Below are 98,914 nucleotides of genomic sequence, written 5' to 3' on the forward strand. Positions count from 1 at the left end.
CGTCGCGCCCGGGTGCGCTCCTACGTATGTGATCCGGGCGTGCCTTTGAGTGTATTCCTGCGTGTGGTTTGCCACAATCCGTGAGCTGGCCGCCACGCTGGCGAGCAACATCAGGCGCGGCATGCGACTGCCCTTGAGGGCGCCAAACCCTTGCGCGCGATACGGCAAGGCAGGCGCTGGCGATAGGTGGCCGATCACAACCGTGGCGCATCGCAATATGCGCGACACGCTCTATGCTGTGGCGATGTCAGCCAGCAGTCCCGCCGAACGTCGCCAACTCACCCAACAGCTGCCGCCGCTGCAGGCGGCCGATGCCGCCGCCATCGAGCGCTTTCTGGATCGCTTGTGGGCCGAGCAAGGTGTGGCGCGGCAGACGCTGGACAGTTACCGGCGCGATCTGGAAGGCTTGGCACGCTGGCGCGATGGTGCCGGCGGCGGCTTGCTGGGTATCGATCGTTCGGTGTTGTTCGATTACCTGCGCTGGCGGACCGAGGCCAGATATTCGCCGCGTAGCAATGCCCGGCTGTTGTCGACCTTGCGCGCCTTCTACGGCCTGTGCCTGCGCGATGGCGTGCGCAGCGATGACCCCACCGCCCTGCTGGATCCACCCCGATTGCCGCGCTCGCTGCCCAAGGCGCTGACCGAAACCCAGATCGAGGCCTTGCTGGCGGCGCCGGATATCCAGACACCGCTTGGCCTGCGCGACCGCGCCATGCTCGAATTGATGTACGCCGCCGGGCTGCGTGTCAGCGAGTTGGTAAATCTGCCAGCGGTGGGCGTCAATCTGCGCCAGGGCGTGCTGCGCGTGACCGGCAAGGGCAGCAAGGAACGCCTGGTGCCGCTGGGCGAAGAGTCGCAGCATTGGCTGGAGCGCTATCTGCACGAGGCGCGCCCGCTGCTGGCCGATCACAAGGCCGTGGCGGCGGTGGACGGCCAGGTGCCGCTGTTCATCGATGCAGCACGCCAGCCGCCCAGCCGTCAGCACTTCTGGGCCTTGGTCAAACGCTATGCGGCGGTGGCCGGCATCGACCCGGCAACGGTCAGCCCGCACGGCCTGCGGCACAGTTTTGCGACCCACCTGCTCAACCACGGTGCAGACCTGCGCGCGTTGCAGATGCTGCTGGGCCACAGCTCGCTGTCGACCACCCAGATCTACACGCTGGTGGCAAGGCAGCACCTGCAGAAGCTGCACGCCACGCATCACCCGCGCGGTTAGCGAACGTTGCCGGCAGACCCATCGCTCGCGCGCTCACGCTCCATCCATCCGCACACATCACACACGTAGGAGCGCACCTGGGCGCGACGCCGTAGCCGAGAAACCCGCCGCACCCAAGAGCGCCCCGAAACGCAGGCGCGACGTGGTAACGCGAGACGTGCCAATCCGCACATCCATTGCCGAAGAACCTCCACCGCACCGGCAACAGCATCAAAGCCAACTCCAAACCCCGGCTGCAACCGCTCTGCCGTCACCACAGCCAGCATCGGCCGCCGCGTGTTCGATACGCCGTGCTGCTGGACATCAAGATGCCGCGACTGGATGGGCTAGACAGTGTTACTGCAGCGCGGCGTTGCTGGATCGCTGGCGCCAGCTATGCTCGCGCCATGACGTCGATCGCCGCATCCGATTCCCCACGGCCAGCCGCCTTGTTGCACTGGCGGCTGCTGTCCATGTGCTACGACGCCTGGCCGGTGCTGGCGCTGTGGATGCTGATTTCCGCCGGCTTTACGTTGGGCTTCACCCTGGCCGGGCATCCCGCACGCGAAAACATCGCACCGTTCAGTGCCTGGCAGTGGCTGCTCTGGCTGTGCTGCTGGGCCGCCGCTGGCGGGTACGCCACGGTGAGCTGGCGCCGCGGCGGCCAGACCCTGGGCATGCGTCCTTGGCGGCTACGCTTGCAAGGAACACAACAACCTACCTGGCGTCAGGTCTGGATCCGCTATGCGGTGGGCACGCTATCGCTGGCCCTGGGCGGACTCGGATTCTGGTGGGCATGGGTAGATCGCGATCGTTTGACCTGGCATGACCGCGCAAGTGGTACGCGGCTGGAGCGCCGACCAGCGCGCTGATGCTAGTTCCTGAGTTGGAAATCGATGCTGACCGATCCAACTTCGTTCTGGCCAACGCTCTGGTCATTGGACAGGATTTAACGGCAAAACCTATCGAGTAATCGCATCCCGCCAAAGGATCAGCTTGAGCGCAGCCCGCTCGGCCTGCGCTTCGGAACCGGGCAGACCCAGCTGCTCATCGGCAATGTCGATCAAGGTTTTGCCGATCAGCACATGATCGGCGCCTTGCCACAGCAAGGTACAGATGCCGAGCACATAACCGTCGTACTCATCACGTGCTTCCACAACCCCTGCGATGCCGATCGGATCCCACAGGTAATGCAGCACCTCGCTGACCACGCGTTGAAGCTCCAATTGCTCCAAGCCTGACATAAGAGCCACTTCGGGCCCGGTCAACTACTGCGCCGCCGGAACAACCACGCCGACACGCCCAGCATCACCATCGGGGGCAGTGCGTAGGCGATTCGGTAATCCAGCTTTAGCGCGCCCGCCATACGGCCGAAGAACAACTGCAGCAGCCAGAAGCCGAGGGCGAACAAGATGCCCAAAAACAGGCGCTTGCCCAAGCCGCCGCTGCGCAGCGAACCAAACGAGAACGGAATCGCCGCCATGCACAACGCCAACACGTTGAGCGGGTAGAACCAGCGGCTCCAGTACTGATCTTCGTAATCGCGCGCGTCCAGTCCGTTGCGGCGACGGTATTCGATGCTCTGCTCCAGCTCGTGCGCCGAGAGATTGCGCGGCTTGGCCAATCCGGCCGCCAGCGCCGCAGGGCTCAGTTGCGATTGCCATGGCAGCTCGGGGAAGGTTTCGCGCTGCACCGAACGTTCCTGGAAGGTATCGCGACGCACCTGGCGCAAAGTCCAACGGCCATCGCGGTGCTCGGCCACGGAGGCGTAGGTCAGCTGCTGCAGCCTGCCGTTGGCATCCAGGTGATACAGCCGCACATCGTGCAGATCGAGCGCGGTGCCGCCGCCGTCGAGCAGCTTTTCTTCGCCGCTGAGCGCGTTGAGGAAGGTGTCGCCTTCGCGTGCCCACAGGCCCGAATAGCGCGAGGACGCCATGCTGTTGTTGTAGCGGGCACTGGCCTTGAGGCTGTCGGCCTGGTTCTGCGCCCATGGCCCGACGGTTTCGCCGCTGATCACCATGCTGGCGGTCAACAGCGCCATCGCTGCCACCACCGAGGCGGACATGCGCTTGCGCGACACGCCCAGCGCGCGCAAGGCGGTCAATTCGGATGTGGCCGCCAGCTGGCCCAGGCCCATCAGCGCGCCAATCACCGCAGCGGTGGGGAACAAGGTGTAAGCGCGACGCGGCACGGTGTAGGCCACAAAGGCCACCGCGTGCCCGAAGCTGTAGCTGCCTTGGCCGATGTTCTTGGCCTCGCTGGCGAAGGCATTGACCAGGTCCAGACCCAGCAGCACCGCCCAGGTCAGCAGCACGGTGAACAACACCACGCGACCGACGTACCAATCATGGACCCGCGGGGTCAGCCTCATGCGTTCGCCCTCGGCCGACGCACGCGGCCATCGCGTGCATACGCCCAGACCGCCACCGCCAGCAGCGGCAGCGTCAACCACCACAAGCCCAGCGCAGCCGGGGTCTTGCCGTTGGCGATCCACTGGGTGCCGACGATCATCAGATTGGTGCCAACCATGTAGGCCAGGAACGCCAGCATGATCCGGCCGTAGCGCTGCTGGCGTGGCGCGCTGCGCGACAGCGGCAGGGTCAGCAGCGCGAAGGCCAGCGCCAGCAAGGGCGGCGCCAGGCGCTCGTGCAACTGCGCACGTGCAGCCGGACGCTCATCGGACAGCAGCTGCGTGGTCCACATCACTTCCGGGTCGTTGGCGTCGTGGGTCCGGGTGCGATCGGGCAAGGCCACGTCATTGCTGGCGAACTTCATCAAGCGGTAGTCCAGGGTGTCGCCGGCGGCCGGGCCTTCGATGCGATAGCCGTCCTCCAGACGCAGGTAACGGTCGGTCTTGCCTTCGAAGAACATCGCGCCGCGCTGGGCAGTGACCACATCGATGCGGTCGTCCCTCTGGCGCTGCATGAACACCTTGCCCAGGCCCTTGCCATCGGCGGAGATGGTGGTCAGGTAGACCACGCCACCGCCGGACAGCGGGGTGAACTTGCCCGACTCCAGGCCGGCCATCAGCACGCTGCGATTGGCGTCTTCCAGCATGGTTTCGGCGGTGCGGCTGGCCCACGGGCCCAGCCACAGCGAGCACAGCCCGATGATGATCACCACCGGCACCACCAGCATCAGCATCGGCCGCAACATGCGCCTGGGGCCGACGCCAATGGCGGTAATGACGGCCATTTCTGAATCGCGGTACAGCCGCGCCAGCGCCAATAACAGGCCCAGCATCAGCGCCAGCGGCAGGATGATCGGCAGATAGGCCACGAATTGCAGGCCCACCTGAGACAGCAGCAAGCGCGCTGGGATGCGGCCATCGGCGATATTGCCGAGGATATCCACCAGCACACCGCCGACGCTGACGACCAGCAGCACGATCAAGGTGGCCAGGAAGCTCTGGGTGAAATCGCTAAGCAGATATCGATCGAGCTTCGGCATAGGGTGGGCTTGTTTTAAACTCTCGGATTCGTTCGCGGCGCCGCCAGCCTAATCAGGTTGGCGTAAACAGTCCGCGATTGTACGGATTTGCCTACGGAATCTGATCAATGGCCCTGCAATTCACCCTGAACCAAGACGCGCCGGCAAGCGCCGCCGTCGACTGCATCGTGGTTGGCGTGTTCGCCGACAAGACCCTGTCGCCCGCCGCGCAGGCGCTGGACAGCGCCAGCCAGGGCCGCCTGACGGCCCTGGTGGCACGCGGCGACGTGGTTGCCAAGACCGGCAGCACCACCCTGGTCCACGACCTGCCCGGCGTGACCGCCCCGCGCGTGTTGGTGGTCGGGCTGGGCGAGACCGCCAAGTTCGGCGTGGCGCCCTACCTCAAGGCCATCGGCGATGCGACCCGCGCGCTGAAGACCGGCGCCGTCGGCACCGCCCTGCTCACCCTCACCGAACTGCCGGTCAAGGCCCGCGATGCCGCATGGAATATCCGCCAGGCAGTCATCGTCAGCGACCATGCGGCGTATCGCTACACCGCCACGCTGGGCAAGAAGAAGGTCGACGAGACTGGCCTGACCACGCTTGCGATCGCCGGCGACGACGCCCGCGCGCTGGCGGTGGGCATTGCGACCGCCGAGGGCGTGGAGTTCGCCCGCGAGCTGGGTAATCTGCCGCCCAACTACTGCACCCCGGCCTACCTGGCCGACACCGCGGCCGCATTTGCCGGCAAGTACGCCGGTGCCGAAGCCGAGATCCTGGACGAGGCGCAGATGGAGTCGCTGGGCATGGGCTCGCTGCTGTCGGTGGCACGCGGCTCGGCCAACCGCCCGCGCCTGATCGTGCTGAAGTGGAATGGCGGCGGCGACGCGCGGCCGTATGTGCTGGTCGGCAAGGGCATCACCTTCGATACCGGCGGCGTCAATCTCAAGACGCAGGGCGGCATCGAGGAAATGAAGTACGACATGTGCGGTGGCGCCAACGTCATCGGCACCTTCGTGGCCACGGTCAAGGCCGAGCTGCCGATCAATCTGGTGGTGGTGGTGCCGGCGGTGGAAAACGCCATCGACGGCAATGCCTATCGTCCGTCGGACGTGATCACCAGCATGTCCGGCAAGACCATCGAAGTGGGCAATACCGATGCCGAAGGCCGTCTGATCCTGTGCGACGCGCTGACCTACGCCGAGCGCTTCAATCCCGAAGCGCTGGTGGACGTGGCCACGCTGACCGGCGCCTGCATGGTGGCCCTGGGCCACCAGACCGCCGGCCTGATGAGCAAGCACGACGACCTGGCCAACGAACTGCTGGCCGCCGGCGAGCATGTGTTCGACCGCGCCTGGCGCCTGCCCTTGTGGGACGAATACCAGGGCCTGCTGGATTCCACCTTTGCCGACGTCTACAACATCGGCGGTCGCTGGGGCGGCGCGATCACCGCGGGCTGCTTCCTGTCGCGCTTCACCGAAAACCAGCGCTGGGCGCATCTGGACATCGCCGGCGTGGCCAGCGACGAAGGCAAGCGCGGCATGGCCACCGGTCGCCCGGTCGGTCTGTTGACGCAGTGGTTGCTGGATCGCGCGGCCTGATGTCGCCGCGCGCCGCGCTGGCCCTGATCGCCGGGTTCACCCTGGCGGACGGGGCCACCTGCGCGCTGCCCGGCTGGACCGGCACTGGCAGCGATCTGCTGCGGTTTGCGCTATTGCTGGCGCTGATCTTTGTCTGGCTGGCGGCCGACAGCCGCCGGCAGGGCTTTCACCGCCCGATGTGGATCAACATCGGGATGGTGCTGGCCTGGCTGGTGTTCATCCCCATCTATCTGTATCGCTCGCGGCCGGTGGGCAGGCGCCTGCGCGCAATGGGCGGCTTCGTGCTGGCGATACTGGCCTCCGGCCTGCTGTTCATGCTCGGCGTGTTTATCGCTGAATCCGTTTTCCCTTACGTTTCGTGACCTTCCCATGCCCCGTGCCGATTTCTACCTGATCGCCAAACCGCGCTTCCTCGACGAACCGCTGCGGCTGGTCTGCGAGCTGGCGCGCAAGGCCAACGACGCTAACCTATCCACGCTGATCCTGGCGCGCGATGCCGCGCAAGCCGAGGCGCTGGATGACCTGTTGTGGGCGTTCGACGACGAAGCCTATGTGCCGCACCAGATCGCCGGCACCGATGAGGAAGACGAACTGGCGCCGGTGCTGATCGCCACGCCGGAGTTCGCCGCGCCCTCGCGCCCGCTGGTGATCAACCTGCGCGACGACCCGTACCTGGGCGCCTGCGACCGCGTGCTGGAAGTGGTGCCCGCCGACCCCGCCGCCCGCGAACCGCTGCGCGAACGCTGGAAACAGTACAAGGCCCTGGGCCTGGAACTGACCAAATACGATATGTGAATCGGGAATGGGGAATCGAGAATCGCACGTCGACTACCCCGTAGACCTTCACCTTTCAGCGCACCCGCTTTCCCTATTCCCTATTCCCGACTCTCCATTCCCTGCCTTATGACCACCCTCGCCTCCAGCTACGAACCCTCTTCCTTCGAATCGCGCCTGTACGCGCAGTGGGAGGCGGCCGGCTACTTCGTGCCGTCCGGCAAGGGCGAGCCGTACACCGTGTTGCTGCCGCCGCCCAATGTCACCGGCACGCTGCACATGGGCCACGCGTTTCAGCAGACGCTGATGGATGCGCTGGTGCGCTATCACCGCATGCGCGGCTTCGACACGCTGTGGCAGGTGGGCACCGACCACGCCGGCATCGCGACCGAGATGGTGGTGTCGCGCAATCTGGCGCTGGAAGGCAACGGCGAAACGCGCGACTCGCTCGGGCGTGACGGCTTCATCGCCAAGGTGTGGGAATGGAAGGCCGAATCCGGCGACATCATCGAGCGCCAGATGCGTCGCCTGGGCACCTCCAGCGATTGGTCGCGCAGCACCTTCACCATGGACCCGCAACCGTCGGCAGCGGTCAACGAAGCCTTCGTGCGCTGGTACGAGCAGGGCCTGATCTATCGCGGCCAGCGGCTGGTCAACTGGGACCCGGTGCTGAAGACCGCCATCTCCGACCTGGAAGTGGAAAACGTCGAAGAAGACGGTTTTTTGTGGTCGATTCGCTACCCGCTGGCCGATGGCGTGACCTACGAACACGTCGAGCACGACGCCGACGGCAATGAGACCCTGCGCGAAACCCGCGATTACCTGGTGGTGGCCACCACGCGCCCGGAAACCATGCTGGGCGACACCGCGGCGATGGTGCACCCGGACGATGCGCGCTACGCAACACTGCACAACGCGCGCATCGTGCTGCCGCTGACCGGCCGGCAAGTGCCGGTGATCACCGACGATTATGTCGATCGCGCCTTCGGTACCGGCGTGGTCAAGGTCACGCCTGCGCATGATTTCAACGATTACCAGGTCGGTGTGCGCCACGACTTGCCGTTGATCAATCTGTTCACCGTCACCGCCACCATCAACGACAACGCACCGGAGCGCTACCGCGGCCTGGATCGCTACGACGCACGCAAGCTGGTGTTGTCGGAGCTGGAAGAGTTGGGCCTGTTGGTCGAAACCAAGCCGCACAAACTGCAGGTACCCCGCGGCGACCGCACCGGTCAGGTGATCGAGCCGTATCTCACCGACCAGTGGTTTGTGAAGATGGACGCGCTGGCCAAGCGCGGCCTGGAGCTGGTCGAAAGCGGCCAGATCAAATTCGTGCCGCCGAACTGGATCAACACCTATCGCCATTGGATGGAGAACATCCAGGATTGGTGCATCAGCCGTCAGCTGTGGTGGGGACATCGCATTCCCGCGTGGTTCGACGACGCAGGCAAGTGCTATGTCGGCCACGACGAAGCCGAGGTGCGTGCGAAACACGGCCTGGGCGCAGAGATCGCGTTGCATCAGGACAGCGATGTGCTGGAAACCTGGTTCTCCTCGCAGCTGTGGCCATTCTCCACGCTGGGCTGGCCGGATGCCGATGCGATGGCCGAGCGCGGTTTCGAGCGCTATCTGCCCTCCAGCGTGCTGGTCACCGGTTTCGACATCATCTTCTTCTGGGTGGCGCGCATGATCATGGCCACCGACAGCTTCACCGGGCAGGTGCCGTTCCGCGATGTCTACATTACCGGCCTGATCCGCGATGCGCAGGGCCAGAAGATGTCCAAGTCCAAGGGCAATGTGCTCGACCCGCTGGACATCATCGACGGCATCAGCATCGAGGACCTGGTCGCCAAGCGCACCAGCGGGCTGATGCAACCGCGGATGGCCGAGAAGATCGAAAAAGCCACGCGTCGCGAATTCCCGGACGGCATCATCGCCCACGGTGCGGACGCGCTGCGCTTCACCATCGCCGCACTCGCTACCCACGGCCGCGACATCAAGTTCGACCTGGGCCGCGCCGAGGGTTACAAGAATTTCTGCAACAAGCTGTGGAACGCCACGCGCTTTGTCCTGATGAACACCGAAGGCGCGCGCTTTGCCGGTGTGCCGCAACCGCGTACCGAAGCGGAGAAGTGGATTCTGGCGCGGCTAGACAAGGTCACTGCGGAAACGCATGCACATTACGCCAACTACCGCTTCGACCTGCTGACGCAGTCGCTGTACGAATTCGCGTGGAATGCGTTCTGCGATTGGTTCGTCGAGCTGGCAAAGCCTGCGCTCAACGGTGCCGTGCAGGACAACGACGCTGCCGCCAGCACGCGCCACACCCTGCTGTACGTGCTCGAATCGCTGCTGCGCCTGCTGCACCCGCTCACCCCGTTCGTCACCGAAGAGCTGTGGCAACAGGTCGCTCCGCGCCTGGGCATCACCACCGCGACGATCTCCCTGCAGACGTTCCCGCAAGTCGGCGACGTGGACACCAGCAGCTACGCCAGCGCAGACGCCGATGTCGAATGGTTGAAGTCGATGGTGTCGGCTTTGCGGCGCGTACGCAGCGAGTTGAACGTGCCGCCCTCAAAGCAGGTGCAGCTGCTGCTGCAGGCCGGCACCGCCGACGACCGCACGCGCGTATCGCGCTTCGCATCGCAGCTGGCGTTCTTGCTCAAGCTCGAAGCCATCGACTGGCTGGACGCCGGCCAGGACACCCCGCCGGCCGCTGCTGCCATCGTGGGCGAACTGACCCTGCTGGTGCCGCTGGAAGGCCTGGTCGACATGGAGGCCGAGCGCATCCGTCTGGACAAGGAGATCAAGCGCGTGGAAAGCGAGATCGGCAAGTGCAACGGCAAACTTGGCAATGCCACCTTCGTGCAGAACGCACCGGCGGCGGTCGTCGAGCAAGAGCGTGCGCGCTTGAACGATTGGACTGTGCAATTGACGGGTCTGCGGGAGCAACGCGCCAAGATCTGACACAGCGGAACGTCTAGATGCGCTGCAGCTGCAAGGTCACGCGCCGTGCAAACGGCGATTCGACAGCAGCACCTAGCCGGGCGCGGCGCGTATCGCTCAGATCGATGGAATCATGCACTGCTTCAATGGTGCACACCGACCAGCGTGACGGGTCCTTGCCCGCTCACTGTCGCGGGACCTTTGGCGGCATGGATGCCGCCAAAGAGCTTACATGGACGTACTTGCAGCGTGTCCCGCGATGGTGGGCGGGCAAGGGCCCTGCAGCGAACCCACAGACCAGACGCCTTGTGCATCATCCATCTGCAGCAATCGCTTGCAAACGCCAGGAACTACGTAACGTCACCCTGCCTGGTGCCACACGCAAGCAGACTCCCCCAAGGAATCGCCGCAAGTTGTTTCGACGCAAGCACCGCATCGGGCATCATGGAGCGATGAAGATCTATCTCGTTGGCGGCGCAGTCCGCGATGCCTTGCTTGGCCAACCCGCCGGCGACCGCGACTGGGTGGTGGTTGGCGCCGACCAGGCGCAGATGCAAGCGCAGGGGTTCAAACCGGTGGGCAAGGACTTCCCGGTATTTCTGCATCCGCGCAGCGGCGAGGAATATGCATTGGCCCGCACCGAGCGCAAATCCGGGCGTGGCTACCGCGGGTTCGTGGTGGATGCCGATCCGTCGGTGACGCTGGAAGAAGACCTGCTGCGCCGCGACTTCACCATCAACGCGATGGCGCGCGACGAAGACACTGGCACATTGGTCGACCCGTACGGCGGTGCCCGCGATCTGCAAGCGCGCGTGCTGCGCCACGTAGGCCCGGCCTTTGTCGAAGACCCCGTGCGCGTCTTGCGCGCAGCGCGCTTCATGGCACGGCTGGCACCACTGGGGTTCAGCATCGCACCGGAGACTGCCGCACTGATGCGCGAGATGGCCGCCAGCGGCGAGCTGGACAGCCTGGTGCCCGAACGCGTGTGGCAGGAACTGCGTCGTGCGCTGACGTGCGCACAGCCCTCTGCGTTTTTGCGCACGTTGCACGACACCGATGCGCTGCGCGTCATCCTGCCGGAAATCGATGCGCTGTATGGCGTCCCTCAACGTGCCGAATTTCATCCGGAAGTGGATACCGGCATCCATCAGGAAATGGTCAGCGACATGGCTGCGCGGCTGGCACCTGGCGATGCACTGATCGGCTTTGCCGCGTTGACCCACGACCTGGGCAAGGCGCTGACACCGCCGGACGAATGGCCGCGCCATGTGATGCACGAACAGCGCGGCGTTGCGCCGCTGCAGGCGCTGTGCGAACGGCTCAAGGTGCCGCAAGACTATCGCCAGCTCGCCGTCACCGCCTGCCGCGAGCACCTCAACGTGCATCGTCTGGCGGAACTGCGCGACCGCACGCTGCACGAGCTGCTGGTGCGCTGTGATGCATTTCGTCGGCCGGAACGTATCGCGCAACTGGCGCTGGTCTGCGAGGCCGACAAGCGCGGCAGGCTGGGCAGCGAAGACGCCGCATACCCGCAAGGCGCCGAACTCCAACGTCTGCATGCCGCCGCCCTGGCGATCAACGCACGCGACCTGGCCGCGGAAGGCTTGCAGGGACCGCAGATCGGCGAGGCCCTGACGAAGGCACGCATCGCGGCGATTGCGAACGCACGCAACCGCGACAAGCACAGCGGCAGCGAAGAGTCTTCAGCACGCTCTTGATAAGCAGTTCTAGCGTGCAACGCGACATCCATGCCACTCAAGGGCACTGGCATGCAGCTGTGGCATCGCAGCAGTGCGTCCACACGTGGCCATCTCTATCGAGCAAGATTGTGCGCGGTGTCGTTTGCGTTGCTGCGCTGCCCGTCGTCACCGACCTACACGTCATAGATACCCGAGCGTGCCGAATCATGGTGCCCTGACCGCTAAAAGCAACGGACCGCTCTGGAACGGCGGACATCCTGTAGCAAGCGGTCGTCAGCTGGAAGGCGCGGCGGAAGCGTAAGCCACGACGCGAACATGCCAACTCCGAGCACCAACCGGGCCAATCTGGCGGCCGCACTGTCGCTTGCTGCCCAGCCTTAGCCGTCGTCGACCAAAGCCTTCCCTTCAGCGAGCGGCTGCATCGCGCAGCCGCTCGGCATCCATTACATCTTGAAATTCAGACTCAGCATGAAGGAGCGGCCGTTTTTGTAGATGTAGTACGGCTGGTTCTTGTTGCCGATGTAGCTGAAGTAGGTTTCGTCCAGCAGGTTGGTGGCTTCCAGCGCCACGCGCAGCCGCTCGGTGGCCTGGTAGCCGAACGAGGCATCCACCTGGGTAAACGCATCGGTCATCTGCTGACCGTTGAGGCGACCGATCTGGGTGAAGTACTCCGAGCGCCAGCCCAGATTGACGCGTGCACTCCACTTGCCCTGCTCGTAGTACGGGCTGATGTTGTAGGCGTTGCGCGAGTTGTACGGCAGGCTGTAGTCGCCGTCAGTGTTGGAATCGGAGTACGTGTAGTTAGCGACTACGCCGAAACCGTTGCCGAAGTTATGCTGCAAATTGAGCGCAACGCCTTGCACCTTGGCGTCGCCGGCGTTGGTCGGCACCGAGGTCTGATACGTACCCGACCCACCGGTGGCGTTATTGAAGAACACGCGGTCCTGCACCGTGGTCAGGATGTAGTTGGAGATATCGCGCGAGAAGAACTCGCCGCTGAGCAAGCTGCTGTCGGAGAAATACCACTCCACCGACGCACCGAGATTGGTCGACTCGTAAGGACTCAACCCGGGGTTGCCGGTGGACGCGGTCAACGTGGTGTCGTCGGTGGCAACGTACGGCGTCATGTTGGTGTAGCGCGGCCGCGCGATGACCTTGGAGGCGGCAAAGCGCAGCATCAAATCATCGCGCAGGTCGTAGGCGATATTGAAGGCCGGCAACCACTTGCCGTAACTGCTGAGAAAATTTACCGGTGTGTAGCTGCCACCTGGTGCATAGCTGAAGCCATCGGTGGAGTCGCGCGTGTGCACGTAGCGCACGCCGATGTTGCCGCGATAGCGCTCGCCGGAGAAGTTGCCCTGCAGGAACCATGCACGGTTCTGCTCTTCGATGCTGTAGTTGCCGGCGTAGCTGATGGGCAGGCCGTCATCGCCTTCCAGCCCACCGATGTAGCGGCCGATGGCGCCGCGATTGATGGTGGACCAGCGTTGCATGTCGGCGCTGGTCGATAGTCCGTCCAGATAACCGGAGGGTGTGGTACCCGGCGAGAAATCCGCCAGCGTACTGCCATCGTTCGGGGCCCAGGTGCGGCTGTAGGACGACTGCCCGGTAGCGTGATTGGTGAGCTTGATGCCGGTCATGATCTGCGTGAACGGCCCCCACTCCACCGCATGGTCGAAGTCCAGCTGCAGGTAACGCTCTTTATCGTACTGCGGGCTATGGCTGGCCGAGGCGTTATTGAGCTGCATCGCCGCTGCGTTGGTGGGGTCGGTGCTGTAGTCCATCGCGGTGCGGCGCCCGTCGATGTTGTAGCTGTAGCCGGCAAGATTGCGGAACTGGATGCCGTAAATACGCTCGGCACCGCCTTGCGAGCTGGTGTAGCCAACCTGGCTCGATGCATTCCAGCCATCGCCATGCCAATCGGCACGCAAGTGGATGCTGCCGGTGGTGACGTCGCTGTTGCGCAAATAACCGTCCAGGAACGTGGTGGACTGGTCGCCGAACGTGCCCGAGGTGGCCACGCCGTTCTCGAAGCCCAATGCCTGCGCGTCACCAGGATTGGAACCCCAATAGCCGTAACGGCTTTGGTTGTAGTTGTCGAAACTTTCCTTGACGTACAGGCCGGTCAGGTTGAGCTCGAAGTCGGCGTCCGGCTTCCACTGCAGCGCTGCACTGATGCCATCGCGTTTGCGCGTCTGCTGAAACAACGCAGTGTTGATCGAGGTGGGGAACACGCCGGTGTTGTTGCCAACCACTGCAGGCGGAAACGCCGCGCCGGCCACGTTGTCGTAACCGAAGATTTCCACACCATCGCGGCGCAGCACGCGCTGGGAATGCATCACCGAGGTGAGCACACCCAGGGTTTCGTCCTGGTTCTTCCAGCTGTACAGCGCCGATGCGTTGGGCTTGCCTTCCTCGGACCGGTCGTTGTAGCCGTAGCTCACCGTGCCGGTCAGCGTATTGCGCTCCAGATCCAGCGGTTTGCGCGTATGCACGATCACCGTGCCGCCAATGGACCCTTCATCGATGCGCGCTTCCGGCGTCTTGTAGACCTCCATCAGCCCCACAACTTCTGGCGCCAGCGTGCTGTAGTTGAACGAGCGGCTGTCCGGGTCGTTGGGGTCGCCGCCCCAACTGGTCGACGCAATGGTCTGGCCATTGAGCAGCACGCGATTGAGTGCCGGGTCGGTACCGAGGATGCTGACCTTTTCGCCTTCGCCGAACTGGCGGTCCACGGTGATGCCAGACAACCGCGACAGCGACTCGGCGACGTTGGTGTCCGGGAACTTGCCGATATCTTCGGCGCTGATCGCATCGACGATCGCATCGGCATTGCGCTTGACGTTGAGCGCCTTGCCCAGGCTGGCCTGGTAGCCCACCACTTTTATTTCGTCCAGGGTGGAGACCGAAGGATTGGTTGGCGCCTGTTCTTGCGATGGCGGAGCGACGGGCTGTTGTTGTGCGGGCGCAGGTTCGGATTGTTGCTGCGCGAAAGCGGGAAGCGCCAGTACACCGCTCATTGCGGCGCCACCAATCAGCAAACCGCGCACCGCCGCGCTCAATCGCGCGCGTTGCGGCCAATGCCTGGCTGCAGCAGCACTCAAGGAAGCACTACGTGACTGTGCTGAATTGGCTTCAACAGCTTTCAAAAAACGCGAGTTGGAAGGGGCCTGCGACGCTGCGCAGAGATGATGGCGCACGTCGATTGACTGCGCGGCGGGTTGGCTTGTTGCGGAAACAGACAACGGGAACAGACAGGGAAACAGCATTACATTGACCTCGTGGCGGATACGTCAGGTCGCAACCGATGGGTTGCACTAAAGCGCGCTGCGCGCGCCATGCTGCGGTCCGTCCCCTGTGCCGGATCGCGAGCGGCGATCCGCGCGGCTCGATACAGCGCACGGATCGAAAGGCCAGGCCGATGCACGGCTGGCCACAGTGATGTGATCGAGTGAAACAGGCTCCTGTTCGCTGACAACGTTATCAGCGAAGGTGCCTTCCGCAAGTTGCACTGTCAACCCGACATCAGAATTGCCGGGTTTTGTGCGGAATGCGCTATTTCTGCTGCCGATAATGGAATGACAGCGTGATCGCTATCGCAGTCTGGGCAGCAACCGATGCAGACCAATGCGCCCGCGAGCCGACGCTAAAAGGCTGCGCAACGAAATGATGCAATGCAGAGTGCTGCGTTGGTGCAGTTGAACTAAGCGCATCGTTACTGATGCAACGCACGTGATCTCTGCTCGCGCGCAGTCACGGTGTTGCGCGATGGGAAGAGCGATCTCTGCGACATGACGACACGCCCACTCCAATACGGCATCTGCTTCGTTAGCCGCACTATGGCCAGAAGGTGCCATCCCAGCCCGCACGCCATACTTCGTATAGAGCATAGCAACGCGATCAAAAACGACGCGTTGCGTGTCTCACTCAAGCTCTACGCATCGTTGGGTGCGCAACCACTGCGCCGCCGCGTCGATGGCATCGTCCTGCAGCGCAAGCACGACATCCGGATGCAGTGCGCCGTCCAGTTGCCGTGCATTGCGGTCTTGCGTGGCACTGCTGGCAATGGCAAGCACGCCACCACCGGGCAGATCGACCGCGCGATTGCTGGTGGTCTGCCCCGCACTCGGCTGGCCGAAACTGCGCGTTGCCGGGCGGCCACGCATCGCGATGGCGACCATCTCGCCCGAGCTTGCCGTGTGTGGCCCGATCAGGACGGCCACCGCGCGCTCGGTTTGCGACGCATGCGCACCGGCAGCTGGCCGCGCGTGCCAGGGTGTCTGCTTGCCTGCTGAGTCGACGGAATACCCGAGCAACTGGTCACCCAGCAAGGGTTGCAAGCCGTTGACCATCGGCCACATCGTGCCGCCGGTGTTCTGTCGCAGATCCACGATCCATCCGCAGCGCGCCTGCGATGCCTTGCTGTCCAGCGCGGCGGCAAGGGCGCGTTGATAGGCGCCCCTGACGTCATTGGACGAAGTCGACAAGCCGGTGACCTCGACATAGCCCACATCCGGCTGCAGCAAGCGTGCCTGCACTGCGGGTCGCTCGGCGGCGCGCGCCTCCATCTGGCGCAGCGCGGTGGGGCGTATCAGGAAGCTGTGGCCGTCAGCGAGCTCGGCGATCAGCGCGTCAATGGCGGCATACGCGTCAGCTTCGCGCATGCTTGCGGCCTGTGCGCGCAGCTGTGGCTCGCGGGTGGCCCAGTCGATCCGGGTACGCTGCAATGCGTGGTCACGGATGGCCGGGATGGCGATATCGAAAATCGCGGACGCCGATGCGGCATCAACGGTGGCTTGCGCCATCAGCCGCAAGCCGGTCACCTCGACCGCACCATCCCCTTCCAGCACCACGCCGACTGCCAATCGACTTGCTTCAGAGGGAATCTGCATCGCAATGCGACGGTGTGCCTGAGCACTGCCACTCACCCGATCAGCCTGCGAGGTTTCAAATGCCAGGACCTTGCCCCGCGCATCGACTGCGCGCATCCACAGGTTCGCACCCTGCATCGCTCGGGAGGCGTGGAGAAGGCCGTCCAGCGCCAGCGACTGACCGCGCAGCGGGACGGCATCGAGTTGCACAGCGACTGTACCAAACGCAGCCGTGCGCTTGGCGCCAGCAGTCAGACGCAGCCGTGCACCCTCGGGCGTCTGCACATCACCGTGGGCCGCATCCAGCTGATAATCCGCCCCGCCGGCGACCAGTTGCCAACTGGATGCCGCTGTAGCTGCATGCGCGACGCACAGCAAACAAACCGCCAACCACCACCGCTTCCATGCGTTTCTCATCGGCAACACCGTAGTCCCTGAGTCAGCCGCGAGTCTAGCAGCGGCCCCTTGCCCGCTCGCAACGCAGTGCCACGTCCGCATCGGCGACGATGACGCATCTGCTGCGCCGCCAAAGGCGGAGCTACAACCAGACGTTCCGGACTGGCGGCATGGAAGGGATCACCTAACTGTCACGAGAGCGACTGGTCCACGCAATGCTTGCGACAAGCATGCCGCCACAAACCTCGGCATTGCAGCCGGATACGCGACACGTCGCGGCCATCTGCGATCCCATCGACTGCACTTACCTCATAGCACGCCGCACCAAATGTGCCGACGCCCTTAGTCGCGCTGCCCGCCAACCCAGGTGCCCAGCACTTGCACGTTCGTATCCACCAGCACCAGGTCGGCCTGGTAGCCGGGTGCGATGCGTCCCAGGCGGTCGCCCAGGCCGATGCATTGCGCGGGATAGGTCGAAGCCATGCGCGCGGCTTCGGCCAGATCCACGCCCAGCCACTGCACGCTGTTGCGCACCGCGGTGGCCATGTCCAGGGCGGAGCCGGCGAGTGCGCCGTCGGCGTTGCGCACCACGCCATCCACAGCGGTGATGGTTTCGCCGTACAGATCGAAGCTGGGGCTGTCGGCGCCGACCATCGGCATGGCGTCGGTGACCAGCAACACCTTGCCACGCGGTTTGGCTGCCAGCACCACGCGCAGGCTGGCCGGGTGCACGTGCACGCCATCGACGATGACGCCGCACCACACCTGCGGGTTTTCCAATGCGGCACCGACGGCGTTGGGCTCGCGACCGGCCAGTTGCGACATGGCGTTGTAGACGTGCGTAAAGCCGCTCACTCCGGCAGCAATGCCATCGCGCGCCTGCTCGTAAGTGGCCGCAGTGTGGCCGGCGAATACGATGGCACCACCGGTCACGAACGCGCGGATGTCGTCCAGCGGCACGCGCTCGGGCGCGAGCGTGATCAGGGTGACGCCATTGTCCAGCGAGGTGTCGACGGCGATTTCATGCGCGTCCGGCAAACGAAACTTGTGCGAATCGTGGGTGCCCTTGCGCGCGGGGCTCAGGTACGGGCCTTCCAGATGGATGCCGAGCACGCCGGGCACGCCTTGTGCGATGGCCGCGCGGGTGGCGTCGATCGCTTCGGCCATCACCTGCGCGGTATCGCTGATCAGCGTCGGCAGCATGCCGGTGGTGCCGAAGCGGCGATGCGCCGCGGCAATCGTGGCCAGTGCCTGCGGGTCGCGAGCGTTGTTGAACAACACCCCGCCGCCGCCATTGACCTGGATGTCGATGAAGCCCGGCAACAAGGTGGCGCCGCCCAACTCCACGCGCGTGTGCGCCTGTGCAACGCGCACGTCGTCGGCCGGCACGACCGCCTGGATCTGAGAACCATCCAGCAGCACGACCAGGCCCTCTTGCAGGCCGTCATCGGTAAGTACGCGTGCGTTGCACAATGCCTGAGTGCGGGAAGCATCCATGTTCAAACGGTTTCCGTAACCTTGTTCAAATGCGGCGGTAAATCGGGATTGTGGCCACGCTGCAGCGCCAGCGCATTGATGGCGCGATAGAAGCTCTGCACGGTCAGCAGCGGCGCGCACGCCGGGTGCGCGGCATCGGCAAGCGGCAGATCGCCATCGGGCGCAGCCAGCCACACCTGCGCGCCACGCGCACGGAATTCTTCGGCCAGTGCACGCGTGCCGGCGCCGGTTTCGTCGGGCTGCGCGAAGACCAGCACCGGAAAGCCTGGGCCGACCAAGGCCATCGGCCCGTGTTTGACCTCGGCCGAGCTATAGGCCTCGGCATGCAGGCCGCAGGTTTCCTTGAACTTCAATGCCGCTTCCTGTGCCGCGCCCAAGCCCAGGCCGCGACCGAGCACGAACAGATTATGTGCAGGCGTCAAACCGGCGGTCAGTGCAGACCAATCGGCCTGCCAGGCGCTGCGCAGTTGTTGCGGCAACGCATCCACTGCGGCGAGCAAGGCCGGGTCGTTCTTCCACACTGCGCCCAGGTGCAGCACTGCAGCGAGCGAGGCGAGGTAGCTCTTGGTGGCGGCGACACTTTTTTCCGGGCCGGCGCCGAGCGGAATCACCACATCGGCCAGCTGCGCCAGCGGCGAATCTTCCACGTTGACCAGAGCGACCACGCGCGCACCGGCGGCCTTGGCAGCTTCGGCATTGCGCAGCAGGTCGGGGCTTTTCCCCGATTGCGAAATCACGATATACAGCGCGCCACGCAGTTGCAGCGGCGCGGCGTACACCGAGCCCACCGATGGCGATGCAGAGGCAGTGACGATGCCCAGCTGCGTCTCGAACAGGTACTTGGCATACGTCGCGGCGTGATCGGAGCTGCCGCGCGCGCAGGTCACCACAAACGGCGGCGGGTTGTCGCGCAACGACTGCGCAAGCGCAGCGATGGTGTCGGCGTTACGCGCGAACTGTGCGGCGACCACGTCGGCGGTTTGCGCCGCCTCGCGGAACATCAAGGTGTCGGTTTCCTGGGGGAGAGTCATCGGTACTCAGGCGGATTCGGGGGGAAGGGATTTGGCGGCCGGTGTCTGCGCCGGTGCAGTGGAACCGCGCACCACCAGCTGTGGCACGAAGCCGCGGTTCTGCAATTGCGCCGGCTGGTCGTCGTAGGCATCGCTGCGCAGCTGGCTGATCAACAAGCGTGCGGCGTGCCGCGCGATGTCTTCGGTGGCCTGCTTTGCGGTGGTCAACGCCGGCCAGGACTGCCGCGAGAACGGGCTGTCTTCGAAGCCGGCGATCGACAACTGATACGGCACATTCATGCCGGTGGACTTGGCCGCGGCCAGCACGCCGGCAGCGATTTCGTCGTTGCTGCCGAAGATGGCAGTGGGCGGCTCGCGCAGCGACAGCAACCGGCGCGCACCACGGAAGCCATCGTCGAAGGTGTAATCGCCAGGAATCACCAGATGCTTGTCCAGCGGGATGCCGTAGTCCTTCAACGCCGCTTCGTAGCCGGCGTAGCGCTCGCCGCTGGAGCGATGCTGCGGGCCGCCCCACAGAAAGCCGATGCGTTGATGACCGAGCTGGATCAGATGCTCGGTGATTTCATATGCGGCATCGCGGTCGTCGATATACACGCACGGGCCGTCGCCGGGATCTTCGGTGGACGCGATGATGCGCACACTCTTGATGCCGCGCGCGGCCAGGCCGGCGAGCAGTTCGGGGCGTTCGGACATCGGCGCGGTCAACACTACCCCGGCCAAACGCGAGCGCTGCACCCATTCGGCCAGTTCTTCGGCAAGCAACGGCGAAGTGGAATCGCAGGGATGGATCTGCAGGCCAAAGCCGGTTTCGCGGCAGGCGGCCAGCACGCCGTTCTGGATGCCGATGATGTGATACGGGTTGGGGTTGTCGTAGACCAGACCGATCACAAACGGCGTGCCGCTACGCAGATTGCGTGCGGACGGATCGGGTTCGTAATCGAGATCGGCGATGGCGCGCAGCACGCGCGCGCGCGTGGCCTGCATCACCGATGGCTCGTTGTTGATCACCCGCGACACGGTCTTCAACGAGACCTTGGCGCGCTCGGCGACGTCTTTGATAGTGGGCCTGCGCATGGAAGTGCCTTGTTCGTCGGAACGCATCATGCCGCGTCGCTCACTTAGCCTGGGCCGGCAGGCCCACGCGATGACCGCGCAGCGAATAAAACAGGATGTACAGATAGCACGGCACCATCAGCGCAGCGAACACGCCCTGGAAGTCGTAATGCTGCTTGAGAATGGCGAACAGCTGCGGAATGATCGCGCCGCCGGCAATGCCCATCACCAGCAGCGCCGAGCCGATCTCGGTAAAGCGGCCGAGCCCGCGAATGGCCAGCGGAAAGATCGCCGGCCACATCATGGCGTTGGCAAATCCAAGTGCGGCCACGAAGGCCACCGACACATAGCCATGGGTGAACAACGCACCCAGCGAGAACACCACACCCAGCACCGCCGAGATGCTCAGGTAACGCGCCTGCGAAATGACCGCCGGGATCAACACCAGGCCGGCGATGTAGCCCAGCAGCATCGCGCCTAGCGTGTAGGAGGTGAATAGCTTGGTGCTGTCCAGCGGCAGGTTGAAGCCATGTCCGTAGGTGCCGATGGCATCGCCGGCCATCACTTCCACGCCCACATAAACGAACAGGCACAGCACGCCCAGCCACAGATGCGGAAACTGGAAGATGCTGGATTTCTGCACGCCGGCAGCACCAGGCGTTGCGTTGGCTTCGGAGGCCTTGAGTTCCGGCAACGGCGAGAACAGCACGCCGATGGCCAGCACCAACAGCACGCCGGACATCACCAGATACGGTGCGTGGATCTTGGCGGCAAACGCAGTGAGCAAGGTTTCCTTGGTCGCGGCATCGGCGCTGGCCACTTGTGCGGACAGATCGCCGATCCCGTGCAGCACCAGCGAGCCGATCAGGATCGGCGCCAGGATGCCGGCGATCTTGTTGCAGATGCCCATTAGCGCGATGCGGCGTGCGGCGCTTTCGATCGGCCCCAAGATGCTGATGTATGGGTTGATCGCAGTCTGCAGCAGCGCCAGACCGCTACCGATCACGAACAGCCCGCCCAGTGCGCCCGGATACCAGCGCTGCGTGGCGAACTGGCCGAATGCGGCCGCGCCCACCGCCATCACCACCAGGCTCAAGGCCAGGCCTTTCTTCATGCCGGTGCGCTTGAGAATCCACGACGACGGCAGCGCCAGAAAGAAGTACGACAGGTAGAACACCATCAGCACCAGGAACGCGTTGACCTCGTTGAGGTCGAACGCCAGCCGCACGAAGGTGATCAGCGGCCCGTTGATCCAGGTAAAAAAGCCGATGATGAAAAACAGCACGCCGACGATGGCGATCGAGACAACGGGATTTGCGGGCCTGGCGGTAGTCATGGATCGGCTGGCTCTGAGGTTGTCGTAAGGAATGCCGTTAGCGTCAGCGGCGCAGTTCGGCGACGAAGTCGTAGAAGTCGTTATGGCAATAGGTATCGGTCAATTCGATTGCACTGCCGTCGCGGGTGTAGCCCACGCGCACCACGTGCAAAATCGCCTCGCCGGTTTTCATGCGCAGATGTTCGGCCAGACGCGCCGGCAGATTGATCGCGCGGAAGTACTGCAATGCCCGGACCACCGGCGTGCCCTGCGCATCCAGATAGCTGTAGAGCGAATCGCCCACCTGCTGCGGGTCGGCGACGATACGCTGCGGCAACACCGCATGCTCGTAGGCCATGACGCGGTCGTCGGCGCTGCGCAGACGCGTCAGCGAGGCCACCGCCGCATCCGGCGACAAGCCCAGCCGCAGGATTTCTTCGCCATGCGCCGGGCGCAGACGCCGCTCCAGCCAGCGCGTGCCGGGCTCATAGCCCTTGATGCGCAGCGTTTCGCTGAAACTGGTCAGACCACTGAGTTGGTGCTGGATCTGGGTGGTGACAAAGGTGCCGGCCCCTTGGCGACGCGAGACCAGGCCTTGTTCGACCAGCACATCGACCGCCTGCCGCAGGGTGACCCGCGAGATCTGCAGGCGCTCGCACAGCTGGCGCTCGGCCGGCAGCGCTTCGCCGGCCTTCCACTGACCGCCACGGATGGCATCGGTGAGCTTGCCGGCCAGCTGCAGGTACAGCGGGGTTGGCGCGGACGCGTCCAGGTGCAGGTCGTCCAGTCGCTTGTCGGCGTCCGCCTTGGCCTTGACCATCGTTAGTCCCGCCCGCCCGAATTCGATAGGTCCAATATAGTACCAATCGACGGCGACGCACCAGCCCTGTGCTGTGTCGGCGCGAGTGGACTGGTCTGGCGGGCATTGCGGTGGCCTGCCGGTGTATCTGCGGATTGGCCGATGAATGTCGGCGCAGCGAGGACTGGTCCGCATCGGACGGGGCGTCCTATCGGCAGCGGCCCTGGCAAGGCGCGGTGGCGACCGGCCGATCTGTGGCCGGGTAGATCAGACCAATTTCGTCGGTGCCGAGGTCGGCAGCCGACCAGTTCCGTTGCGCAGGTCGAAGCATTGGGTCATGCCCAACTGCAGTAACCCGGCCCAACGGCAAAGGCGTCAGCGGTCTGCGCTACAGCTGCCCCTGATCGACACGCACCAGCCAACGCTCCGGCGTCTGGACGAAGCCGAGCAGTTGCAGGCCCAACTGCAGCGCGCTGTCGTTGCCGGGCTCGACCTGGGTGCGCCACTGCCAGCGGCCATCGCGCTGCACGCGCAGCTCGGCGCTGAGGTTGACGCCTTCGGGCAGGCCGCCATCGGGCGCCAGTGCCAGCACCACCGCATCGTCCATGCATCGCGGGCTGCCACGCAGACGCAACGGCAGCAGCCCGGCGGCTTCGCCACCGGCGTTAGGCAGCACCTGCACGGCCACATCGCCGCTGGCCTGCGTGCAGCGTGTGGCGTCGAAAACCGCATGCACCTCGCGCAGGTCGATCGACAGGTCCAGCAAAGCCACCCCACCCGGCTTGCGCAGCAACAGGCGACCGTTGGCCTGCTGCACACCCTGCTGCGCGCCTTGCAATGCCACCAGCTGCGCGGTGGCCGAGCGCAGCTGCACCTGGCGTTGCCCGCGCAACAAGGGCAGCGGGCGCAGACGCACGCCGACATCGCCCACGTCCATGCTGGTCCAGGTCACGCCACGCAGGGTGCCATTCCAGATCGAGCCCTGCGCTTCCAGCGCGGCAAACGGCAGCGTGTCGATCGGCAGCACCCACCGCAGTGGCAAGGTGGCGATGACGCCGATGACCAGCAACACGCTGCCCAGCAGCAACCAACGCACTACCCTCATAGCGCGATACCCGAGAACGTGCAGCGCACCTGCAGTTGCCCGTCGCGGCGGCTGATTTCAAGCGCCGAAGGCGTCAGACCGTGGCGCTGGCGCAGCTGTTCCAGCCAGGCGAACAAGACGGGGCTGGTGACGGTGTCGATCTGCAATGCAAGTGTTCCCGTAGGACTGCGCTGTTGATGGGTGATGGTGATAGTCGCATCGCGCGCGCTTTGCGCGATGCGCGCCAGCGGAATGGCAGCCACGGTACTGACGGCTTGCGATGCACGCGCACTGAGCAGCGTCTCCGCAGCATGGTCGTAGCGTGCCTGCGCGCTGCTGCGCCAGTGCCGCAACGGTACCAGCAGCGCGTACCAGCCGATGAATGCAGCGATGGCGACCACCATGACCGACAGCATGAGGCGCTCGCGTGGTGCGCGGCTCTGCCACCACACCGGCATGCGTTGCAGCGTACTCATTGCGGCGGCTCCAGTTCCAATGCGGTGGCGAGTCTGTCGTCGCGGGGCTGGCCTGCGCCTGCGCGCACCTGCCAACCGGCGCGACTGAGCTGGGCGGAGAAGTGTTCCAGTTGTGCGGCGTCGTTGTGTAGCAAGGTGACATGCAGCGGACCCTGTTGCTGGTAAGCGAGCGCGTCCAGTTCTGCGCCTGGTACTGCTTCGACTGCGGCGAACAGTGCGGCCAGTTGCGGTGCGAATGCGTTCTGCGAGGCGGCGGTCTGCCGGGCTGTGTCTGCGTCGGGCGTCATGACATTCTTGCCCATCAACTGTGCACTGCGCCGCTGCAGGAGCTGCGCGCCGATCTCGTAACGCAGGCTCTGCGCCACCAGCAGAAACACCGGCGACAGCACCAGCAGCGCAAGCAACCACGCAAGCGTGCGTGCGCTCAGTTGTGCACGCTGGCGCGTTGGCGCGGCGAAGCCTTGCTGGCGCAGATTGATCGGCGCGGTGGCGGCATACCGCGCAAACTGCGCGATGGCGTGCGTTGGATCCGGATCCGGCGGCAGTGCCGGTGCGACCGGGAGTGCTGCGATCAGCACCTGCGCAAGCTCCGGCTCCAGGCTGCAGGCGATGCGTGTGCCACGCACCACCCAGCGGCCATCCCAGTGCAGCAGCATCGGCGGTTGATCCGCCGTCGCGTCGGGCAGCAGCAGACAGTCGGGCACCACCGCATCGGGCACGATGCCCAGGGCTGCTGCACGGTCAAGCCAGTGTCGCATCACCAACGCATCCACTGCAGCGACCAAGCGCATGCCATCGCTCTCTGCATGGTCGGCGATCACCACATGCAGCGCCTGGGCATCGCCCGCAAGATGCTCGGCCAGCTGCAGCCGCGCCGCAGCCAGCGATTGCGCGACGCTGCGCCCAGGCAAGGCCATCCAGCGCAGATGCACGTCCACGCCTGGCACCACCAGCACCGTCTGCATTGTTTGCGCGGGGCGCTCATTCAACGCGTCCTGCGCCAGCACATGGCCGTGTGCATCTACGCGCACGGTGATGGGCTGCGTTGTGGCATCGGCCGGCAACAACACCAGGGTGCTACTCATTCGTCAGGGCTCCATTGGCGTGCCACCAGCCGCACACGGCCGGCAGGGTCCTGTTGCAGCAATGCCTCCAGCAGGATCTGGGCACCGGCATGATCCACCTGGCTGTAGAGGGAAAAATAGGACGTGCGTAATGCGATCTGCTGAAACACCGCGTCGGGCAATTGCGCCTGCATCAGTGCAGGTTGCTTCCAGAACGCCGCTGCATCGCGCCAACCGCCGACCGGCCGTGCGGCGATGATGCGGCGTGCCGCCGGCAACTCCACGGCGCCTTCGGTCAAAGCCACCAGCACCGGTGCATCTGCGGCGCGCAGCGTATTGATGTTGATCGGCGACAACCGCCCTTCGGGCAGTGCACACACATAGGGCTGCAGCTGCGCGACGAGCGCCGGCGTGTAACCGGCGATGGCGCGCAGCTCGCTGACGCCAGCCAACAAGGTCGCGCCAGTGCGCAGCGGCACCGCCGCTTGCAGATAGCGGTCGTCTTCGGCACCTTGCGCGCCGGGCTGTGCGTCGCTATCGATCCAGTCCACCAGTGCATCGGTCAGCGCCTGTGCCTGTTGCGGCGCGATGCCCAACGCTTCCAGCAAGGCCAGGTACTGGTTGGCGCCATCGTCGCTGCGTTGCCATTGCTCGGGTGCGCCCATCACCACGCTATTGAGGTTGAAGCAGCCGCCGCGATCGCGCAGCCGCACGCTCACCATCCCATCGTCCAACGGGAAGGTGATCGGTTGATCGTTCCAGCCGCCCTCCAACGTGGTGCGCAACGGGTCGCGCTTGGCCAACGCCTGCAAGCGTTGCCGCGCGACAGTTTCGCTGCCCAGCGCATACCACTGCGCCTGCGTCATCGCCTCTGCATTACCGCTGCGGCGCAGGCCAAAGCGTAGGTCGTTCAAGACCGCCACCATCAGCAGCGTCATCATCGCCACCAGCAACAACACCGTCAGTAACGCGACGCCGCGTTGTTGCGCAGGCGCCTGCAGCGTTTTCATGCGCGTCCCTCCGGCAGCAGGAACAGCTGACGCACGCGGCCCCATTGTTCCAGATCCAGTTCCAGCGACAGCGCATCCGGCAGTGCTTCCAGCCCGCCGCTCCAGCCATCGCTCCATTGCGCGCGGTAGTGAAACGCCACCTCGGCCGAACGCACCCCACGCAGCAGCACCTGCGGCGCCCCGGCGACCGCGCCATCCAGCGCCGGCCGCGCGCTGCGCTCCAGGCGTCCATCGACGATGCGGTATTCGACATATTGCAGCGACGCACGCGGCGTCTGATCCGGGTTGCTCCAGCCGCGTCGAACAAAGCCGAACAACGGCCCTTGCGTTCCGGGCGCACGCGCAACGAACGCAGTGCGCGCGGCGCTGCCATCGCTGTTGCGGGTGCGGCGTACCGCAGCCTGTTGCAGATCGCTGCGCAGCAGGCCATGGGCCAGTTGAAGATCGCGCACCTGCTGCAGGCGCGCACGCACCGCATCGCGCTGATCGATGCTTTGCCGCATCACCACCACTGCAGCGCTGGCCACCAGCGCGAAGACCGCCAGCGCCACCAGCAGTTCGATCAAAGTGAAGCCCTGCATGCGGCGCGTATGGCTCATTGCACACTCCGCAACGTGCTCAGGGTGGCGATCTGCTGCACTTGTCCTGCGGCGCGCACGCGCACCTCGATACGCACCATGCCAGCGCTTGCCGGCACCGCCTGGCGTTGCCAGTCCCAACCACGGCCGCCCAGTGTGTCCTGGCCTTGCGCAGGCGCCACTGCGGCGTTGGCCGGCGCCAGCATCGCCTCGATCGCCTGATTCTCTGCAACCAACGCGGCCAGCATGCGTTCTTCCAGCACCACCGCGGTGCGCGTGCTCTCGCCCGACAGATTCAACAAGCCGACCACGGCCATGCCGAAGATGGCCAAGGCGACCATCAACTCAAGCAACGAAAATCCGGCACAGGCGCGGTGATTATCGATGCGGCGCATCAACCTGCACCACACCGGCGGCATCCACCGTCACCTGCAACTGTTGCTGCCCATCGGCCAGCGCGATGCGTTGCGGCGTGGCCGCACCGGTCGGGTCGAAGCGAACGCTCAGCTGGGTGCCGCCAGCCGGAAACTGCGCCTGCACGCCAGCAGGCCAGCGCGTGGCGGCAAACGGCGCTTCATCCAGTGCCACCCAACGTCGCTGCGCCTGACGACGAAATGCATAACCACCCGCATCAATGGTGACTTCCACCATGCGCAGACTCAGGATCGCCTCATCACGGGCATTGGCCAACGCGCTGGCCAGCATGTCCGCCTGATCGTGCAGATCCTGACGCGTGTCCGGCAAGGTCATCACCACCAGGGTGCTGGCAAGCGCAGTGATCACCAGCACCGCCAGCAGCTCTAGCAGGGTGAAGCCGCGCATGCGTGCGCGCCCGCTGCGTAACGACGCGCGTTGCTCGCTGGGTGACGCAGTCAGCACAGCGGCACCTCAGCGCCAGTTGCCGATGTCGGCATTGTCGGCATCGCCACCTTCGGCGCCGTCGGCACCGAACGAGTAGACGTCGAAGCCGCCGTTTCGGCCCGGGCGACGGTACTGATACGCGTGGCCCCACGGGTCTTCCGGCAACCGGCGGATGTAACCGCCCTGCCGATAGCGCTCCGGCCGGGTCAGGCCGCTCGGCGGGTTGAGCAAGGCCTGCAAGCCCTGCTCGGTGGTCGGATAGGTCAGGTTGTCCAGGCGGTAGGTTTCCAGCGCCTGCTCCAGCACCGCGACATCGGCGCGTGCCTTTTCGACCATGGCGCGGTCCTGGCTGGGCATCACGTTGATCATCACCACGGTGGCCAGCAGGCCGATGATGACGATCACCACCATCAACTCGACCAGGGTAAAACCGCGCACGCCACTGCGCGAGACAGGCGAGCCGGCGAGTGCACGACATTGGGTGGACTGCATGTGGATCTCCGAAGAAAGCGGCCGCGCTCAGCCAAGCGCGAGGGTGTTGAATTGCAGGATGGGCAACAGGATCGACAGCACGATCACCGCCACTACGCCGCCGAGCAGCACGATGATGGCCGGCTCCAGCAGGCTCATCGCCGCAGTGGTGAACGATTCGAACTCGCGCTCCAGATAATCGGCGGCGCGTTCCAGCATCGGCGCCAGGCGCCCGCTGTTTTCGCCACTGGACGCCATGTAGAGCAGCGTGGGCGGAAACACGCCGGCGCGCTTCATCGCCGCAGCCAGGCTGCCACCCTCGCGAATGGCGGTGACCATGCTGTCGGTGGCCAGCCGCAATGCACGGTTGTCGACGGTGCGTGCGGCGATCATCAGGCCTTCCATCAGCGGCAGGCCGCTGTTGACCATGATCGCCAAGGTGCGCGCCATGCGCGCGGCGTGCAGGTCGCGGATCAGCCGGCCAAGCAAGGGCGCGCGCAGGACGACGCGATCCGCAGCCAGCCGCAACGCCGGGCGTTTGAGCAACCGCAACGCGGCGATGACCGCAATCACCAGCGCAACCAGTAACGGAATGCCGGCATGCAGCAAGAAGTTCGACACCGCGATCACCGCGCGCGTCAGCCATGGCAAGGCGCGGCCCATCGAATCGAACTGGTCCACTACCTTGGGCACGACGAAGGTCATCAACACGATCACCACCGCACCGGCCGTCAACGCCAACGCGGCCGGGTAGACCAAGGCGGACTGCAGCTTGCTGCGCACCTGCGCCTGCCGCTCGAGCAGATCAGCTAACCGTTCAAGTACCTGTGGCAACGCGCCGGCGCTTTCGCCTGCGGCCACCATGGCGCGATACAGCGGCGGAAATGCCTTGCCCTGGCGTGCCATCGCATCGGATAGGCGAAAGCCTTCGACCACCAAGCCATGCGTCTGGCTGGTGACGCGGCGCACGCCGCGACGTTCGGATTGCGTGCCGATGGTGCGCAAGGCTTCTTCCAACGGCGCGGTTTCCACCAGCGTCGACAGCTGGCGTGTGAACAACACCAGGTCCTTGTCGCTGAAGCGCGCCGCCTGCACGGCGGTCGATGCAGCTGCTGCGGCAGCGATCCGCACCGGTACCCATTGGCGCTGCTCCAGCTGGGCGCGCGCACTGTGCACGCTGTCGGCGCTGATCACGCCCTGGCGGCTGCGCCCTTGCAGATCGAGCACGGTGTAATCAAACCGCGGCATGCACATCGTCCTGCTGGCGAGTGACGCGCAAGGCTTCTTCCAGCGTGGTCAGCCCCTGCAGCACCGCAGCGCGTGCGGCATCGCCCAACCGCGGCGCGCGTGCAAACGCGACCGCCGCCAGCGCATCTTCATCGGCGTTGTCGCCGATCAGGCGGCGCAGCGCATCGTCCACCGCAATGGCTTCGTAAATGCCCACGCGCCCTGCATAGCCGCTGTGATGGCACACCGCGCAGCCCACCGCTGCATAGACGGTTGCACCGTCATCGTCGTCGACCGCAAGCAGCTGCCGCGCGGCTGCATCCAGTGGCCGCGGCGTGCAGCATTGCGGACACAGCCGCCGCACCAGCCGCTGCGCCAGAATCAGGCGCAGGCTCGATGCCAGCAGAAACGGTTCGATCCCCATGTCGCGCAGACGCGTGACCGCGCCCACCGCATCGTTGGTGTGCACGGTGGACAGCACCAGGTGGCCGGTGAGGCTGGCCTGCACCGCGATCTGCGCGGTTTCGGCATCGCGGATCTCGCCGATCATCACCACGTCCGGGTCCTGGCGCAGGATGGCGCGCAAGCCGGCGGCGAAGGTCATACCCACACGCGCGTTGACCTGGGTCTGGCCGACCCCGTCGATGGCGTATTCCACCGGGTCTTCGACGGTGAGGATATTGCGTGAGCCATCATTGAGCAGGCTCAACGCGGCGTACAAGGTGGTGGTCTTGCCCGAGCCGGTGGGGCCGGTCACCAGCACGATGCCGTTGGGCACCTGCAATGCACGCTGCACGGTATGCATCACTGCCGCGGGCATGCCCAACTGGGTCAACGACAAGCTGCCCTGCTCCTTGTCCAGGATACGCAGCACCACGCGCTCGCTATTGCGCGTGGGCAAGGTGGACACGCGCACGTCCAACGCCTTTGCGCCCATCACCAGCGACACCCGGCCGTCCTGGGGGACACGCTTTTCGGCGATATCCAGACGAGCCATCACCTTGACGCGCGACACCAGCAGCGGTGCGATGCGCCCGGGCAACGTGGCAGCCTCGCGCATCACCCCATCCACGCGCAGGCGCACACGTAGTCGCGATTCGTAGGATTCCAGATGCACGTCGGACGCGCCCAGGCGTGCGGCTTCGGCAATGATGCCGTTGATCAGGCGGATGATCGGCGCATCGTCCTGGCTGTCGAGCAGATCGGCGGTGGGAATATCGTCGATCAACGCATCCAGGCTGCCATGCAGATCCAGCGCCTCGACCTGTACGCCCTGCTCCATGCCAGCATCTGCGTAGATCTCCGACACATGCCGGTCGAACACCGCCGGTGCCAGCGTGTGCACCTGCAACGGCATGCCCAGCGCGCGACGCAACTCGATCAAGGCGTGCACATCGGCACCATCACGCAGCCCGATCTGTGCAACGTCGTCGGCGCCAAGCAGCACCACGCCATGGCGCTTGGCGAACGCATAGGAAATGCTGGCGTGCGCAGTGCTCATGGCATCAGCGCTGCACGGGGCGTGCACTGGGTGCAGGTGTGGCTGCAGGTGCCGGCGCCACCGGCGATGGCCCGGCCGGCAACTGCGGCGGCTGCGCGCGCAGGTAGTCGCGTACCAGGGCATCGAGCGCCGCTTCCGGGTCGCCGTCGGCCAGCTGGCGGTCGCGTAGATAGCTGTAGCGTGGTGCGGTCATGCGCTGCGCATCGGCGGCATCGCGGATGATGGTGGGGCGAATGAACACCATCAGGTTGGTCTTGTCGCGGTTGCGCGACTTGTGCCGGAACAGTGCGCCCAAGCCCGGCACGTCGCCCAGCAGCGGCACCTTTTCCACGGTCTGGCGGTCGTTTTGATCCAGCAGCCCACCGAGCGCGACGATGGCGCCGTTTTCCACCACCACCCGTGTTTCGATCTGGCGTTTGTTGAAGACCAGTTCCGACGACTGCGCGCTCACCGGCCCGGCAATGGCAGAGACTTCCTGCTTGATCGCCAGCGTAATGCCGCCGGCGGTATTGATCTGCGGGCGCACTTCCAGCTCCACGCCCACGTCCTGGCGCTGGATGGTGCGGAACGGGTTGTCGTTGGCCGCGCCCAGCACTTCGCCGGTGGTGATCGGCACTTCCTGGCCCACCAAAATGCGCGCCTGTTCGTTGTCCAACGTCATGATCGACGGCGTGGACAACAGATTGGAGCCGGTATCGCTCTTGACCGCATCGATGATCATGCCGAACACCGCATCGTTGCTTTGCCCGGCCAGGCCGATCAGGCCGCCGCTCAACCCCAGCAGCGATTGCGCGGCCACATTGCGCGCCTGTTCCAGCACCGAATCGTCGTCGTCATTGCCGCTGCGCGTACCGGCCGCTGCGGCGGCAAGCGGTACGATGCCCGGCGATGCACCGCTGTACTGCGTGGCGATCAACGGCACGGTGCCATTGCGACCGGCCAGCAGCAGTTGCACGCCCAAGCGCTTGGCTGCGGTGTCGGAAATCTCCACCACGATCGCCTCCACCAGCACCTGCTCGCGATGCACGTCCAGCTGGCGGATGACATCCATCAAGGCGCGCTGGGTTTCCGGGTCGGCGTTGATAATCAAGGCATTGGAGCCGGGGTAGCGCACGATCACCGGGCGCTTGCCGGCGGCAGGCGCAATCACCTGGGTCTGTGCGGTGCCAGCGGCTGCCACATCCACGGCAGTGGAGCGCGTGTCCTGCCCAGCCTGCGCCTCATTGCCAGGAGTCTGCCCGACCAACTGTTGCAGCACCGGCAGCAATTGCTCGGCGCTGGCGTGTTGCAACCGCACCACGCTGACATCGCCGCGACGCTCGGCGCGCCCGTCCAGATCCATCGCGGTGCGCACCACGCGCTGCACCAGCGCCGGGTCGCCACGCACGATCAACGAATTGCTGCTGTCCACCGGCAACACCGACAACACCGCGCTGCGTTCACCTGCCTGGCCGAACAGCGAGGTCAATGTGCGTGCCAGCTCCTGCGCAGAACTATTGCGCAAGGTCACCGTGTCGATGGCCGCACGGTCGGTATCGATCTGCGACACCAACCCGCGAATGCGGCGCAGGTTGTCGGCGTAATCGGCAATCAACAGGCTATTGCCTTGCGGCAGCGCCATGATCACACCGCCGCGCCCGATCAGTGGCTTGAGGATTTCTGCCGCGCTGCGCGCATCCACGCGCTGCAGCGTAAACACCTGCGTGGCAAAACCCAGGTTGCCGCTGGCGGCACTGCCCGGCTGCTGCGCGGCGGTGTCGTCGGGAATGATGCGATACGTCGACGGACCACTGGACACCGCAATCAAGCCATTGGCGCGCAACACCGCCAGCAGCATGCCGAGCAGATCGGCTTCGCTCATCGCCTGCGCGCGCGCCACGTTCACCGTGCCCTGTACGCGCGTGTCCACGATGAAGGTGATGCCGGTAGCGCGCGAGACATCCTGGATGAAGGCACGCAGGTCCACGTCCTGCAGCCGCACGGCAGGCGCATCGGCGGCCTGCAACGACACCACCGGTGCGACGGCACACATGCAAAGCAACGTGGCCGACAACAGCCATAAGGGGCGAACAGCGGTCATTGCGGGCGCTTCAAGGTCATGGTGTGGGTCTGGCCGTCGCGGCGGTAGGTCAGCGTGGCCGCCTGGCCATCGCGTAGTTCGTCCTGCAACTCGCGCAGGTGTTCGGCATCGAGCGTGCGGCCATTGATCTGGGTCAGCACATCGCCTGCTGCCAACCCGGCCTGGCGCAACAGCGCACCATCGCCACGCGGCATGATGGTGAAACCGCTGCCATCCGCGCTTGCGCGCAGCCCGGCGCTGCTCAACAGCTGTTGCGGGTCGACCGCGGTTGCGCCTGCTGCTGCCGTCGCATTGCCTACGTTGGACATCACGCCGGATGCGCTGCCTGCTGCCGCTGCGTTCGCTGACGATGGCGTTGTCGTAAGCGCCGGTGCTGCCGCATCGCGCAGGGCCAGGCGGCGCACGCCGCTGCCGGTGCGCAACAGAACATGGTCGGCAGCGACCGCTTGCAACACCACGCCGGGCATCACCGTATCGCCAATGCGGTAGGCACCTTGCCGGCCATCGCCAAGACTCAGGTAAGCCGCTGCCTGCGCAGCACCCGCGCGCACACCGTGCAGTACCACACCGTCGCTATTGCTACTGCTCTCGGCAACGCTGCGATAGAACACGTCGCGACGTAATGCAGACAGGTCGGATGCCGTGGCAGCGCTCGGCGGTGCATGACCCACCGGACCGACCGGCGTCAGCACCAACCACAGCAGTCGCAGCCCTTGCAGTGCCAGCAACGCGACCAGCGCACAGACCAGTGCCGTGCGTGCGGCATGTGATGACATGACGGTGGTCAACGGGGGCAAGGCGCGGTGCAAAGCGGACATCCGTCTCAGGATTGCGATCGGATGACAGAATGCGGCAGCAATGTGTCATTTCGAAGAAATTGATGACACAAGCCGACACACTCCGACATGCGGCAAAACGCAAACGCCCGCCATGCGAAGCACAGCGGGCGTTTGCGTTCCTGCAGGCGTCTGAGAGATCAGAAACGCGCTGTCACACTGATGTCATAGCTGATGCCGGGCTGGTAGGTGTACAGATCCACCCGGTTGCTGCCCACGCGCTGGAACTCCTGGTATTTGGTCTTGAGCAGATTGCGTGCAGCAAAGTTCACCGACAGCGTATCGCCCGACCACACCAGGCCCTTCTTGATCACCAGATCCAGCGATGTACCCGGCTTGTCGATGTAGTCCGGCTGACCCGGACGACCGCGTGCAGAAATACGCTCGCCCACGTAGTTGGCGATCAAGGTCGCCTGGCTATGCGTGCTCTCGCTTTCCACACCGATCTGCAGGTTGGCGATATCGTCCGACTGCCCCTGCAGTGCCGACCCGTCGCGAATGAACAGGTCGGCCTGCACCGGTGCGCTGAAGCCGAACGGCTGCACGGTATCGCCGGCACTCGCGCTCACCTCGGACTTGGTGCGCGTGTAGTTGCCGGACACGAACAGGCGCTTGTCGCCCCACCAATCGGCCGCGACCGGCACGTCCAGATACTTCTTGGCTTCCAGCTCGATGCCGTACAGCGTGGCTTTGGGCGCATTGATGAAGCTCTGCACGATGCCGCCGCCGGGTGCATCGTTGACGATGGCTTCGATCGGCTTGTCGATGTCCTTGTAGAACGCGCCAACAGTGATGTACTGGCCCGGCTCGAAAAACCATTCGTAGCGCGCATCCAGATTGACCAGTTCGCTGTCGATCAGGAACGGGTTGCCGAAGAACTGGCGGTCGATATCCGGGTCCAGATACTGCTGCGGTGCCATTTCGCGGAACTGCGGCCGCGCAATCGTCTTGGACGCACCGAAGCGCAGCTGCTGATTGTCGGCAAAGTTCCAGGTCACCGTGGCCGATGGCAACGCATAGCTGTTCTGCAACGGCGCCACGCTGTCCTGGCGTGCACCGCTGAAGATGTCGTACGGATGCACCGCCTGGGTGGCGTCTTCGTAACGCACGCCAACGGTGGCACGCAGGGTCGGCACGATTTCGCCTTCGGCCTGCAGATACGCCGCCTTGACCTTCAACGTCGCGTCGTACGCGGCCGCACCGAAACTGCCGGTGGTTTCGCGTAAGCGCAGCAGATCGTTGCTGAGGTTGTAGTCGGAGATCAGGTAATCCACGCGCTGATAATGGTTCAAGAACGGCAATGGGCCGTCCAGCGCCAGAAAGCGGAACTCGCGGCTCCACGCAGTGCGGTCATTATCCAGATAGGCCAACCCGCCCTTGACGGTGAGATCGTGTTCGATCGGCAGCCGCCAGGTCACATCCACCCCGCCACTGGCGACTTTGTCATCGACCTTGCTGAAGCGTGTGTAGTTCTGCACGCGCGAGGCGTCGTGCGCCCAGTAGCCATCGAGCAACTCGTAACGGATGCCGGTTTCGTACGGCACATCGCGGCTGGCGTTGGCCACCGCGGCACGCCACTCGATCTTGAGATCGTCGTATTCGCCGAACGCATGCGAGCCAAGCAGCTGGTTGTTGATCAACTGACGCGCATACCACTCGGTGTTGTCGTCGCGCACATCGAACCCGGCCAGTTCATCGCGGCCGGCGCGGCTGCGCGCCACCTTCAGGGTGTCGTGCACATACAAAGTGGTCCAGCCGATCTTGTGGCGGCCATATTCCCAGCCCAGGCCGAGCATGCCATTGGTGCGCACGTTGTTGCGCGTGGTCGCAAAGTCGTAGTTGGAATTGAACTCCACGCTGTCGCCGACAAAGATGCCGTCCTGCTGCTTGCCGGTACGCGTGCGCCATTCGTTGTCGTAGCTGGCCACGGCCAGAATGCCCAGCTTGGCCTCGCCGATGTCCATGCTGTAGCCGGCGCTGCCGCCGACATTGACGTCCGGGTCAATGCTGTCCTTCTCCTGCAGTACATACAGGTTGGCGTTGTTCATGCTGCGGCCGATGCGGCGGATGTCCTCGCGCGAAAAACTGCCCAGGTCAACGCGCCGCCCGGTGCGGATCGCATCGCGCAACGCGGCAGGTTGCTTGCGCGTGCCATCGTCATAGCCCCACTCGTCATCGCCGGAGCCATAGTACGTCAGGCCTTTCTCGCCGGTAGTGACGCTATTGGCGCCGCCGCCCACGGTGAGCGACAGAAACGGTTTGTCCGGCACCGTCATCGATTGCAGATCGATCACGCCGCCGCCGAATTCGCCGGGATAATCGGCCGAATACGTTTTTTGCACGGTCACGCTTTGCAGCACATCGCTGGGAAACAGATCCAGCGGCACCACGCGCTGCATCGGCTCCGGGCTGGGCAGTGGCGAGCCGTTGAACAAGGCCGACGAATAGCGCTCGCCCAGGCCGCGTACGTAGACGTATTTGCCGCGCGACAAGCTCAGTCCGGTAACACGCGTCAGCGCTACCGCAGCGCTGCTGTCGCCGGTGCGCTCCATGTCCTCGCGGGTGATGAACGAGGCCACTTCGGAGGTTTGCAGCATCGGTTCGGGAATGTATTCGCCGCGCACCACGACCTGATCGAGTTGCTTGGGCGCAATGGCAGCAGCGCTGGAACTGCTGCTACCGCCAGCGGCATCGCTGCTGGTCGACTGCGCCATGGCGGCGCCGGACAGCAGCAAGGTGGAAATGGAAAGAGACAGGCCCGTCCGCGAAAGACGGGCAACAGCGAAGGTTCGCATCGTGGGAGCCCTGACAACAGAAAGATGAAGCTGGACGCATCACACGGCGACGCGATGGCCGCCGTGCGATGCCGTGCCTCAGCAGGGGCGATCGGCGGTCAGCCCGCAGGTCCAGCCCTGCCACCAGGTGTCGTTGGCATCACGCACGCCACCGATGTAGTTCACCTGCTGGAAGAAGCTGCTCACGCCGTTCAAGCCCTGGAACGCCGGCACTGCAGTTTCGTTGGCGCCATTGATGAAGGTGTTCTGCAGCGTTGACACGCCGTTGGCCACATTGTTGGTACCGGCGGCGAACTGGCTGGCCGCACGCGGGTCGCTGCCGAACGCGGTCGGGCAGGCGAAGAACACCGAGTTGAACGTCCCCAAGGTATCGGTATCGGCCAGGTTGAAGCACACCAGGCCATCACCGGTGCCACCGGCCGGACGGGTGAATACCGAGTTGTAGAACGCGGCCTGCGTGCCCTGGTTGAGCATGATCGCCGCACCCGTGCGGGCATTGCCCACGTAAGTGAAGTTGGCCACCTTCGGACGCGAATACGGCTGGCGACGCAGGCTGCTCCACTCGTTCATGCGGTCGCCGCCGCCAGCACGCTGGACCACGATGCCGAACTGCAATGCTCCGCTCCAACCGGCATCGGTATCCAGCGAATCGTCGTCGGCGCCGGTGATGACCACGTGGCTACCATTGACAGTACCGCCAAACCATTCGATCCCGTCGTCGGAGCTGTTGTGGATCTGTACGTAATCCAGACGCGTGCCGCTGCCCACGCCGGCCAGGGTGATGCCCTGCAGCTCGTTGTTGGGCGAGATTTCGAAACCCGAATACATCACGCGCAGGTAGCGCATCGAGCCGCTGTTGTCGGTGGCGCTATTGCCGCCGTAGAACGCGTTGGTGCCTTCGACCTGCGCCTGACATTCCGGCGTGCCCGACACGGTGGCGCCCGGGCAGTTGTTGATCGCTGCACGGCCCAGCACCACGATGCCGCCCCACAGGCCGATGGTGTTGGCGCTGACCGTGCCATCCAGCGCCTGACGCGCAGTGAAGACGATCGGCGCAGTCGCGCTGCCTTCGGCAAAAATCTGCGAACCGCGATTGACCACGATGTAGTCGCTACCCGCCGAGCCATACAAGGTGACGCCCGGCTCGATGGTCAACACGCCCTGCGTGCTGCCGGCCGCTGGCGCGATGGCGTTGCCGCCACGATCGGTGCCGACGTTGACGCGGCCGCTGATCGAATACGCGGTACCGGCGCGCGCGGGCACCACCAGATTGCCGGTAATGGTCTCCGGCAACTGGCAGGCGCGCAGCGTGTTGCTGGCAATGGTGCCGACGTTGGAAAAACCGGTCGGGCAATCCGCAGCCGGGCCGGTCGGCGTCGGTGTCGGAGCCGGGGTTGGTGCAGGCGTGGGCGCCGGGGTCGGTGCCGGTGCGGGCGGAAACGCGCCCTCGCCAGGCGAAGCGACACGGTCGGCACCGCCACCGCAGGCAGACAACGCCAGTGCGGTGCTAAAGGTCATGAGAAGTGTCTTGCTGCTGTTGCGAACGGACATGCGGCTGATCTCCAGGTCAAAGGGTCCGGTATGAAGAGGAGTCGTCAAGAATTGGTTGCGTTCCGCTCACTGCAGTGGCGAGCACGTTCAAGATCCCCGTCACCTTTATAGGGGCCGTCTGTTGCATTTGTCTTACCACGACACATTTGACACATAGTTGCCACACGTTGGCATGCACTGTGGCGGGATGACATTCACCGATATTCCCAGCACCCTGGCCGACTGGATCGTGGCGCAGGCTTTGGCCGGCCAACCGCCCGAGCACGCGCTGCAACCGCTGCTGGATCGTGGCTGGAACATGCAGGACGCCATCGATGCAGTCGAAGCGCTGGTGCGTGCGCACATCCAGCAGCACGCGCAGACACATGGATTGCCGATGCCGGTGCGGGTGCCGGCGCTGCTGCAGGACAGCGATGCGTCGCTATTGGATCTGGGCGATCGCCAGGTGCGCGTGTTGATGCGCATGCACTTGCCGCGCGTGATGGTGCTGGGTGGTTTTTTATCCGATGCCGAATGCGATGCAGTGATCGCCCTCGCGCAGCCGCGCCTTGCGCGCTCGCGCACCGTAGACAACGCCAACGGCGCACATGTGGTGCATGCCGCACGCACCAGCGACAGCATGTGCCTGCAACTCGGGCAGGATGCACTCTGCCAACGCATCGAGGCGCGTATCGCCCGTCTGCTCGACTGGCCGATGGATCACGGCGAAGGCTTGCAGGTCTTGCGCTACACCACCGGCGCCGAATATCAGCCGCACTACGATTACTTCGACCCCGACGCAGCCGGCACGCCGGTGTTGCTGCAAGCCGGCGGGCAACGCGTTGCCTCGTTGGTGATGTACCTCAACACGCCCGACCGCGGCGGGGCCACGCGCTTTCCCGATGTGCAGCTGGACATCGCCGCGATCAAGGGCAACGCGGTGTTCTTCAGCTACGACCGCCCGCACCCGATGACACGCAGCCTGCATGCCGGCGCCCCAGTCCTGGCCGGCGAAAAGTGGGTGGCGACCAAGTGGCTGCGCGAGCGCGCGGCGTGCCTGCCGGACTGATTGAGCAACGCGTCCAGCAACTAGTAGCTTCGTCGCCCGACGCAGCGCCCGGTGCGCCCATGCGGTGCGCACCGCGTCCCGTCATGCCACCCACTCCAGCACGCCGCTAGAGACGCGCATCACATATGTTATAATATTGCATTAGCTGACACATGGGGTGATCAGCTCCTCCCGCATCGGTGTCGTTCGATCCATGAAGATCCATATTCTCGTGGCGGCAGTGGCTGCCGTCCTGTTTGTCACCGAGTCGCGTGCGCAGTCGTCGGATTCGGCGCTGACGCTCGGCAAGGTCGATGTCCACCAGCATGGCGAAGGCCAACTCACCGCACATCAGGTGCTGACCTCGGTGGACGTGCTGGGCGCCGACCAGATCGAAGACAAGAACGTGTCCTACAGTTGGGAGCTGCTAGGGCAGATGCCCGGCATCCAGCTCACCGAAACCCGGCAAGGCGCCGAGTCGGGCAAGGTCAGCTTTCGCGCGTTCAATGGCGAGGGCTACCTCAATGCCATCAAGACGCTGATCGATGGCATCCCCAGCAACGTCAACAGCGGCAACCAGCGCTTCATCGACATGCTGTTCCCGCTGGAAATCAGCTACATCGAGGTGGTGCGCGGCACCAACGATCCGCGCTACGGCTTGCACAATATCGGTGGCAACATCAATTTCGGCACGCGTCAGGGCGGCAATTACACCGATGCGCGTCTGACCTACGGCAGCTTCAATACCCGCGATGCGCAGCTGGCCGTGGGCCGCGAGCGCGACGGGTTCGCGCAGAACTATTTCATCGGCGTGCAGGCCTCCGATGGCTACCGCGACCACGACACCTCCAGCAAGTATTCGTTGGGCGGCAAATGGTTCTACGGCACTCTCGATGACGGCATGCGCATCGGCCTGACCGCCCGCGTCTATCACAACGAAGCCGACGAACCCGGCTTCATGACCGCAGCGGAAATGCAGGCCGACCGTCGCAGCTCGGACCTGCGCAACCGCAACGACGGCGACGATCGCGACATGCGTCAGGTCGGCGTCCACATGGATTTGAAGCTGGCCGAGAACCTGTTTCTGGGCACCAAGCTGTACTACAACCGTTATCTGGACGACCGCCAGGTGACTTTCAGCGACCTGCCCACCGGCAATGCACCACGCCAGCGCCGCAGCTGGGACGAGACGCAGATCGGCATGCTCAACACGCTGACCTGGCGCAGCAGCGACACGCTCACCCTGGAAGGCGGCGTCAATTACGAGCATCAGGACAACGCCTACCGACGCGAACGCTTCCGCTATGCCGAGCCCACCAACTTCAATGCCACGCCGGCGCGCATCCAGAACGACGACCGCCATACACTCGATAACTGGGGCGCCTATGTGCAGGCGATCTATCAGCCCATCGAGGCGCTGAAGATCGTGCCGGCCTACCGCGTGGATCGCTTCGATGGCGACACCCAACTGCCGGGCGGCGTGCGTGCACCGCTGCAGCGCTACGGCACCATCGAGCAGCCCAAACTGAGCCTGGTCTACGCCTTCACCCCGACCACCAACGTCTATGCCAACTGGGGCCGCACCTTCCAGGTACTGACCGGGTCCACCGCACCGGCCTACCTCACCGCCGGGCAGCCGGACGTGCGCCCGTCCACCAATACCGGCATGGAGCTGGGCATGAAATTCAGCCCGTTCCACGGAAGCCAGGCGCGCATCGCGGTGTGGCAGCAGGACGCGGCCAACGAAGTTTCCAACATGCCCGCCACAGGCACCACCGTCACCCTGGGCAAGACACGCCGGCGCGGCGTGGACGCGCAGATCAATGCGCAGCTGGGCGACAAGTGGACGCTATGGGCATCGCACGCCTATCAGGAAGCGAAGATCGAACGCGACGACCGCGATGCCAGCGTGTCGCTGGTCGGCCGCGAGGTGGCGGCAACACCGCGTTACATCAGCAACATCGGCGTCGAGTACCGGCCAACCGATGCGCTGCGCTTGGGGATGCAGGGCCGCGCGCAAGGCGATTATTATCTGGAAGAACGCAATGTAGCCGGCAAATACGGTGGCTTTGCCACCCTGGATCTCACCGCCAGATACACCATCAATCCTGCCTGGAGCGTGGATCTGCAGGTCCGCAATGCCACCGGTCGCGAGTATGCCTACGTGTGGTACGACAGCTTCTTCTGGACCCAGGCGCAGCCGATGTTTTCGCCAGCGGCAGGGCGCCAGCTCTATCTCGGCTTGAACATGAAGCTGTAACTCCGGCATCCGCAGGCCGGGACCAGCACCTCATTCGGCGATGACGGCATGGCTGCTGCACAACGCAGCAGCCATGCAACGGATCTGCGATGTCAGGCACTGCCGTCGGCTCCTGCAGCGATTCAGTGCTTGCGGCCATGCCAGCGCATCAATGCGCGATCGGAAACAACACCGTTGCGTTGCCGATAACGCTGCACGCGTGACTGCGTTTGCATTCGCATGCCCAACACGTGCACGCAACTCAACGCCGCGCAAACAGCCGCTGATCGATCCGCAACATCACAAAGCGCAGCGGCGTCCACGCCAGGCACAGGCCGGCAACGATACCTAGCGTGTCGGCCAGCGCATCGTATGGGTCGGCGCTTCGATTGGTCGTCAGTGCGCCCTGCGCGATCTCGATGCCGATCCCCAAGGCCACCAGGCCGATGGCCGCAACGACCTGCGCGCGACGGGTGGCAAACAACTGCACCGCGCCCCAGCACAATAATGCGAAGGTCAAAAAATGCTCGGCCTTGTCGCTGTTATCCGGCAGTTCCGGAATCTCCGGCGGCGGCCCCAGACAGACCGCAATCACCACCACGATCGCAGCGATCCACAACGCCACCCACAATCGCGGCCGATGAAACGGGCGCAGCGTCTGCGTTACAGCCGCCATGTGAGATCGCCGGCCAGAAATGCGGGCGCAATATCCACATCGCGCGCGAAGCCCATCACCTGGAAACGCTCGCCCATCTCGCTGGGCAAGGTCAGCCGCTTGATCTGCTCACGCAGACGCATGCGCCCCACTTCATCGGTGCGCGTATCGGCCTGCGTCAGCAACGCGTCCAGGCCATTGCCCAGCAGGAAACTGGCCTGCGTGCAGTAACCCGCCAGCTCAAAACCGGCACCGGTACCGGCCTCCGCCAGCGCGGTGAAATCCACCGACGCGGTCAGATCCTGCAGGCCGGGCCAGCGATACAGGTCCTCATGCATGCGATGGCGATAGAACGCCCGCAAGGTGCCGTCCTCGCGCTGCGCGCGATAGAACTCGCCGCGCGGATAGCCGTAGTCGACAAACACCATCGCACCGCGCTTCAGGCCGCCGGCCACCGCCTGGATCCAGTACGGCAGCTGCGGCAACAACTCGGAGCGATAGCCATCGGCGAAGGGCCGATCGAGATAGCGCTCCAGATGCCGCACTGCCGCGCTCAACAACGCATCGGCCGGCTGCTCGCCACGCGCAAATTGCTGCTGCGCATCGAGCACCACGGTTTCTTCGTAGACCTCGCCCTCACGGATCGCAAAGCGCGGCGTCGGCAGCGCATCGATCACCTCGTTGGCGAACAGCACGCCGTCCCAATCGTCCGGGAACGGGCCATCCAGCCATTCGACCAGATCGAACACCGGCGGGATCAGGCTGCGCCCCAGGCGCTCGCGCTGACGCTCGCGCAGGTCCGCGCTGGGTTCGAGAATCGCGTAACGCTCGGGCAATGCATCCAGCTCCAGCAGCCGCTTGAGCATGACTTCGGCAAATGCGCCGCTGCCGCCACCCACTTCCAGCATGCGCGCCTGCGGCCCCAGCTGCTGCAGCACCGGTGCCAGCGCACCGGACACGGTGGCCGCAAACAACGGGCCCAGCTCGGGCGCGGTGACGAAGTCGCCGGCTTCACCGAACTTGCTCGACCCGGCGCTGTAATAGCCAAGGCCCGGCGCATACAACGCCAGCTCCATGAAACGCGAAAACGGGATCGCACCGCCGGCGGCCTGGATTTCGGCGCGCACATGCGCAGCCAGTCGGTCGCTGTGCGCCAGCGCGTCCGAATCGGGGGTGGGGAGGTCGGCGTGCATGCGGGCACCGGTTGCGGGGACAATGCACAGGATAGCCGAGCCCTTTGCAACGCCGAGCGAGTACGTCATGACAGACAGTTCCAAGGTGGTGTTGATCACCGGCGCAGGCCGCCGCATCGGCGCGCAGATCGCTACCACGCTGCACGCCGCCGGCTACCGCGTTGCCCTGCATGCGCATCAGTCCGCCGACGCGCTGCGCGCACGCGTAGCCGAGTTGTGCGCGCAACGCGCAGGCAGCGCGCAGGCCTTGCACGCGGATCTGCGCCTGCCGCACGCACCTGCGCAACTGGTCGCCGCGTGCATCGACGCGTTCGGCCGCCTGGATGGCGTGGTCAACAACGCCTCGGCGTTTTATCCCACCGCAGTGGGCGAAGCCACGCTGGCGCAGTGGGACGAGCTGTTCGCGGTCAATGCACGCGCGCCGTTCTTCATTGCCCAGGCCGCTGCTGCGCAGCTGCGCCAGCACCGCGGCGCCATCGTCAACCTCACCGACCTGCATGCACAGCAGCCGATGCGCAACCACCCGCTATACGGTGCCTCCAAGAGCGCGCTGGAGATGCTGACCCGCTCGCTGGCGCTGGAGCTGGCACCGCAGGTCCGCGTCAATGCCGTCGCGCCCGGCGCCATTCTGTGGCCGGAAGAAGGCAAATCATCCGACGCCAAGCAGGCGCTGCTCGCCCGCACGCCGCTGGCGCGCATCGGCACGCCGGAAGAAATCGCCGAGGCGGTGCGTTGGTTGCTGGACGATGCCAGCTTCATCACTGGCCAGACCTTGCATGTGGATGGCGGCCGTCAACTCAGCTGAGGGCGGCTAGCAATACGACTGCGCTCACCGCCAGGCGCGCGGCCGATGCTCGGTGCGGTAGTGCCACTCGTACATTGCGGTTCTGAGTGCGCCGCCGACAGCCGCCTGACGACTGCTCACCACGTTTTTTTCGTCCGCTCTAGAGCGGACGTCGCACGAAGCCACGCGCTACGTGCGGTGCATCGTCAGCGATCGGCGTGCGAAGCGCACAGGCCGATCTGCGCCGAACTGACATCCCTTCATCACCACATCGCGGCACGACCAGCCGCACTGCACACCTGCGCTACTGCGCTACTGCGCGGCACTCAGCGCAGGCGCATCCAGCGGCACTGTCGCAAATGCGCTGCCGTACTGCGGATGCGCCTGCCACAGCGCGGCGAGCGTGCGTCCGCTCAGCGGGTCGACAAAGTCCGGCGCGATATCGGCCAGCGGCTTGAGCACAAAGGCATGCTTGAGCTCAGGACGCGGGATGCGTAGATGCCCGGGGCCTTCGACAATGCAATCGCCGAAAAACACCACGTCCACGTCCAGCGTACGGTCGCTGAAACGCGGCCCGCTGCGATCGCGACCATGCGCGTCTTCCAGCGCATGCAGCCACTGGTCGAGCGCGTGCAGGTCCAGATCGGTCTGCAAGGCCACGGCGTTGTTGACGAAGTCCGGCCCATCGAAGCCCACCGCCGGCGTGCGATACGCCGGGGAGACGTCGAGCTGGCCGAAGCGCGCGCGCAAGGCGACGACGGCCAAGCGCAGGTAGTGAGTCGGCTGGACATTGCTGCCGAGGCTGAGGAGCACGGTGGTCATGCGGTATTCGCGCATGCGGCCGGCGTCAGCGTCAACTGTTGCTGTGCGCTGCAGGTACATCGGCGCACGCGCAGCGCGCGTGCGTGCGTGGCTCAGGCCATTTCCAGCGCATGCGCTACCGCGCGAAACACACGGCGCATTTCCAGCGGTTTGCGCAACACGTGCACCGGGATGTCGGGCGGAAAATGCCCACGCTGCAACGGCGCGCCGACGTCTTCCAGCACGATCGCCGGACCCTGGTAGCCCAGCTCCTGCATGCTCAGCAGCACGCTCACCGCCGACAGCAAGATGATGTCGCTGTCGATGATCACCAGATCCGGCATCGCGTGCTGCTGCACCAATTGCAGCGCGGCGGCGCCATCGGTGGCCAGCTGCGGCTGATAACCCTGGCTGGACAACGCATTACCCAGCAACGACAGCCGCGTGGCCTCGCCATCCACCAGCAGAATGCGCTGCCCCTGGCCCAGCGCCAGCGGCGGTTCGGTATCGGCAATGGTCACCGAGGCCGCGCGCATCGGCACGATCATGTCGAAGCGCGTGCCTTCGCCCAGCCGGCTGTCGACCTGGATGTTGCCACCGTAGCTTTCCACGATGCGCTTGCACGAAATCAGGCCCAACCCGGTGCCATCGGCCTTGGTGGTGAAAAAAGGACTGAACAGGCGTGCGCGCGTTTCATCGGTCATGCCCACGCCGGTGTCGGCCACGCTCATGCGCACGCGCGTGGCATCAAAGCGGTCGGCCGACAGCACCAGGGTGCCGCCGCCGGGCATCGCCTGGATCGCGTTCAAGCCCAGGTTGAGCAAGCACTGCTGCAATTCGGTGTAGTTGGCTTCGATGGTCAGATCCGAGGCGATCATGTCCATCTGCAGCCGCACGCCATCGGGCAGGCTGCTCCGCAGCAGCATCTGCACCGCCTGGAACAGTTTGGCAATGGACACCTGCTCGCGCGGCTTGTTGGAGCCACGCACGAACGACAGCATCGACTCGGCCATGTCATGCCCGCGCCGGCCGCATTCGGCCACCACATTGGCCAGCTGACGCAGCTGCGGGTCGTCGGTCCGCCCGGCCAGCAGGTCGGGCACGATCAGCAGCGGCTGCAGGATGTTGCGCAGATCGTGGCTCAGGCCGGCCGCCAGCATCGCCAGGCTTTCCAGTCGCTGCGCACGCATCAGCTCGCTTTCCACACGCTGGCGTTCGAGCTCCGCACGCGCTTCGCGGATGGCGCGCATTACCGCGCTCGGCAGCCGCGTGGGGTTGTGCTTGATGATGTAGTCGTTGGCACCGTCCTGCAGCGCCTTGACCGCCGTCTCCTCCCCCATGGTGCCGGAGACGAAGATGAAGGGGGTGGCACCGTTCTGACGCACCAGGCGCAGTGCCTGGTAGCCAGAAAATCCGGGCATGCTCAGATCCGACAACACGATGTCCGGCTGAAACGCCTCCAGCGCGCTGCGCAGCGATGGCTCGCTGTCCACGCGCTCGAACGCCGCATCAATGCCGGCATCGAGCAACTGATCGGACAACAGCTCGGCATCTTCCGGTGAATCTTCCACAAGAAGGATCTTCAGCTGCTCCAGTTTGCCACCCTCATGCGGCATGGGTCAGTCCAGCTCCGGTGCCTGATTGATCACCGCCCAGAAGGTGCCGAGCGTCTTGACCGCAGTAAAGAACTGATCGACATCCACCGGCTTGACCACATAGGCATTGACGCCCAGGTCCCAGCTGCGGGCAAGATCGCTCTCTTCGCGCGAGGACGACAGGATCACCACCGGAAGGCGCTTGAGTGCCTCATCGTTGCGCACCTGCTTGAGCACTTCCAGCCCATCCAGGCGCGGCATCTTGATGTCCAGCAGCAGCACAGCCGGCAGGCCTTCCTCGCGGTTGGCATAGGCGCCGCGGCGCAGCAGGTAATCCATGGCTTCCACGCCGTCTTCGACGTGCACGATGGGGTTGGCAAGACGGGCGTCGCGCAGAGCGTCGACTGCCATCTCGGCATCGGCCGGGCTGTCTTCTGCCAGAAGAATGGTACGGATGGCGGTCATACACTGAACTCTTGGTTGGGCGCTTCAAGCGCGGGAGGAAGCTCGAAATAAAACGTGGCGCCTTCATCGACGACGCCTTCAGCCCAAATACGGCCGCCATGACGCGTCAACACGCGCCGCACGCTGGCCAGACCGATGCCGGTACCAGCGTATTCGCTCGCCTTGTGCAAGCGCTGGAACACGCCGAACAACTTGCCGCTGTACTCCATGTCGAAGCCCGCGCCATTGTCGCGCACGCTGAACTGATGGCCGCCGTCGGCCATCGGCGTGTAGCTGACCTCGATCCTGGCCACCTCGCGCTTGGCGCTGTACTTGACCGCGTTGCCCAGCAGATTCATCCACAGCTGGCGCATCATGTTTTCGTCGGCCACCAGCACCGGCAACGGCGCCACATGCCAGTCCACACGGTGGCCGGTATTTTCGCTCTGCACGTTGGAATCCAGGATCGCACGCGTCTCGGCCACCAGCGATTGCATATCCACCGCCTGCAGCCGCAACGCGCTGCGACCCAGGCGCGAATACACCAGCAGGTCGTCGATCAGCGACGCCATGCGCCGCGCCGAGGAGCTGATCACTTCCATGTAGTGACGCGATTTTTCGTCCGCCGCATCGCCAAGATGGCGCGCCAGCTTGTCCGAAAAACCGGCCACATGCCGCAGCGGCGCGCGCAGATCGTGCGATACCGAATAGCTGAAGGCTTCCAGTTCGCGGTTGACCTCCGACACCTGCTCCACCTTGCCCTCCATCTGCCGGTTGAGCTCCTGGATGCGCAGTTGCGAGGCCTTTTGCAGGCTTATGTCGCTGACCGTCATCAGTACCACGTCTTCGTCGACGGTATCCGGCAGCGGCATGCGGCGGGCGTTGATCAGCATGGTGCGCAACACGCCATCGGCGGCACGCTGCTCATGCTCGAAGTCCCACAGCTCGCGGCCGCGCAGCAACACGTCGGCCAGGCGCTGATGGAACAGCGGATCGCGCCAGACCCCCTCGCCCACATCTTCCAGCGCCATCAATTCGTTGCCGCGCTCCTCCAGGCCGTACAACTCGGCGAAGGCGGGGTTGTGCAGCACGATGCGTTGATTGGTATCCAGCAACACGATCGGCTCGCGCACAGTCTGCAACACCGAGCTGGCACGGCCGCTGGCACGCAGATATTCCTGCTCGGCGGCGAGACGGCGGCGGATCTGCCGCTGCAGCAGCCAGATCACTGTCGCCAGCAAGAGCAGCTGCACGGCCAGCGCGGCCCAGCTCAGCACCGCGTAGTGCAGGCGCTCGGTGTCCGCGCGCGCGTTGCGCAGGCTCAGCAACCGACCCTCGGCACCCTGCAACTCATCGATCAGCACGCGGATCGGGTTGTTCAAGGTCATATCGTCGATCAGCGCGCGAATCTGTGCCTGCCCGGTGGTCACCGCAATCCGCTCGGCCAGCAACAGCCGACGCTCGATGGTGCTCTGGATACGCCCCATGCGCACCTGCTGCGCCGGGTTGTCCTTGGTCAGTTCGATCAATCGCTCGACCGCAGCCAGCGACTCGCGCCGGCCACGCCTCATTCGTTCCAGCAACGCCGGGCGCTCCACGCCGTGCGAGCGCATCAACGCGGCCGATTCGGTATCGCGCATTGCCGCTTCCAACCGCTGCGCGGTTTCCTGCACTTCCTGGCTATGCGACACCCACACCGCCGCCTGATTGGCGTTGCGCGCCATCTGCTGCAGCAGCAACGACGGCACCACCACAATGAGGCACACGGCAACCGCCAATAAGGGCAGGCGCCAGCGATCCCATCTGTCTGCTTGGACCGTTGTCTGCATTGCTAGGTCTGTATCCGTTCGCTGCACGTGCCTAAAGACGCGTCGGTATTGTCTCCGATCACACCCCAAGCGAGATGAATGATTCAGCTCATGACACCACCATCGTGACATAGCTGAATGGGCATATCATAAGTGCAGCAAAGGTGAAAATGGCGCGAGAAGGCCGCCGTTTGTCGGCGCCGCGGTGAACGATGGGCCCTGGGCGAGCCCAACGGGGGGCGCCACACCACAACTGAGCACCTGCATGCCTGCGTTCGATCCTGCGCGCTGCCACGCATAGACGCTCACCTGATGCGATCGCGCGTCGATAGGTACGGATCCCCGCCAGTACCGAAGGCATCGCCATGCACATCAGAAGACGGCAAGGTCCGCTGCAATGATCCCAAGTCGACGGCATGATCGGATACCAACCCAATGCGTCGCCTTAGACAGTGACCGAAGTATCGATGTCCATCACCGGCATACGGCGCATCGCACGACGGCAAGCTACGCCAGCAAAGCAGCCAACAAATCTAGCGAGCAGGTGCTGGGCAATGCAGCGAATCAGCGCCTGCCAGCACCGCACAGCAAGCCACCGTTCCAGCGCTGATCGCGCGAGCATGCCGATAAGTGGCCTCCCTGACGACGCACAAAAAAAAGCGCACTCCGTAGAGTGCGCCTCGTGCCCGGTTCAACTGCCTCGCCGCAGCTGGCCCAGCATTCGCTACCGCTACAATTACATCTTCGCAGCGACGACCTTCAGGCCGGTCGACTTGACGCTCTTGACGCCTTCGATGCCCTTGGCAACAGCCACGGCCTTGTCGTGCTCGGCCTGGGTTGCAACCGAACCGGTCAACATCACGATACCGTTCTTGGTCTCGACCTTGACGTCGGTGCCAGACACGTTATCGGTAGCGAGCAGATCGGCCTTGACCTTGGTGGTGATCCAGGTATCGGTGACCGGCTTCTTGGATTCATTCATGCCGGCGGCGTGGTCCTTGTGCGCGCCCATGTCCTGCGGCGCAGCAAATGCCTGCGAAGCACCCAGGGTCAGACCGAGCGACAACGACAGCGCCAACAGCTTGCGTGCATGCATCATGTTCTTCATTCGAATCACTCCCGTTGAATGTGGCTGCAGCTTGCGGCGGCGGTCGTCGCGTACACGTGACCGTTGCATGCAGAGGTTGTGAACCCCGCGCACACGGGTGGGTGCAATACCATGCAGATTCCCTCGTTCGTTGCGATGAACCGTTTTCAATGGCTAAACCGTTCAATCTGGCCGTCGTCGGCTACGGCTATGTCGGCCACACCTTCCATGCGCCGCTGATCGCCAGCACGCCGGGCCTGCGCTTGCACAGCGTGGTGTCGTCCAAGCCGCAACAGGCGCAAGCCGATTTCCCGGAGATCAGCGTCGTTGCCGACCTCGACAGCGCCCTGGCCGACCCGGCACTCGACGCCGTCGTGCTTGCCACACCCAATCAGACCCACGCGCCATTCGCATTGCAGGCACTGGCTGCGGGCAAGCACGTACTGGTCGATAAACCCTTTGCGCTGGATGCCGCGCAGGCGCGTGCCATGGTCGACGCTGCCGCGGCAGCCGGCCGCGTCATCAGCGTGTTCCAGAATCGACGGTGGGACGCAGACTTTCTGACCGTGCGTCGCCTGATCGACGAAGGGCAACTGGGCGAGGTGGTGGAGTTTCATTCGCACTTCGACCGTTATCGGCCGCAGGTCCGCGACCGCTGGCGCGAAAGCGACATCCCGGGCGCAGGCCTGTGGTACGACCTGGGCCCGCACCTGCTCGATCAGGCATTGCAACTGTTCGGCGCACCGCAGGCGATCGCTGCGGATTTGCAGCGCCAGCGCAGCCAGGCGCGCAGCGACGATTATTTTCACGTCACCCTGCATTACCCGCGGCTGCGGGTAATCCTGCACGCCGGCTCGCTGGTCGCCGACAACCGCCTGCGGTTTGCCGTGCACGGCACGCGCGGCAGTTATCTCAAGCACGGCCTGGACACGCAGGAAGACCAGCTGCGCGCCGGGCGTCGTCCTGGCACGGTGGGCTGGGGCGTGGACCCGTTACCTGGCACGCTCACCCGCGTGGACGAAGAGGGCCGCGTACACACCCATCAACCCGACAACCTGCCAGGCGATTATCGGCAGTGCTATGCCGCCTTCCGCGATGCGTTTGCAGGGACTGGCCCGGCACCGGTCGATGGCGCAGACGCGGTGCAACTCATGCGCTTGCTGGAACTGGCGCAGCACAGCGCCGCAACCGGACAGGTGCAATGGCTGGATGGTAAGCGCACGCTTTGATGACGCAGGCATCGGCTGCTTGCGCAGTTAAAGCGTGCAGCCGATGCAGGAAAATGTCTGGCCATCGTGCATTGCCGATTTAAAGGCGTGCCATGCACGTGATGCATGCATGCGCAGCGTCGCTGCATCGATCTGGCGCACCGCGCCGTAGTTTTTAGCTGCCGAACACGCCTACATCAGGCACGCAGATCCGAAATAAAACCGTGGCCACTGAGGGTCGAGCGACACACATCGTGAGCAGCATCGCCCACGCGTAGAACGCGCAGGCGGATCGAGCGCATTCCAATCGAGCAACGACCGCGACGCCGTTCGGCAACCGCGGCCGTGCCAGCGACGCGCTTACGCGTCCTTGCTGCCGATCGCCGGGGCTGCAGCGGTGGTGGTCTTCACCGCATGGCCGCCGAACTGGTTGCGCATGGCAGCCAGCAATTTGTCGGTGAACGAATCCTTGTCGCGCGAACGCAACCGCTCCATCAGCGACAACGTGATGATGGGTGCAGACACTTCCAGGTCGATCGCCTCGGCCACCGTCCAGCGGCCTTCGCCCGAGTCGGCTACGAACGGCGCGATACCGGACATGGTCGGGTTGTGTTGCAGCGCATCGGCAGTCAGGTCCAGCAACCACGAACGCACCACGCTCCCGTCGCGCCAGATCTCCGAGACCTGGTGCAGATCCAGCGCAAAATCGGTCTTGTGCTGCATCAGGGCGAAGCCTTCGGCGTAGGCCTGCATCATTCCGTACTCGATGCCGTTGTGGACCATCTTGGTGAAATGGCCGGCACCGCTCGGGCCCACCCGCCCCCAGCCCTTGTCCGCCGCAGGCGCCAGCGTGGCCAGGATCGGATGCAGCATGGTCACTGCGGACTCTTCGCCGCCAACCATCAGGCTATAGCCTTCCTTCAGGCCCCAGACGCCACCGCTGGTGCCGCAGTCGACGAATGCAATACCGCTTTCCTGCAGTTGCGCTGCGCGACGTTGCGAATCCTTGTAGTACGAATTGCCGCCATCGATGACGATGTCGCCGGCCTGCAACAAGGGCAGCAGTTGCGCCAGCGTGTCGTCGACGATCTTGCCTGCCGGCACCATCAGCCACACCACGCGCGGGCTCGGCAGCGCAGACACCAGCGCTGCCAACGCATCGGCAGTGACAATGCCCTTGGCCTGTGCGCTGCTACGCGCGCTATCGCCGGGATCGTAGCCGTGCACACGATGCCCGCCGTGCACCAGACGCTCGGCCATGTTGGCGCCCATGCGGCCCAAACCCACCATACCCAGTTCCATAACCACTCCTCAATGATCTGATCAGTGCAGGGTGCCACGCCGGGCGTACGCCGGCGTGGCGGAATTTTCAATGGATTGTTCCGTGACGGTGCTGGCGCCGCACTGTTGCAGCTGCCAATCGATCCATCGCCAGTACAAGGTGGTGCGCAGATTGTGCAAGGTCAGGTCGATCGCATATGGGGTGCGCGGGTTGCGATCGAGCAGGCGCGCGACGTGATAACCGATCGGCTTGGTGCCCTTGGGATGCACATACACCAGAAAGCCCTGATAGAACGGATCGTCCAGCAACGTCTGCAGTTCCTGCAGCCGCGCCTGCTGCTGCGGATCAAGCGTTGCCCGCAACGCCGCGTCGCGCTCGTACAGCAACCGCTCGAACCGTCGTTTGCCCGGCCCCTGCAGCTGCCTGGAGAGTTCCCAAATCTGCCGGTTGATCGTGTCGTAATGCGCAAAGCCGCCGTGCCGCGCCAACGCCTGCGCCGCCGCATCGCTGACATCCACCACCACGAAGTTTTCGGCCTGGTTATGGATATCGTCCAGATACGCCTTGTCGAACACATGCGCGATGAAGCCCGGCGCACCGACAAACGCCTGGCGCCCCAGTTGCGCGGTCTTCACCGCTTTACCGTCGGCAAAAAATTCGCCGGCGTGTGCGCCAAGCAGAATGCTGTCGGTGTCGTGCAAGGTCAAAAATGTACCGATCGACAGTTCGCCCGGCGTAAATACCTGATCGAACCCGGCATCGCCATACAGTTCGCGCTGCGTGGCGAGCTGGGCCACCTGCCGCCCCACGCCGCATTCGGAACGCACCTGTCCGCGATAGAACGCGTCCAGCGCCTGCGCATTGCTGCCGCGTGGCTGATAGCCGCGGCCAAAGCTCTTGAATCCACTCCAGCCCTGCGCAGCGGCGCCACGCCAGCCGAAGCCGATCCAGCCCAGTTGCAGCGCAGAAAATCGGTAATGCGGATTATCTTGCAGCTGGGTGACGGCGCGCAGTGTGGCGGCGCCAACGTCGAATCCGTAGGCGCATTGGGTAGCGGAATCGTCCAACAGTGCCTTCAGCGCTACGCCGCGTTGCTGCGCGTCCCAGCCGGCCGGCAGTGTGATCTGCAGATCGCCGGCTGCACGCGCCTGCGCAAGCGAGCCCCGCGTACAGGGCGCGCCGCGCTGGATGATTGGCGTGCTGATCGCCGCACTGTTGATGCTCCAACCCAATCGCCGCAACAGCGCTTCCACGCAATCGGGTGCGGCCATGCTGGCCGTTTGACTTGGTGCAGCAGCGGCCACTTGCAACAGCTGCAGACCGCACAGCGCCGCTGCACAGAACAGCGCAACCACGCGGCGCCACGCGGCATGCCGCACGCGTGTGTGCGCTGCAGGCGTGGATCGCACCGCCCAGCGTCTGCTCTGCACCTGGAATGCACTCATCGAGCGGAGAAGTGGATTGGCAGCACAGCGCTGCTCCTGGACCAAAACAAAGCCCCGGCAGGACCGGGGCTCGTGACATTCACTGCATCACGCTCAGCGACGTTCGCAGACGCGCTCGACCTGGCGATTGCCGTTAGCTTGCTGGCGGTTGCCCTGGATGGTGCGGCCTGCTGCACCACCGGCAACCGCGCCTGCCACGGTGGCGAGCTTCTTGCCGTTACCGCCGCCAACCTGGTTACCAAGCAGACCGCCGATGGCCGCGCCGGCAAGCGTGCCGCCGATGCGATTCGGGTCGGTGGAATTCTTCTGCACCTCGACGTTCTTGCAGCGCACGCGCGTACCGTCATTGAACCTGCGGCCTTCGTCTGCCGTCGTGTAACGGTGCTGCGAGTAGTTCTGCGCTTGCGCGAAGGTGCTCGTCGCCATCAGAGCGATCAGGGACATACCCATCAGGGAATTGCGCATTTTCATCGTACGTCTCCATCGTTCTCGCCCATTCGGCGAGCCATGGCTGCACTCTGGCCACTGGGTCGAGAACACAACGTGAAGCGCAAAACCCTCTATTCAGGCTTTGGAGCGGTGCGTGAATCGCGCGTCACGGCTGGGTGGCAGGTCCGCTCTGCGGCACGTTGGCCGGCGCTGGCGGCGGGTCCTGGGCTTCGACCGGCAACGGCGCGACGGGCGGCTGCTCGACCGTGGTTGGGCTCGGTGCTGCAGCGGCTGGCGCACCAGGCGCGCTGACCGCCGGTGTCGGCGCCGCGGCGGGCAGTGTGGCTGGTGCCGCCGGCGGGTGCGGGGCTGCCGGTACCGGCGCAGGCATCGCGGCGGCGGCGGCAGGCGCCGCTTCGGTCACCTTGGGCAGATAGGAGTTCAGTCGTTCGAAAAAGCGCTTGTAGAAGGCCGCGTCCTGCACCGTGGTGCTGGACACGCGCACCAGCGAGTCGCCGCTGCTGCCCACCGGCAACGACAACGAGCCGAGCACGCCAACACCCACGCTGGCCGAGGTGGAGCTCTTCTTCAATGCGTATCGATCCTGCAGCGCGCTGACGAAGATCTGCGCCTTGCCACCGTCCTGCGTGGCGCAGGAAATCCGTAGATTGAGCTGCTCGCTCTGGTCGGCTTCCTTCAGCTGGAAGTTCTTACTGCCTTCCACCGCCGCGGCATCGGCACGCGTCACGGCGTAGCCCTGACTCAACAGCACGCGCCGTGCGGCTTCGCAGGCCTGTGGCGAGCTGGCCGCCACGCTGCGCGAATACGTATCGTCGGAATTGAACGACTCGCGCATCAGCATGGTGTCGCCCTTGCTGCCGCCGCAGCCCACCAAGGTTGCCAACGCGCCAAGCAGCGCGCAGCGCGCGATCAGGGAAGTACACGACATGGGAAGACTCCGGCATCAAAAACCGGGCAAAGCATAGCTGCAACCGATGTGCGCGCGGCGTCGTGTTGCCGGCTCAGGGCATCGGCGGTTCATCCGCTGGCAGTTGCAGGTCGACCTGCAGGCGGCTGCCATCGGCACCGATCCGCTCGGCGCGCAGGTAGTGATGCGCACGTACCGTCGCCAGCGCCACTGGCGCGCGACAGGGTTCGCCCCACAGGCTCAGGCTGAAGCCCTGCACCTGCAGCCAGCTGGTCAGACGGTCCCACAGCGGCTGCTCGGCGCGCAGCATCAAGTCCAGATCCGCCGGGCCTTGCGGCACCAGCGCAGGCGATTGCAGCCAACGCGCATAACTGCCGTGCACCACCACCGGCACGCCAAGCGCCTGCACGGCCTGCAGCAGCTGCGCCGCCTGCTGTACATCCAAGCGGGCGCGGCAGTGCTGAAAGATCAGCGCATATTCGTGGCTACGATTGCTGGCGGTGCCTGCATGTTCCAATCCAGCGGCAGCACGCGGGTAACACAGCACCCGCTCGTCATGCAGGGTGAACAGGCTGCCGAGGATCCGGCCCAACTCCCAGGCCTGCGGGATCATGTGCCCGCCCACACGCACATTCTCGACCATGGCCACGCCAAATGCGCCCGGACGCAACTGCCGCCGCAACGCGTGAAACACCGCGCGCATGCCGGCGAGATACCCCGCGTAGTCGGCGCTGGCATATAGCTGCCCAGCCACCCTCGCACCGCGCCACTGGCAACCGAAATACGGCACGTTGGTCAGGCACAGATCGATCGGCGCGGCCGGCGCGGTCTGCACCAGGCTACCGACCACGATCGGCGCATCCACGCCGTGCCGTTGCAATCGCGTGCGTGCCAACTGCGCACGCGCATCGTCGATCTCCATGCCGTGCGCGTTGCGGCCTTCGAGAGCCGCAGCCAGCAAGGTACTGCCGAATCCGCAGAACGGGTCGAACACCTGCTCGCCCGGCTGGCTGAAATGGCGCACAAACGGCCGCATCTGATTGACCCAACCACAGTCGCGCCCGTTGAGCGGGTCGCGCATACGCAGGTCGTCGGGCAATGCCCAGGCCGCATCATCGGCTGCCGGCGTCCACCAGCTGCGCTGATCGAACTCATCCATCTGCTGCGTCCCACAGCACATCGGCGTCCGGGTCCCATCCCGCACACAGCCGGCCGTTGGCGAAGAACACCAGTTTGTACACATCGCCGGTGGCATGGCGCGCGTGCATCGCCGCGTAATCGGCGCTTTCGAACACCACTTGCATGCCATCGTCGCTGCGCATCCGCACATTCCAGAAGTAATACCCTTCCGTCATGCCGTCCAGCTGCCAACGCGACCACCACGGCTGCTGCATGCACTCGGCCAGCAGGTGCTCCACACCGATGCGGTGCTGCTCGATGTAACGCAACGTGCCGTTGTTGCGATACGCATCATCCAGCCGCGACAACTCGCGGAAGATCACCTGACCTGCGCCACAGCTGCGCGCCCACGCGATATACCGCGCGATCTCCTCGGCGCTGCACACCCCGCCCCGTTGCACGATACACACCAGCCGCACCGGCAGACGCGCAGCGATGCGACGGGCGGTCTGTGCGAACGTCATGGCATCGGCGATGGGCTCGTCCGCGCGGAAGCGCATGATCGCATCGTTATGCGCCTGCAGCGGGTGGTGACGCGACAGCTCGATCCACGACACGCCGAAATCGACCAGCGCATCGAGCAGACGCTCACCGTGCGCACGCGCCAGGCCTGCACCATTGCTGTACAGCACGCGCTGCTCGACGCGCGGGCCATTGGGCGTGGTCGACAAGGTGTGCAGCAAGGTCAGCAGCCACTGCGCGTCGTCGGTCATTTCCAGGCCCGACAGCGAATACGACAATGGCACCGCATGCAGCAGCTGCAGTGCGCTGCGCAACTGCGCGAAATAGTCCGGGCCCGGACGCAGCATCGACCCCGCCAGACCGCCCGCGTGCTGCCGCAGATTCTCCGAACAAAACCCACAACGCGCCGAACAGGGCCGCACCGAGGCGTACGGCGTCAACGTGATCGGCAATGCAACCCGATAGCGGCGCGCGCCGATCTGCAACGCATGCCATCGATTGCTGTCGTCCTGCAGCGGCACGCGCCGCTGCAGGTTGGGTGCCGTGGCGCGCAACTGCGCCAACAGTGGTGAGGCAGGCAGCAGCGGCACAGCGTCGATGGAAGCGGGCATGGGCCTGCCTGCGTGCAACCCGTCAGCGCCGGGCGACATCGGCACGCTCGCGTACCTGCTGCAACGTCCATTCCTGCTGCATCGCGCCGTTTTCCCACACCGTCACCAACGCATCTTCGCTGTCGGTGCTGGCGGCTACCTCCTCGAGCAACGCACTGCGGTAACTGCCATCGCGACGGTCGCGCAGCAGGGTCAGCCGGCCGCGCTTGCTCTGCTTGCCCTGGTCGGTGATCGGGTCCTTGTAGACGTCGATCCACTGCCCATCTACACGCACTGCCGAGCACTTCAACGCAAACTTCTGCGTATCGCGGTCCACCTTCTGCAGCAACGCACCGCCCATGCCGAAGGCGACGTTGTCGGCGGCATAACCGGCTGCGGTGATGCGCTCCAGAATGGCGCGCAACGACTGCGGATTGATGCCGTCGCCCTGAATCACGCGCACATGGTTGAGCACCTTGTAGCCCTTGCTATTGACCTGATGCCCGAAGGACTCGTCCAGCAATAGCAGGCACTGTTCGACCACATCCACCGGGTCGCCGGAATCGGGGCGGATCACCACCGTCGCGCCGGAGGCGATGATCTCCTCGCGCAAGGTGGTGCCCCAATGCTCGCGAATGGCGCGATAGATGTCGTAGCTATCGGACACCACGGCCACGATGGAACCCGGGTGCGCGAATTGCGTGAGCATGTTGCGGTACGCATCCACCTCGCGCTCGCGGCCCCAACTGGTGATGGTGCTGTGCTCGGCGGCGGGAATCGAAAACCCCGCCACCGGCGTGTGGTAATGCGCGCATGCCAGCAGCAAAGCCGACAAGGTATCGGTGCCGAGGAAGTTCACCAGATGCGCGGCGCCACCGAGAGCCGCCGAGCCCAGACTGGACACACCGCGCGCACCAAAGTCGTGCAGCTTGAAGGGCAACTGGCCTTCCGGATCGTCGCTGGTGCGCTCCAGGTAATCGCGCACGATCTGCTTCACCTGCCAGCTCACCGTGGCCACCGTCACCGGGTACCACACGCGCAGCAACAAGGTTTCCAGATACGACGGCACCCAGAACGCCTTGGCGTCGGTGGATTCGATCGTCATCAACACGTTGTGCGTGGGCACCACCGCACCTTCGGGCACCGCACGGATACGGATCGGCAACTGCCCGCCAAGGCGGTCGACGATATCGCGCCAGCCGGCTTCGTTGAACGGCTCACCATGCGCGGCCAGCAAGGCCTTGGCATCGTCGATGTCGGCGTGGGTCACCGGACGGTTGATGGCTTCTTTCAAGATCGACTGCAGACCGAAGAACACGGTCTGGTCGTACACGCCGCCGCGCGATTCGACATAGAAAAACGAGGCATCGGTACCGGGCGGATACTGCAGCCAGTGGCTGGCCTTGTAGCTGTCGGTATTGAGTAGCAGGTTATCGAGGTAATGCATGACGGAAGCTCCTTCGCGTCGGGAAAACCAGCGGTCTGTCCGCCGGTGGGAGGTCGTGACTCAAGCAAGACGCATCGACGTGACCGACGCCGGTCGGCAGCGGCACGCAGGCGATGACGTCGTGCTCAGCCACGACCCAGAAAGAATTCAAGAATATGCAGGTGGTCTTCGTACAGGCGCGGCCCCATCGCCATGACTTCGGCAATCGGAATCCAGCGCGCCTTGTCGGCATCGTCGCCACCGCGCACCGCGGGCAACTCGCCGGCCGGAAATTCGAAATGGAATGCGTGGGTAATGGTGCGCCCGCGCAGGCTGCGCTCGGGGTGATCGAAGACCTGGCGTCCGCGCAACGAGCCCTTGAGCACCGGCACCGGGACCTTGAGCCGTGTTTCTTCGCGCAGCTCACGCAGGCAGCTGTCCAGCAGTCCCTCTTCCTGGGCAACGAAACCGCCCGGCAGCGCCCACAACCCCTTGCCCGGCTCGGCGCGCCGCCGCACCAGCAGCACGTGCCCGGAATGCACCACCACAGCATCGGTGGTTACAAAGGTCGGTGCATACGGCGCATCCTTCCAGGCCGCGCGGTACTGCTCGATGAAGCGGTATTCCGCCACCAGTTGCGCGTAGCTGGGCGAATTGCGGCGGAATGCTTCCAGCATCTCGTACACCGGCGCAGGCACATTGCCGCGCAGCATCAGCAACCCGCCATGAAAGCCGATGTCACCAGCCTCGAACAGATAACGGCGTAACTCGGTTGCCGACAACGTGGCGGTATGTTGCACGTCTTCCAGCGGCCACTGCGGAAACTCGCGCAGGTAATAACTGCTGGCGTCCTTGTCCATGCCGATCAGGCCGATGCGCGCATCGAGCGTGCCACCATCGGCTTTCACCACTTCGGCAACCTGGCGCTGCACTTCGGCAATCCACAGGCTTTCGTTGTACAGATGGTCGCGCAACGGACGCAGGATCAAACGCTCGCTCTCGCCCGGCAATGCGGACTCGATCATCACTGCGCGTTCGGCGACGGTCCAAGGGTTGCGGATGGTGCGTGGTGTGTCGGCCGAGCCGATCAACACAATGAGCTTGCTCGCTTTGCCCAGCGCGTGGCGGGCGACGGCAGCGTGGCCGTTATGAAAGGGCTCGAAACGCCCGATAAACACAAGATAGTCGTACTGTGCTGCCATGAGAATCCCTCACGGTTGAGTGGTCAGTCAGCGGTCTCTCCGCTGGCTTGCTGCAAATGCTACGCCGATAGATGGCCGCGTCAAGCGTGTTTGTTCAATCGCGCGCCGACACACTATGTCATGCACGCGGACTAGACTTGGCGGCTGGCCATTCCGGAATCCATCGCATGCCACAGCAGTCCCTTCGCGCTGTCTCTCGGCCATTGCTCGCTGTCATCGCCGTGCTGTGCATGACGCTGTCTGCATGGGCTGCACCTGCACCTGCGCCATTGCGGGTGATGTCGTTCAACGTGCGTGTGCCGGTAGACACCGACGGCGACAAGCGCTGGTCGGTACGGCGCACGGCCATGGTCGAGCTGATCAAGCACACCCATCCCGATGTCTTCGGCACCCAGGAGTTGGTGCAGGATCAGGCGCAGTATCTGGCATCGCAGTTGCCTGCTTACCGCTGGTTCGGCAAGGGCCGCCGCGCCGATGGCAGCGATGAGCATATGGGCGTGTTCTACGATAGCCACGCGCTGTCGGTGGTGGAATCGGGCGATTTCTGGCTGTCCGACACCCCAGACGTGCCCGGCAGCAGCAGCTGGAACACCGACCTGCCGCGCATGGTCACCTGGGCCTTGTTCGAGCGCCGCAGCGACAAGCACCGTTTTTATCTGTTGAACACCCATCTGCCGCACCGCGACCAGGATGAGGCAGCGCGCGAACAAGGTGCGCGCATGATCCTGTCGCGTATCGCAAGCTTGCCGGCAGATGTTCCGGTGGTGCTGACCGGCGATTTCAACAGCGATCCTGATCAGGGCACCTACCGCACGCTCACCGCAACGCTTAAGGACGCACGCGCCAATGTGGCGACGCCGCAAGGTCCCGAAAAAACGTTCCAGGACTTCAGCACCCGCCCGACCCGACGCATCGACTGGATTCTGTTCCGCGGCCTGACACCTACGCGCTTCGCCACACTGGACGCACGTCCTGGCGGTGTCTTGCCGTCGGACCACTACCCGGTGCTTGCCGAATTCGCCTGGCCGCGTTGATCGCGCCGGCAAGGTGACACTGTCACGATGCCGGCCTGTCTGACGGTACGCAGGTCAGTCGCGTTGCAGACAGTCGACCAGCGCTTGCAGGATGGGCGACGACGCAGACGCGTGAGGCAGCACGATCGAAAGTTGCCGAGGTGCCCAGGCTTCATCCAAGGGCACCGTGCCCAGCTGATCGCGCACGCATGAGCGCTGCACTGCGGCGTTCGGAAGAATTGCCATGCCCATGCCTTGCGCGAGCATGCGGCACAACGCGTCGATCCCTTGTACTTTTGCACGCATGCGCACCTGCGCGCCGGCCCGGTTCATTTGCACGCGCAGGTGCCGTTGCAAGGCGCTGTCGCCAGCCAGCCCCAGCATGTCCATTCCCGCGAGTTCGCTCAATCGCAACGTCGAGGCGCCGGCCAGTGGATGAGTGGCAGCCATCACCAGCACCAGCCGATCCTCACGGAACGGCAGCACCTGCAGCCCACTGACGTCGGCATGGCCTGCGACCACGGCGATGTCGGCGCGCTCCTCGCGCACCGCATCGGCCGCCTCGTCGCTCCCCTGCTCGGTCAGCGCCAGATCCAGCTGTGGATGTGCGATGAGAAACTCCGCCAGCCGTTCGGGCAGCCATGCCGACAGCGCCGCAGTATTGGCCGCCAGCCGCAGCGTCACCTGCCCGCCGCCACCGTAGCCGCCCAGCTCCAGCTGCAACGCCTCGGTCTGGCGTTGCAATTGCCGTGCGTGCCGCAGCAACACGCCACCGGCCGGGGTCAGGCTGACACCGCGGCGCCCGCGTTCCAGCAGGGCGGCGCCCACTTGCACCTCCAGCGCGCGAATCCGTGCGCTGGCAGCCGCCAACGACAACGCCGCGCGTTGCGCACCGGCAGTGATGCTGCCCGCCTCGACCACCGCAATGAACAACCGTAAATCCACAAATTCCAGATGCATGACCGCTCCCCAAGCACGTGTACGTCAATCGAAGTGCACTCGCCGCCGACGAAGCCGGTCAGCCCATTGATCCTTCCACGGTGGGCATCTTATGCCTCAGCCTTCGTCTCAACCGAAGCCTGCATCAAACAATCACGCATTGCGTGGCGCAAAACACGCCCGGATCCTTGCCTGCATGCCGACCTTGCACACCCACTGGTATCTGATCGCAGGCATTTTTTTGCTGGCTGGCTGGGTCAAGGGCGTGGCCGGGATGGGCTTGCCGACTGTTGCAATGGGGCTGCTGGGTCTTTGGTTGACGCCTGCCGAGGCAGCGGCATTACTCGCACTGCCTTCGCTGGTGACGAATGTGCAGCAAGCCTGGGGGCCAGACACGCCAACCCTGCTGCGACGTCTGTGGCCATTGCTGGCAACCGTGACACTCGGTACCTGGCTGAGCGCGGGGGTGCTGACAGGCGCTGATCCCACTCTAGTCCGCGCCGGGTTGGGCGTGCTGCTGGCGCTGTATGCCTTGCTTGGGCTGGCGCGCCGACACTGGACGATGCAGGCGCATCACGAACGCTGGGCAGGACCGTTGGCCGGACTATCCACCGGTCTGTTGAGTGGCGCCACCGGGGTGTTCGTGCTGCCATCGCTGCCCTACCTCACCGCACTGCAACTGCCGCGCGAGCTGTTGATCCGGTCTCTTGGCTGGTGCTTCGGAGTGGCGACGCTGGCGCTGGCCAGTGCCCTTGCCTGGCACGGCGCGCTTCCCGGCACGGCGATCGCTCCGTCGATGTGGGCGCTGCTGCCCACCGCCATCGGCATGTGGCTGGGCGCCTGGGTGCGTAATCGCATTTCCGCCGATACGTTTCGGCGCTTTTTTTTCGCCACGTTGCTGGTGCTCGGCCTGCAAGGCGTTTGGCAGGCATTGGCGTAAAGCCACGTCGGAGGCAATGACGCGTTGCACGACACACCGGCACGGCAGCCAGCCAATCGATCAGCTGTCAAACCCGCCTGCGGTGCCGTGCCCGATATGCAAGGGGCGGCCAACAAAAACGCCACCGCAGTGCGGTGGCGTTTTTTACTTCAACCCAATGCTGTCGCCAGGTGCTCAGCGAACGATCAGTCAGCCCAACGGCCCGGCGCTGTCGACTGCGGCAGCACCTGCGCCGACAGCGGCTGATCCTGCACGAGCAGGCCCAGCGCATCGGCGAGAATCGCGGCAGATTCGTGCAGTAGCGGATCGGGACGCTTTTCCGCCGCCTTCTCGCGTGCCGTGTCCTTGACGATGTCACGCTCGTTGCCGGTCAGGCCGTCATCGCTGTCATCGGCAAGCGGATCGAGCGGCAAGCCCAGCTGCTTGCGCACCTGCTGGCGGTCCTTGCGCTGCTGGTCCTGCTTCTGACGCTCGGCAACGCGCTCGGCTTCGTTCAACGAGATGTACTTCTTGGCCTTCTCGTCGCGGAACTGCTTGACGTCCTCTTCCCACCACTGGAACTCCTTGTCGGTAGCGATGCGCGCAGTGTGCAGCGTCTGCAACTTGGGCAGCAGCGGTGCGAAGTTGCCGTACTGGGTGTGCGGCGCGGCGGCGATACGCGTCCACGGCAGGGCGTTGTCGTAGGTGCTTTCACCGAACTCGGTGGCATCCACGCTGGCCGGGAACGCGATATCCGGCACCACGCCTTTGTGCTGCGTGCTGGAGCCGCTGACACGGAAGAACTGCGCAATCGTCAGCTTGACCTGTCCATAACGCTGCCCTTCGGCAGCCGGCCAACGGTCCAGATCGACGATGTTCTGCACGGTGCCCTTGCCGAAGCTGGTTTCACCGATCACCAAGCCGCGACCGTAATCCTGGATCGCACCGGCAAAGATTTCCGATGCCGAGGCCGAGCCGCGATTGATCAACACGCCCAGCGGACCATCCCAGGCAACCTTGGGATTGCTGTCGCCATTGACGGTGACGCGGCCACCGGATTCGCGCACCTGCACCACCGGACCCTGCTCGATGAACAGGCCGGTGAGTTCGATCGCTTCGTCCAGCGAACCGCCACCGTTGTTACGCAGGTCCAGCACCACGCCGTCGACCTTGTCGGTCTTGAAGCCAGCCAGAAGCTTGGCGACGTCGCGCGTTGCGGACGCGTAATCGGTCGCGTTACGACGACGGCCTTCGAAGTCCTGATAGAAGCCCGGCAGCTTGATGATGCCGATGCGGCGTTCCGGTTCGCTGCCCTTGGCCGGCAGGGTGATCGTCTCGCCCTTGGCCGCCTGTTCGGCCAGACGCACCTTCTGACGGGTCAGGGTCACCATGCGGTGCTTGCCGTCGATGCCCGACTCGGCCGGAATGTACTCCAGGCGCACCTGGGTATCCTTGCTGCCGCGGATCTTGGCCACCACATCGTCGATGCGCCAGCCGATCACATCTTCGATCGCGCCGGACTTGGCCTGCCCCACACCGACGATGCGATCGCCCGGTTTGAGCGTGCCATCCACCGCCGCCGGACCACCCGGGATCACCTCGCGGATCACCACCATGTCGTCCTGCTTCTGCAGTTGCGCGCCGATGCCTTCCAGCGACAGCGACATCTGCTGGTTGAACGTCTCGGCAGTGCGCGGGGTGAAATAGTCGGTGTGCGGGTCGACTGCGTTGGTGTACGCGTTGACGAAGGACTGGAACACATTCTCGCCGGTCAGCTGCTTCACCGAATCGGCGAGCGCGGCATAGCGCTTGTCCAGGGTCTTTCGGATCTCATCAGGCTTCTTGCCGGCCAGCTTCAGGCGCAGCCAATCGTTCATCACCGACTGCCGCCACAGCACGTCCAACTGTTTGTCGTCCGACGCCCACGGCACGTCCTTGCGGTCGTACTCGAACTTGTCGCTACCGTTGAAATCGAAGTCCTGCTTGAGCAGGTCGCGCGCGTATTTGACGCGCTGATCGACGCGCTTTTTGTAGACCGCAAACACCTGAAACGCCGGCTCCAGGTTGCCGCCGCGCAGCGCGTCGCCCACGCCGGCCTGCAGCGGCGCGAAGCCGTCGATGTCGGCCTGGGTAAAGAACTGTTTGCCGCCATCCAACGATTCCAGATAGCGCTTGAAGACGTCCTTGGACATCCCCTCGTCCAGCGTCCGCGGACGGTAGGCATAGCGGCTGTCGGACAGCAGGCCGTAGACAAGTTTGGTCGCCGTCGCCTGATCGGGCGTGGCGGCGGCCGGCAGCGCTGTATCGGCGCGTGCGAGCAAGGCCATCGGAGTGGTCAACACCAGCGCCAGCAGGCCGGCCTTCATGGACGCAGAAACGTTGTAGGTCATCGAATGGCTCTCGGCACAAGGCCGACGAAAGAAAGGCGGTGAACGGATCAGACAGCATGACAGTGCCCAAAGTTGCTGGCGTTGTCATCCGCTGGCTGAATCAGCCTAGCGCCGGGCCTGTATCGGATTGTGAACGCGGCCGTACCTTGCGCCGACAGCCCCGCAGTCGGAAACGATACGGCCCCGTGCAATGCACAGGGCCGGCGATGAAATAGTTGTCTGGGGCCGCTAGGGCAACACCCGCGCAAGCGAGCGCCCTGATGACTTCGCAGCCTCGGGTGCTGTTGCGGTCACCTGCTGCGCTGTCCGGGCGCGTCGAGCGCCCGGTGTTACTCAGGCAGCGACGCCGGCACCGGCAGCCTGCCGATCGGCGTGATACGACGAGCGCACCATCGGGCCGGAGGCCACGTGGCTGAAGCCCAGTGCGTTGCCGTAGTCTTCCAGCGCCTTGTATTCCTCAGGCGTCCAGTAGCGCATTACCGGGTGATGGTGCGGGGTCGGCTGCAGATACTGACCGATCGTGATCATGTCCACATCGTGCGCACGCAGATCGCGCAAGGTGGCCTGCACCTGCTCCATCGTTTCGCCCAGGCCGAGCATGATGCCGGACTTGGTGGCGATGGAAGGATGCTGCGCCTTGAAGCGCTGCAGCAGCGTCAGCGACCACTGGTAATCCGCGCCGGGGCGCACGTTCGGATATAGGTCCGGCACGGTTTCGATGTTGTGGTTGAACACGTCCGGCGGGCTCAGCGCCAGAATTTCCAGCGCACGGTCCATGCGGCCCTTGCCGCGGAAATCCGGGGTCAGGATCTCGATACGGGTCTTGGGCGAACTGGCCCGGATGGCCGTGATGCAGTCCACAAAATGCTGGGCACCGCCGTCGCGCAGATCGTCGCGGTCAACGCTAGTCACTACGACGTACTTCAGGCCCATATCGGCCACCGTGGTGGCCAGGCTTGCCGGCTCGCTGGCGTCCGGCGGCTTGGGCCGGCCGTGCGCCACATCGCAGAACGAGCACCGCCGCGTGCACACCTCGCCCAGAATCATGAAGGTCGCGGTGCCATGGCTGAAGCACTCGTGGATGTTCGGGCAGCTGGCCTCTTCGCATACCGTGACCAGACGGTTTTCACGCAACTTGGCCTTGAGGTTCTGCACCGCGTTGCCGGACGGAATCCGCACGCGGATCCACGACGGTTTACGCAGTACCGGCGCATCCACAAACTGCACCGGCGAGCGGTTGATTTTGTCGCCACCGATCTGCTTGACGCCGGTCTGCAGCGGCGCAGGCGCGGCGGTGTCGCCGGAGACGACCTGCAAGGGGATGGAACGGGCGATAGGCTGGGTCATGACGGTACGGGCGCTCAGGCCGGAAGCGAAAGGTCGGGCATTGCGGAGGCGGGGTGCAGCGTCAGGCCGAACTGGCGGGCCAGCTGATCGAGCAGCACTGCCTTGACGGCGTTCATCCCGGAGGGGCCGCCCAAGTCTAGCACCGAGGTCACCTGCAGGCCCTCGTACCCGCACGGGTTGATGCGGTGGAACGGCTCCAGGTCCATGGCCACGTTGAACGACAACCCATGGAAGGTACAGCCGCGCCGCACCCGGATACCAAGCGCGGCAATCTTGGCGCCACCGACATACACGCCCGGCGCGCCATCGCGGCGTTCGGCCACGATATTCCACTCGTCCAGCGTGTCGATCAGTGCCTGCTCGATCTTGCACACGTAGTCGCGCACGCCAATCTTGAGCCGGCGCAGATCCAGCAGCGGGTAGACCACCAGCTGGCCAGGGCCGTGATAGGTCACCTGACCGCCACGATCCACCTGCAGCACCGGAATGTCGCCGGGCGCCAGCACGTGCTCCGGCTTGCCGGCCTGGCCCAGCGTGAAAACTGGGGCATGTTCGACCACCCACACCTCGTCGGCGGTGTGTACATCGCGCGCATCGGTGAAACGCTGCATTGCATGCCACACCGGCACATAGTCCTGCTGCCCGAGGTCGCGCAATGGTGCGGGCGGGATCGAGGCAGCGATCACCGCAGGTTCGGCCGCTACAGCGTCCACTTCACTTCCGGGTGGTCGCGCAGTGCCTGATGCGCCGCGTCGAACTGCTCCCGGCTCTCGGCACGGAAGCCGATCTTGACCGAGACGTATTTGCCGCTGGAAGAGTGCTTCCAGCTGATGCTTTCCTGCAGCAGCTCCACGCCGGTGGCAGCGAGCAGACGCGGCAATTCGGTTTCCAGACCGCGCTCGGCTGCGCCCATGGCGCTGAGCTCGAAGGTACCGGGAAACTGGAAGCCGTGATCGGGGTTGTCGGTGCTGATATCCATCGCCCCATTATCGGGCCGGTGGAGGGCAAACCCAAGTGCGCGCTCCCCGAAACGATGAGCGGAGCCACGTGCATGGCACGGGCTCCGCTCGTCCCGCCAGACAGTGAGCGACTGGCGGGGTTGTTCAACGATGGCGTTCGACAGCGAAGCGATACATCCGCTAAATCAGACTGCGCCCGAAGGCCAGATGCGCGCGCGGCGCACCTGGATTTTTAACGCTCGCCTGACTTTCTGACACAGCCGAACACATCCGGCCGAGGCCTGTGCTTACTTGGACAGTTCCAGCATGGCCGACGACACCCAGCCACGGTTCCCCATCTCGTCTTCGACTTCCCACATGACGCCTTCCTTGGTGCCGGTGGGGTACAGCATCATGCCCGGCTCCAACGTGCGCACTGCTGCGCCTGAGCCCTTGGCGTTAGCCAACAGACGCCCTGCGCGGGTCACGGTGACCGCCTGCTGGGTGTTGGACGCCGCCGCATTGCCGGACAGCCCGCCCAGCTGGGTGACGATGTCGGTATAGGCCTGCAGATACGCCAGCGTGATGACCTGGCCAATTTCGGTATTGGCATAACCGCCAACGCCAGCCGCGCCTAAACCGCCGCCAGTGAACAGGCCGCCCGCCCCGCCCCAGCCCATGTCGGTCTTCTTGGCGTTACCTTCGGCCATGGCGACCTGTTCGGAGGAGCGCACATCGGTGACGGTCAGCGCTACGTCAGCAGTCTTCTTGGTGAAATTCAACCCTCCCACCAGAGCGCCTGCATTACCGCCCACCAGGCCGCCCAGCAAACCTGCGACCGCACTGCCGCCAGCATTGCTGTTCTGCGAAATGAGGTCTGGCGTCATCACATAGTCGGCCGCGCGGATCTGACCTTTACCGATGTTGGAACGCGCACGCAGATCGCCACTGGCGGCCATCTCGCGCTCGCGCTGCGATGCAGCCATGCCCGCGCCGCGGTCCACCAGGGTGAAGCAGCGTGACTTGTTGACAAACACCTTGATCAACTTGGATGGCGCCGGCAGCTGCTGCCCCGTCCACCAGTTGACTGCGTCTTCCGGCTCGATGACCGACAGGCTGCCCAGCGGCTTGGTGCACACCGGGATCTCCGCAACGCCTTGTTTGCGTTGGTCCTGCGCGGAGCCCTTGCCCTTGAAGGCATCCTTGAAGCCGGCCGATGCCGGCGCGCTGACGCTAGCCAATGCAATGCCCAGCACGCCGGACAGTACAGCTGCGCTCACAGAAATCGTCTTGCTCATGTTTATTCCCCCTGACACCTGCGCTGCCGTCGGCGAACGCGATCCGTTGGTGATGAAATGGCCTGTGAGGGCCGCCGTTCCTTGGGGCTTCTTTCCCCGGGGGCGGATCATATGCTATTCGCGCGCGCTTTTCATCGCTACTAGGTCGCAGTGTCGGCATGTCTCAGACAGAACGGACCGGTGCCTGGGCCAGCGTCGTTGCGGTACAGGCCACGGGGGATGATGACCCGTACGTTCACGCGGCGCAGCCGCTGGCGCAGGCACCTTTGTACCATCCCGTCCCTCCTACTCCCCCAGGCCTTCCATGCTCCGACCGCGCGCGTTGTCTGCTGCCTTGCTGCTCTCTCTCACCGGGCTGTCGATGCCGGCCATCGCTGCGGATCAGTGCGATTCCAGCCGACTGGGGCGCACGCCGCCAGCGGTCAATTTCCGGGTCGACAACGATTTGTTCGGCGGGGAGGACCAGGACCAGGGATATTCCAACGGTGCGGTGCTGACGCTGGTCTCGCCCAACCTGGTCGACTACACCGACGACCCGTGCCTGCCGCGCACCGCGCGCTGGGTCAACAGCTACCTGGAGCGGCTGCACCCAGGCGAGTTCGATCAGCAGAACATGGTGTTTTCGATCGGCCAGGCAATCTTTACGCCCACCGATTACACCCGTCGCGACGTGATCCCGGAGGACCGCCCGTATGCGGGCATCCTGTTGGCGAGCTTCGGCTACAACGCGCGCAACGATGCGCACCTGCGGACCACGCAGCTGCAGATTGGCGTGGTCGGCCCGTGGGCCTTTGCAGAGGAAGCGCAGGATGCGATCCACGATGCGCTGGGCGACGAGAAATTCCAGGGTTGGGACAATCAGCTGCATAACGAGCCGCTGATCAATCTGGTGCACGAACGTATGCGCCGGTGGCCGGCCGATGCCAGCGGCAACGCCGATGGATTCGGTTGGGATTTCATCTCGCACTGGGGCGGGGCGGTCGGCAACATGGCCACGCATCTGAACGCCGGTGGCGAAGCGCGTTTTGGCTGGAAACTGCCGGACGACTTCGGCAGCACCCCCACCCGCCCGGCGGGCGAAAACACTGCGCCGAGCCGGCTGGGACGTTCCAGTGGCTGGTCGAGCCATCTGTTCGTGACCACCGACGCGCGCTGGGTGATCCGCGATATCACCCTGGACGGCAACACCTTCCGCAACAGCCACAGCGTGGACAAGCGCCCGTTCGTGGGCGATGTCGGCTACGGCCTGGCCGTGATGTACGGCCGGTGGAAGTTCGCCCTCGCCCGCTACCACCGCACCCGCGAATTCGAGACCCAACGCGAAACCCCGGTGTACGGCAGCTTCACGATCAGTCGGATGCTTTGAGGGCTGCGATTGGGGAGTCGGGATTGGGGATTCGTTAGAGCGGGTTGCTGGGGCTTTGCGATGGTCTGCAGCCTGATCGAGAGCGGGGATTGGGGAGTTCGGACTAGGGATTCGCCGAAGCGGGCCGCTGGGGATTTGCACCTGCTTTTGCTCTTGCCAATCTCGAATCCCTAATCACCGCCAACAAAAAGCCAGCTTTTTTGGTTGAACCATTCGGATTGCTGCCGCATCCACATAGCCAGCTTCTCGTTTAAGCAGATGCGTCTGGGTCGGGATTGGCGAGTTGGGACTGGGGATTCGCCGAAGCGGCTGAGGGTGCGTTGCACCTGCCCTGGCTGTTGCGAATGCCGAATGCCAAATCCCCAATCCCACAAAAAAAAGCCGGCTTTCGCCGGCTTTTTGCTGCACTTATTCCGATTCCCACCACATCCAGAACGAGTCCCAGAGGCGCTTGAAGAAGCCGCCCTCCTCCACCGCGTTGATGGCGACCAGCGGGGCCTGGGCGATGATCTTGCCGTCGAGGCTGACCTTAACGGTGCCGACCTGCTGGCCCTTCTTGATGGGCGCTTCGAGATTCTTGGCCACGTCCATGCTGGGCTTGAGGTCGTTGTAGCGGCCGCGTTGCAGGCTGACCAGCAATGGCTGCGCCACGCCCAGCTGCACTTCGTCCTGCTCGCCCTTCCAGACCTTCTGCTTGGTCACGACCTTGCCGGGCGCGTACAGGCTGTGGGTTTCGAAGAAGCGGAACCCCCAGTTGAGCAGAGCCAGGCTGTCAGTGGCGCGTTGCTCGTCAGAGGTGTCGCCCATGACCACCGCGATCAGGCGCTGGTCGCCGCGCTTGGCCGAGCTCAGCAGGCAGTAGCCGGCCTCGGAGGTGTGGCCGGTCTTGATGCCGTCCACTGCCGGGTCGCGCCACAGCAGCCGGTTACGGTTGCTCTGATTGATGGTGCCGACCTGGAATTCCTTAATCTTGTTGTAGGCGTAGGTTTCCGGGTAATCGCGCACCATCGCGCGTCCCAGCATCGCCAGGTCGTAGGCGGTGGAATGATGGCCTTCGGCACTCAACCCATGCGCGTTGACGAAGTACGAATTCTTCATGCCGATCTTGGCGGCGTAGCTGTTCATCAGCGAGGCGAAGGCTTCTTCGCTACCGGCCACATGCTCGGCCAGCGCAATCGCGGCATCGTTGCCGGACTGGATGGCCATGCCCTTTTCCATGTCTTCCAGACGCGCGGTCTGGTTGACCGGGAAGCCGCTATAGCTGCCATCGGTGCCGGCGCCGCCCTCGCGCCAGGCGCGCTCGCTCATCATGACCTGGTCGTCGCGCTTGACCTTGCCGTTCTTGATTTCCGCGGCCACCACGTAGGACGTCATCACCTTGGTGATGCTGGCCGGTGCCAACTGCTGATGGATGTTGTCGCCGGCGAGCACCTGCCCGGTGGCGTAGTCCATCAGGATCCAGGATTTGGACACGGCCGGCGCGGGTGCGGGCGGAACCGGCAGTGCAGCCGGCGCGGCGGCCACAGCGGGAGTCGGCTGCGGCGCAGGTGTCTGGGCGCAGACCAGGCCGAAGGCGAACGTGGCCACGGCAGCGGCGGCGAAGCGGAATTTCATTGAAGAACGACTCCTGACGGGCCCGAAGGCTGGGTAATACGAAATTGTAAGGTGCGATGAAGATTCAGGCGACGCGCGCCGCACCGATGCTGCAGAGCGCCTACCGGAACCGCGCTGTCGCGCGGTTGGGTGCAAGCGCCGTGTATCAGACGCGCTCGCTGGATGGCGGCTAATCACGGCGTAACGGTCTGTGCTCAGTTGGCGACGATCTGCGGACGTCCAAAGCCCAGGCCGGCAATCCGCTGGGAAATCTCCGATGCGTTGGCGTGGTCGCGCGCGTTGACGCGCAAGCGCCACAGGGTGCGGCCACCGCTGACGATGTCGCTGACGCTGGCACCGGCGATACCGGCCGAGGCCAGCTGCGACAGCGCGCGGTTGGCATTTTCGCGGCTGGCAAAGCTGGCGACCTGCAACAGGATGTCGCCCAGCGCGGTCTCGGCCACGCTCGGCGCCTTGGCCGGCATCGGATCGGGCTTGAGCGGACGCGCAGCCACGCTTTCCGATGCCTTGACCACGGCAACGGCGACCGGTGCGGCGGCAGCTGTGGTTGTCGCGCCCGTCGGTCGCTGCACGGCAGCGGCAGGCTTGCCGGTGGCCACACGCACGCCCTGCGTCTTCATCCAGGCATCGAAGTTGTCGGCATTGCCGGGCTGGCGCGAATCGGCCACGCGATAGCGCCAACGCTCGCCGGCCGCAGTGACCGGTGCTGCAGCAATCGCTACTGCAGACGTGACAACCGCTGTGCCCGCGCCTGTCGCCACCGTGCGCGGCGGAACCGTGCGCGTGGGCAGACGCTGCACCAGACCATCGATCTGGCTGCTGCCCGACGCCGGCCGCGCGGTGGCAACCGCCGTCGTGACCGGCACCTGGCCACGATTGCGCTTGGCCAGCAGGTTGCCGTTATCGGCTTCGGTCAGCCCGCGCACTTCGACATTGCCGGTGCCTCTGCCGGTGATGCCCAGCTTGACCGCGGCGGCGTAGCTGAGGTCGATCACGCGGCCATCGTGAAACGGGCCGCGGTCGTTGACGCGCACCACCACCGAATCGCCGGTGTCGGTATTGGTCACCAGCGCGAAACTGGGCAGCGGCAACGTCTTGTGCGCAGCGGTGAAGGCGTACATGTCGTAGACCTCCTTATTGGAGGTGAGCCGGCCATGGAATTTGCTGCCGTAATACGAGGCGGTGCCGCGTTCGACATAGTCGCCCGGGTCGTCCATCACCACGTAACGCTTGCCCAGCACTTCATAGGGCGAGCGATTGCCGACTGCCGAGCGCGGCTCGTTGGTGACCAGCGGTTCGGGGATGCAGGCCACGTTGGGCACGTGGTCGGGCGTGGTGTCCTTGACGCCGGGTTTGTACAGGCCGCCGGCGGTGTAGTCGCCGCGCGTGGACGGGTCTTCTTTGGCGGCCGCATACGGCGAGGTCGACGGGCATCCGGTGGCGACGTACGCCGGCCCCTTGCCGTCGACCTTGACGCCCTTGATGGCGCCGCCGCCCTTGGCAGCGACGCTTTTTTTCGGTGCGCTGCTACAGGCCGCCAGGCCGAGCATCAGCGCCATCGGGATCAGCCACTTGGGGCCTGTCATGCTGTTCATGCCGGGGGTAACTCCTTGCCGGCGATGGCCTCGGACAACTGGAACACGGCCATCGCATACATCTTGGAAATGTTGTATCGGGTGATCGCGTAGAAGTTCTGGAAGCCCAGCCAGTACTGCTTGCCGTTGGCGTCATCCAGGCTGATCGGCGTGGCGGTGCTGCCGGCCACCACCGGCGCGCCGGGGTGATACCCGCGCGCAGACAGATCGGCCAGCGTGTACACCGGCGACCAGTCGGTGGGATTGAATTCTTCGTGGCCGGCAGCCAGCGTGGCCGGCACGGCGACTTCACCGCCGCGCACCCAGCCGCCCTTCTTGACGAAGTAATTGGCGATCGAGGCAAACACGTCGTTGTAATCGGTGAACAGATTGCGCTTGCCATCCGCATCGCCATCGACACCGAACTGGCGGTAGCTGGAGGGCATGAACTGGCCCATGCCCATCGCGCCGGCGTAGCTGCCGATCAGGCTGGTGACGTCGAGTTGCTCTTCCTTGCCGAGCGCGAACAATTGGCCGAGTTCGTCGCGGAAAAACAGCTCGCGGCGCACTTCGCGCTCAAGCTTGGCCGGGTCGCCGCTGCGCGGGTAGCGGAACGCCAGCGTGTACAGCGCATCCAGCACGCGGTATTTGCCGGCATTGCTGCCGTAACTGGTTTCCACCCCGATGATGGCCACGATCACCTGCGCCGGCACGCCGGTGGCGGCTTCGACCTTGCTCAGCTCGGCGCGGTGCTCGGCCAGGAATTTGCGGCCCCCATCGATGCGCGCCTGGGTGATGAACATCGGCCGGTATTCGTTCCACGGCTTGACCCGCTCGGCCGGGCGCGACATCGCGGTAACGATGGCGTCCTTGAATTGCGCCTGCGCCAGCACCGCTTCGATCTGCGCGGCGTCGATGCCGTATTTGGCGGCGGTGTCGCGCACGAAGTTGGCACGTGCGATCTCGAACGGCACCGGAGTCAGATCGACCGGCGGTAGTGCAGGCGCTTCGGCGGCAGCACTTGCAGGCGCGACCGGAGCCACGGGCGGCTTGGCCGGAGGCGCACTGGCAGCCGGCGGCGGGGACGGAGGGCTGGGCTGGGTCGCGCAGGCGACAAGGCCGAGGGTGAGCAGGCAGGTCAGAGTGCGTCGAATCATCGGCCGAGGGTAACAGACATCAGATGAACTTCTGGCAATAAGACCATGAAACGAAAAGACTTTAGCCAAAGTCAAGATCTGTCGCAGCAGGTGGGGCAGTTTGGTGGCTGGGGAATCGGGATTGGGAGCGGCGGCTGGCAGGAGCGGGAGTCCGGCCACGCGGCGCGCTAGCCCGATGTGCACCACTGGCATGTGGGTGCCGCGCTAACAACTGGGTGCTCGACGGTGATTGCGATCAGCTGATCGCGGGCAAGATCGCCGCGCTGATGTCAGTGACGCGGAGGCGGCCGTCGCCACCTTGGAAAGAACCGAAGACAGCTAGCCGGCTTGGCAGCTCATGGGACATCAAAGCCCACTGCCAAGCGGCTGAGCAGCCGTGGCAGAAAACCAGGCGCGGCCGCTAGGATTGGCCGCGCCTGGCGCATCACAGGGCCGGGAAGCGCGGCGCGCTCGAGCAGGTCGGTATGCCGCCGCCGACTTGCACCGGCGCAGTGGTGACGCCGCTCCCGGTCGGAGTCAGCGCGCTGTTGCTCAGCCCGATCTGCGCGTTGCTCGCATTGACCGATGTGTTGCTGGTCGCCACGTTGGCCAGCACCAGATCAAGCCGCGTCTGCGCATCGTAGCCGCGCAGAATCCAGCCCTTGCCGCCGGCATCGTTCGCACTGCGCAGCCCGTCGACGACGATGTCGTGGAAGGTCGGCTTGGTGCCGCTGCTCCCGCCGGCATAGAACGGGTTGATCACCAACGGGCTGGTCACGCCGTACAGGCAAGTGTTGCGATACGTGACCAGGCTGACCGGCCCACCCTTGACGATGCTGGTCTTGATGCGCAACCCGTTGTTGTCGGTGCTGCGATTGCCTGCATCGTCGGTAGACACCAGCGCGTTGTTGTCGACCAGTACATTGCTGACGCCGGACATCACTTCGCTGCCGATGGAGATGCCATGCGTGCCGTAGCAACGCGTATTGCGCACGGTGATGTTGGCGGACTTGGAGGCGATGGTCTTGATCGCCACGCAATCGTCGCCGCCCATCACATCGTTGTCGTGGAGAGTGGCATTGACCACGCTGTCCAGATCCAGGCCATCGGTGTTGGGACTGGTGGCCGGTGACTTCACCCGCACGCCCCAGATGGTCAGGCCATCGACGATATGCGCGAAGAAATGGAAGTACGCCGCGTTGATCAGATTGATGTCGTACAGCGTAAACGCCGTTGAATTCTGCACCTTGATCAGGTCCGGGCTGTTCTGCACCAGGCCGGCCGCCTTGGCGTCTTCGCCCAATTGCCACCAGGTGGTGCTCTTGCCCAGCATGGTCAGATCGCCGCGGCCATCGATGGTGCCCTGACGCCCGCCGATGCGGATGCCCATGACGCCCGACTTGGCGCCCTTGACGCTGATCAACGGCGCACAGCCGCCGCTCTTGGAACCGGCCACGCCGCAGCCGCTGCCGTAATCGGCCGGATTGCGTGAGCCGTACAAGGTGACGCCCTGGTCGACCACCAGCGTGACGCCACTGGGAATGGTCAGCGGGCCGGTCAGAAACGCGTTGCCGCTGCCGCTGGTCAGCAGCACGCTGCCGTTTTTACAGGCATTGAGCGCGGCCTGGATGGTTTTGGTATCCGGCGGCGAGCGCTCCAATGCATCATCGAATTGACGCCCGCTCGGCGTCAGGCTGGCCTTCAAGGAGGGCGGACACGTGGGCGGAATTGCCGGTTGCGCGACAGCGCGGGCATCGCCCGTGGCGAAGGTGACAGCGCTGGCCTGCGTGGCAAGCATCAGACAAACACCGCCGATGGCGGCGGTTAGCAATTTCATGGAAACAGGCACCCGAAAGAGGAATGGCGCGCGCCTGCATAGGCAACGCGACGCGGCCGCCATCACTGCAGCGGCATAGCGGACTCTACGGAGCACACATCGCACATGCAGAACGCGAGCGAACCGGATGCCGCCCGAGCGAAGCCACCCTACGTCGAGGTGTCGTCATTGCAACGCAGCGCGCAAAAACGCGATGCCATCGCTACATTGACGACGCGGTGACACACGCGTGTCGCATCAGTCGGCGTTGCAATGCGGAGCATGCCGCTTGCGCGTGGGTTGACGCGATGCAACGCGCCAACGGCATGACGCTATGCGTCAGTACCCGTGCACCGGCCGGTGCGCCTTCACTGCCATCACCAGGCCCAATCCGGCCAGCAACGACACCGCCGAGGTGCCGCCGTAACTCATCAAGGGCATGGGCACGCCGACCACCGGCAGCAGGCCGGAGATCATGCCGCCGTTGACCAGCACGTAGACGAAGAACGCCAGACCGGTGGCGCCAGCGACCAGGCGCGAATAGGTGTCGCGCGCCTGCGAGGCGATCCACAGGCAGCGGCCGATGACGATGAGATACAGCGTCAGTACGGTGGCCACGCCGATCCAGCCGAATTCTTCGCTGAGCACCGAGAACGCAAAGTCGGTGGTCTGTTCGGGAATGAAGTTCAGATGCGATTGCGAGCCCAACCCCCAGCCCTTGCCATCCAACCCGCCAGAGCCAATCGCGATCTTGGACTGGATGATGTTCCAGCCGGCGCCGAGCGCGTCGTTCTCGGGGTTGAGGAACATCATGATGCGGTCCTTCTGGTACGGCCGCAGCAGCCAGAACCAGGCGATCGGCGCCGCCGCCGCCACGCCGCCCAGACCCACGGCTACCCACCACCACGGCAGGCCGGCCAGCAGCAGCACGAACACGCCGCTGGCGGCGATCAGCACGCCGGTCCCGAAGTCCGGCTGCAACATGATCAACGCGGTGGGCACGCCGATGATCATGCAGGTGACCAACACGGTGGAGATACGCGGCGGCAACGGCATGCGGTGCAGATACCAGGCCGCCATCATCGGCAGGCTGATCTTGAGCAGCTCGGCCGGCTGCAGATAGAACACTTTCAGATCCAGCCACTGCCGGCCGTATTTGCCGGTGCCTAGCGCGAACACCGCCAGCAGCGGCAGCATCGACAAGCCATACACCCACGGGGTCCAGGCGCGCAGGCGCAGCACCGACATGCGCGAGATGCCCCACATCGCGGCCACGCCGATGACGAAGCGGATGCCTTGCGCCATCACCAGATGATCGCCGTTGGCCGTGCCGCCGGCGCTCTTGAGCACCGACAGGCCGATCACCATCAACGCGCCCAGCGCCAGGCACAGCACCCAGTCCAGGCTGCGCGTAAAACGCGCGGCCATGTCCGCCAACCAGCGCAGGATGTCACTCAATGATCGGTCTCCTGCACCGCATCCGGCACATCCGGTATCACCGGCTGCGCGGGCGTGCTGGGATCCAGCGCAACGGCGGCCTGGCCGATCACCACCGGCAATTCTTCCAGCGTGGCGGCAGCCGCATCGCCGGCCGCACGTGCATCGGTGGCGCCGGCTTCGAACTGGTTGACGCCAACGGCGGTCATGCCGAGTTCGCTGTCCAGCGGCAGGATGCCCGCAGGCATCTTGCCCAGCAGCCAGGCGTCGAAAATCTTGCGCGCAATCGGCGCTGCCGAGCTGGTACCGAAACCACCGCCCTCCACCGCCACCGCCACCGCAATGACCGGGTTGTCGGCCGGCGCAAAGCCGACGAACAGACCACGATGGCGCAGATGCATCGGCAGACTGCGCGGGTCCACGGCGGCCACGCCCTTGCGGCTGACCACCTGCGCGGTGCCGGTCTTGCCGGCCATCTGGTACGGCGCGCCGGGCGTGATGGCGTAGCCGGTACCGCCCGGGCGCATGGTGTCCATCATGCCCTCGCGCACCACCTGCAGATGCGCCGGATTCGGGCTGACCGGCTTACCCGGCGGCTGGATCATCGGCTGCCAGGGGTGATCGAAGCCGGTGCGTTCTTCCAGCACCAGATGCGGGCGCAGCAGCAGGCCGCTGGCGATCGCCGAGACGCCGCGGACCAGCTGCAACGGAGTTACCTTCCAGTCGCCCTGGCCGATGGCGATGTTGACGGTGTCGCCGGGGTACCACCGCTCCTTGCGGCTCTTGTACTTGTAGGCCGGCGACGGCAGGATGCCGCCGATTTCGCCCAGCAAATCCACCCCGGTGGGCGCGCCGAAGCCGTATCCGCCCATGTAATGGTCGAAGCGCTCGACCCCCATGTCCACCGCCAGGCGGTAGTAGTAGGTATTGACCGACTGGGCGATGGATTTGCGTAGATCGGTCCAGCCGTGGCCGCCACGGTGCGAGTCGCCCCAGCCGCGGCTGACGCCGGGTAGATAGAACATGCCGGTGGACAACACCCGGTCTTCCGGCCGGCGCAGGCCGCTATCCAGGCCGGCCAGGGCGATCAGCGGCTTGAGCGTGGAACCCGGCGCCACGCCACCGAGCACCAGCCGGTTGAACTGCGGCCGCGACGGGTTGTCGTTGAGCATCTTGAAGTCGGTATGCGAGATGCCGTTGACGAACAGATTGGGGTCGTAGCTGGGCAGGCTGACCATGCCCAGGATCTCGCCGGTGCGCGGGTCCATCGCAATGGCCGCACCTTCGTGTTCGCCGAACGCCGCCACCATTGCGCGCTGCAGATCGGCATCCACCGACAGCCGCAGATCCGCACCCGACTGCGGCGCGACGCGGCCGACGGTGCGGATCGCCCGCCCCTGCACGTTGGTCTCGACCTGCTCGTAGCCGACCTGCCCGCGCAGGTCCTGTTCGTAATAGCGCTCCAGGCCGGACTTGCCCATATGCGTGAGCGCGGCATTGCCCTCGCCCAGCACCGCGAGGTCTTTTTCGTCGATACGGCCGACGTAGCCGATGATGTGCGCGAACAACGGCCCGTACGGGTAGCGCCGGGTCAGATACGGCTCCAGCTCCACGCCGGGGAAGCGCCAGCGCTCCACCGCAAAGCGCGCCATCTCTTCATCGCTCATGCGCAGCTTGAGGGTGACCGGCAGGAAGCTGCGGCGCGCGCGGCGCTCACGGTTGAAGCGCTCCAGATCCTCTGGCGCGATCGGGATCACCTTGCCCAGCGCGGCCAGCATGGCGCCCATGTCGGCGACCTTGTCCGGGGTTACGTCCAGCCGGAACGCCGGCACGTTTTCGGCCAGCAACCGACCGGTGCGGTCGTAGATCATGCCGCGCCCGGGCACCACCGGTTTGGGCTTGATGCGATTGGCCTCCGAGCGGGTGGCGTAGACCTCGTGGTCGAGCACCTGCAGCTTGAAATACCACCCGCCCAGGCCGACCAGGCAGATCACCACCATCACAAACCCCAGCACCGCCCGGCGGCGGAACTGCTCGGCCTCGGCATGCGGGTTCTTGGGTTGGCGCCGACCGTGCATGGGCTACTTCTTGCCCCGCTTGCCCAAGCGCACCGCATCCAGCAACACGAACAACGGCGGCCACAGCGCCATGCCCAGCAGCGGCGCCCACCAGTAACTCCACGGCAGGGTCGGCTCGCCGATCGCCAGATGCACCGCCGAAGACACGATGCGGTCGTTGAGCAGCAGCCCGCCGATCGCCAGCGCCTGCTGCGACACCGGGAAAAACCGCATCCGCGCGCGGAAGCGCTGCAGGATGAAGGTCATGATCACCAGCCGCAGCGCCTGCTCGCCCAGCAGTCCGCCGTACAGCAGATCGGCCAGCACGCCGGCCACGAAGGCCACACCCAAGCCCACCCGATCCGGCTCCTCGATCACCCAGTAGGCCAGCACCAGCGCCACCCAGTAAGGGCGCAGCGGCTGCACCACCTCCGGCAACGGCAGCAGACCCAGCACCAGCGCAATGAGCAGGCTCACCGGCAGGATCCAGGTGTTGCGCATGCGGGTCATTGGTCCGTCTCCGGTGGAGACGCACGGGAATCGGGAGTCGGGAGTCGGGAATCGGCAGGAGCGGTGCCTTGCGGCGGCGGCGCATCGTTCGCACGGCCAGCTGGCGACTGCGTGCCGTTGCCATTCCTCGTTCCGGCTGCCCGCAAGCCCTGCGGCGAAGCAGGACGCGAATCAGGCATCGGGATGTTGGATGCATTCGACGCCGTCGTGCGCGCGGGCGTGCTGGCCGGGCGGCCGGACGCTGGCGCACTGGACGGCTGCGTGCCGGGCGCGGCAGGTGTCGACGCGGACTGGGTGCCCTGAGCGGTGCCGGTGCCGGTGCCGGTGCCCGATGCTGCGCCCGCCGTCGGGCGTGCGGTATCCATCGCCGCGTCGGACACTCCGCTCGCTGGCGTGCGGGGCGGTGCGGTCACCGTCGCGGCGGCAGGCGCCGCGACGCCATTACCATTGACGTTGCCATTCCCCATTCCCGACTCCCCATTCCCCATTCCCGGCACCACCCGCAGCGGCTTGCCGGCGCGCAACAACAGCACGTCGCGGCCGCGGTCGAGTTTGGCGGCCGGGGTCAGCTCGCCGACCAGGAAGGCGTGGGTGTCGTCGGGATGCAGCTCGGAAACCTTGCCCACCGGGAAGCCGGCCGGGAAGCGGCCGCCCAGGCCGGAGGTGACGATCTCGTCGCCCACCTGCACGCCGGCGCTCAGCGGGATGTCGCGCAATTCGAGCCGGTCGCCGCGGCCGTAGACGATCAGGCGCACGCCGTTGCGCGCCACGCTGACCGGCACCGCGTGGTCGGGGTCGGTCAGCAGCAAGACGGTCGAATGTAGCGGGGTCACTTCGATCACCTGGCCCATCAGGCCGCCGGCATCGATCACCGCCTGGCCCATCAACACGCCATCGCGGCTGCCGGCGTCCAGCAGCAAGCGCTGGCGGGTCGGGTCCAGGTCGATATCCAGGATCGGCGCCAGCTGCACGTCCAGGCCACGGCGCTCGGCCACGTTGAGCAGCTCGCGCAACTGGGCGTTATCCAGCGCAGCGGTCTGCAGCCGGGTGAGGCGGGCGTTGGCGACCAGCAGCTGATTGCGCAGGTCGCGGGTCTCTTCCACCAGTTGCGCGTGCGTTGCGGCGTTGTCGCGCACCTGCGACCCGATGCGCCCTGGCAACCCGGCCACTGCCCAGATCGGCTGGATTAGCAGATTGGCCTGCATTCGCACCTGACTCAGCCAGCTGCCGCGGCTATCGAGCGCGATCAACGTGATCGCCAGCACCAGATAGACCAGCAGCCGCAGCGTGGAGGTGACTTCGCCCGGACGGGAGGCGACGGGAGGACCGGCGTAGGAGGGCACTTTCAGGGCCGGGAATGGAGAATCGGGAATGGGGAATCGGTGGGCAATGTGCTGCCCACGGAAGGGCTAAGGGATACGCGGACGGGAATGCGCAGTGACCACGCAAGGCCAGAGGCGGGGAGCCGCGCGACGATTCCCCATTCCCGATTCCCCATTCCCAGCTCCATTATTCCGGCGCGAAGAACTCGTTGCCGTGCATGTCCACCAGCTCCAGCGCGCGGCCGCCGCCGCGGGCCACACAGGTCAGCGGGTCATCGGCCACCTGCACGTGCAGGCCGGTTTCTTCGGAGATCAGACGGTCCAGGTCGCGCAGCAGCGCGCCGCCACCAGTGAGCACGATGCCGCGCTCGGCGACGTCGGCGCACAGTTCCGGCGGGGTCTGCTCCAGCGCCAGCTTCACTGCGGAGATGATGCCCGACAACGGCTCATGCAGCGCTTCGAGCACTTCGTTGGAGTTGATCTTGATCATCTTCGGCACGCCTTCGGCGAGGTTGCGGCCGGAGATTTCCATCTCCTGCACCTCGTCCTGCGGGTAGGCGCAGCCGATCTGCAACTTGATGCGCTCGGCCGTGGCTTCGCCGATCAACATGCCGTGGTTGCGACGCACGTAGTTGGTGATCGACTCATCGAAGCGGTCGCCACCCACGCGCACCGACTGCGAATAGACGATGCCGTTGAGCGAGATCACCGCCACTTCGGTGGTGCCGCCGCCGATGTCGATGACCATCGAGCCACGCGCTTCGGTCACCGGCATGCCGGCACCGATGGCAGCGGCCATGGGTTCTTCGATCAGGTACACGTCGCGCGCACCGGCCTCTTCCGCAGATTCCTTGATCGCGCGGCGCTCCACCTGGGTGGAACCGGCCGGCACGCACACCAGCACGCGTGGGCTGGGGCGCAGGAAGCGCGACTTGTGCACCTTCTTGATGAAGTGCTTCAGCATCGCTTCGGTGTAGGTGAAATCGGCGATGACGCCGTCTTTCATCGGGCGGATGGTGGTGATGTGGCCGGGGGTACGACCGAGCATCTGCTTGGCCTCCGCGCCGACGGCAGCCACCGAGCGCGTCCCGCCGATTGCGCGGTCCTGACGCACCGCAACCACCGATGGCTCGTTCAGCACGATGCCCTGTCCGCGCACGTAGATCAGCGTATTGGCCGTGCCCAGATCGATGGACAGGTCGTTGGAGAACATGCCGCGCAGTTTCTTGAACATCGAGGGAGTTGTTCCTGGGTAAGTCGCGTGCCCGCCGCCAGACTGGCGAAATTTTGGGCAGAAAACGAAGTCCACTAGCCTAGCAATCCCCCCCGGTGCGGGCAAGGAAAAATCGGTGTTTCCGGCCCGGTTTTCATGTGGCGGTCACGCCGGGCATGGCACGCGGTTGTGGCTCTGATCGGTCGCAGCCGTTACCCTTTGCGCCGCGGCGTTGGCGCCGTCCCGCCGCCATGCCGGCAACTGGCGGGTATTTCCTTACGCAAAGGCCTGACTCGATGTCCGCACTGATCTGTGGTTCCCTCGCCTACGACACCATCATGGTGTTCCCGGACCAGTTCAAGAATCACATCCTGCCGGACAAGGTGCACATCCTGAATGTGTCGTTCCTGGTGCCGCGCATGCGCCGCGAGTTCGGCGGCTGCGCCGGCAACATCGCCTACAACCTGCATCTGCTCGGCGGCGCGCCGATTCCGATGGGCACCGTAGGCCAGGATTTCGGCCCGTACCGCGAACATTTCGAAACGCTGGGCATCGATCTGTCGCGCGTGAAGATCATCGATGACCTGTTCACCCCGCAGGCCTTCATCACCACCGATCACGACAACAACCAGATCACCGCCTTCCATCCGGGCGCGATGATGCGCAGTTACGAGAACCACGTGCGTGACGTGCCGGGCGTGACCCTGGGCCTGGTCGGCCCGGACGGACGCGAAGGCATGATCCAGAACGCGGAAGAGTTCGCTGCCGGCGGCATTCCTTTCATCTTCGACCCCGGCCAGGCGATGCCGTTGTTCAACGGCCCGGAACTGCGTGAATTCATCGAGCAGGCCGACTACGTGGTGGTCAACGACTACGAGTCCAACCTGCTGCAGGAACGCACCGGCTGGAACGAGAAGGACATCGTGTCGCGCGTGCAGGCCTACATCACCACGCAGGGCCCGAAGGGCGCGCTGGTGCACACGCCCGAAAAGACCTACGACATTCCGCCGGCGCATGAGCGCCGCGTGGTCGACCCCACCGGCTGCGGCGATGCGTTCCGCGCCGGCCTGATCTACGGCATCCAGCACAACTACGACTGGCTGACGATCGGGCGCATGGGCAATCTGATGGGCGCATTGAAGGTGGAGCACCCCGGCACCCAGAACCAGCGCTTCGACTTCGCCGAATTCAACGATCAGTTCAAACAGCAGTTCGGCTACGCGCTGTAAAAATGCCCGGAGCGGCATCGGTGCGACACCTCGGCTGCGCACCGTCAGCTCCCACTCCAGCGCTTGCTCGGCGCCCGGCCCGCATCTGCGATGCCGGCGCTGGCGCCGGCTAGGTCCCCCTTCTCTCCTCGGGAGAAGGGGCCTCGCAGCGGCAGATGCCGGTCTGCGCGAAGCCTCGCGCAGCTCGAACGACACACTCGCTTCGAACAGGGTCACCGCGCCGGCCCGTACTCCGCCCCAAGGCGGCCTTTGCGACGCGGGCGCCCCGCTAAAGACTGCTTGCGCAGCCTCCAAGCGGCTGCCGCGGCCAGCGCTCAGTGCGCGCCATGCCGCTCGTAGAGTCCGGTTCTGAGCACGCCCTCCACACCCGTCTGACGACCGCTCGCTGCGCTTTGTTAGCCGCTCTCAGCGCTAAACGCGCACGCTCCTCGCCCCGCCGAGCAAGCTGCGCGTCGACCGAGCTCGACCCTTATCGCCCAAAACGCCGTCGTGGCCTCAGGCATCCTGGGCCCCTCATCGATGCACGTATTGCGAGCAGCGCGGCGCAGTTTGCTGCAATGCGGTTTGAGCATAGGAGCGGTTTGTGCCTCTACTGACGTTTCGCGCCCACTGAGGAACGCTGGCCCATGTCCGAGCCAAGCGTTGTCGCCGCTCCTTCCATCACGCTGCCGGAGATCGAACCGGATGTACTCCGGCAGATCAGACGGCTGCGCGATATTGCGCCGCTGGCGCCACCGCTGTCGCGGTCGTGGCGGCGTTGCCTGGACGACTACGCGCTGCTGCCCGAGGCAACGCCCGAACCGTTGGTGCACGACGCCCTGCACGTGCGTGAGCGCCAGCAGCGGCTTGGCGAGGTGCTGCGCATCGCCAAGGTGGAAATGGAAAACCTGTACGAGCAGATCGCCGGCAGCGGCTATGCGGTGATCTTTGGCGATGCCGACGCCACCGTGCTGCACAGCGTGCACGACTCCACCCTGCTGCGCGAGTTCCGCCAGGCGGGGCTGTTCTGTGGCGCCAGCTGGGCCGAATGCCACCAGGGAACCAACGGTCTGGGCACGTGCGCGGCCGAGCGCACGGCGGTCAGCGTGCATCGCGGCGAACACTATCTGACCCGGCATTTACCGCTGTCGTGCAGCGGCGCGCCGATCCTGGACCCGCACGGCGGGCTACTGGCGGTGCTGGATGCCTCCACCCCCAATGCGCAGGACAGCAAGCAGATCCAGCGCCATACCGTGGCCTTGGTGAGCATGTCGGCCGCACAGATTTCGCGCTCGCATTTCCTCAATCAGTTTGGTCATGCGTTCATCCTGCGCTTTCACAGCCGCCCCGAGTTCGCCGGCTTGTTGCACGAGGCATTGATCGCCATCGGTGCCGATGGCCGCGTGCTGGCGGTCAACGAAGCGGTGCTGGAGCAACTGGGCAAGATCGATCGCAGCCAGTTGGTGGGTCGCGATATCTCGCAGGTGATGCAGCTGGACTTCGACACCATCGAACACCGGGCCGGCAGCGACGCGGGCACCCTGTGGTCGATCCGCTGCGCCTGCCATGGGCGGCGCTTCTATGCGCTGGTGCGCCCGCCACGCGCCCGCCCGGCGCTACCGGCAGTCGGCGGGCCGGCGCAGGCCGCACCGGATTCCGAATTGCAACCAAGCGAGCACGTCGGTTCGGATCCGCGCATGCGCCACAACCTGGCCAATGCGCTGAAACTGGCCGCGCACCGCGTTTCGATCCTGTTGCGTGGCGACACCGGCACCGGCAAGGAAGAATTCGCCAAGGCGGTGCATCGTGGCTCGCCCTGGGCCAGCGGCGCGTTTGTCGCGATCAATTGCGCCGCCATTCCCGAGGCGCTGATCGAAAGCGAGTTGTTCGGTTACGCACGCGGTGCCTTCACCGACGCGGCGCGCGAAGGACGGCACGGCAAATTACTGCAGGCCAGCGGCGGCACGCTGTTTCTGGATGAAATCGGCGATATGCCGCTGCCATTGCAAAGCCGCCTGCTGCGCGTGCTGGAAGAACAATGCGTGACCCCGCTGGGCAGCGAACGTGCGGTGCCGCTGGAGCTGCACGTCATCAGTGCAAGCCATCGCGACCTGGCGCAACGCGTGGCAGCAGGCGAGTTTCGCGAGGACTTGTATTACCGGCTAAACGGCGTGGTGTTGCATCTACCCCCACTGCGCGAGCGCAGCGATAAAGCGGAGTTGATCCGTACCTTGCTGCGCGAAGAAAACGCAGAGCGCAGCGTACGCATCAGCGAAGAGGCGATGCACAAACTGCTCAGCTACGCCTGGCCAGGCAACCTGCGCCAGTTACGCAATGTGCTGCGCACCGCAGCGGTGTTATGCAGCGACGGCGTCATCCGCCTGCCGAACCTGCCGCAGGAAATCGTCGATGCCGGCAGCGCGCCGTGCCTGGTCGATGGCCGTGCCGTGGCCGCCGACGACATGCCTGGCCGGGTGGCGCTGGATCAGGCCGAACGCCTGGTATTGCAGCAACAACTCGAACGCCATCGCTGGAATGTCAGCCGCACCGCCGACGCACTGGGGATCAGCCGCAATACGCTGTATCGCAAGCTGCGCAAACATGGGTTGGATACGGGCTGATGGAGGGGCGGGGATTTGGGATTGGGGATACGTCAAAGCCAAAGCGGTGGCTTGGCGCTGCTATTTAGAGCGATTAACACAATTTTTTTCGCCATCAGGCGGCACCGCTGTGGCTTGGTGCGCCATGCGGCACGCTACGTGCCGCGATTGCGGAGCGGATGATCTGTGGCTTGGCTGCAGGGTCCTTGCCCGCCCACCCTCGCGGGACATGCTGCAAGTACGTCCTTGTAAGCTCTTACGCGGCATCCATGCCGCGTAAGGTCCCGCGACAGTGGGCGAGCAAGGACCAGTGGAGATGGTCGGTGTGCACGGTAGGAGCAGTGCTTGATGCGCGTTGTCGGGTCATCACGTGCCGGCGCAACGTTTGATGTGCAACGCGCTACAAGCAGCTTTCACGCGACCACCGACCAACGTTCTGGTGCGGTGTCCTCGCCGCTTGCGGGACCGTGTGGCGGCATGAATGCCGCCACCGAGCCCCCAGGGACGGGTTCACGGCGTGTCCCGCGAGCGGTGAGGGCACCGCGCCTCCGACCAGCGCGACGCGCGACCCTCCAGATAACGCGGAGCGCGGCTGGTGCTGACGCCTCATGAATCTCCAATCCCGAATCCCCGCCCCAAACTCACAACGCCCAGCGCAGCCCGATCAGATACTGCCTGGTCACGCCCGGCGCCAGAAAGCGTGCCGGGCCTGTTTCGACGGGCGCGTTCTGCGGGCGGGCAAGTTCGCCATCGGGAAACACATCTTCGGCCACCGCGGCATAGGTGGCGTACTGGCGATCGAACAGGTTGTCGATACGCGCAAAGACCGACACGCGCGTGCTGATGGCCCAACGCGCCTGCAGGTCGACCAGCGCATAGCCGGCGGTGCCGATATCGATGCGCTGCGGTGCGGGCTCGCCCGCTTCGGCATTGTCGACCTGCCCATCTTCGTTGCCGCTGGCCACGCGCCCGGACACCGCGCGCACGCCAGCGCCCAACGTCAGCGCATCACGCTGCCACTCCACCCCGAGCTTGAGGTTATGCCGGGGTAGCGCGGCGATCCGTAAACCGGGCCGCAACGTGATCACACGCTCGCCGGACAGCAGTTCGCCGTCGCTGCGATAGGTCGCGTCCAGATAGCTGTACCCCGCCGACCATTGCCAATCGCCGCTGCGCAGGTGCAGCGCAGCGTCGACGCCCTGATAGCGGGTGCGACCGACGTTATCGAAGTAGCCAAGCTGCGTGTCCGGCGCACGCAGAAACAAAATGTCGTCGCGATTGTCGGCGCGGTACACCGACACGGTGGCGTTGCTGTCGGCCCAGGGCGACCAGCGCGCGCCCAGCTCATAGGTTCGCGACACGATCTGCTCCAGGCGCGGATCGGCCTGCAGGCCGGTCGGCAGCCGGCACGGCTGGGTGGGGTCGGCGCACCCCAGCTCGATCGCGGTCGGCGCGCGCGTGTTCTGCGCCACCGAGCCGTAGACGGTGAGGCCGGAGTCGAGTCGATGGGTGAGCCCCAGCGATGGGTTCGCCTTGGCGTAGACAAAGCGCTCGCGCGGGCGGTCGCCGTCCTCGGCGGTGGACAGGATGTTGTCGACCACCACCCGGTTCCAGCGCACTGCGGCGGTGAGATGGGTGGCCGCGTCCAGCTCCCAGGTGTCTGCGACAAAGGCGCCCAACGTTTTGGTGCTGCCACGCACGCCAGAGAAGAACGCACGCTCGACATCGGGATCTGCCAGCACCGACCGGTCCGGCTGAACCCAGCCATCGCGGGCGAATTGCCGGTAACGCACATGACCGCGATCGAAGGTGACACCGGCACTGAGCGCATGCGCTCCCCATTGTTTGCTCAGGTTGATCGCAAGCCCCTGCGCTTCCTGCCGCATCTGGGTGGTGTTGAGGGCGCCGGTATGCAGCGCATCGGCATCGGCGCGCGCCACCTCGCAATCGGCATCCAGCGCGCTGCCGTCGGCGGCGTAACCGGAGGCGCATTCTTCGACAAATTCTTCGTAGTCCTCGCCGATATCGCCATTGACGGTGTCGCGCCGGCCAACGCGCGAATACGCCAGCGCATGCAGCGCGGTGTCCGAATCGAAACGGTGGTCTAACTGCGCCGTCAGCAGCGTATTGCGATTGCGGGTGAGATCGGGCGAGGTATACACCGCGCGGCGGTCGGCACGGTACAGGCCTGGCTCGGGTCCTTCGTCGGTGTAGCTGGTATCGGGCAACAGTCCATTGCCGATCAGGCGGCTGCGCCCGTGCAGCAGCGACAGACTCCAGTCGGTGTCATCGCCTTGCCGACCGAGCTTGCCGAACACCGTGCCCAGACGTCCTTCGGAGGCATCGCGCCAGCCGTTTTCGTCGAAACCGGTCACTGCGATAAAGCCATGCCAGCCATCGCCGCCGGCAATGCCATAACTGGCATCCAGCCGCTTGCGCGCGCCGCTGCCGATGCTCAGTTCGCCTTGCAGTCCCGGTGCAGTGAGTCCGGATGCGGTGGACAGCACCACCGCGCCGCCGAGCGTATTCGGACCGAATAACGGGTTGGAACCGGGCATCAGGGTGACGGCGGTGATGGCGGATTCGGGCAGCATGTCCCAGCTGACGATATCGGCGAACGGTTCGTTGACGCGGACGCCGTCCAGATACACCGACACACCTTGCGAGGCGCCCGGCAAGGCCGATGCGCGAAAACCATGGAAGGTGAGGTCGTTCTGAAATGCGCTGCCCTGCACATCGTTACCATCCACACCGACAAACCGCCGCTGCAGCAGATCGCTGATGTTGTTGCTGCGCCCACGCGACAACTCCGCATTGGTCGCCGATTGCACCATGTACGGCAATTGCGCCGCGTCGATGGTGGTGCCGGGGATGGGCGTGGCAGTGACTTCGATGCGATCCAGCCAGGTGACTTGCGGGGTGCCGTCAGCCAGTGCGGGGCCGATCGTGCCAGCGCACAGCAGCGCTGCACAGGCGCAGGCAAGCCGATGGCGTTGCAGTGCATCGGATCCAGGGCGAGCGGTGCGAAGCGGCGAGGTACTGCGGTGGCCCAGCAAGTCATGCGTCGACGTCATGTCGTCTCCTTCAATACAGCACGATCGATTTGATGCCGCGCGCCGCGCGCAGATCCGCCAGCGCCTGATTGATGTCGTCCAATGCCAGGGTACGGGTGATCAGCGGTGCCAACTGGATCTCGCCATGCAGATAACGCTCCACATAGCCTGGCAACTCGCTGCGTCCTTTCACCCCGCCGAACGCGCTGCCACGCCACACCCGGCCGGTCACCAACTGAAACGGCCGCGTGCTGATTTCTTGCGCATCGTCGGCCACACCGAGAATGACGCTCTCGCCCCAGCCCTTGTGGCAGCACTCCAGTGCCGCACGCATCGCACCGACGTCGCCCACGCATTCGAAACTGTGGTCGGCGCCGCCATCGGTGAGGTCCACGATCACTTGCTGGATCGGTGCGCCGTAGTCGCGCGGGTCCAGGCAATCGGTGGCGCCCAGCGCGCGCGCCAATGCGAACTTGCCCGGGTCGATATCCACCGCGATGATGCGCCCGGCCCGCGCCAGCACCGCGCCCTGCACCACCGACAGGCCGATCCCGCCCAGCCCGAAGACCGCCACGCAATCGCCCGGCCGCACATGCGTGCTGTTGAGCACCGCGCCAACGCCGGTGGTGACCGTGCAACCGAGCAGGCAGACCTGATCCAGTGCCGCATCCGGATGGATGCGCGCCACCGCGATCTCCGGCAACACGGTGTATTCGGAGAACGTACTGGTGCCCATGTGGTGCAGGATCGGACGCCCGTTCAATGAAAACCGGCTACTGCCGTCGGGCATCAGGCCACGTTCCTGACTGCTGCGAATCGCCTGACACAGGTTGGTGCGCCCGGAGCGGCAGAACTTGCAGACGCCGCATTCGGGCATGTACAGCGGGATCACATGATCGCCGGCACGCACGCTGGTCACGCCGATGCCCACGTCTTCGACAATCCCCGCGCCCTCCTGGCCCAGAATCGCCGGAAAGCTGCTCGCATGCCCGTGTGCCAGCGCATGCGCATCGCCGTGGCAGATGCCGGTGGCAACCAGCCGCACCAGCACTTCGCCGGGGCGCGGCGGCTGCAGGTCCACCTCTTCGATGGTCAACGGCTGATGCGGGCCCCAGGCGACCGCAGCGCGTGTCTTCATCCCGCCTCCCCGGCGCGTATCGGCATGGCCGGCACTCAGCGCGCGATGACCACGCCCCACGGCAGTTCGCCGACGGGGATCTGTTTGAGTTCGCGCATGCTCGCGGTATCGATCACGCTCACGGTATTGGAACGGCCATTGGCCACGTACAACTTGTCGCCGGCGGGCGTGAGCGCCGGATTCCAGGGCCGTAATCCGACCGGAATCTCGGCCAGACTGCGTGCAGTGGTGGTATCGATCACACTGACCGTGCCGGCACCGCCGTTGGACGCGTACAGCCGCGTGCCGTCGGCCGACAGTGTCACGCCGGCAGTGCGCACGCCGGCCGGCAAACTGGCGCGGCGCGTACGGGTCTGCAGGTCGATCACATCCACCACGTTGGCAGTCTCCTGCGCGATATAGACGCTGCGGCCATCGGGTGCGAACGCCATGCCGCGCGGATGGCCGCTGGTGGCGACCACGCCGCGCGACTGACGCGTGGCCAGCTCGATCATGTCCATGTCGTTGGAACCTTCGTTGCTGGTGAGCAGCCACTTCCCATCGGGCGTGTATGCGCAATGCTCCGGCGCCTGCCCACGCGTGGCGATGACCTGCTGCACACGGAACTGTGCCGCATCGATCAACATCACCTGGTTCTGCCCTTCCACACACACGGCGAACTGCGTGCCATCGGGCGACAACGCGATGCCTTCGGCGTTTTCGCCGATGTCCACTTGCCGCAATACCGTATCCTTGGCGGTGTCGAGTTCAATCAACCGGTGATGCTCGGCATCGATCAAATACAAATGGCCCTGCGGGCCGGGCAACACCTGCTGCAGACGCTTGCCGAGCTGGCCTTGCGCACTGAGCGTGCGCACTACCGTATCGGTGCCGGTGTCGATCACCGACACCGTGCCGCTGCGTTGGTTGGGCACGTATGCCAACACCGGCGATGCTGCCGGCGCCGGTGCCGCACTGGTGGAGACAGCAGGCGATGCAGTGGCTGCAGCATCCGGTGCGGCCGCATCGCGCTGGCAACCGGCGACCAACAGCAGCGCACCCGATGCAATCACTGCACAGGTGCGCCGCCAGCGACCGATCGGCGAGCGCAGTGCGCCTTGCTTCATTGCGCCTTGCCCGCGGTCTTGTTGATCGAATGGATGAAGGCCAGCAGTTTTTCGGTGTCGCCCGGCTTGAGCACCGGCGCAAACGGCGGCATCTGCCCCACCACTCTTTCATGCCCGACCCGCGTCTTGCCGTGCGTGATCATGGCCGCGGTGCCTTCGCTGATCAGCGTGCGCAGGGTGTCGTCATCGCTGCCGTAGACCCAGATGTCATTGGTCAACGGCGGGCACATGCCGCCGCCACCGGTGCCGCCGTGGCAGGCATTGCAGCCGGCAGAGAAATAGATCTTCTTGCCTTCGGCGATCAGCTCGGGAGTGACCTTGACCTCCGGTCCCTTCGGGATCGGCGTCACCGCGGCCGGGGGTGCGGGCGGCGTGGCCGGATCCGGCGCAGGGCCTGCGACCGGATTGGGCGTCGCTGCGGAGGCAGTTGCGGGCGGCGGTGGCGCGGCGGCATCGGCGGCCGGTGCGCTGGCGGCAGGCGATGGCGCCGCGTCGGGTGCCGGTGCCGGCGGAGTCTCTTTTCCGCACGCGGCCAGCAGTGTGCTCAGCAACAACGCACAGAGCGCTGCGCGCATGGAACGATCGATACAACCCACGGTGGACTTACGCATGAACGAACCTTTCTGATCGGAGGGAACACCGCGCACCCCGTGCACGCGGTGGATGAAACGCTCAGCGTCTGGAAGGGCGCTTGGCCTCGCTGAGCAGTGCAGCCAACGCGGCATCGCCGCGGTCCTGCGCCAACGTCGCGGCGGTCTTGCCATCGCGGTTGCGCGCCGCAGGGTCGGCACCGGCCGCCAGCAGACGCTTGGCGACGTCCTCGCGCCCGGCGGCTGCGGCCAGCATCAAGGCGGTGACACCCGCCTGATTGGCATGTCCCACGTCGGCGCCACGTGCAACCAGCGCATCGAGAATCGCGGGGTCGTCGCGCGCCACTGCGAACATCACCGGGGTGAATCCGGTGGGATTGGCACGCTTCACATTCGCCCCCGCGGCCAGCAGTGCCTGCACCACGCTGACGTCGGCATACGAGACCGCCAGATCCAGTGCGCTCCAGCCATCGCCGGACACCGTATCGATCGGCGCGCGTTTGCCTACCAGCCGGGTCACGCTATCGGCATCGTTGGCCCATGCGGCTTTCATCAGCGCAGTCCAACCGCTGGCATCGCGCGCATCAAGGCGCGCGCCGGCATCCAGCAACAGCCCGACCAGATCCGGTTCCTGATTGCGGATGGCCTGATGCAATGGCGGCTCACCAAGCAGGTTGGGCGTGTTGGCATCGGCGCCATGCCGCAACAACCAGGCCGCACGCACTGCGTCGCCGGCATCCAGCGCATGCGCCAGCTCCTGGTTGGGGTCAGCACCATCGGCGATGCGTAACTGCAACTGGGCCAGCTCCTGCGACGACGCAGCAGGGCTCGGTGCAGTCGAGGCGGAGGTCGGTGTGGCGTACGGCCCATGCGACGGCAGATCGCCAGCCACGATGCACTCGCTGCAACGCACCAGCGGCACGTGATAACTGCGCAGAATCTCGGCGATCTTTACCGCATTGTCTTGCAGCGCAGTGTTCAGCGCATCGCGCAATGCGGCGTTCTTGCGCGACACCGCCCACGCCATCGAGTATTCCAGTACCGCGTCGTCGATGGTGTTCAACGGCACCACGCCCAGATTGCTACGCGCAGCGTAGTAACCGGCCACCGGGCCCCAGGATTCGGCCGCATCCAGTTCATTGGCGGCCACCCGCTCCACCAGCTTGCCCGGATGTTCTTCCGGTGCGGTGGCCGAGTCGTAGAACAGGTATTGCACTTCGCCACTGATGCCGTGCTCGTACAGAGCCTGCCGCGCGGGCGAGCTCTGAAACACGCCCAGCCGCAGTTTTTTCAACGCCGGATCATCCAGCGATGTGGGCACCAGATTCAAACCTTTGCGCGTCACCAGCACATAGGCCGAGCGATACACCGGGCGTGTGGTCAGGCCCTGCTCGAAGTCGCTGTTGAGATCCATCAGCAGATCGCAGCGGCCGGCGTTGATCGTGCTGCGCGCCAGCCCGCGCTGGTAATAGGTGCGCCATTCGTATTCCAGGCGACGGCCCATCGCATCGGCGACGACTTGTGCAATCTTGTTCTGGAACCCTTCGCCAGCCTTGTTGGACAACGGCATGTTGCCCGGATCGGCACACACACGCAGCACCGTCGGATCGGGCGCAGGCGGCGGCGTGTTTGCGGGCGTCTGCGCGGAGGTTGGAGCTGCAGTGGATGCAGGCGCCGCTGCAGGCGCCGCATCGGAATCAGAAGCGCGAGCCGTCGGTGAAGACGGCTCGCGTGTGCAACCTGCGGCGACGAGTCCGAGGCTGCAAACCACCAGCACCTTGCGCAGGTGCCGGGTCATGCCGCACACGCCGGCAGTGATCTGCCGACGTGTGCGTCCAACGCCTTGCGTGGATCTCATCGTGCAGTCTTCGCTGCTGCATTTGCGGTGCCACCACCGGCGGCCGCAGTGGCGGTTGCCGTGGCGGTCACCGTCTTGCCGGCGCCATCGATACGGAAGGTGTGCACCATGCCACCGAGCGGGATCTTGTCGAAGCCGGCGCCAAACGCCAGCCCGGCAGCACCCAGCGCGCCGTACGGATCGGCCGGATCCAGACCGGCAGCCACCGGCAGGCCGATCCAGCCACCAATGCCCGAGAACACCGCCACGTACTGGTGACCATTGGCCTTGTAGGCGATCGGGTTACCGATGATGCCGGACGGCAACTTCATCTCCCACAGCTTCTTGCCGGTGTCCTTGTCCACCGCACGGAACCAGCCGTCGAGCGTGCCGTAGAACACCAACCCGCCATCGGTGACCAGGGTGCCGCTCCACACCGGGAACTTTTCCTTGATCTCCCACTTGGATTTGCCTTCCACCACGTCGAACGCCTTGACGATACCCAGAGCGCCCGGCTCATTGGGCTTCATCATCACGTTGGCGAATACATACGGCAGGCCCATCATGGTGTTGCCGCGTTCCTGCGGTTCCAGTTCCATGTGCCAATTATTGGTACCGCAGAAAAACACCGCCGAATTGGCCGGATCCACCGAGCACGGCTGCTGATCCTTGCCGCCCATGGCCGAGGGGAATGCCTGCACTTTCTTGCCGCGTTCCAGCGGGGAATGCGCCGCCACTTTCACCGGGCGACCGGTCTTCATGTCGATGCGTTCGGCCCAGTTGGCCGGCACGAACTTGTGCGCGCGCAGCAAGGTGCCGTCGCGACGATCGAGCACATAGGCAAAGCCGTTGCGATCGAACTGCACCACCGATGGAACTTCCTTGCCGTCGATGGTCAGATCGACGAGGATCGGCTCGTTGATGCCGTCGTAATCCCACTGGTCGAACGGGGTCTTCTGATAGCCCCACACCGCTTCGCCGGTATCGATCTTGCGCGCGAACAGCGTCATCGACCACTTGTTGTCGTGCTCGCCGTTGTTGCATTCCTCATGCGAGGTCTTGCCGCAGCGATACGACGGGCTCCACAGACCGGGATTACCGGTGCCGTAATAGACCAGCTTCAACTTCGGGTCGTAGCTGTACCAGCCCCAGGCCGCACCGCCACCGCGCTTCCATTCGTCGTTGGGGAAGGTCTTGATGCCCAGATCGCCGAGCTGGCCGTGTTGCGGATTGGCCTTATTGAAGTCCGGGCCCAGGCAGATCGCCTTGTCGGTACCGGCGGCATCGCAGGACCATGACTGCTTGCCATCGGACAGGTTGTAGGCCGCCACGCGCCCGAGCACGCCGAACTCGTTGCCGCTGATGCCGGCCACCACTTTGCCATCGGCGATGATCGGCGCCATGGTGATGGTTTCGCCCTTGTCCGGGTGCGCGAGTTTCTGCTTCCACACTTCCTTGCCGGTCTTGGCATCGAGCGCAATCACATCGCCGCTCAGGCTGCCGAACACCAGCTTGCCATCGGCATACGACGCACCGCGGTTGACGGTATCGCAGCAGGCCACCGCCACCGAGCGTTCGTCCTGTTGCGGGGTATATTTCCACAACACCTTGCCACCGTCCTCCTGCGCGGCCAGGTCGATCGCGAATACGTTGTTCGGATACGCGCTGACCATGTACATGATGCTGCCGATCACCAGCGGCTGGCCTTCGTGGCCGCGCGTGGCGTCGGTCTTCATTTCCCAAGACATCTTCAGATTCTTGACGTTGTCGCGATTGATTTCGGCTAGCGGGCTGTGCCGGGTCAATGCGAAATCGCGACCCACGCCACCCCAGTTGTCGGCATTGCTGGCGTTGGCGGTGAATTCGCTATCGGTATCGACCACGGCGGCGGCTGGCGCCGCGGCGGGTGTGGCTGCAGGTGCGGGCGCGGCGGTTTCTGCCGGCGTTTCTTTTTTGCAACCGGCCAACACAGCGCTCAGCGCAAGCATCAGCAGCGCGCCGCTGCGGACGCTGCGACAGGAAGATTGGTGCATATGCGTCTACCCCTCTCGGTGAACAATCCAATCGAACGAACAGCCACTGGCGTTTGATGCACGCAACCACGGCGCAAACGGGTGGGTACCGCGATAGGACAGAGCACAGCGCGTGCCAGTGCGTTGTTGCGTCGCAGCACCTTGCTGTGTCAGGGCCTTGTATGGACGCAGTGAATGCAGCGCGAGAGGTGTATCGGATTTGGCACACTTTGCGCCGAGCGTGCTGTAGCAGCGATGGAACAGATTGGGCGGAGGCGCTTCGGTGGTACGCGGTAGAGACACTTGGTCGGTATGACGCCAGACGTTTTCCGGAGCCTAGGGTTTCTGGAGATGGCGGCGAATGAGATGACAACGAATTGGCGACGTTGCTGCACCAGCAACGACAACGACAACGAGCCGAGCACGCCGACACCTGCGTTTGTTTTGCAGTTAGAGGAATGCGCCCGAGGGGCGGACGAGGGGTGCCCCGCTACCGCCGTCGATGCGTTTGCCGTTGTGCGCTTTTGAAGCGAGATCCTGGGGATCTGACGGACGGCGCTTGGTCCGTACCCTCACCCCAACCCCTCTCCCGCAGGGAGAGGGGCTAGAGCGCGGTGCCACGCATTATTCCTCTCCCCTCGGGAGCACGCGTCTGTTCCTTCTCCCCTCGGGAGAAGGTGCCCCGAAGGGGCGGATGAGGGTACGGGCGTAGCCCCATGCAGTTGAAGCGGCACCAGGGCTTCGCCCCCGTACCCTCACCCCAACCCCTCTCCCGCGAGGAGAGGGGCTAGAGCGCGGCGCCACACGTCTGTTCCTTCTCCCCCGGGAGAAGGTGCCCCGAAGGGGCTGATGCGGGTACGGGCGCAGCCTCATGCAGTTGAAGCAGCAGCAGGGCTTCGCCTCCATGCCCTCACCCCAACCCCTCACCCGTGGGGAGAGGAGCTATTGGTTGATCGACGTGTACAAGGCGGTCCAGCGTCATTGCTCTCCCGTCGCCGAGACGCGACTGATGCAACGTCAGCCGTCTACGCGGGCCTGCCAGCGCTGTAACAGTTCGCTGCAATCGCGCAGGCGCCAATCGGCCAGGCCGGGCCAGGGGTCGCCGGGGGTATTGACCAGCACGGTCGCTGCGCCAGCGGCGCGGCCGCAGGCCAGGTCGTTGTGGTGGTCGCCAATCATGAGCAATGCAGTGGCGCTCACTGCCCACCGCTGCTGGAAATACTGCAGGCCGTCGGGCGCGGGCTTGGGCGCGGCCTCATCGCGGCCGACAAGGTCGTCCCAGGCGAAGGCATCGCTCAGGCCGATCGCCTCCAGCGTTATCTGCGCCAGGCTGCGCGCGTTACGGGTCAGCACGCCGAGGCGGCAGCCATCGGCATGCAGCGCGCGCACCACTTCTTGCGCGCCGGGCGCAGGCTGGGCCGCTTCAGCCAGAGCGCGCTCGTGCTCCAGCAACCAGGCGTGCTTGGCCTGCGCCTGCTCGGCGGGCAATGCGGCCAGGTGATGCAGGATGTCGTCTTCGGGTGAGATCTCCAACTCGCGCCGGATCAACGCGAAATCGTGCACCGGCTGGGTGAGCGTGCCATCCATGTCGAACACCCAGTGCCGGTAGGCGGACAACGGTAGTCGGGCTGCGCTTGCGCCATCCATGGATTATTTCCAGCCCGGCATCTGGGCGGTATCCAGCCCGCCCACGTCGAACTCCGCAGTCCGCGTGCCGCCGGCCTTGACCGGGAAGGCGATGCTGATGCGCTTGGCGTTGCGCACCACTTTCCACAACGCCTTGTCGTCGTCGATGAACATGGCGATCGCCTCGTCGGTATCGGGGCGATGCGCGGCCATCGCGCGTGGTGCGCCGCCATCGGCGGAGACCTGCACCTTGCAGCCGCCGTAGCAATTGAAGTCGCCGGCCTTGAGCACGAGATAGCTGTGACGCTTCCACTGCGGATGATCGCGGAACACCAGGCTCACCGGCTTGGGCCCGCTGCCATCCACATCCACGCGCTCCTTGGCATCGATCATGGCCGAGCGCTGCGTGCCGCCCTTTGCGGGCACCTGCGAGTACTGCCAGAGCGCCTGCATGCGGCGCAGCTCGCGCGCCTGTTCGCCCTTGGCCTTGATGTCGGCATACCCGGGTTCGATACGCGTTGCGGCCGCCGTCCCGGCATAGCCTTCGAGCAAGGCCGCGCCATGTGCACGCGCCATGTCCCAGTTCTGCGCCTGGACGGCTTCGTCGTATTGTTTGGCGAGCGCATCGGCCTGGGTTTCTTTCGCCTGCGCCTGCGCGGTTTCCTGCGCCTTGCGTTGCGCCTCGCGGTCGGTGCAGGCACTCAGGGCCGCGACGCACAAGACCGCGCTCAACAGATACTTCATCGTCGACTCCAGGGCGAATTCAGCGACAACGATACCAGCCTGTCCATGCGCGATAGATCGGCAGGGCGATAGGCATCGCAGTGACCGCACCACCACCGAACCCGTAGGAGCGCACCCGGGCGGCGCGGGGGGGGTCGAGTTTATGCCACCACCCGCCCGGGGGGGGGCTGAGCGGGGGGGGGG

General features: G+C 65.0%; 78 protein-coding genes and 2 other RNA genes. 18 read left to right on the top strand and 62 right to left on the bottom strand.

Features of this window, described 5'->3' with window-relative positions; genetic code table 11:
* The first annotated feature begins 244 nt into the window (after positions 1-244).
* Together xerD and ABQZ00_RS16690 are read left to right on the top strand one after the other, a co-directional pair.
* Positions 245-1,216 carry a site-specific tyrosine recombinase XerD gene (xerD, locus tag ABQZ00_RS16685; protein ID WP_323538724.1) on the top strand — a complete coding sequence of 324 codons (972 nt, stop codon included), beginning with the start codon at positions 245-247 and terminating at the stop codon, positions 1,214-1,216.
* A gap of 386 nt (positions 1,217-1,602) precedes the next feature.
* On the top strand, positions 1,603-2,067 hold the full coding sequence (locus ABQZ00_RS16690) for an RDD family protein (RefSeq protein WP_323538723.1): 465 nt from the start codon (positions 1,603-1,605) through the stop codon (positions 2,065-2,067).
* Between the two features lie 90 nt (positions 2,068-2,157).
* Here ABQZ00_RS16690 and ABQZ00_RS16695 read toward each other — a convergent pair whose 3' ends face one another.
* From ABQZ00_RS16695 to lptF, 3 genes are read right to left on the bottom strand one after another with little or no spacing between them, the layout of a single operon-like run.
* Entirely contained in the window at positions 2,158-2,463 is a 306-nt protein-coding gene (locus ABQZ00_RS16695; RefSeq protein ID WP_311238944.1) for a hypothetical protein, read from the bottom strand.
* On the bottom strand, positions 2,460-3,566 hold the full coding sequence (lptG, locus tag ABQZ00_RS16700) for an LPS export ABC transporter permease LptG (protein WP_115561269.1): 1,107 nt from the start codon (positions 3,564-3,566) through the stop codon (positions 2,460-2,462). The genes ABQZ00_RS16695 and lptG overlap by 4 nt, the downstream gene beginning before the upstream one ends.
* Positions 3,563-4,645 (bottom strand): LPS export ABC transporter permease LptF, encoded by a 1,083-nt coding sequence (gene lptF, locus ABQZ00_RS16705; protein ID WP_323538722.1) that lies wholly within the window; start codon positions 4,643-4,645, stop codon positions 3,563-3,565. Before lptF ends, lptG begins: the two co-directional genes overlap by 4 nt.
* A 107-nt stretch (positions 4,646-4,752) precedes the next feature.
* Between lptF and ABQZ00_RS16710 the strand changes: the two genes are divergently transcribed.
* The 5 genes from ABQZ00_RS16710 to ABQZ00_RS16730 all read left to right on the top strand — a co-directional run bounded on the left by ABQZ00_RS16710 (position 4,753) and on the right by ABQZ00_RS16730 (position 11,666).
* On the top strand, positions 4,753-6,225 hold the full coding sequence (locus tag ABQZ00_RS16710) for a leucyl aminopeptidase (protein ID WP_323538721.1): 1,473 nt from the start codon (positions 4,753-4,755) through the stop codon (positions 6,223-6,225).
* Positions 6,225-6,587, top strand: a complete 363-nt coding sequence (locus tag ABQZ00_RS16715; RefSeq protein WP_115527059.1) for a hypothetical protein — start codon at positions 6,225-6,227, stop codon at positions 6,585-6,587. The genes ABQZ00_RS16710 and ABQZ00_RS16715 overlap by 1 nt, the downstream gene beginning before the upstream one ends.
* A 7-nt stretch (positions 6,588-6,594) precedes the next feature.
* Entirely contained in the window at positions 6,595-7,020 is a 426-nt protein-coding gene (locus ABQZ00_RS16720) for a DNA polymerase III subunit chi (RefSeq protein WP_005995970.1), read from the top strand.
* 108 nt (positions 7,021-7,128) lie between these two features.
* Positions 7,129-9,969 (top strand): valine--tRNA ligase, encoded by a 2,841-nt coding sequence (locus tag ABQZ00_RS16725; RefSeq protein WP_323538720.1) that lies wholly within the window; start codon positions 7,129-7,131, stop codon positions 9,967-9,969.
* 431 nt (positions 9,970-10,400) lie between these two features.
* Positions 10,401-11,666, top strand: a complete 1,266-nt coding sequence (locus tag ABQZ00_RS16730) for a multifunctional CCA addition/repair protein (RefSeq protein WP_323538719.1) — start codon at positions 10,401-10,403, stop codon at positions 11,664-11,666.
* A gap of 425 nt (positions 11,667-12,091) precedes the next feature.
* On the opposite strand, the gene ABQZ00_RS16735 is transcribed toward ABQZ00_RS16730, so the two are convergent.
* From ABQZ00_RS16735 to ABQZ00_RS16835, 21 genes are all read right to left on the bottom strand, one after another.
* Complete coding sequence (locus tag ABQZ00_RS16735) at positions 12,092-14,668, bottom strand: TonB-dependent receptor (protein WP_323538718.1); 2,577 nt, start codon at positions 14,666-14,668, stop codon at positions 12,092-12,094.
* Between the two features lie 903 nt (positions 14,669-15,571).
* Positions 15,572-16,540 (bottom strand): S41 family peptidase, encoded by a 969-nt coding sequence (locus ABQZ00_RS16740; RefSeq protein WP_323538717.1) that lies wholly within the window; start codon positions 16,538-16,540, stop codon positions 15,572-15,574.
* Positions 16,541-17,257: 717 nt separating this feature from the next.
* The gene (nagA, locus tag ABQZ00_RS16745) at positions 17,258-18,412 is read right to left on the bottom strand and encodes an N-acetylglucosamine-6-phosphate deacetylase (protein WP_323538716.1); all 1,155 of its coding nucleotides are present in this window, start codon (positions 18,410-18,412) and stop codon (positions 17,258-17,260) included.
* Between the two features lie 2 nt (positions 18,413-18,414).
* Entirely contained in the window at positions 18,415-19,443 is a 1,029-nt protein-coding gene (locus ABQZ00_RS16750; RefSeq protein WP_115527054.1) for an SIS domain-containing protein, read from the bottom strand.
* A 6-nt stretch (positions 19,444-19,449) separates the two neighbouring features.
* Positions 19,450-20,517 carry a LacI family DNA-binding transcriptional regulator gene (locus ABQZ00_RS16755; protein ID WP_055851407.1) on the bottom strand — a complete coding sequence of 356 codons (1,068 nt, stop codon included), beginning with the start codon at positions 20,515-20,517 and terminating at the stop codon, positions 19,450-19,452.
* A 40-nt stretch (positions 20,518-20,557) separates the two neighbouring features.
* Positions 20,558-21,832, bottom strand: coding sequence for a sugar MFS transporter (locus ABQZ00_RS16760; protein WP_055850720.1), 1,275 nt, complete (start codon positions 21,830-21,832; stop codon positions 20,558-20,560).
* 43 nt (positions 21,833-21,875) lie between these two features.
* Positions 21,876-22,598: a GntR family transcriptional regulator gene (locus ABQZ00_RS16765; RefSeq protein ID WP_181113212.1), complete on the bottom strand. Its 723-nt coding sequence runs from the start codon at positions 22,596-22,598 to the stop codon at positions 21,876-21,878.
* Between the two features lie 400 nt (positions 22,599-22,998).
* Entirely contained in the window at positions 22,999-23,715 is a 717-nt protein-coding gene (gene gspN, locus ABQZ00_RS16770) for a type II secretion system protein N (protein WP_323538715.1), read from the bottom strand.
* Entirely contained in the window at positions 23,712-24,170 is a 459-nt protein-coding gene (locus ABQZ00_RS16775) for a type II secretion system protein M (protein WP_323538714.1), read from the bottom strand. Before ABQZ00_RS16775 ends, gspN begins: the two co-directional genes overlap by 4 nt.
* Positions 24,167-25,255 (bottom strand): type II secretion system protein GspL, encoded by a 1,089-nt coding sequence (gene gspL / locus ABQZ00_RS16780; RefSeq protein WP_323538713.1) that lies wholly within the window; start codon positions 25,253-25,255, stop codon positions 24,167-24,169. The genes ABQZ00_RS16775 and gspL overlap by 4 nt, the downstream gene beginning before the upstream one ends.
* On the bottom strand, positions 25,252-26,244 hold the full coding sequence (gspK, locus tag ABQZ00_RS16785; RefSeq protein WP_323538712.1) for a type II secretion system minor pseudopilin GspK: 993 nt from the start codon (positions 26,242-26,244) through the stop codon (positions 25,252-25,254). The genes gspL and gspK overlap by 4 nt, the downstream gene beginning before the upstream one ends.
* Positions 26,241-26,843 (bottom strand): type II secretion system minor pseudopilin GspJ, encoded by a 603-nt coding sequence (gspJ, locus tag ABQZ00_RS16790; protein ID WP_323538711.1) that lies wholly within the window; start codon positions 26,841-26,843, stop codon positions 26,241-26,243. The genes gspK and gspJ overlap by 4 nt, the downstream gene beginning before the upstream one ends.
* A complete protein-coding gene (gspI, locus tag ABQZ00_RS16795) occupies positions 26,840-27,217 on the bottom strand; it encodes a type II secretion system minor pseudopilin GspI (RefSeq protein ID WP_104615994.1) in 378 nt (125 codons plus the stop codon). Before gspI ends, gspJ begins: the two co-directional genes overlap by 4 nt.
* Positions 27,201-27,644 carry a GspH/FimT family pseudopilin gene (locus tag ABQZ00_RS16800; protein WP_323538865.1) on the bottom strand — a complete coding sequence of 148 codons (444 nt, stop codon included), beginning with the start codon at positions 27,642-27,644 and terminating at the stop codon, positions 27,201-27,203. Before ABQZ00_RS16800 ends, gspI begins: the two co-directional genes overlap by 17 nt.
* 66 nt (positions 27,645-27,710) lie before the next feature.
* Positions 27,711-28,175, bottom strand: coding sequence for a type II secretion system major pseudopilin GspG (gene gspG / locus ABQZ00_RS16805; protein WP_115527047.1), 465 nt, complete (start codon positions 28,173-28,175; stop codon positions 27,711-27,713).
* A 27-nt stretch (positions 28,176-28,202) separates the two neighbouring features.
* Positions 28,203-29,402, bottom strand: coding sequence for a type II secretion system inner membrane protein GspF (gene gspF, locus ABQZ00_RS16810; RefSeq protein WP_323538710.1), 1,200 nt, complete (start codon positions 29,400-29,402; stop codon positions 28,203-28,205).
* Complete coding sequence (gene gspE / locus ABQZ00_RS16815; RefSeq protein ID WP_323538709.1) at positions 29,389-30,882, bottom strand: type II secretion system ATPase GspE; 1,494 nt, start codon at positions 30,880-30,882, stop codon at positions 29,389-29,391. Before gspE ends, gspF begins: the two co-directional genes overlap by 14 nt.
* A gap of 4 nt (positions 30,883-30,886) precedes the next feature.
* Positions 30,887-32,962 (bottom strand): type II secretion system secretin GspD, encoded by a 2,076-nt coding sequence (gene gspD, locus ABQZ00_RS16820; RefSeq protein ID WP_323538708.1) that lies wholly within the window; start codon positions 32,960-32,962, stop codon positions 30,887-30,889.
* Positions 32,959-33,780 (bottom strand): type II secretion system protein N, encoded by an 822-nt coding sequence (locus ABQZ00_RS16825; RefSeq protein WP_323538707.1) that lies wholly within the window; start codon positions 33,778-33,780, stop codon positions 32,959-32,961. The genes gspD and ABQZ00_RS16825 overlap by 4 nt, the downstream gene beginning before the upstream one ends.
* A gap of 158 nt (positions 33,781-33,938) precedes the next feature.
* Positions 33,939-36,593 (bottom strand): TonB-dependent receptor domain-containing protein, encoded by a 2,655-nt coding sequence (locus ABQZ00_RS16830; protein ID WP_323538706.1) that lies wholly within the window; start codon positions 36,591-36,593, stop codon positions 33,939-33,941.
* 78 nt (positions 36,594-36,671) lie between these two features.
* The gene (locus ABQZ00_RS16835; RefSeq protein ID WP_323538705.1) at positions 36,672-38,144 is read right to left on the bottom strand and encodes a beta-helix domain-containing protein; all 1,473 of its coding nucleotides are present in this window, start codon (positions 38,142-38,144) and stop codon (positions 36,672-36,674) included.
* 187 nt (positions 38,145-38,331) lie between these two features.
* On the opposite strand from ABQZ00_RS16835, the gene ABQZ00_RS16840 reads away from it, so the two are divergent.
* Entirely contained in the window at positions 38,332-39,192 is an 861-nt protein-coding gene (locus ABQZ00_RS16840; RefSeq protein ID WP_323538704.1) for a 2OG-Fe(II) oxygenase, read from the top strand.
* 193 nt (positions 39,193-39,385) lie between these two features.
* On the top strand, positions 39,386-41,431 hold the full coding sequence (locus tag ABQZ00_RS16845) for a TonB-dependent receptor (RefSeq protein WP_323538703.1): 2,046 nt from the start codon (positions 39,386-39,388) through the stop codon (positions 41,429-41,431).
* A 241-nt stretch (positions 41,432-41,672) separates the two neighbouring features.
* Here ABQZ00_RS16845 and ABQZ00_RS16850 read toward each other — a convergent pair whose 3' ends face one another.
* On the bottom strand, positions 41,673-42,086 hold the full coding sequence (locus tag ABQZ00_RS16850) for a VanZ family protein (protein ID WP_311238963.1): 414 nt from the start codon (positions 42,084-42,086) through the stop codon (positions 41,673-41,675).
* The gene (locus ABQZ00_RS16855) at positions 42,074-43,327 is read right to left on the bottom strand and encodes a class I SAM-dependent methyltransferase (protein WP_323538702.1); all 1,254 of its coding nucleotides are present in this window, start codon (positions 43,325-43,327) and stop codon (positions 42,074-42,076) included. The genes ABQZ00_RS16850 and ABQZ00_RS16855 overlap by 13 nt, the downstream gene beginning before the upstream one ends.
* Here ABQZ00_RS16855 and ABQZ00_RS16860 point away from each other — a divergent pair.
* Positions 43,326-44,063 carry a pteridine reductase gene (locus ABQZ00_RS16860; RefSeq protein WP_323538701.1) on the top strand — a complete coding sequence of 246 codons (738 nt, stop codon included), beginning with the start codon at positions 43,326-43,328 and terminating at the stop codon, positions 44,061-44,063. The genes ABQZ00_RS16855 and ABQZ00_RS16860 overlap by 2 nt on opposite strands.
* Before the next feature lie 59 nt (positions 44,064-44,122).
* Positions 44,123-44,198, top strand: a non-coding RNA gene (locus ABQZ00_RS16865) — sX9 sRNA.
* Positions 44,199-44,354: 156 nt separating this feature from the next.
* Here ABQZ00_RS16865 and folK read toward each other — a convergent pair.
* The 5 genes from folK to ABQZ00_RS16890 form a co-directional block, all read right to left on the bottom strand.
* Entirely contained in the window at positions 44,355-44,864 is a 510-nt protein-coding gene (gene folK, locus ABQZ00_RS16870; RefSeq protein WP_323538700.1) for a 2-amino-4-hydroxy-6-hydroxymethyldihydropteridine diphosphokinase, read from the bottom strand.
* 92 nt (positions 44,865-44,956) lie between these two features.
* Positions 44,957-46,459 carry an ATP-binding response regulator gene (locus ABQZ00_RS16875; protein WP_323518986.1) on the bottom strand — a complete coding sequence of 501 codons (1,503 nt, stop codon included), beginning with the start codon at positions 46,457-46,459 and terminating at the stop codon, positions 44,957-44,959.
* A gap of 3 nt (positions 46,460-46,462) precedes the next feature.
* Positions 46,463-46,903, bottom strand: a complete 441-nt coding sequence (locus ABQZ00_RS16880; RefSeq protein WP_055850673.1) for a response regulator — start codon at positions 46,901-46,903, stop codon at positions 46,463-46,465.
* Entirely contained in the window at positions 46,900-48,711 is a 1,812-nt protein-coding gene (locus tag ABQZ00_RS16885) for a sensor histidine kinase (protein ID WP_115552962.1), read from the bottom strand. Before ABQZ00_RS16885 ends, ABQZ00_RS16880 begins: the two co-directional genes overlap by 4 nt.
* A gap of 715 nt (positions 48,712-49,426) precedes the next feature.
* Positions 49,427-49,798, bottom strand: coding sequence for a BON domain-containing protein (locus ABQZ00_RS16890; protein ID WP_055850667.1), 372 nt, complete (start codon positions 49,796-49,798; stop codon positions 49,427-49,429).
* Positions 49,799-49,947: 149 nt separating this feature from the next.
* Here ABQZ00_RS16890 and ABQZ00_RS16895 point away from each other — a divergent pair, with 149 nt between their 5' ends.
* On the top strand, positions 49,948-51,006 hold the full coding sequence (locus ABQZ00_RS16895; protein ID WP_323538699.1) for an oxidoreductase: 1,059 nt from the start codon (positions 49,948-49,950) through the stop codon (positions 51,004-51,006).
* Between the two features lie 339 nt (positions 51,007-51,345).
* On the opposite strand, the gene gnd is transcribed toward ABQZ00_RS16895, so the two are convergent.
* The 8 genes from gnd to ABQZ00_RS16935 form a co-directional block, all read right to left on the bottom strand.
* Entirely contained in the window at positions 51,346-52,287 is a 942-nt protein-coding gene (gnd, locus tag ABQZ00_RS16900) for a phosphogluconate dehydrogenase (NAD(+)-dependent, decarboxylating) (RefSeq protein ID WP_323538698.1), read from the bottom strand.
* A gap of 21 nt (positions 52,288-52,308) precedes the next feature.
* On the bottom strand, positions 52,309-53,538 hold the full coding sequence (locus ABQZ00_RS16905; protein ID WP_323538697.1) for a hypothetical protein: 1,230 nt from the start codon (positions 53,536-53,538) through the stop codon (positions 52,309-52,311).
* 267 nt (positions 53,539-53,805) lie between these two features.
* Positions 53,806-54,183 carry a glycine zipper 2TM domain-containing protein gene (locus ABQZ00_RS16910; protein WP_055850660.1) on the bottom strand — a complete coding sequence of 126 codons (378 nt, stop codon included), beginning with the start codon at positions 54,181-54,183 and terminating at the stop codon, positions 53,806-53,808.
* A 124-nt stretch (positions 54,184-54,307) separates the two neighbouring features.
* Positions 54,308-55,090: a DUF2242 domain-containing protein gene (locus ABQZ00_RS16915; protein WP_323538696.1), complete on the bottom strand. Its 783-nt coding sequence runs from the start codon at positions 55,088-55,090 to the stop codon at positions 54,308-54,310.
* A 73-nt stretch (positions 55,091-55,163) separates the two neighbouring features.
* A complete protein-coding gene (locus tag ABQZ00_RS16920) occupies positions 55,164-56,228 on the bottom strand; it encodes a DNA methyltransferase (protein WP_323538695.1) in 1,065 nt (354 codons plus the stop codon).
* On the bottom strand, positions 56,221-57,321 hold the full coding sequence (locus ABQZ00_RS16925; RefSeq protein ID WP_323538694.1) for a hypothetical protein: 1,101 nt from the start codon (positions 57,319-57,321) through the stop codon (positions 56,221-56,223). Before ABQZ00_RS16925 ends, ABQZ00_RS16920 begins: the two co-directional genes overlap by 8 nt.
* A 22-nt stretch (positions 57,322-57,343) precedes the next feature.
* Entirely contained in the window at positions 57,344-58,747 is a 1,404-nt protein-coding gene (locus ABQZ00_RS16930; RefSeq protein WP_323538693.1) for a nicotinate phosphoribosyltransferase, read from the bottom strand.
* 125 nt (positions 58,748-58,872) lie between these two features.
* On the bottom strand, positions 58,873-59,928 hold the full coding sequence (locus tag ABQZ00_RS16935) for a bifunctional nicotinamide-nucleotide adenylyltransferase/Nudix hydroxylase (protein WP_323538692.1): 1,056 nt from the start codon (positions 59,926-59,928) through the stop codon (positions 58,873-58,875).
* A gap of 167 nt (positions 59,929-60,095) precedes the next feature.
* Here ABQZ00_RS16935 and ABQZ00_RS16940 point away from each other — a divergent pair, with 167 nt between their 5' ends.
* Positions 60,096-60,962 (top strand): endonuclease/exonuclease/phosphatase family protein, encoded by an 867-nt coding sequence (locus tag ABQZ00_RS16940; RefSeq protein WP_323538691.1) that lies wholly within the window; start codon positions 60,096-60,098, stop codon positions 60,960-60,962.
* Positions 60,963-61,016: 54 nt separating this feature from the next.
* On the opposite strand, the gene ABQZ00_RS16945 is transcribed toward ABQZ00_RS16940, so the two are convergent.
* Positions 61,017-61,901: a LysR substrate-binding domain-containing protein gene (locus ABQZ00_RS16945; RefSeq protein WP_115512601.1), complete on the bottom strand. Its 885-nt coding sequence runs from the start codon at positions 61,899-61,901 to the stop codon at positions 61,017-61,019.
* 175 nt (positions 61,902-62,076) lie between these two features.
* Between ABQZ00_RS16945 and ABQZ00_RS16950 the strand changes: the two genes are divergently transcribed.
* The gene (locus tag ABQZ00_RS16950) at positions 62,077-62,820 is read left to right on the top strand and encodes a sulfite exporter TauE/SafE family protein (RefSeq protein WP_323538690.1); all 744 of its coding nucleotides are present in this window, start codon (positions 62,077-62,079) and stop codon (positions 62,818-62,820) included.
* A gap of 185 nt (positions 62,821-63,005) precedes the next feature.
* Here ABQZ00_RS16950 and ABQZ00_RS16955 read toward each other — a convergent pair whose 3' ends face one another.
* The 5 genes from ABQZ00_RS16955 to ABQZ00_RS16975 all read right to left on the bottom strand — a co-directional run bounded on the left by ABQZ00_RS16955 (position 63,006) and on the right by ABQZ00_RS16975 (position 68,772).
* Positions 63,006-65,165: a carboxy terminal-processing peptidase gene (locus ABQZ00_RS16955; protein WP_193552426.1), complete on the bottom strand. Its 2,160-nt coding sequence runs from the start codon at positions 65,163-65,165 to the stop codon at positions 63,006-63,008.
* A 357-nt stretch (positions 65,166-65,522) separates the two neighbouring features.
* Entirely contained in the window at positions 65,523-66,536 is a 1,014-nt protein-coding gene (gene lipA / locus ABQZ00_RS16960; RefSeq protein WP_055850638.1) for a lipoyl synthase, read from the bottom strand.
* Between the two features lie 14 nt (positions 66,537-66,550).
* On the bottom strand, positions 66,551-67,249 hold the full coding sequence (lipB, locus tag ABQZ00_RS16965) for a lipoyl(octanoyl) transferase LipB (RefSeq protein WP_323538689.1): 699 nt from the start codon (positions 67,247-67,249) through the stop codon (positions 66,551-66,553).
* Complete coding sequence (locus tag ABQZ00_RS16970; RefSeq protein ID WP_055850635.1) at positions 67,237-67,515, bottom strand: YbeD family protein; 279 nt, start codon at positions 67,513-67,515, stop codon at positions 67,237-67,239. The genes lipB and ABQZ00_RS16970 overlap by 13 nt, the downstream gene beginning before the upstream one ends.
* Before the next feature lie 267 nt (positions 67,516-67,782).
* Positions 67,783-68,772 carry a CsgG/HfaB family protein gene (locus ABQZ00_RS16975; protein WP_055850633.1) on the bottom strand — a complete coding sequence of 330 codons (990 nt, stop codon included), beginning with the start codon at positions 68,770-68,772 and terminating at the stop codon, positions 67,783-67,785.
* A gap of 304 nt (positions 68,773-69,076) precedes the next feature.
* Here ABQZ00_RS16975 and ABQZ00_RS16980 point away from each other — a divergent pair, with 304 nt between their 5' ends.
* The gene (locus tag ABQZ00_RS16980) at positions 69,077-70,138 is read left to right on the top strand and encodes a lipid A deacylase LpxR family protein (RefSeq protein WP_323538688.1); all 1,062 of its coding nucleotides are present in this window, start codon (positions 69,077-69,079) and stop codon (positions 70,136-70,138) included.
* Between the two features lie 408 nt (positions 70,139-70,546).
* On the opposite strand, the gene ABQZ00_RS16985 is transcribed toward ABQZ00_RS16980, so the two are convergent.
* From ABQZ00_RS16985 to ABQZ00_RS17025, 9 genes are all read right to left on the bottom strand, one after another.
* The gene (locus tag ABQZ00_RS16985) at positions 70,547-71,752 is read right to left on the bottom strand and encodes a D-alanyl-D-alanine carboxypeptidase family protein (protein ID WP_323519007.1); all 1,206 of its coding nucleotides are present in this window, start codon (positions 71,750-71,752) and stop codon (positions 70,547-70,549) included.
* A gap of 194 nt (positions 71,753-71,946) precedes the next feature.
* On the bottom strand, positions 71,947-73,347 hold the full coding sequence (locus tag ABQZ00_RS16990; RefSeq protein ID WP_323538687.1) for a septal ring lytic transglycosylase RlpA family protein: 1,401 nt from the start codon (positions 73,345-73,347) through the stop codon (positions 71,947-71,949).
* The gene (gene mltB / locus ABQZ00_RS16995; protein WP_115512607.1) at positions 73,344-74,483 is read right to left on the bottom strand and encodes a lytic murein transglycosylase B; all 1,140 of its coding nucleotides are present in this window, start codon (positions 74,481-74,483) and stop codon (positions 73,344-73,346) included. Before mltB ends, ABQZ00_RS16990 begins: the two co-directional genes overlap by 4 nt.
* A gap of 424 nt (positions 74,484-74,907) precedes the next feature.
* Positions 74,908-76,299 carry a glycoside hydrolase family 28 protein gene (locus tag ABQZ00_RS17000; RefSeq protein WP_323538686.1) on the bottom strand — a complete coding sequence of 464 codons (1,392 nt, stop codon included), beginning with the start codon at positions 76,297-76,299 and terminating at the stop codon, positions 74,908-74,910.
* A gap of 318 nt (positions 76,300-76,617) precedes the next feature.
* A complete protein-coding gene (gene rodA, locus ABQZ00_RS17005; protein WP_055850614.1) occupies positions 76,618-77,736 on the bottom strand; it encodes a rod shape-determining protein RodA in 1,119 nt (372 codons plus the stop codon).
* Positions 77,733-79,793 carry a penicillin-binding protein 2 gene (gene mrdA / locus ABQZ00_RS17010; RefSeq protein ID WP_323538685.1) on the bottom strand — a complete coding sequence of 687 codons (2,061 nt, stop codon included), beginning with the start codon at positions 79,791-79,793 and terminating at the stop codon, positions 77,733-77,735. Before mrdA ends, rodA begins: the two co-directional genes overlap by 4 nt.
* A gap of 3 nt (positions 79,794-79,796) precedes the next feature.
* Positions 79,797-80,282, bottom strand: coding sequence for a rod shape-determining protein MreD (mreD, locus tag ABQZ00_RS17015; RefSeq protein ID WP_115512611.1), 486 nt, complete (start codon positions 80,280-80,282; stop codon positions 79,797-79,799).
* Positions 80,279-81,625: a rod shape-determining protein MreC gene (gene mreC / locus ABQZ00_RS17020; protein WP_323538684.1), complete on the bottom strand. Its 1,347-nt coding sequence runs from the start codon at positions 81,623-81,625 to the stop codon at positions 80,279-80,281. The genes mreD and mreC overlap by 4 nt, the downstream gene beginning before the upstream one ends.
* A 166-nt stretch (positions 81,626-81,791) precedes the next feature.
* Positions 81,792-82,838, bottom strand: a complete 1,047-nt coding sequence (locus tag ABQZ00_RS17025) for a rod shape-determining protein (protein WP_006452025.1) — start codon at positions 82,836-82,838, stop codon at positions 81,792-81,794.
* 275 nt (positions 82,839-83,113) lie between these two features.
* Here ABQZ00_RS17025 and ABQZ00_RS17030 point away from each other — a divergent pair, with 275 nt between their 5' ends.
* The 3 genes from ABQZ00_RS17030 (at position 83,114) to ABQZ00_RS17040 (ending at position 86,646) form a co-directional block, all read left to right on the top strand.
* Positions 83,114-84,046, top strand: a complete 933-nt coding sequence (locus ABQZ00_RS17030) for a carbohydrate kinase family protein (RefSeq protein ID WP_005990298.1) — start codon at positions 83,114-83,116, stop codon at positions 84,044-84,046.
* A gap of 326 nt (positions 84,047-84,372) precedes the next feature.
* A non-coding RNA gene (locus tag ABQZ00_RS17035) (sX9 sRNA) lies at positions 84,373-84,447 on the top strand.
* Positions 84,448-84,672: 225 nt separating this feature from the next.
* Positions 84,673-86,646, top strand: a complete 1,974-nt coding sequence (locus ABQZ00_RS17040; protein ID WP_115584715.1) for a sigma-54-dependent Fis family transcriptional regulator — start codon at positions 84,673-84,675, stop codon at positions 86,644-86,646.
* A 620-nt stretch (positions 86,647-87,266) separates the two neighbouring features.
* On the opposite strand, the gene ABQZ00_RS17045 is transcribed toward ABQZ00_RS17040, so the two are convergent.
* The 8 genes from ABQZ00_RS17045 to ABQZ00_RS17080 form a co-directional block, all read right to left on the bottom strand.
* Positions 87,267-89,699 (bottom strand): TonB-dependent receptor, encoded by a 2,433-nt coding sequence (locus tag ABQZ00_RS17045; RefSeq protein WP_323538683.1) that lies wholly within the window; start codon positions 89,697-89,699, stop codon positions 87,267-87,269.
* A gap of 10 nt (positions 89,700-89,709) precedes the next feature.
* Positions 89,710-90,816 carry an S-(hydroxymethyl)glutathione dehydrogenase/class III alcohol dehydrogenase gene (locus ABQZ00_RS17050; protein WP_055850603.1) on the bottom strand — a complete coding sequence of 369 codons (1,107 nt, stop codon included), beginning with the start codon at positions 90,814-90,816 and terminating at the stop codon, positions 89,710-89,712.
* 35 nt (positions 90,817-90,851) lie between these two features.
* On the bottom strand, positions 90,852-91,922 hold the full coding sequence (locus tag ABQZ00_RS17055; protein ID WP_323538682.1) for a beta-propeller fold lactonase family protein: 1,071 nt from the start codon (positions 91,920-91,922) through the stop codon (positions 90,852-90,854).
* Positions 91,919-92,569 (bottom strand): c-type cytochrome, encoded by a 651-nt coding sequence (locus tag ABQZ00_RS17060; RefSeq protein WP_323538681.1) that lies wholly within the window; start codon positions 92,567-92,569, stop codon positions 91,919-91,921. Before ABQZ00_RS17060 ends, ABQZ00_RS17055 begins: the two co-directional genes overlap by 4 nt.
* Positions 92,570-92,594: 25 nt before the next feature.
* On the bottom strand, positions 92,595-94,370 hold the full coding sequence (locus ABQZ00_RS17065; protein ID WP_323538680.1) for a quinoprotein dehydrogenase-associated putative ABC transporter substrate-binding protein: 1,776 nt from the start codon (positions 94,368-94,370) through the stop codon (positions 92,595-92,597).
* On the bottom strand, positions 94,367-96,382 hold the full coding sequence (locus ABQZ00_RS17070) for a methanol/ethanol family PQQ-dependent dehydrogenase (RefSeq protein WP_323519027.1): 2,016 nt from the start codon (positions 96,380-96,382) through the stop codon (positions 94,367-94,369). The genes ABQZ00_RS17065 and ABQZ00_RS17070 overlap by 4 nt, the downstream gene beginning before the upstream one ends.
* Positions 96,383-97,378: 996 nt before the next feature.
* The gene (locus ABQZ00_RS17075; protein WP_323538679.1) at positions 97,379-98,008 is read right to left on the bottom strand and encodes an HAD family hydrolase; all 630 of its coding nucleotides are present in this window, start codon (positions 98,006-98,008) and stop codon (positions 97,379-97,381) included.
* Positions 98,009-98,011: 3 nt separating this feature from the next.
* Positions 98,012-98,731 carry a hypothetical protein gene (locus ABQZ00_RS17080; protein ID WP_323538678.1) on the bottom strand — a complete coding sequence of 240 codons (720 nt, stop codon included), beginning with the start codon at positions 98,729-98,731 and terminating at the stop codon, positions 98,012-98,014.
* Positions 98,732-98,914: the final 183 nt, after the last annotated feature.

Source organism: Xanthomonas sp. WHRI 10204 (assembly GCF_040202875.1).
Classification (GTDB): Bacteria; Pseudomonadota; Gammaproteobacteria; order Xanthomonadales; family Xanthomonadaceae; genus Xanthomonas.

Coding starts and splice junctions, on each gene's coding strand:
- xerD (WP_323538724.1), top strand. CDS start 245: ATGTCAGCCAGCAGTCCCGCCGAACGTCGCCAACTCACCCAACAGCTG.
- ABQZ00_RS16690 (WP_323538723.1), top strand. CDS start 1,603: ATGACGTCGATCGCCGCATCCGATTCCCCACGGCCAGCCGCCTTGTTG.
- lptG (WP_115561269.1), bottom strand. CDS start 3,566: ATGAGGCTGACCCCGCGGGTCCATGATTGGTACGTCGGTCGCGTGGTG.
- lptF (WP_323538722.1), bottom strand. CDS start 4,645: ATGCCGAAGCTCGATCGATATCTGCTTAGCGATTTCACCCAGAGCTTC.
- ABQZ00_RS16710 (WP_323538721.1), top strand. CDS start 4,753: ATGGCCCTGCAATTCACCCTGAACCAAGACGCGCCGGCAAGCGCCGCC.
- ABQZ00_RS16715 (WP_115527059.1), top strand. CDS start 6,225: ATGTCGCCGCGCGCCGCGCTGGCCCTGATCGCCGGGTTCACCCTGGCG.
- ABQZ00_RS16720 (WP_005995970.1), top strand. CDS start 6,595: ATGCCCCGTGCCGATTTCTACCTGATCGCCAAACCGCGCTTCCTCGAC.
- ABQZ00_RS16725 (WP_323538720.1), top strand. CDS start 7,129: ATGACCACCCTCGCCTCCAGCTACGAACCCTCTTCCTTCGAATCGCGC.
- ABQZ00_RS16730 (WP_323538719.1), top strand. CDS start 10,401: ATGAAGATCTATCTCGTTGGCGGCGCAGTCCGCGATGCCTTGCTTGGC.
- ABQZ00_RS16735 (WP_323538718.1), bottom strand. CDS start 14,668: ATGAGCGGTGTACTGGCGCTTCCCGCTTTCGCGCAGCAACAATCCGAA.
- ABQZ00_RS16740 (WP_323538717.1), bottom strand. CDS start 16,540: ATGCAGATTCCCTCTGAAGCAAGTCGATTGGCAGTCGGCGTGGTGCTG.
- nagA (WP_323538716.1), bottom strand. CDS start 18,412: ATGGATGCTTCCCGCACTCAGGCATTGTGCAACGCACGCGTACTTACC.
- ABQZ00_RS16750 (WP_115527054.1), bottom strand. CDS start 19,443: ATGACTCTCCCCCAGGAAACCGACACCTTGATGTTCCGCGAGGCGGCG.
- ABQZ00_RS16755 (WP_055851407.1), bottom strand. CDS start 20,517: ATGCGCAGGCCCACTATCAAAGACGTCGCCGAGCGCGCCAAGGTCTCG.
- ABQZ00_RS16760 (WP_055850720.1), bottom strand. CDS start 21,832: ATGACTACCGCCAGGCCCGCAAATCCCGTTGTCTCGATCGCCATCGTC.
- gspN (WP_323538715.1), bottom strand. CDS start 23,715: ATGAGGGTAGTGCGTTGGTTGCTGCTGGGCAGCGTGTTGCTGGTCATC.
- ABQZ00_RS16775 (WP_323538714.1), bottom strand. CDS start 24,170: ATGAGTACGCTGCAACGCATGCCGGTGTGGTGGCAGAGCCGCGCACCA.
- gspL (WP_323538713.1), bottom strand. CDS start 25,255: ATGAGTAGCACCCTGGTGTTGTTGCCGGCCGATGCCACAACGCAGCCC.
- gspK (WP_323538712.1), bottom strand. CDS start 26,244: ATGAAAACGCTGCAGGCGCCTGCGCAACAACGCGGCGTCGCGTTACTG.
- gspJ (WP_323538711.1), bottom strand. CDS start 26,843: ATGAGCCATACGCGCCGCATGCAGGGCTTCACTTTGATCGAACTGCTG.
- gspI (WP_104615994.1), bottom strand. CDS start 27,217: ATGCGCCGCATCGATAATCACCGCGCCTGTGCCGGATTTTCGTTGCTT.
- ABQZ00_RS16800 (WP_323538865.1), bottom strand. CDS start 27,644: ATGCGCGGCTTCACCCTGCTAGAGCTGCTGGCGGTGCTGGTGATCACT.
- gspG (WP_115527047.1), bottom strand. CDS start 28,175: ATGCAGTCCACCCAATGTCGTGCACTCGCCGGCTCGCCTGTCTCGCGC.
- gspF (WP_323538710.1), bottom strand. CDS start 29,402: ATGCCGCGGTTTGATTACACCGTGCTCGATCTGCAAGGGCGCAGCCGC.
- gspE (WP_323538709.1), bottom strand. CDS start 30,882: ATGAGCACTGCGCACGCCAGCATTTCCTATGCGTTCGCCAAGCGCCAT.
- gspD (WP_323538708.1), bottom strand. CDS start 32,962: ATGACCGCTGTTCGCCCCTTATGGCTGTTGTCGGCCACGTTGCTTTGC.
- ABQZ00_RS16825 (WP_323538707.1), bottom strand. CDS start 33,780: ATGTCCGCTTTGCACCGCGCCTTGCCCCCGTTGACCACCGTCATGTCA.
- ABQZ00_RS16830 (WP_323538706.1), bottom strand. CDS start 36,593: ATGCGAACCTTCGCTGTTGCCCGTCTTTCGCGGACGGGCCTGTCTCTT.
- ABQZ00_RS16835 (WP_323538705.1), bottom strand. CDS start 38,144: ATGTCCGTTCGCAACAGCAGCAAGACACTTCTCATGACCTTTAGCACC.
- ABQZ00_RS16840 (WP_323538704.1), top strand. CDS start 38,332: ATGACATTCACCGATATTCCCAGCACCCTGGCCGACTGGATCGTGGCG.
- ABQZ00_RS16845 (WP_323538703.1), top strand. CDS start 39,386: ATGAAGATCCATATTCTCGTGGCGGCAGTGGCTGCCGTCCTGTTTGTC.
- ABQZ00_RS16850 (WP_311238963.1), bottom strand. CDS start 42,086: ATGGCGGCTGTAACGCAGACGCTGCGCCCGTTTCATCGGCCGCGATTG.
- ABQZ00_RS16860 (WP_323538701.1), top strand. CDS start 43,326: ATGACAGACAGTTCCAAGGTGGTGTTGATCACCGGCGCAGGCCGCCGC.
- ABQZ00_RS16855 (WP_323538702.1), bottom strand. CDS start 43,327: ATGACGTACTCGCTCGGCGTTGCAAAGGGCTCGGCTATCCTGTGCATT.
- folK (WP_323538700.1), bottom strand. CDS start 44,864: ATGACCACCGTGCTCCTCAGCCTCGGCAGCAATGTCCAGCCGACTCAC.
- ABQZ00_RS16875 (WP_323518986.1), bottom strand. CDS start 46,459: ATGCCGCATGAGGGTGGCAAACTGGAGCAGCTGAAGATCCTTCTTGTG.
- ABQZ00_RS16880 (WP_055850673.1), bottom strand. CDS start 46,903: ATGACCGCCATCCGTACCATTCTTCTGGCAGAAGACAGCCCGGCCGAT.
- ABQZ00_RS16885 (WP_115552962.1), bottom strand. CDS start 48,711: ATGCAGACAACGGTCCAAGCAGACAGATGGGATCGCTGGCGCCTGCCC.
- ABQZ00_RS16890 (WP_055850667.1), bottom strand. CDS start 49,798: ATGAAGAACATGATGCATGCACGCAAGCTGTTGGCGCTGTCGTTGTCG.
- ABQZ00_RS16895 (WP_323538699.1), top strand. CDS start 49,948: ATGGCTAAACCGTTCAATCTGGCCGTCGTCGGCTACGGCTATGTCGGC.
- gnd (WP_323538698.1), bottom strand. CDS start 52,287: ATGGAACTGGGTATGGTGGGTTTGGGCCGCATGGGCGCCAACATGGCC.
- ABQZ00_RS16905 (WP_323538697.1), bottom strand. CDS start 53,538: ATGGCCGCACCCGATTGCGTGGAAGCGCTGTTGCGGCGATTGGGTTGG.
- ABQZ00_RS16910 (WP_055850660.1), bottom strand. CDS start 54,183: ATGAAAATGCGCAATTCCCTGATGGGTATGTCCCTGATCGCTCTGATG.
- ABQZ00_RS16915 (WP_323538696.1), bottom strand. CDS start 55,090: ATGTCGTGTACTTCCCTGATCGCGCGCTGCGCGCTGCTTGGCGCGTTG.
- ABQZ00_RS16920 (WP_323538695.1), bottom strand. CDS start 56,228: ATGGATGAGTTCGATCAGCGCAGCTGGTGGACGCCGGCAGCCGATGAT.
- ABQZ00_RS16925 (WP_323538694.1), bottom strand. CDS start 57,321: ATGCCCGCTTCCATCGACGCTGTGCCGCTGCTGCCTGCCTCACCACTG.
- ABQZ00_RS16930 (WP_323538693.1), bottom strand. CDS start 58,747: ATGCATTACCTCGATAACCTGCTACTCAATACCGACAGCTACAAGGCC.
- ABQZ00_RS16935 (WP_323538692.1), bottom strand. CDS start 59,928: ATGGCAGCACAGTACGACTATCTTGTGTTTATCGGGCGTTTCGAGCCC.
- ABQZ00_RS16940 (WP_323538691.1), top strand. CDS start 60,096: ATGCCACAGCAGTCCCTTCGCGCTGTCTCTCGGCCATTGCTCGCTGTC.
- ABQZ00_RS16945 (WP_115512601.1), bottom strand. CDS start 61,901: ATGCATCTGGAATTTGTGGATTTACGGTTGTTCATTGCGGTGGTCGAG.
- ABQZ00_RS16950 (WP_323538690.1), top strand. CDS start 62,077: ATGCCGACCTTGCACACCCACTGGTATCTGATCGCAGGCATTTTTTTG.
- ABQZ00_RS16955 (WP_193552426.1), bottom strand. CDS start 65,165: ATGAAGGCCGGCCTGCTGGCGCTGGTGTTGACCACTCCGATGGCCTTG.
- lipA (WP_055850638.1), bottom strand. CDS start 66,536: ATGACCCAGCCTATCGCCCGTTCCATCCCCTTGCAGGTCGTCTCCGGC.
- ABQZ00_RS16970 (WP_055850635.1), bottom strand. CDS start 67,515: ATGGATATCAGCACCGACAACCCCGATCACGGCTTCCAGTTTCCCGGT.
- ABQZ00_RS16975 (WP_055850633.1), bottom strand. CDS start 68,772: ATGAGCAAGACGATTTCTGTGAGCGCAGCTGTACTGTCCGGCGTGCTG.
- ABQZ00_RS16980 (WP_323538688.1), top strand. CDS start 69,077: ATGCTCCGACCGCGCGCGTTGTCTGCTGCCTTGCTGCTCTCTCTCACC.
- ABQZ00_RS16985 (WP_323519007.1), bottom strand. CDS start 71,752: ATGAAATTCCGCTTCGCCGCCGCTGCCGTGGCCACGTTCGCCTTCGGC.
- ABQZ00_RS16990 (WP_323538687.1), bottom strand. CDS start 73,347: ATGAACAGCATGACAGGCCCCAAGTGGCTGATCCCGATGGCGCTGATG.
- mltB (WP_115512607.1), bottom strand. CDS start 74,483: ATGATTCGACGCACTCTGACCTGCCTGCTCACCCTCGGCCTTGTCGCC.
- ABQZ00_RS17000 (WP_323538686.1), bottom strand. CDS start 76,299: ATGAAATTGCTAACCGCCGCCATCGGCGGTGTTTGTCTGATGCTTGCC.
- mrdA (WP_323538685.1), bottom strand. CDS start 79,793: ATGCACGGTCGGCGCCAACCCAAGAACCCGCATGCCGAGGCCGAGCAG.
- mreD (WP_115512611.1), bottom strand. CDS start 80,282: ATGACCCGCATGCGCAACACCTGGATCCTGCCGGTGAGCCTGCTCATT.
- ABQZ00_RS17025 (WP_006452025.1), bottom strand. CDS start 82,838: ATGTTCAAGAAACTGCGCGGCATGTTCTCCAACGACCTGTCCATCGAT.
- ABQZ00_RS17030 (WP_005990298.1), top strand. CDS start 83,114: ATGTCCGCACTGATCTGTGGTTCCCTCGCCTACGACACCATCATGGTG.
- ABQZ00_RS17040 (WP_115584715.1), top strand. CDS start 84,673: ATGTCCGAGCCAAGCGTTGTCGCCGCTCCTTCCATCACGCTGCCGGAG.
- ABQZ00_RS17045 (WP_323538683.1), bottom strand. CDS start 89,699: ATGACGTCGACGCATGACTTGCTGGGCCACCGCAGTACCTCGCCGCTT.
- ABQZ00_RS17050 (WP_055850603.1), bottom strand. CDS start 90,816: ATGAAGACACGCGCTGCGGTCGCCTGGGGCCCGCATCAGCCGTTGACC.
- ABQZ00_RS17055 (WP_323538682.1), bottom strand. CDS start 91,922: ATGAAGCAAGGCGCACTGCGCTCGCCGATCGGTCGCTGGCGGCGCACC.
- ABQZ00_RS17065 (WP_323538680.1), bottom strand. CDS start 94,370: ATGAGATCCACGCAAGGCGTTGGACGCACACGTCGGCAGATCACTGCC.
- ABQZ00_RS17070 (WP_323519027.1), bottom strand. CDS start 96,382: ATGCACCAATCTTCCTGTCGCAGCGTCCGCAGCGGCGCGCTGCTGATG.
- ABQZ00_RS17075 (WP_323538679.1), bottom strand. CDS start 98,008: ATGGATGGCGCAAGCGCAGCCCGACTACCGTTGTCCGCCTACCGGCAC.
- ABQZ00_RS17080 (WP_323538678.1), bottom strand. CDS start 98,731: ATGAAGTATCTGTTGAGCGCGGTCTTGTGCGTCGCGGCCCTGAGTGCC.